The 91,530-nt window shown below is 39.2% G+C and carries 98 protein-coding genes and 1 tRNA gene (1 of these 99 cut by a window edge); 27 read left to right on the top strand and 72 right to left on the bottom strand.

Translation table 11 applies throughout. The features are described 5' to 3' along the window. The 26 genes from VB713_RS15110 to VB713_RS15235 all read right to left on the bottom strand — a co-directional run. Positions 1-194, bottom strand: partial view of a DNA-directed RNA polymerase subunit alpha gene (locus VB713_RS15110; protein WP_323312337.1) — the 5' portion only. The gene continues 751 nt to the left of window position 1, outside the view; the window shows 194 of its 945 coding nt (coding positions 1-194); the start codon lies at positions 192-194; the stop codon falls past the left edge of the window. Positions 195-539: 345 nt separating this feature from the next. Further along, positions 540-935 (bottom strand): 30S ribosomal protein S11, encoded by a 396-nt coding sequence (gene rpsK / locus VB713_RS15115; RefSeq protein WP_015215932.1) that lies wholly within the window; start codon positions 933-935, stop codon positions 540-542. A gap of 54 nt (positions 936-989) precedes the next feature. Further along, a complete protein-coding gene (gene rpsM / locus VB713_RS15120; protein ID WP_015215931.1) occupies positions 990-1,370 on the bottom strand; it encodes a 30S ribosomal protein S13 in 381 nt (126 codons plus the stop codon). Positions 1,371-1,481: 111 nt separating this feature from the next. Then, positions 1,482-1,595 carry a 50S ribosomal protein L36 gene (gene rpmJ / locus VB713_RS15125; RefSeq protein ID WP_015129703.1) on the bottom strand — a complete coding sequence of 38 codons (114 nt, stop codon included), beginning with the start codon at positions 1,593-1,595 and terminating at the stop codon, positions 1,482-1,484. Between the two features lie 115 nt (positions 1,596-1,710). Continuing rightward, positions 1,711-1,935, bottom strand: coding sequence for a translation initiation factor IF-1 (gene infA, locus VB713_RS15130; protein ID WP_006276978.1), 225 nt, complete (start codon positions 1,933-1,935; stop codon positions 1,711-1,713). Positions 1,936-2,127: 192 nt separating this feature from the next. Continuing rightward, positions 2,128-2,682: an adenylate kinase gene (locus VB713_RS15135; RefSeq protein ID WP_323312338.1), complete on the bottom strand. Its 555-nt coding sequence runs from the start codon at positions 2,680-2,682 to the stop codon at positions 2,128-2,130. Next, positions 2,682-3,995 carry a preprotein translocase subunit SecY gene (gene secY / locus VB713_RS15140; protein ID WP_323312339.1) on the bottom strand — a complete coding sequence of 438 codons (1,314 nt, stop codon included), beginning with the start codon at positions 3,993-3,995 and terminating at the stop codon, positions 2,682-2,684. The genes VB713_RS15135 and secY overlap by 1 nt, the downstream gene beginning before the upstream one ends. Positions 3,996-4,066: 71 nt before the next feature. Then, the gene (gene rplO / locus VB713_RS15145) at positions 4,067-4,513 is read right to left on the bottom strand and encodes a 50S ribosomal protein L15 (RefSeq protein WP_323312340.1); all 447 of its coding nucleotides are present in this window, start codon (positions 4,511-4,513) and stop codon (positions 4,067-4,069) included. Positions 4,514-4,562: 49 nt separating this feature from the next. Then, positions 4,563-5,087 (bottom strand): 30S ribosomal protein S5, encoded by a 525-nt coding sequence (gene rpsE / locus VB713_RS15150; protein ID WP_323312341.1) that lies wholly within the window; start codon positions 5,085-5,087, stop codon positions 4,563-4,565. A 93-nt stretch (positions 5,088-5,180) separates the two neighbouring features. After that, complete coding sequence (rplR, locus tag VB713_RS15155) at positions 5,181-5,543, bottom strand: 50S ribosomal protein L18 (protein ID WP_323312342.1); 363 nt, start codon at positions 5,541-5,543, stop codon at positions 5,181-5,183. A gap of 2 nt (positions 5,544-5,545) precedes the next feature. Next, complete coding sequence (gene rplF, locus VB713_RS15160) at positions 5,546-6,094, bottom strand: 50S ribosomal protein L6 (protein ID WP_323312343.1); 549 nt, start codon at positions 6,092-6,094, stop codon at positions 5,546-5,548. Positions 6,095-6,219: 125 nt separating this feature from the next. Further along, positions 6,220-6,621, bottom strand: coding sequence for a 30S ribosomal protein S8 (rpsH, locus tag VB713_RS15165; protein ID WP_323312344.1), 402 nt, complete (start codon positions 6,619-6,621; stop codon positions 6,220-6,222). Positions 6,622-6,642: 21 nt separating this feature from the next. Next, positions 6,643-7,191, bottom strand: a complete 549-nt coding sequence (rplE, locus tag VB713_RS15170) for a 50S ribosomal protein L5 (protein WP_015215923.1) — start codon at positions 7,189-7,191, stop codon at positions 6,643-6,645. A 125-nt stretch (positions 7,192-7,316) separates the two neighbouring features. Then, on the bottom strand, positions 7,317-7,664 hold the full coding sequence (gene rplX / locus VB713_RS15175; protein WP_323312345.1) for a 50S ribosomal protein L24: 348 nt from the start codon (positions 7,662-7,664) through the stop codon (positions 7,317-7,319). Then, positions 7,664-8,032: a 50S ribosomal protein L14 gene (gene rplN, locus VB713_RS15180; RefSeq protein WP_015215921.1), complete on the bottom strand. Its 369-nt coding sequence runs from the start codon at positions 8,030-8,032 to the stop codon at positions 7,664-7,666. Before rplN ends, rplX begins: the two co-directional genes overlap by 1 nt. Positions 8,033-8,074: 42 nt before the next feature. Then, on the bottom strand, positions 8,075-8,326 hold the full coding sequence (rpsQ, locus tag VB713_RS15185) for a 30S ribosomal protein S17 (protein WP_015215920.1): 252 nt from the start codon (positions 8,324-8,326) through the stop codon (positions 8,075-8,077). Positions 8,327-8,332: 6 nt separating this feature from the next. Next, entirely contained in the window at positions 8,333-8,560 is a 228-nt protein-coding gene (gene rpmC / locus VB713_RS15190) for a 50S ribosomal protein L29 (RefSeq protein WP_323312346.1), read from the bottom strand. Positions 8,561-8,563: 3 nt separating this feature from the next. Beyond that, positions 8,564-8,989, bottom strand: coding sequence for a 50S ribosomal protein L16 (rplP, locus tag VB713_RS15195; RefSeq protein ID WP_323312347.1), 426 nt, complete (start codon positions 8,987-8,989; stop codon positions 8,564-8,566). A gap of 92 nt (positions 8,990-9,081) precedes the next feature. Next, entirely contained in the window at positions 9,082-9,831 is a 750-nt protein-coding gene (gene rpsC, locus VB713_RS15200; protein ID WP_323312348.1) for a 30S ribosomal protein S3, read from the bottom strand. Between the two features lie 55 nt (positions 9,832-9,886). Further along, positions 9,887-10,246, bottom strand: coding sequence for a 50S ribosomal protein L22 (gene rplV / locus VB713_RS15205; RefSeq protein WP_323312349.1), 360 nt, complete (start codon positions 10,244-10,246; stop codon positions 9,887-9,889). An 87-nt stretch (positions 10,247-10,333) separates the two neighbouring features. Then, the gene (gene rpsS, locus VB713_RS15210) at positions 10,334-10,612 is read right to left on the bottom strand and encodes a 30S ribosomal protein S19 (protein ID WP_200323506.1); all 279 of its coding nucleotides are present in this window, start codon (positions 10,610-10,612) and stop codon (positions 10,334-10,336) included. A 144-nt stretch (positions 10,613-10,756) separates the two neighbouring features. Continuing rightward, positions 10,757-11,620 (bottom strand): 50S ribosomal protein L2, encoded by an 864-nt coding sequence (gene rplB / locus VB713_RS15215; RefSeq protein ID WP_323312350.1) that lies wholly within the window; start codon positions 11,618-11,620, stop codon positions 10,757-10,759. A gap of 131 nt (positions 11,621-11,751) precedes the next feature. Then, complete coding sequence (locus VB713_RS15220; protein WP_323312351.1) at positions 11,752-12,066, bottom strand: 50S ribosomal protein L23; 315 nt, start codon at positions 12,064-12,066, stop codon at positions 11,752-11,754. Continuing rightward, positions 12,059-12,691 (bottom strand): 50S ribosomal protein L4, encoded by a 633-nt coding sequence (rplD, locus tag VB713_RS15225; RefSeq protein ID WP_323312352.1) that lies wholly within the window; start codon positions 12,689-12,691, stop codon positions 12,059-12,061. Before rplD ends, VB713_RS15220 begins: the two co-directional genes overlap by 8 nt. Positions 12,692-12,736: 45 nt before the next feature. Further along, positions 12,737-13,375: a 50S ribosomal protein L3 gene (rplC, locus tag VB713_RS15230; protein WP_323312353.1), complete on the bottom strand. Its 639-nt coding sequence runs from the start codon at positions 13,373-13,375 to the stop codon at positions 12,737-12,739. 161 nt (positions 13,376-13,536) lie between these two features. Then, complete coding sequence (locus tag VB713_RS15235) at positions 13,537-13,725, bottom strand: hypothetical protein (RefSeq protein WP_323312354.1); 189 nt, start codon at positions 13,723-13,725, stop codon at positions 13,537-13,539. Between the two features lie 516 nt (positions 13,726-14,241). Here VB713_RS15235 and VB713_RS15240 point away from each other — a divergent pair. After that, entirely contained in the window at positions 14,242-14,718 is a 477-nt protein-coding gene (locus VB713_RS15240; RefSeq protein ID WP_015215910.1) for an NAD(P)H-quinone oxidoreductase subunit N, read from the top strand. Between the two features lie 36 nt (positions 14,719-14,754). Here VB713_RS15240 and VB713_RS15245 read toward each other — a convergent pair whose 3' ends face one another. Further along, positions 14,755-15,213, bottom strand: coding sequence for a hypothetical protein (locus VB713_RS15245; protein WP_323312355.1), 459 nt, complete (start codon positions 15,211-15,213; stop codon positions 14,755-14,757). An 836-nt stretch (positions 15,214-16,049) separates the two neighbouring features. Between VB713_RS15245 and VB713_RS15250 the strand changes: the two genes are divergently transcribed. Both VB713_RS15250 and VB713_RS15255 read left to right on the top strand, forming a co-directional pair. Beyond that, complete coding sequence (locus VB713_RS15250) at positions 16,050-16,745, top strand: PEP-CTERM sorting domain-containing protein (RefSeq protein WP_323312356.1); 696 nt, start codon at positions 16,050-16,052, stop codon at positions 16,743-16,745. A gap of 254 nt (positions 16,746-16,999) precedes the next feature. Then, positions 17,000-17,539: a DUF3172 domain-containing protein gene (locus VB713_RS15255; protein WP_323312357.1), complete on the top strand. Its 540-nt coding sequence runs from the start codon at positions 17,000-17,002 to the stop codon at positions 17,537-17,539. A 398-nt stretch (positions 17,540-17,937) separates the two neighbouring features. On the opposite strand, the gene VB713_RS15260 is transcribed toward VB713_RS15255, so the two are convergent. Continuing rightward, positions 17,938-18,678: an AMIN domain-containing protein gene (locus VB713_RS15260; protein WP_323312358.1), complete on the bottom strand. Its 741-nt coding sequence runs from the start codon at positions 18,676-18,678 to the stop codon at positions 17,938-17,940. Positions 18,679-18,979: 301 nt separating this feature from the next. Continuing rightward, positions 18,980-21,175: a cation:proton antiporter gene (locus VB713_RS15265; RefSeq protein ID WP_323312359.1), complete on the bottom strand. Its 2,196-nt coding sequence runs from the start codon at positions 21,173-21,175 to the stop codon at positions 18,980-18,982. 1,099 nt (positions 21,176-22,274) lie between these two features. Between VB713_RS15265 and VB713_RS15270 the strand changes: the two genes are divergently transcribed. Beyond that, positions 22,275-23,969 carry an ABC-F family ATP-binding cassette domain-containing protein gene (locus VB713_RS15270; protein WP_323312360.1) on the top strand — a complete coding sequence of 565 codons (1,695 nt, stop codon included), beginning with the start codon at positions 22,275-22,277 and terminating at the stop codon, positions 23,967-23,969. 378 nt (positions 23,970-24,347) lie between these two features. Here the strand turns inward: VB713_RS15270 and VB713_RS15275 are convergent, their stop codons facing one another. From VB713_RS15275 to deoC, 5 genes are all read right to left on the bottom strand, one after another. Further along, positions 24,348-25,403 carry a polysaccharide pyruvyl transferase family protein gene (locus VB713_RS15275; RefSeq protein ID WP_323312361.1) on the bottom strand — a complete coding sequence of 352 codons (1,056 nt, stop codon included), beginning with the start codon at positions 25,401-25,403 and terminating at the stop codon, positions 24,348-24,350. A gap of 63 nt (positions 25,404-25,466) precedes the next feature. Next, positions 25,467-26,615 carry a glycosyltransferase family 4 protein gene (locus tag VB713_RS15280; protein WP_323312362.1) on the bottom strand — a complete coding sequence of 383 codons (1,149 nt, stop codon included), beginning with the start codon at positions 26,613-26,615 and terminating at the stop codon, positions 25,467-25,469. Positions 26,616-27,047: 432 nt separating this feature from the next. Beyond that, complete coding sequence (locus VB713_RS15285) at positions 27,048-28,667, bottom strand: MFS transporter (protein ID WP_323312426.1); 1,620 nt, start codon at positions 28,665-28,667, stop codon at positions 27,048-27,050. Then, entirely contained in the window at positions 28,654-29,583 is a 930-nt protein-coding gene (recO, locus tag VB713_RS15290; RefSeq protein ID WP_323312363.1) for a DNA repair protein RecO, read from the bottom strand. The genes VB713_RS15285 and recO overlap by 14 nt, the downstream gene beginning before the upstream one ends. 50 nt (positions 29,584-29,633) lie before the next feature. After that, on the bottom strand, positions 29,634-30,320 hold the full coding sequence (gene deoC, locus VB713_RS15295) for a deoxyribose-phosphate aldolase (RefSeq protein WP_323312364.1): 687 nt from the start codon (positions 30,318-30,320) through the stop codon (positions 29,634-29,636). Positions 30,321-30,673: 353 nt separating this feature from the next. Here deoC and VB713_RS15300 point away from each other — a divergent pair, with 353 nt between their 5' ends. Continuing rightward, positions 30,674-33,307 carry a GUN4 domain-containing protein gene (locus tag VB713_RS15300; RefSeq protein WP_323312365.1) on the top strand — a complete coding sequence of 878 codons (2,634 nt, stop codon included), beginning with the start codon at positions 30,674-30,676 and terminating at the stop codon, positions 33,305-33,307. Between the two features lie 216 nt (positions 33,308-33,523). Beyond that, positions 33,524-34,111: a Uma2 family endonuclease gene (locus VB713_RS15305; RefSeq protein WP_323312366.1), complete on the top strand. Its 588-nt coding sequence runs from the start codon at positions 33,524-33,526 to the stop codon at positions 34,109-34,111. 9 nt (positions 34,112-34,120) lie between these two features. Here the strand turns inward: VB713_RS15305 and VB713_RS15310 are convergent, their stop codons facing one another. The 4 genes from VB713_RS15310 to purS form a co-directional block, all read right to left on the bottom strand. Next, a complete protein-coding gene (locus tag VB713_RS15310) occupies positions 34,121-34,501 on the bottom strand; it encodes a PIN domain-containing protein (RefSeq protein WP_323312367.1) in 381 nt (126 codons plus the stop codon). A 12-nt stretch (positions 34,502-34,513) separates the two neighbouring features. Continuing rightward, positions 34,514-34,951 carry a DUF433 domain-containing protein gene (locus VB713_RS15315; RefSeq protein ID WP_323312368.1) on the bottom strand — a complete coding sequence of 146 codons (438 nt, stop codon included), beginning with the start codon at positions 34,949-34,951 and terminating at the stop codon, positions 34,514-34,516. 155 nt (positions 34,952-35,106) lie between these two features. Continuing rightward, positions 35,107-35,781, bottom strand: a complete 675-nt coding sequence (gene purQ, locus VB713_RS15320) for a phosphoribosylformylglycinamidine synthase subunit PurQ (RefSeq protein ID WP_323312369.1) — start codon at positions 35,779-35,781, stop codon at positions 35,107-35,109. 128 nt (positions 35,782-35,909) lie between these two features. Next, positions 35,910-36,188 carry a phosphoribosylformylglycinamidine synthase subunit PurS gene (purS, locus tag VB713_RS15325; RefSeq protein WP_323312370.1) on the bottom strand — a complete coding sequence of 93 codons (279 nt, stop codon included), beginning with the start codon at positions 36,186-36,188 and terminating at the stop codon, positions 35,910-35,912. A gap of 192 nt (positions 36,189-36,380) precedes the next feature. Here purS and VB713_RS15330 point away from each other — a divergent pair, with 192 nt between their 5' ends. After that, complete coding sequence (locus VB713_RS15330) at positions 36,381-36,782, top strand: Fur family transcriptional regulator (RefSeq protein WP_323312371.1); 402 nt, start codon at positions 36,381-36,383, stop codon at positions 36,780-36,782. 89 nt (positions 36,783-36,871) lie between these two features. On the opposite strand, the gene VB713_RS15335 is transcribed toward VB713_RS15330, so the two are convergent. Both VB713_RS15335 and VB713_RS15340 read right to left on the bottom strand, forming a co-directional pair. Next, positions 36,872-37,879 carry an SPFH domain-containing protein gene (locus tag VB713_RS15335; protein WP_323312372.1) on the bottom strand — a complete coding sequence of 336 codons (1,008 nt, stop codon included), beginning with the start codon at positions 37,877-37,879 and terminating at the stop codon, positions 36,872-36,874. A 36-nt stretch (positions 37,880-37,915) separates the two neighbouring features. Next, positions 37,916-38,350 carry an NfeD family protein gene (locus tag VB713_RS15340; RefSeq protein ID WP_323312373.1) on the bottom strand — a complete coding sequence of 145 codons (435 nt, stop codon included), beginning with the start codon at positions 38,348-38,350 and terminating at the stop codon, positions 37,916-37,918. Positions 38,351-38,576: 226 nt separating this feature from the next. Between VB713_RS15340 and VB713_RS15345 the strand changes: the two genes are divergently transcribed. Continuing rightward, positions 38,577-40,535 carry a PP2C family serine/threonine-protein phosphatase gene (locus VB713_RS15345; RefSeq protein ID WP_323312374.1) on the top strand — a complete coding sequence of 653 codons (1,959 nt, stop codon included), beginning with the start codon at positions 38,577-38,579 and terminating at the stop codon, positions 40,533-40,535. Positions 40,536-40,675: 140 nt separating this feature from the next. Beyond that, entirely contained in the window at positions 40,676-40,948 is a 273-nt protein-coding gene (locus tag VB713_RS15350) for a ferredoxin-thioredoxin reductase variable chain (protein ID WP_323312375.1), read from the top strand. Between the two features lie 20 nt (positions 40,949-40,968). Here the strand turns inward: VB713_RS15350 and VB713_RS15355 are convergent, their stop codons facing one another. From VB713_RS15355 to VB713_RS15380, 6 genes are all read right to left on the bottom strand, one after another. Then, the gene (locus VB713_RS15355; protein WP_323312376.1) at positions 40,969-41,190 is read right to left on the bottom strand and encodes a hypothetical protein; all 222 of its coding nucleotides are present in this window, start codon (positions 41,188-41,190) and stop codon (positions 40,969-40,971) included. A 164-nt stretch (positions 41,191-41,354) separates the two neighbouring features. Beyond that, a complete protein-coding gene (locus tag VB713_RS15360; protein WP_323312377.1) occupies positions 41,355-42,146 on the bottom strand; it encodes a YdcF family protein in 792 nt (263 codons plus the stop codon). Positions 42,147-42,209: 63 nt separating this feature from the next. Next, complete coding sequence (locus VB713_RS15365; protein ID WP_323312378.1) at positions 42,210-42,722, bottom strand: hypothetical protein; 513 nt, start codon at positions 42,720-42,722, stop codon at positions 42,210-42,212. 207 nt (positions 42,723-42,929) lie between these two features. After that, complete coding sequence (locus VB713_RS15370) at positions 42,930-44,477, bottom strand: AAA family ATPase (RefSeq protein WP_323312379.1); 1,548 nt, start codon at positions 44,475-44,477, stop codon at positions 42,930-42,932. 163 nt (positions 44,478-44,640) lie between these two features. Further along, a complete protein-coding gene (rplY, locus tag VB713_RS15375) occupies positions 44,641-44,937 on the bottom strand; it encodes a 50S ribosomal protein L25 (RefSeq protein WP_323312380.1) in 297 nt (98 codons plus the stop codon). 97 nt (positions 44,938-45,034) lie between these two features. Further along, positions 45,035-46,384 (bottom strand): adenylosuccinate synthase, encoded by a 1,350-nt coding sequence (locus VB713_RS15380; protein ID WP_323312381.1) that lies wholly within the window; start codon positions 46,382-46,384, stop codon positions 45,035-45,037. Between the two features lie 99 nt (positions 46,385-46,483). Here VB713_RS15380 and VB713_RS15385 point away from each other — a divergent pair, with 99 nt between their 5' ends. Both VB713_RS15385 and VB713_RS15390 read left to right on the top strand, forming a co-directional pair. Continuing rightward, positions 46,484-48,964, top strand: coding sequence for an MASE1 domain-containing protein (locus VB713_RS15385; protein ID WP_323312382.1), 2,481 nt, complete (start codon positions 46,484-46,486; stop codon positions 48,962-48,964). A gap of 738 nt (positions 48,965-49,702) precedes the next feature. Then, positions 49,703-51,085 carry a diguanylate cyclase domain-containing protein gene (locus VB713_RS15390; RefSeq protein ID WP_323312383.1) on the top strand — a complete coding sequence of 461 codons (1,383 nt, stop codon included), beginning with the start codon at positions 49,703-49,705 and terminating at the stop codon, positions 51,083-51,085. A gap of 43 nt (positions 51,086-51,128) precedes the next feature. Here the strand turns inward: VB713_RS15390 and VB713_RS15395 are convergent, their stop codons facing one another. Continuing rightward, on the bottom strand, positions 51,129-52,241 hold the full coding sequence (locus tag VB713_RS15395) for a hypothetical protein (RefSeq protein ID WP_323312384.1): 1,113 nt from the start codon (positions 52,239-52,241) through the stop codon (positions 51,129-51,131). A gap of 211 nt (positions 52,242-52,452) precedes the next feature. On the opposite strand from VB713_RS15395, the gene VB713_RS15400 reads away from it, so the two are divergent. Beyond that, positions 52,453-53,490, top strand: a complete 1,038-nt coding sequence (locus VB713_RS15400; RefSeq protein WP_323312385.1) for an adenosine deaminase — start codon at positions 52,453-52,455, stop codon at positions 53,488-53,490. Positions 53,491-53,860: 370 nt separating this feature from the next. On the opposite strand, the gene VB713_RS15405 is transcribed toward VB713_RS15400, so the two are convergent. Further along, positions 53,861-54,187, bottom strand: coding sequence for a rhodanese-like domain-containing protein (locus VB713_RS15405; RefSeq protein WP_323312386.1), 327 nt, complete (start codon positions 54,185-54,187; stop codon positions 53,861-53,863). Positions 54,188-54,337: 150 nt separating this feature from the next. Here VB713_RS15405 and mutL point away from each other — a divergent pair, with 150 nt between their 5' ends. Further along, positions 54,338-55,996, top strand: coding sequence for a DNA mismatch repair endonuclease MutL (gene mutL / locus VB713_RS15410; RefSeq protein WP_323312387.1), 1,659 nt, complete (start codon positions 54,338-54,340; stop codon positions 55,994-55,996). A 5-nt stretch (positions 55,997-56,001) separates the two neighbouring features. Here the strand turns inward: mutL and VB713_RS15415 are convergent, their stop codons facing one another. The 3 genes from VB713_RS15415 to nagZ all read right to left on the bottom strand — a co-directional run bounded on the left by VB713_RS15415 (position 56,002) and on the right by nagZ (position 59,382). After that, positions 56,002-57,135, bottom strand: coding sequence for a restriction endonuclease (locus tag VB713_RS15415; RefSeq protein WP_323312388.1), 1,134 nt, complete (start codon positions 57,133-57,135; stop codon positions 56,002-56,004). Continuing rightward, positions 57,116-58,009, bottom strand: coding sequence for an adenine-specific DNA-methyltransferase (yhdJ, locus tag VB713_RS15420; protein WP_323312389.1), 894 nt, complete (start codon positions 58,007-58,009; stop codon positions 57,116-57,118). The genes VB713_RS15415 and yhdJ overlap by 20 nt, the downstream gene beginning before the upstream one ends. 287 nt (positions 58,010-58,296) lie before the next feature. Next, positions 58,297-59,382, bottom strand: coding sequence for a beta-N-acetylhexosaminidase (nagZ, locus tag VB713_RS15425; RefSeq protein WP_323312390.1), 1,086 nt, complete (start codon positions 59,380-59,382; stop codon positions 58,297-58,299). Between the two features lie 155 nt (positions 59,383-59,537). Between nagZ and pds the strand changes: the two genes are divergently transcribed. The 4 genes from pds to VB713_RS15445 all read left to right on the top strand — a co-directional run bounded on the left by pds (position 59,538) and on the right by VB713_RS15445 (position 63,712). After that, positions 59,538-60,998 carry a 15-cis-phytoene desaturase gene (gene pds / locus VB713_RS15430; protein WP_323312391.1) on the top strand — a complete coding sequence of 487 codons (1,461 nt, stop codon included), beginning with the start codon at positions 59,538-59,540 and terminating at the stop codon, positions 60,996-60,998. Continuing rightward, positions 60,982-61,914 (top strand): 15-cis-phytoene synthase CrtB, encoded by a 933-nt coding sequence (gene crtB, locus VB713_RS15435; RefSeq protein ID WP_323312392.1) that lies wholly within the window; start codon positions 60,982-60,984, stop codon positions 61,912-61,914. The genes pds and crtB overlap by 17 nt, the downstream gene beginning before the upstream one ends. A gap of 136 nt (positions 61,915-62,050) precedes the next feature. Then, a tRNA-Ser gene (locus tag VB713_RS15440) sits at positions 62,051-62,142 on the top strand. A 268-nt stretch (positions 62,143-62,410) separates the two neighbouring features. Beyond that, the gene (locus VB713_RS15445; RefSeq protein ID WP_323312393.1) at positions 62,411-63,712 is read left to right on the top strand and encodes an ABC transporter substrate-binding protein; all 1,302 of its coding nucleotides are present in this window, start codon (positions 62,411-62,413) and stop codon (positions 63,710-63,712) included. Positions 63,713-64,097: 385 nt separating this feature from the next. Here the strand turns inward: VB713_RS15445 and VB713_RS15450 are convergent, their stop codons facing one another. Continuing rightward, positions 64,098-64,961 carry a hypothetical protein gene (locus VB713_RS15450; RefSeq protein WP_323312394.1) on the bottom strand — a complete coding sequence of 288 codons (864 nt, stop codon included), beginning with the start codon at positions 64,959-64,961 and terminating at the stop codon, positions 64,098-64,100. Between the two features lie 299 nt (positions 64,962-65,260). Here VB713_RS15450 and VB713_RS15455 point away from each other — a divergent pair, with 299 nt between their 5' ends. Further along, a complete protein-coding gene (locus tag VB713_RS15455; protein WP_323312395.1) occupies positions 65,261-66,241 on the top strand; it encodes a folate-binding protein in 981 nt (326 codons plus the stop codon). A 37-nt stretch (positions 66,242-66,278) separates the two neighbouring features. On the opposite strand, the gene VB713_RS15460 is transcribed toward VB713_RS15455, so the two are convergent. The 3 genes from VB713_RS15460 to VB713_RS15470 all read right to left on the bottom strand — a co-directional run bounded on the left by VB713_RS15460 (position 66,279) and on the right by VB713_RS15470 (position 68,543). Further along, the gene (locus VB713_RS15460) at positions 66,279-67,025 is read right to left on the bottom strand and encodes a DUF5331 domain-containing protein (protein ID WP_323312396.1); all 747 of its coding nucleotides are present in this window, start codon (positions 67,023-67,025) and stop codon (positions 66,279-66,281) included. A 55-nt stretch (positions 67,026-67,080) separates the two neighbouring features. Then, positions 67,081-67,395 carry a (2Fe-2S) ferredoxin domain-containing protein gene (locus VB713_RS15465; protein ID WP_323312397.1) on the bottom strand — a complete coding sequence of 105 codons (315 nt, stop codon included), beginning with the start codon at positions 67,393-67,395 and terminating at the stop codon, positions 67,081-67,083. A 170-nt stretch (positions 67,396-67,565) separates the two neighbouring features. Beyond that, entirely contained in the window at positions 67,566-68,543 is a 978-nt protein-coding gene (locus tag VB713_RS15470) for a cysteine synthase A (RefSeq protein WP_323312398.1), read from the bottom strand. A gap of 265 nt (positions 68,544-68,808) precedes the next feature. Here VB713_RS15470 and VB713_RS15475 point away from each other — a divergent pair, with 265 nt between their 5' ends. From VB713_RS15475 to VB713_RS15485, 3 genes are all read left to right on the top strand, one after another. Beyond that, a complete protein-coding gene (locus tag VB713_RS15475; RefSeq protein WP_323312399.1) occupies positions 68,809-69,114 on the top strand; it encodes a hypothetical protein in 306 nt (101 codons plus the stop codon). A gap of 12 nt (positions 69,115-69,126) precedes the next feature. Then, positions 69,127-71,208: a dynamin family protein gene (locus VB713_RS15480; protein ID WP_323312400.1), complete on the top strand. Its 2,082-nt coding sequence runs from the start codon at positions 69,127-69,129 to the stop codon at positions 71,206-71,208. A 262-nt stretch (positions 71,209-71,470) separates the two neighbouring features. Continuing rightward, complete coding sequence (locus VB713_RS15485; RefSeq protein ID WP_323312401.1) at positions 71,471-73,678, top strand: dynamin family protein; 2,208 nt, start codon at positions 71,471-71,473, stop codon at positions 73,676-73,678. A 119-nt stretch (positions 73,679-73,797) separates the two neighbouring features. On the opposite strand, the gene VB713_RS15490 is transcribed toward VB713_RS15485, so the two are convergent. The 9 genes from VB713_RS15490 to glmM all read right to left on the bottom strand — a co-directional run bounded on the left by VB713_RS15490 (position 73,798) and on the right by glmM (position 83,651). After that, positions 73,798-74,382: a Uma2 family endonuclease gene (locus tag VB713_RS15490; protein ID WP_323312402.1), complete on the bottom strand. Its 585-nt coding sequence runs from the start codon at positions 74,380-74,382 to the stop codon at positions 73,798-73,800. A 25-nt stretch (positions 74,383-74,407) separates the two neighbouring features. Next, entirely contained in the window at positions 74,408-74,986 is a 579-nt protein-coding gene (locus VB713_RS15495) for a Uma2 family endonuclease (RefSeq protein ID WP_323312403.1), read from the bottom strand. Between the two features lie 25 nt (positions 74,987-75,011). Next, positions 75,012-75,596 carry a Uma2 family endonuclease gene (locus tag VB713_RS15500; protein ID WP_323312404.1) on the bottom strand — a complete coding sequence of 195 codons (585 nt, stop codon included), beginning with the start codon at positions 75,594-75,596 and terminating at the stop codon, positions 75,012-75,014. A gap of 131 nt (positions 75,597-75,727) precedes the next feature. Further along, the gene (locus VB713_RS15505; RefSeq protein ID WP_323312405.1) at positions 75,728-76,366 is read right to left on the bottom strand and encodes a peroxiredoxin; all 639 of its coding nucleotides are present in this window, start codon (positions 76,364-76,366) and stop codon (positions 75,728-75,730) included. 107 nt (positions 76,367-76,473) lie between these two features. After that, positions 76,474-77,655 carry a hormogonium polysaccharide biosynthesis glycosyltransferase HpsP gene (gene hpsP, locus VB713_RS15510; RefSeq protein ID WP_323312406.1) on the bottom strand — a complete coding sequence of 394 codons (1,182 nt, stop codon included), beginning with the start codon at positions 77,653-77,655 and terminating at the stop codon, positions 76,474-76,476. A gap of 189 nt (positions 77,656-77,844) precedes the next feature. Continuing rightward, positions 77,845-79,017, bottom strand: coding sequence for a hormogonium polysaccharide biosynthesis glycosyltransferase HpsO (gene hpsO / locus VB713_RS15515; RefSeq protein WP_323312407.1), 1,173 nt, complete (start codon positions 79,015-79,017; stop codon positions 77,845-77,847). Positions 79,018-79,215: 198 nt separating this feature from the next. Then, entirely contained in the window at positions 79,216-80,196 is a 981-nt protein-coding gene (gene hpsN, locus VB713_RS15520; protein WP_323312408.1) for a hormogonium polysaccharide biosynthesis glycosyltransferase HpsN, read from the bottom strand. Between the two features lie 202 nt (positions 80,197-80,398). Beyond that, complete coding sequence (hpsL, locus tag VB713_RS15525; protein ID WP_323312409.1) at positions 80,399-82,045, bottom strand: hormogonium polysaccharide biosynthesis protein HpsL; 1,647 nt, start codon at positions 82,043-82,045, stop codon at positions 80,399-80,401. 133 nt (positions 82,046-82,178) lie between these two features. Beyond that, positions 82,179-83,651 (bottom strand): phosphoglucosamine mutase, encoded by a 1,473-nt coding sequence (glmM, locus tag VB713_RS15530; RefSeq protein ID WP_323312410.1) that lies wholly within the window; start codon positions 83,649-83,651, stop codon positions 82,179-82,181. Positions 83,652-84,024: 373 nt separating this feature from the next. On the opposite strand from glmM, the gene VB713_RS15535 reads away from it, so the two are divergent. Further along, positions 84,025-84,741 (top strand): heme oxygenase (biliverdin-producing), encoded by a 717-nt coding sequence (locus tag VB713_RS15535; protein WP_323312411.1) that lies wholly within the window; start codon positions 84,025-84,027, stop codon positions 84,739-84,741. 188 nt (positions 84,742-84,929) lie between these two features. Here the strand turns inward: VB713_RS15535 and VB713_RS15540 are convergent, their stop codons facing one another. From VB713_RS15540 to VB713_RS15550, 3 genes are read right to left on the bottom strand one after another with little or no spacing between them, the layout of a single operon-like run. Then, positions 84,930-85,205: a type II toxin-antitoxin system YhaV family toxin gene (locus tag VB713_RS15540; RefSeq protein WP_323312427.1), complete on the bottom strand. Its 276-nt coding sequence runs from the start codon at positions 85,203-85,205 to the stop codon at positions 84,930-84,932. Next, positions 85,106-85,411, bottom strand: coding sequence for a hypothetical protein (locus VB713_RS15545; protein ID WP_323312412.1), 306 nt, complete (start codon positions 85,409-85,411; stop codon positions 85,106-85,108). Before VB713_RS15545 ends, VB713_RS15540 begins: the two co-directional genes overlap by 100 nt. Next, positions 85,411-85,731, bottom strand: coding sequence for a hypothetical protein (locus VB713_RS15550; protein ID WP_323312413.1), 321 nt, complete (start codon positions 85,729-85,731; stop codon positions 85,411-85,413). Before VB713_RS15550 ends, VB713_RS15545 begins: the two co-directional genes overlap by 1 nt. Before the next feature lie 186 nt (positions 85,732-85,917). Here VB713_RS15550 and VB713_RS15555 point away from each other — a divergent pair, with 186 nt between their 5' ends. Beyond that, positions 85,918-86,172 carry a hypothetical protein gene (locus tag VB713_RS15555; protein ID WP_323312414.1) on the top strand — a complete coding sequence of 85 codons (255 nt, stop codon included), beginning with the start codon at positions 85,918-85,920 and terminating at the stop codon, positions 86,170-86,172. A gap of 4 nt (positions 86,173-86,176) precedes the next feature. Here VB713_RS15555 and VB713_RS15560 read toward each other — a convergent pair whose 3' ends face one another. Then, on the bottom strand, positions 86,177-86,515 hold the full coding sequence (locus tag VB713_RS15560; protein ID WP_323312415.1) for a XisI protein: 339 nt from the start codon (positions 86,513-86,515) through the stop codon (positions 86,177-86,179). A 158-nt stretch (positions 86,516-86,673) separates the two neighbouring features. Here VB713_RS15560 and VB713_RS15565 point away from each other — a divergent pair, with 158 nt between their 5' ends. After that, entirely contained in the window at positions 86,674-86,910 is a 237-nt protein-coding gene (locus tag VB713_RS15565) for a type II toxin-antitoxin system HicA family toxin (protein WP_323312416.1), read from the top strand. 1 nt (position 86,911) lies between these two features. After that, positions 86,912-87,313 (top strand): type II toxin-antitoxin system HicB family antitoxin, encoded by a 402-nt coding sequence (locus tag VB713_RS15570; protein WP_323312417.1) that lies wholly within the window; start codon positions 86,912-86,914, stop codon positions 87,311-87,313. 295 nt (positions 87,314-87,608) lie between these two features. On the opposite strand, the gene VB713_RS15575 is transcribed toward VB713_RS15570, so the two are convergent. Further along, on the bottom strand, positions 87,609-88,307 hold the full coding sequence (locus VB713_RS15575) for a PEP-CTERM sorting domain-containing protein (protein ID WP_323312418.1): 699 nt from the start codon (positions 88,305-88,307) through the stop codon (positions 87,609-87,611). A gap of 341 nt (positions 88,308-88,648) precedes the next feature. Between VB713_RS15575 and cobW the strand changes: the two genes are divergently transcribed. After that, entirely contained in the window at positions 88,649-89,698 is a 1,050-nt protein-coding gene (gene cobW, locus VB713_RS15580) for a cobalamin biosynthesis protein CobW (RefSeq protein ID WP_323312419.1), read from the top strand. Between the two features lies 1 nt (position 89,699). Next, on the top strand, positions 89,700-90,170 hold the full coding sequence (locus VB713_RS15585) for an ABA4-like family protein (RefSeq protein ID WP_323312420.1): 471 nt from the start codon (positions 89,700-89,702) through the stop codon (positions 90,168-90,170). A gap of 207 nt (positions 90,171-90,377) precedes the next feature. On the opposite strand, the gene VB713_RS15590 is transcribed toward VB713_RS15585, so the two are convergent. From VB713_RS15590 to VB713_RS15600, 3 genes are all read right to left on the bottom strand, one after another. After that, entirely contained in the window at positions 90,378-90,596 is a 219-nt protein-coding gene (locus VB713_RS15590; RefSeq protein WP_323312421.1) for an acetyltransferase, read from the bottom strand. Positions 90,597-90,707: 111 nt separating this feature from the next. Continuing rightward, positions 90,708-91,016: a DUF3181 family protein gene (locus tag VB713_RS15595; protein ID WP_323312422.1), complete on the bottom strand. Its 309-nt coding sequence runs from the start codon at positions 91,014-91,016 to the stop codon at positions 90,708-90,710. Between the two features lie 121 nt (positions 91,017-91,137). Continuing rightward, positions 91,138-91,395, bottom strand: a complete 258-nt coding sequence (locus tag VB713_RS15600) for a hypothetical protein (protein ID WP_323312423.1) — start codon at positions 91,393-91,395, stop codon at positions 91,138-91,140. Positions 91,396-91,530 lie beyond the last annotated feature (135 nt).

Raw genomic sequence — 91,530 nt, forward strand, 5'->3', positions numbered from 1 at the left:
AACTCGTGACTAACTCCGGCAATACGTACTGCTGTAACTGCTGTACCTTCTAGATTAGAAAGTAAAACCCGCCGCAGCGCGTTGCCTACCGTTGTTCCTTGACCGCGCTCTAGAGGTTCCAGAATAAATTTACTGTAATGACTTCGACTTTCCTCAGTATTTGACTCTACACATTCAATTTGAAACTGCGCCACGGAGTAGCCTCCCTTTTTAAGGTGCTGCTAGAAGACAAATCAATTGCCTCTCGAATTTACTTTATTGCCTGATCTGTAATTGAGGTGTATCAAACTGCCAAGATTTAAATTTGGTAAAGTTTATATGTCCCAATTCAGACCGCAGGCGCTGATAATGTTGTTGATTTTCAAAAGTTGAGCAGCCTTTCCTGTGGGAAGGGCTGACGTGCTTTATAGTCACACAATGGGTCTGAAGTTTATAAGCATTGGAATACTGCAAAGTTAATACTCTATATGCCTCTGAAGGCATTGCAGGTGTTATTCCTGAGCTTTAACTTATAGCTTTCATCGCTCAACAGGTTTTATCTAAACGCGACGGCGCTTGGGAGGACGACAGCCATTGTGAGGAATGGGAGTAATATCCCGAATCAGGGTAATTTCTAGTCCTGCTCCTTGCAATGCTCGGATAGCAGTTTCTCTTCCCGCACCTGGCCCGCTGACCATGACTTCAATTTGGCGCATCCCTTGATCGATCGCTCGACGGCCTGCGCTTTCAGCGGCGGTTTGCGCTGCAAATGGTGTACCTTTTTTTGCCCCTTTAAATCCACTAGAACCAGCGCTTGCCCAGGAGATGACATCTCCATTTTGATCGGTAATGGTGACAATGCTATTGTTGAAAGTAGACTGAATGTAGGCCATACCGTTAGGTACGTTCCGTTTTTGCTTTTTGCTCCCGGATTTTTTAGTTGGTTGTCTCGCCATATTTGTTTAGTGAATTTAAGGTGAATCTTGCTGTTATTAGCAAGCCAAAAAACTTTATTTGCCAGGGGCTTTCTTCTTACCAGCCACTGTCTGCCTTCTCCCACGTCGGGTTCTAGCATTGGTGCGAGTTCTTTGTCCTCTGACAGGTAAGCCCATGCGATGACGACGACCTCTGTAACTGCCAATATCAACTAAGCGCTTGATATTCATCGCCTCTAAACGCCGCAAGTCACCTTCGACTTGATAGTTGCTTTCTATTTCGCCGCGTAGGGCTGCAACATCAGCATCACTTAAGTCTTTAACGCGGGTGTCTGGGTTCACACCGGTCGCCGCTAGGATTTCTTGCGACCTTGATAACCCAATTCCGTAAATGTAAGTTAGACCAATCTCGACGCGCTTATCGCGTGGAAGGTCTACTCCGGAAATCCGTGCCACAATTAATCTCTCCCTCTTTTGTTCGTAATCGCTGTTGATAAAACGTGATTAATCGCGTCTTTTCGTTTCTATGGTGATATTATGCTGCACTAAGCTTGATTGGTCAGAGATTTATCCTTGACGTTGCTTATGCTTTGGGTTGACACAAATCACCATGACTCGACCACGGCGTTTAATCACGTTGCACTTTTCACAAATTTTCTTGACTGAGGCTCTGACTTTCATGCCTTTTTACTTGACTCCAAATAGTAAATTATAGCATTTCTAGAGAAAATAATTCAGTTAATTAAGTGGGCAATCCCCAAAAAAGCTGATTTATGGTAGGATTTTCTACATAGTTTTACTTTTTCCGTAGTCTATAGGTAATTCTACCTTTTGTCAGGTCATAAGGAGTTAACTCCACTTTGACGCGATCGCCAGGTAAAATTTTGATGTAATTGCGGCGAATTTTGCCGGAAATGTGTGCTAGGACGTTAAACCCGTTGTCCAAGTCAACACGAAACATTGCATTGGGCAATGATTCGGTGACTGTGCCTTCCATTTCAATTAAATCTTGTTTAGACAATTTGTTTTTTCCTCAACTCAACAATCTCATGTGACCCTGCCGCATATTTATCTGCACAAGAACACAGTTGGAGAAATATATCAACAGTTTATTAATATATCTTAGCTAAAATCGATCTACACTCTGGATCAAAACAGGGGAGTAGGAAAGCAAGAAAATTCTTGTTTTTACTCTCCCCTTAATTCTAGTTAGCTAGACAACTATGACATTTTCTAATTCAGTGGTGACTTCTTCTTGGGACTGATTACCGTTAACTGTCAAGAGTTTCTGGCGATCGCTATAATAGTCAATTAAAGGCGCAGTTTCTTCTCGATACACTTCTAAACGACGACGAATTACTTCTTCGTTATCGTCCTTGCGTCCTCGTCCAAGCAAACGAGTAATCACTACTTCATCTGGTGCATCTAAGTTAACTACCTTTTCACCAGCCTGGCCTATTTTTGCCAGTAATTCCTCCAAAAAAGCTGCTTGTGTTACTTTGCGGGGAAAGCCATCTAGAATCCAACCATTTTGAGCATCTGGTTGATGAAGACGTTCTTTGATCAGATCTTCAACGAGTTGATCAGGAACTAACTCTCCCTTATCCATATAGCCTTGTGCTTTTACGCCCAAAGGTGTTTGGTCTGTAATGGCTTGCCGTAAAATGTCACCTGTAGAAATATGGGGAATATGCAAAAATTCAGCCAAAGTTTTAGCCTGAGTTCCCTTACCTGCTCCAGGTGGTCCCAAGAAGATTAATCGCGTCACTATTGTTTCACCATCCCTTCATAACGCTGAGATATAACGTAAGTTTGGATTTGTTTAGCAGTGTCAATTGCCACACCAACTAGAATTAACAACGATGTAGCACCTAATCCCTTAAAGGTTGGCACTTTCAACGCACTTTCAACAGCGGTGGGAATAATCGCCACCAAGCCTAAAAATATCGCCCCCAAAAAGGTGAGTCGGTTAGCTACACGCTCAATGTATTCACTTGTAGCCTTACCGGGACGAATCCCAGGAATACTAGAACCCATTTTCTTCAAGTTCTGCGCCACATCTACTGGGTTAAGAATTAACGAAGAATAGAAGTAACTGAAGAACACAATGGAAGTTAAGTAAACTAGAGCATATACCCAAGGTGCAGAACCGCTGGGACTCAGGTAAGTGTTAACAATGTTAGCTAAGTCGGGATTTTTGGTAAAATTGGCGATTAACAGTGGCAAACTCAAAATAGCTGCCGCAAAAATAATCGGCATTACGCCCCCGGAATTTAGACGCAGTGGTAAATAACTGCGTTGCTCTGCCAATACTCGTCTACCCACTTGGCGACGGGCTGAAATAATTGGGATACGACGAAGACCTTCTTGGACAAAGACAATTCCCACAATTGTCAGTAGGAATACTAATACTAGAACGATGACGCGACCAACGATTTCCCGCCCACCAACTTGCACTAGGTCGATGGTATCTCCCAAAGATTTGGGTAAGGAAGCGACAATGTTGACAAAAATCAACAGTGATGCACCATTACCAATCCCACGTTCAGTAATCAGTTCTGATGCCCACATCACAAACATTGAACCTGCTGTGAGTGCGATCGCTGTTTCCGCTACAAATATGGGGCCTGGGTTTAAGGCAAACTGTTGGAGGAATAATGCCGAAAAAGCCACACTTTGTATAATTGCCCAACAGACAGTTACATAGCGGGTAATTTGGGATATTTTCCGTCTACCTGCCTCACCTTCATTTTTCTGTAAATTTTCTAAAGAAGGAATTGCTGCGGTGAGCAATTGGATGATAATGGACGCATTAATAAAGGGTAAAATCCCTAAGGCAAAGATACCTAAAGTAGACAATCCCCGCCCAGAAAATATATCCAATAAACCAAATACGGAATTATTGCCCGAAATGGCCTCAGCAAACCTAACTCTATTAATTCCTGGTATGGGCAAGAAGATTCCCAGGCGAACCAAAATTAAAATACCGACAGTGACAAGCAGCCTACCTCTCAGTCCAGCTGCTTGCGCCATCTGCATAAAAGTTTCTTGAGCCGTTGGGGCTTTGTCTCGACTGATCATAGAGTGCTACCTTTATAATAAACCAGGCGCTGGAAGCGAGTTGGCTGGCATAGAAGTGGGCTGGTTATGACTCAGTTTAAGACTTCACAACTCCCACCAGCGGCCTCAATTTTGCTACGAGCTTGTCCTGTGAAAGCTGCTGCTTGCACCTTGAGCGGAATGCTCAATTCCCCGTTCCCCAAAATTTTCAATGGGCCTTTAGCAGCAGTGAGAATACCTGCTTCTCTTAAAGAGGCTAAAGTTACTTCTGTATTGGCAGGGAGGGAGGCCAACTTCTCTACATTAATCGTAGTGTAAATTTTACGATTAACAATTGGAAAGCCCTTGAGCTTGGGTAAGCGACGGTACAACGGCTGTTGACCACCTTCAAAACCAGGTCTAGTGCCGCTACCAGAGCGAGACTTTTGACCCCGCATCCCTAGACCAGCACTTGCGCCTTGTCCGGCAGAAATACCTCTACCTACACGCTTACGGCGTTTTTTTGAGCCTTTTTGAGGCTTAACATCGTTGAGTCTCATGTTATGATTAGTAGTTTTTTACACTAATACTTAGTAAAAATCTCCTCTACTAGATGTAGAGGTTCTCAATAGGAATACCCCGATCTTCAGCGACTTCAGCGAATGTTCGCAGTGTTGATAGGGCATTAACTGCGGCTCTAGCATTGTTGAGAGGATTGTTGGAGCCAAGTTGTTTGGCGAGAACATTACGAACTCCTGCCAACTCCAATACAGTTCTGACTGCACCACCTGCAATTACCCCAGTACCTGGTGCGGCTGGACGCATCATCACCTTTGCTCCGCCACCTATACCATCAATGGGATGAGGAATAGAATTGGATTTGGTAATTGGGATGTCAATTAGATGCTTTTTGCCATCGGCGACACCTTTTTTCACTGCCCCAATGACATCAGAGGCTTTACCTACTCCCACGCCGACTTGACCGCGCTCGTTACCAACGACCACAATCGCCCGGAAGCTAAGTTTTTTACCACCTTTCACGACTTTACTAACACGACGGATTTGAATTACCCGCTCTTGCCAGTTAGTTTCTTCTTTTTTTGCTCGGTTTGTTTTACGACGACCCGTTGCCATAATCAATGCCTCTGTTAGTCATTAGTCATTAGTCATTAGTCATTAGTCATTTGCTCTTATATAAGGGACAAAGGACAAATGACAAAAGACCATTTAGAAGTCTAAACCAGCTTCGCGTGCTGCTTCAGCTAGTGCTTTGATGCGACCATGATAGAGGTTACCACCGCGATCAAAGACGACTTTGGTGATGCCTTTTTCTAGCGATCGCACCGCTATTAACTTACCAACTTGTGCGGAGGCATTACAGTTTGCTCCAGAGGCCAGACTTGATTTCAACTCTGGTTCTACAGTTGATGCTGCTACCAAAGTTTGATGTTGTGTATCATCAATTACTTGAACATAAATATGCTCATTAGATCGGAATACAGCTAGTCTTGGACGTTCTGGTGAACCACTGACTTTGCCACGGACGCGTCGATGACGACGCTGTTTTGATTCTCTACGAGTAAGTTTCATGTTTACTTCTTACCACTCTTACCAGTCTTACCAGCTTTCCGTCTCACCACTTCACCGGCATAGCGAATGCCTTTACCTTTGTAGGGTTCTGGTGGACGAACGCCACGGACTTTCGCTGCTGTGTTACCGACAATTTCTTTGTCATAGCCACTGACTATGACATTAGTAGTACCTTCCACTGCAAACTGAATTCCTTCTGGTGGCTCAATTTGTACCTGATGGCTGTAACCCATATTTAAAACTAGGTTACGTCCTTGAACTTGGGCCCGGTAGCCAACACCTTGGATTTCCAAACGGCGTTGAAAACCGAGGGATACTCCCTCAACCATGTTGGCAACCAAAGTACGGCTTAAACCGTGTAGTTGCCTGGATGTGCGGGTTTCATCCCGACGTGTTACTAGTAATGTTTCCCCTTCTTGGGAGACGATGACATTAGCAGGTAGAACGCGAGAAAGTTCCCCTTTTGGACCTTTCACGACTACTTTAGTGCCATCAATCGCCACTTCTACTTTTGCGGGAACAGTAATTGGACGTTTACCAATACGAGACATGACTTAATTTTGTCCTTTGTCAGATGCGAGTTATTAACAATAACTCCTAAAAATTCTGATAGCCCCGCGTGGCGTAAGCCATACTTGTGATAGCGCAGCGTGGCATCAGCCATACTTTTACTTTTTTACCAAACGTAGCAAAGCACTTCACCACCTAAATTCTGACGACGTGCTTCTCGGTCAGTCATAATTCCACTGGATGTGGAAATCACGGCAATACCGATTCCACCTAGTACCCTTGGTAGTTCTTTGCGATTGGAGTAAACACGCAAACCTGGTTTACTTACTCGTTTTAATGCGGTGATCAGGGGTTGACGGTTTTTACCCTTATATTTCAGGGAAATCACCAGATTTTGTTGTACCCCTTCTCCTGATTCTGAAAATTCAGCAATAAAGCCTTCGTCCCGTAGTACTTTGGCAATATTGCGAGTCATTTTCGTAGCTGGCACTTGTGTAGTTTGATGCCTTGCCAGATTAGCATTGCGGATGCGCGTCAGCATATCTGCAATTGTGTCGTTAGCCGCCATCGTTCCCTCTGTCTTATGAACTTATTGATCGCGAAAGGGCATTCCCATTTCTTTAAGTAAGGCACGTCCCTCTTCGTCATTTTTGGCTGTGGTGATGATAGAAATATCAAGACCACGGATCTGATCGATGCTGTCGTACTCGACTTCTGGAAAAATTAGTTGTTCTCTGACACCTAGAGTATAGTTACCCCGTCCGTCAAAGCTTTTGGGACTAATACCACGAAAATCGCGAATTCTAGGCAGTGAAAGACTAACAAGTCGATCTAAAAAGGCATACATCCGTTCGCCTCTCAGAGTCACCATAATGCCAACAGGCATACCTTGACGAATTTTGAAGCCAGCGATCGCCTTTTTTGCCCTTGTTACCACTGGTTTTTGACCAGTGATCAGTGCAATTTCATTTAAAGACGCTTCCAATGATTTAGCATTTTGAGCAGCTTCTCCCAAACCCCGGTTAATAGTTATTTTTACTACCTTCGGTACTTGATGAACGTTGGTGTATTGAAACTGATTAATTAGTTTGGGAACAATTGTCTCTTGGTATAAGTTTTTGAGTCTGGTTTTCGCCATAGTTTTTGTCCTTATTATCCCTGGTCTTGGTCAGGGAATTGGAGATTTTGGATTTTAGATTTTGGATTTTGAATTAAAAAAATTTCTAAATCTATTCAAATCTAAAATCTTGCCCTTATCACAGGTTATTTATCAAGTATTTCACCTGTTTTTTTGAGCATCCTCACTTTCTTACCCTCAGATGTGAAAGTGTAGCAAACGCGACTGGCTACGTTTTGCTTAGTGGAATAGAGCATCACGTTAGAGCTATGAATAGGAAATTCCTGGGTGATAATCTGCCCGGATTCCCCTTCTTGCTGCGGTTTAACGTGCTTAGTTTTAATATTCACACCTTTGACAAGGACTTTGCTCAATTGGGGTAGTGCTTTGATCACTTCACCAACTTTACCTTTGTCTTTACCAGCGATCACCTGTACAGTGTCCCCAGTTTTGACGTGCATTTTATGAAATACTTTGGGTTGTGGCTTTGCCATTACAGCACCTCCGGAGCCAAAGAAACGATTTTAGTAAAGTTTTTGTCGCGTAATTCCCGTGCTACTGGGCCAAAAACCCTTGTACCTCTGGGATTACCATCTTTGTTGATGATTACAGCAGCGTTATCGTCAAAACGAATACACATACCACTGTCACGATTTATAGCTTTACGAGTACGCACAATTACAGCTTCCACAACATCAGACTTTTTGACAGCCATGTTGGGTGTTGACTCTTTAACAACAGCGATAATTTTATCGCCCACGCCACCGTAACGGCGATTACCTGCACCTAATACGCGGATGCACATTAGTTTTTTGGCACCGCTATTATCTGCGACATTCAGATAAGTCTGGGGTTGAATCACAATTGGTCTCCCTTGTGAAGTTGTTAGTTTTATAACAACTATTTAAGTTGTAGCTTTGGTGTTGAGGACTTCTGTGACCTGCCAGCGCTTGGTTTTACTCAGGGGTCTAGTTTCTTGAATGCGGACGCGATCGCCCACTTTACAATGATTATCTTCATCGTGAACCTTATAGCGCTGGGTTCTAACCACAATCTTGCCGTACTTGGGGTGAGGAGCGCGGTTTTCTACAGCCACTACGACAGTTTTTTGCATTTTGTCGCTCACTACCAAGCCAACTCGTTCTTTGACTGCCATAATCTCCTACTTTTGTTCTTGAGACGATTGACTTGTAGCCCGTTGGCGTTCTCCCTCTACTGTTAACAGTTGGGCGAGGCGATGGCGGGCGTGTCTGAACTGGTGAGGTTTTTCTAGTTGTCTAGTAGCTTTTTGTAAGCGCAACTGAAATAGTTGTCTTTTAATAGCGAGAACTTCCTCAGCCAGTTTCTCGTCACTTAATTCTCTAGCTTCTGAAATTTTGGGAAGAGGCATAACCTACTCCTGCTCCTGTGGTTGAGAGCGAACAATAAACTTAGTCTTGATTGGCAGCTTATAGGCAGCTAATCGCATAGCTTCACGGGCTATTTCTTCGGTAACACCAGCGATTTCAAATAAAATCCGTCCTGGCTTGACTACGGCTACCCAAAACTCTGGATTACCTTTACCAGAACCCATCCGGGTTTCAGCAGGACGCATGGTGACAGGTTTATCAGGAAAAATCCGAATCCAGATTTTGCCACCCCGGCGGATATAACGAGTCATTGCTCGACGAGAAGCTTCAATTTGCCGAGAGGTTATCCAAGCAGGTTCTTGAGCCTGGAGGGCGAAATCCCCAAAGTTGAGAGTACTACCACGGGTAGCTAGGCCCTCCATTCGTCCGCGTTGTTGTTTGCGGAATTTAGTTCTTCTAGGACTTAACATGACTTACTAATTGGTAACTGGTAATTGGTAATTGGTAATTGGTAATTGGTAATGAGTTTTTTATTTCCTACTACCTATGACCTTTGACCTATTTACCCTTCATTTGATCTATCTTCAAATTGCTGGCGACGACGTTGTTGTTGACGGCGACGGGGTTCGCGGGTTGTGGGTGCGGCTGGGGTTTCTTCCTGTCCAGGAATAATTTCTCCCTTAAATACCCAAACTTTGATCCCCAAAATGCCGTAAATCGTTTGCGCTGTGCAGTAAGAATAGTCAATGTCAGCCCGTAGTGTATGTAGAGGTACTCTACCTTCACGTGTCCACTCTGTCCGGGCAATTTCTGCACCGTTGAGACGACCACCAACTTGAACTTTGATTCCTTGAACACCTGCTCTTTGGGCGCGTTGGATAGCTTGGCGAACTACCCGACGGAAGGAAACACGGCGTTCTAATTGTTGGGCGATATATTCGGCTATCAAGTAGGCATCGGCATCAACTCGTTGAACTTCAACTACGTTGATGCGAATTTGACGGTTGCTGCCCAATAGGTCTTGGAGTCCGGTACGCAGTGATTCAATACCTTGACCACCCCGACCTACTACTACACCTGGTCTGGCTGTCCGTACCTCTAGGTCGATTTGATCAGCTTTGCGCTCAATGCGTACTTCGGAGATGCCGGCATTGTTTTGAGCGTATCTACCCAGTTTTTGTTCTATGTATTTCCGAAGTTTGTAGTCTTCTTGTAATAGTTCTGGATAACGATCAGGAACGGCAAACCACCGGGATTGATGTTCTTGAGTAATACCCAGACGAAAACCGACTGGATGAATTTTCTGTCCCACAAATGCTTCCTCTAAAATTTCTTACTTTACGCAATTAGTTGTGTCTGTATTTTGCTTATTTGCCAGTGGAGCCAGCACCAACAGCAACAGTTATATGACACGTTGGCTTGCGAATTTGGTAAGCTCGACCCTGCGCTCTAGGTTGGAACCGTTTTAGAACTGGGCCTTGATCGGCATAAGCCTGAGTGATTATTAGTTCTGCCCGGTCTAAACCCTCGTTGTGTTCAGCATTAGCAGCAGCACTTCTGAGTACCTTTAATACTGGTTCACAAGCTCGATAGGGCATGAATTCTAGGATAATCAGGGCTTCTCGATATGACCGCCCCCGAATCTGATCGAGTACACGACGCACTTTAAAGGGAGAAATGCGTATAAACCGGGCGATCGCTTTAACTTCTGTCGTATCAGTTGCCATAATTTTCTCCATCTTTGTCAGTTGTCAGTTGTTAATTGTCAGTTGTCAGTTGTTAATGACTAATGACTACTGACTAATGACTACTGGCTATCTCCCTGATTTTTTGTCACTTTTTCCATGACCCCTGTAGGTACGTGTGGGGGCAAATTCTCCCAACTTGTGACCCACCATTTGCTCATTTACAAATACGGGAACGTGCTGTCTACCGTTATGAACAGCGATGGTATGTCCTACCATCATGGGCAAAATTGTCGAGGCTCTCGACCAAGTTTTAATGACTTGCTTTTCGTTTTTAGCGTTCAGCTTTTCAATTTTGCTGAGTAAGTGATCCGCAACGAAAGGACCTTTTTTTAGAGAACGACCCATAGTTCAATGTTTGAGTTTGAATTTTTGATTTTGGATTTAGAATTTCGGATTTTGGATAATTAAGTTTCTCATCAGGTTTCTCCCATTCAGGTGGATACCTACAAGCAGAACTAATCTAAAATCCAAAATTTAAAATCTAAAATTCTAGGACTGGCGACCACCACGACCGCGTTTAGAAGATTTACGACGGCGACGTATAATTAGCTTGCTACTTGCTTTTTTACGTTTCCGTGTCTTTGCACCTAGAGTAGGTTTACCCCAAGGTGTTACAGGACCGGCTCTACCAATGGGCGCTCTACCTTCACCACCACCATGTGGGTGGTCAACCGGGTTCATGACGCTACCTCTAACCTTTGGACGGCGACCCTTCCAACGATTACGTCCTGCTTTACCAGCACTCAGGTTTCTCGCATCGGTGTTGCCTACTTTACCAATGGTGGCGTAGCAGTCACGACGAATTAGACGAACTTCACCAGAAGGTAATTTAAGAGTGACATAATTACCTTCTTTTGCTACAACTTGCGCTTCTGCACCAGCCGCACGAACGATTTGTCCACCTTTACCTGGTGTCATTTCAACGTTGTGAACACCAGTACCCAAGGGAATTTTGAACAGGGGTAATGCATTACCATCTTCAAAGGGAGAATCAACACCAGCAATAACTGTTGTGCCAACTTTCAATCCATTGGGATGCAGAATATAACGCTTTTCGCCATCTTCATATAGCAACAAGGCTATGCGCGCATTCCGATTAGGATCGTATTCAATTGCGGTAACTGTAGCGGGAATATCACGTTTATCGCGCTTAAAGTCAATAATCCGATAAAGTTGTTTGTGGCCGCCTCCCCGACGACGGCTAGTTATCCGCCCTTGATTATTCCGACCTTTGGGACGGTGTACTGATTCAGTTAATGATTTTTCTGGCTCAGTTTTAGTGATTTCCGCGAAGTCAGAAACTATAACTTGGCGAGTACTAGGGGTATAAGGGCGATAAGAACGAGTACCCATAAGTAATTTTGGATTTCGGATTTTCGATTTTTAATTCAGAATTTGTTTGATTTCGATTTTCGATTTTTAATTGTTTTTTGGCGATTATTGATTAGCCCAATTTAAGATCTAAAATCTAAAACCTAAAATTCTTAGACTTCTGGGAAGAGAACTTGTCTAATCTTCTCTACATCCCCAGATGCGACGGTGACAATAGCTCGTTTGTATTGAGGTTTGTAACCGATAAATTTACCAACGCGGCGCTGTTTGCGTGGTGGCAATGCGGTGTTAACTTTAACAACCTTGACTTGAAATAAGTCTTCAATTGCCGCTTTAATTTCTGGCTTGCTCGATTTTGGAGTTACTTCAAAAGTGTATTTGTTTTGCTCCATCATGATGGTCGCCTTTTCGGTGAGAATTGGACGACGTACTAAATCGGCAAGGTAACGGGGGTCAAGGTTAGGCACTGTAGACCTCCTGAATTTTTGCTAAAGCTGCTGATGTCACAACAATTTTGTCAGCGTGCAGTAAATCGTAAACATTTAATTGATCAGCGGCAATGAGCTTTAAATTTTCTATATTGCGGGCTGACAAAAGTACGTTTTCTGCAATCTCGGACAAAATTAACAGTGACTTTTGTGCTGGCGATACTCCCCAACGAGCCAATGCTGCTAACAGTTCTTTAGTTTTGGGGCGTTGTAATTCGTTGCTGAATTCTTCTACAACTATCAAATCTTCTGCTCGACTTACGAAGGCTGTCCGCAGTGCCAAACGACGTTCTTTCCGGTTCAGCTTCAGGTTGAAATCTCTGGGTTTAGGTCCAAAGATTACACCACCACCACGCCATAGGGGTGAACGAATAGAACCTGCACGAGCGCGACCTGTGCCTTTTTGTCTCCAAGGTTTGCGACCACCACCTCTGACTTCAGAACGAGTTTTGGTGCTGGCAGTTCCTTGACGAGAATTGGTCATTTGTCTGACCAATGCGCGGTGTACTATATGAGCCGCTGTTTCTGCTTTGGCAACTCGCAAGTCAAAGGTTGTTTCCCCAACTTGCTCTCCTTGCCAATTTTTTACTACACTCTCAACCATCTTTGTGTCCTTTGTCAGTTGTCAGTTGTCAACTCACAACTAAAACTATTTATTACCAACTTTATTTGTAGGTACAACATTCACTAAGGCTCCTGGCTTACCAGGAATAGCACCTTTGATGAGAATTAAGTTGCGTTCTGCATCTACTCGCACTACGGTTAGTTTGCGAATTGTGACACGAGTACCACCTAAACGCCCTGCCATCCGTTTACCGGGATAAACACGACCAGGAGTTGTACCAGCACCAATGGAACCAGGCGCTCTGTGGTTTTTGGAACCATGGGACATGGGACCGCGACCGAAGTTATTACGCTTCTGGTTGCCTGCAAAACCGCGACCGATACTTGTACCGATCACATCTACAATTTGACCTTCACTAAAAATATCTGCTTTAAGTTCTTGACCTAAAGCATAATCACCGGAGGATTCAGTGCGATACTCGTTCAAGTGCCGCAATGCTGGGGCGGATGATTTAGCTAGGTGGCCTAGCAGTGGTCTATTTAACGCCTTGGGTTTCACTTCGCCATAACCAACTTGAATGGCAGCGTAACCGTCGGTCTGTTTCGTTTTAACTTGTGTGACAGTGCATGGACCGGCTTGAATGACGGTGACAGGAATAGCTCTCCCTGCATCGTCAAAGATTTGGGTCATGCCCAGCTTGGTGCCGAGAATACCTACAGACACAGTAACTGGTTCTCCTTTCTAGTTGCTGACCTTAAAATCGGACTTACTTGAGACACGATTCGTAAACGTCACTTTTTAGGAGGAAGTTAGCCTCCAAAATTTGGACTGGCGTTTAGACAGTGCAAATTCTTTTTGACGCAATAAATTGTGTCTCTACTGTTTTAGTGAATAGTTTTATATTCACTCACTTGTTCTCCAGAACAGCCATAATTACTTTCCCAATGGGAATGCATTACTTCTGGAATCAATGCAAGACGTGATTGCTTTGCGCTTTGTGCAGCAATGCTTTCGCCCAAGCAATTGCTCTGGCACTCTCCGGTTGTAGTAGGACTTAAGCGGATGTTTTCCACCCAGTATCCGTTTCCTCAGACTTACTATAATGCCATAAAACCAACATTATTGCTCAGGTTCTACTTCTTTAAATACCTTAAACTATTGTTTGAGGATTTGCCTTGTTTTAGGGGCTGCGGGAGTGAAAGTGGTCTGGAGCTTTGGTTTTGTAGCCGATAGCTCCTAATTTGACCTCAAAGCTTTTTTAGTTTAGCAGTCTCTTATGCATTTATACTAGATTATCCTCTGGGGAATTAAAGTCATCAATTTTTGATGCTTATACTAGCTTAAAGGTGCTAAATAGAAAAACTATCTAATTTTACTGTTTGGTCACAATCTAATAATATAAATCATTGATTTATTTTTGTCCAGCAATCTACAGGTAAATTTTCCCTGATGGATGGATAAAGGTGGGAAAGTCAAAACTTGCCTATGCCTAATGCCTAAATATTGCTGAATTATGTGACTTAATCTAACTTAATCTACCATCAAAGGGTCAATAATAGAGATATCTGAGTGGGATAAGACAAAAATCTATGGCACTAATTACCACTGGTAACGGGTTAATGCGCGATTTGGAGAAATTTGGCGCTCTGGGTGTGTATGTTCCTTTGGAAGGAGGCTATGAAGGTCGGTATCGCCGTCGATTGCGGGCTGCTGGCTATATGAACCTTCATATAACTGCGAGGGGACTAGGGGATGTTGCGGCTTATTTAACGAGAGTTCATGGAGTCAGACCTCCCCATTTGGGTAAAAAAAGCACTGGTAGCGGTGCAGCGGTGGGTGAGGTTTATTATTTACCGCCGATCATTAGCTATCAGTTAGAACAGCTTCCACCTAAATCCAAGGGTCTATTGCTGTGGATTATTGAGGGACATATTCTTTCTAATCAGGAAGTGGAGTATTTAGCTAATTTACCTAAGTTGGAACCACGGGTTAAGGTTGTCATTGAACGGGGGGGCGATCGCTATTTCCGTTGGACACCTCTGGAAAAAACTCTGTTAGCTAGTTAGTTTGTTAGGGGCGGGGCAAACCCGCCCGTCCTAGCTTTAAAAGCTGATAGTGTAGATTAAATCAAATTCTCGATAGATAGCTAAACGGCAAGAGTGAGTAGGGTTTTCTAGCAGTTCGTAATCTAAACCACCTGTAATTTGTGTGACTGGTCGCCTCAACGGTTTTTCAAACTGATACCACTCACGGTTACTCCATTCAAATATGGTTGCGTCTAGGGAATTTTGTAATTCTGATGCAAAAAGTAAAAGTTCTAATTTATCTTTATGACTACCAGTTATAAAACATCTAAGGGAAACTGACTGGGTAATTAGAGGTCTGGGTTCGTTTGCTGCTATGGTGTTGCATTCTCCCAGTTCAATATCATAAGGCTCTAAATGCAGATTTTCTAGTTGCTGCCAAGACTGTTCTATCTCATTGAGGCGGTTATCTAGATAAGGTAGTAGTCCTAACTTGGCATCAGTTAAAAGTTGACGAATATTAGAAAGTTGGGTCATTACTGGGTTTTTCTCCACTATGCAGTCAGATTATCGTTTTGTTGACTAGGTGGGAGATAAACTTTGGAAAACTTTGTTCCTGCAACTTTTTCTGTCTTCTGTTAGTTTTGATACTTTCTTTCCGTTAGACATCTATGAAGAAAACTATAATTTGTGAATAAGTCTTTACCAAATTGGACTTTATGAACTTTATATGAACTTTATATGAACTTCTGTTTAAGATCTGGATATATATAAATATAAATTATTGATCTCAGCAAATTTTGATGCAAACGTTGATTTTTATATCACCAATTACTTGGTATTATAATATTTCTTAATATTATCAGTAATATCAACTAAGTAATTTTTCTATTGATTAATCCGAATCTCTGGCAATATCGAGTGTTTTTTTTAATTTAAGTAAAATTTCTTAAGTATAGATATTTTAAGCAACCCATAAATATTTACGTTGCTTAATAAAGTAAAGATTCTATGAACTATGAAAAGATTAGATAAAGTCCGCTAGTATGTATTTGTATGTAGATGATCTCGAAAAGAGAACATCCTCATCTCTGTCTTTAGGTAAGTATAGGTAAGTAACTGTAATCTCTAGTCACAGAGTTTAGTTGTTTCAACTTATTGACATATATCCAAGTTTTAGATGTGGATTACTACTTTTAGAGATTTCAGCTATCAACTAGGACACTTACACAAAATGTGTCGTCAAGGCAAAAATTACTCTCCTTTTTAAATTAGGAAGAGTGAGAGTTTGCAATCAAACTTTTTTTCATGCACGTAACCAATTTTAAGGGCTAATCAGTATGAAGTTACACAGAATAATGAGATCCTTGGCAGTGGGAATAACTGCAACTCTGGCTACTATTGCTACGCTTTCAGCTTCTGCTCAAGCTGCAATTCTCACTGGCAACGTTCTACTGAGCGATTTACTGGCAGGGAATTCTTATCAGCTTGGTGACAAGCTTTTTGATAATTTTCGGGATTTTTCCACTCTTAACCTAGGTGGTGCTACTGGACCTCAGAGTAACCAAATTGGGGTGTTCGGAGAAATAGTTGGTAGCGCTTATAATCTGGTTTTTCAAAGTCCTTTTTGGACTGTTAGTGGAACTCAGGCAATCGACACAACTTTTAAGTATGATGTCACAGTCCTTGATCCTAATAAATGGATTACGAAGGTTGATTTAGAACTTGACGTTTATGGGGTGAGTGCTGTTGGTAATCCGTTCATAACAATTGTTGATACAGTTGATCTCCTTGATCCTGGTACTGGCTCAGTGAATCTACTGGCTACATCAGTTTCGCCGTTTGATTCGGTGATTAAAGATCTAAATCCCCCTCAAAAGAAAATATCGGTTGCTAAAGATATTGCTGTAGTTGCTAATGGGGGCTTTGCAAGCATCTCAGTGCTCAAACAATCAGTCCACCAAAACGTTCCTGAATCAAGTACGCTGTTGGGGCTTTTTGTTCTTGGTGGTGTTGGCTTGACAGTAACAAAGAAAAGGCTAAAAACAACAGTTATTAGTGTCGGCTAAACACCAATAACTGTCTTGAGCTTCAATTACTGGGTATTCTGAGGGTGAATTTTCAGGTATACCCAGAAACATATTAGATAAAGAATAACAGAAAATACCAAAATTTCCTGGGTCAAACTCAGGCTTTTTTTTGCTAACTGCTGATTGATCATCAATAGCGAGTCCATCAAATTTGAAGGAACGAATACTATACTGAAGTGAGGAGAGAGTAAACAACTCCCTGCTAATTTTGCAGTGAAGGTGAACAAGCAAAAATGAAACGTAAATCTACTGGTAGATCAGCTACCACTTCTAAACCCCCTGCTTTCCAATCCCCTTTATTTAACTTCACTACTATTGCAATTTTGGGAGGGGTGTTGATTTTGGGAATTGGGATTGGGATTGCTTTTAGTTCTACAAGCACGTTGAGTCCATCTAACGTGGCTTCTCGTGAGTTTATTGATACTAAAGCACCAAACCCTGAAATTTGTGTTCAGTATGGAGCTAGTGCAATGGTGATGGATGCCAGACTATTTGTAACTCTTAACCCTTTTAATGTCTATGTAGCCCAGCCTAATATACGGCCTGGATGCGTTATCCGCCAAAATAACTGGGCAATTTTAGAGAATAAAAAACTCGTATCATCAGATCAGGTAAGGGAATGTAAAAATCGCCTGAATACTTTTGGCTTTACAGGTAATTTAGACAGTGAGAAGCCAGATATTAGGTGTATATACCAAAATGAATCTGCTCAAAATTTCTTCTTATCTCAACCAGGAGCGGTTGGCCAGCCTCAGGATACAGAAAGATTTTAGTTTTAGCTTTTGAACAATGGGTTGCTATGTGGTGGTGGTAAATATGCGTTTGCTACAACCCCTGTAGAGACATTCTATGGAAAGTCTCTGCACTCTTTTTCACTCCTATGTCTATTCCCAATTACCCAGTATTGCACCGCAAAAGGTTATCAAGTCAGGGGAAACGCATCTAAATTATCTTGACAAAATACAATTTTGATGTATCAACGAAGAAATCTTAATTTATCGTTTGATTGATTTTTTTGGAGTCATGGTGATTGATTAAAGTATTGTCAATAAGGAGGCATTAATGCGAATTTATAGGTCGTTATTGAGATTCAATTGTCCTTATTGATAAGATGCGTTTCCCCTGGTTATCAAGTGGGTATTTGTTTATATTATTAACAACTATGAATCTATTATTTTTGTATAGGAAGCGGTTGACCAAACTCAATGATAGGAAAATTGGGAACTTGATCTAAATAGTTTTCTGGATTAGGAGTGTTGGGTAAAGAATTAGGGACTGTAATGATATTGTTGTTCTCGGAAGAATTAGCTGGGAGAATAATGAAGTTGGATTGTTGAGAATTGGGGGGCGGTACAATTACAAAAGGTTGCTGGTTGAGGGGTAAGTTGGTAGATGGTGGCGGGAGAGTGTTCAAAGGGGCAGGGGATAGCTGATTAGTTGGGGAAAATGAAAAGGGTGATTGTGAAGAAGTGCTATTATGAGAGATTGTGGGGCTTAATACCCAGCGAGTGGGGTTGTTTGAGGAATTAGGCTGAAGTTTTATCTGGTTGACATCGACAAAACTTCCTGGTTCTAAATCTATGACTATACGGGTGATGTTAGAGCTAAATTGGGAAACGCGAATTTTTTGAATTTTTCCACCAGTATAGTTTTTTTGGGTGTCAATGTTGCCTAATTGGGTATTAGGTAAATCGACGACTAAACGCGGGGGTTGAGGAAGATAGAAATACTCAGGTATTGTGGTTGAGGAAAGTGTGATTTCTAGTTGCTGTGTTTTGGGGTTAAATTGCCATTGATTGAGTTTTGCGAGTGGTGCAGCGAGGCTAATGGTGGTATTTAGGATAATTGCAGCAGATAGGCCAAATAAGCTAATTTGGAAAATGTGTGGTGGAGTTCTGAGTTGATTTTTCATGTTTTAATGGCTATTTAACTTGGTATTTGATCTGTTTGGGGTACAGCGGTAAATTCTAAAGTTGTGGGAATTTTGTTGATTTTAGAACTTACGCACTAAGTAGATAGGCACAAATAAACCTAACTATGTAACAAAATGTAAAAAGCTCAAAACCCTTGTGATTGCTTCACTTCACTTCGCTCCGTTCGCAATGACATAGTTATAAATTTTCCCGCCCACCTACTTATACAAATTTAGACATGATACAGAAAATCAACGATAATTGGGGATTGGTAATTACTTTGGGGTAGGCTGGGCAATATTACGAATTACGAATTATTTTTTGGGTGTTAACTTCTGGTAGCAGGGAACTGAGATGAGAGGTAATTTGACTGTACCGACGGGTGATGAGTAGGGAAGAACAACATTTTATTGCTAGTTCATCTGTATATCGTCCTAGAGTTTGTTTTTCTATCCCCCACGCGCGACTAGTACCAGCAATGGTTAAATCAACATTTTCGGAAGCTGCAACTACGGCTGACATTGGTTCTGGGGAGGTAACGGTTTTTAGTTCTATGCGATCGCTTACACTAGCTGGTAATTTCTCAATCATCGAGTGCAGTTCATAACTTAATTCATCTTGGGTTTGATTTCCGGTTAAAACTTGTAAAATCTGCAATATGCAAGTATCACGGTTAATTAGCAGTCTGAGGGCTAGTATGAGGGCTAAATCATCATGAATATTTGCAGAGTAGGGAACTAGCAAACTTTCTAAGCGATCGCTTCCTCGATCTACAAATACAGCTACATCTACTGGTGCAGTAGTCAGAATTTGCCCAACTCTACCACCTAAACGATTATTGCTAAAAGCTGGACGATGCCATCCTACGAGAATTAAATCAGTTTGTTCGATTTGGGCTATTTGTACTGTTTCTCTGGCAACGTTGCTGGATATGCGAATGATGGGATGTATATATGATCTGATAATTGGCGGCTCTAGGGTATCAATTAATTCTTCTAGCTGATGGCGACGCTCGGCAATTAATCGGTTAGCTTCAGTTGGGGTACTTTCAAAACCGTAGTTTTCTTCTAACTCAATGAGACTGAGAGGATTGATCACCGCAGGCTGTCTATAATTGAGAGCCAATGCTACTGCTAACTGTACCAAACCTTTTTGAGTTGTAGGGTTAGCTACAGGTACTAAAATGCGGTAGGAAGTCACGAAAGATTCAATACTTTCTATCACTTCTATATCTATTTTTTGTTCTGGTTTTGGTTCTACTACGTCTAATTTGATTAAGCTTTTTGGATATGTCCATTCTAGTAGTGGGGATGTCATAAATGTTGTTACCAAAGCCATCATTACCAGCATGGTAAATAGCAATGGTGAAATGACACCCAACTCTAAACCAATATTCAAAACAATTAATTCTGTTAAACCGCGAGTATTCATTAACCAACCCAGGGCTGATGCTTCTCGTTTGTTAATGCCACTGAGACGAGCAGCTATATAAGTACCACTATATTTACCTACAATTGCTACTCCTAAAATTAATCCGCATAATAGCCACAATTCAGGACGGTTGATTAAACCAATTTGTGTCCGTAAACCGCTGTATGCAAAAAATATTGGTAGCAGAAAAATTAAGACAAAATCTTCAGTTTTTATGGCTAATTCTCTAATTAATTCAGCATTTTTAGGCATTACTACTCCTAATAAAAATGCTCCAAAAATTAGGTGAATACCAATAACTTCAGTGATGAGAGCAGAAGCAACAACTCCCATATAAATTAAAGCCACAACAAATTGGCTCAAACGTCCAGTTCGACGGTAATGGGTACTAAGGCGTTTGAGAAACCAACGCCCGACGGTGAACATGAAGACTATGTAGATTAAGCTGGCCAGAATAGTGAGGATAGCTTTTTGATCGATGCTACCATTACGAGCGACTGCGATCGCTACTGCCAAAATACACCAGGCTGTTACATCATCTACTGCGGCACAAGTTAAGGCTAATGTTCCCAAACGTGTTTGCTGTAAATTGTTCTCAGTAATAATTCGTGCCAATACAGGAAAAGCTGTAATCGACATAGCTGCACCTAAAAATAAGGCAAAAGCAGTAAATGAGACAGTCTCGTTAGCAACTAGAGGATAAAGCAGCAAAGATAAAATCGCTGCGAGAGAAAAAGGAACAATAATACTGATATTGGAAATCAGAACAGCGGCTTTTAAGTTACCGCTAAGATATTTTGGATTTAGCTCCAAACCAATCAAAAACATGAAAAATATCAATCCTATCTGAGATAAAACATTCAGAAAAGGAATGGTTTCTGGTGGAAACAGTGTAGCAGCTAGATGGGGAGCAATTAAACCGAATAAAGATGGACCGAGCATAATTCCGGCGATAATCTCACCAATTACCAATGGCTGCTTAATTGATCGAAATGCCAATCCTACTAACCGTGACATTCCAATAACAATTAGCACCTCAATCAGGACTAGAATAACTGTGTGCATAGTTTCCTCTTAACAGATTATCCGGGTTCCCTAAGATGATTCTTTAAATGACGGCAAAATGTCAACCTTATTAGAGATAATACAGATACATTTCTATTCATTTGTAATGTTAATTATTGTTGCTGTCCTGATATCAACACTAAAAAACTCTGGTATTTAATCATCAGATAACTTATTCGTTAGCTATTTTAAGATAAACAGTTTCTGAGTCTTTTGATAGGATTTCAAGGTGAATTATGCTTGAATATCACGAATAAAAGTTAAATTTCAATTAAATTTAGGTTGTGAATATGGTGATTGGTAAAATATAGTCAATAATTTAATTGAGGAATAATTTTATATTCTGTTTTACTCGGCAGAAGTGGGTAGTTTTACTCTGTTAAAAAATAGCTAATAATGATGAGGGCAGTAATCATGTATAAATTCACAATAATCAATAATAAAATAGAGTAAATTATGTTTTATTAAAGTTCAATATTGAGGATAATTAATTCGTAATAATTCAGAAATCAGGATATGCTTTGCAGACCTTTGGTTCAGAATACTTATGAAATGAAGAATAGAGGGAAATGATATTTTATCAAAATGATCAAATTTGACTAAAAAAGCCTTTATTTTCATGACTTGGAGTATTCTCTATCCTGAATACTTACATTAATTCTAATAAACCATAACCCTTCATGAGATCGCCTATTGTGATCGACTCATCGAGTTTTCTCCGGTTACTGACTGCTGTGTGCTGAATGCTGACGATAAATAGAATGCAGAATCCGGGTTAAACACCTTAGAAACAGCTTGTTTTACTTCTGAACTGCTGAATTCTGCTGTATGATTAATAACAAGCAAAACTGTCAGGATTCAGGATACAGAATAATTGATATAGCAGGGAACAGTGAACAGTGAACAGAAGAGAAAAATATTCTTCTTCCTGACTCCTAACTCCTGATTCCTGAATTCTTATGCAAAACTTTCCCTCGCTGCTCAGGAATTAAGAAGAATCTAGTATGTAAATTTGTAGTTAAATTTTGTTAAGATTAAATACAATACGGCGTTAGCTTTTCTTCCCCAACTACCTAATCCCCTACCTGAGAGACATTTCATGCTGCGACTTGAACATATTAGTAAAATTTATCCTACAGGCGAAGTTCTTAAAGATATCAACTGGGAAGTCAAACCAGGCGATCGCATTGGCTTAGTAGGCGTTAACGGTGCGGGAAAATCGACTCAACTGAAAATCATCTCTGGGGAAATAGAACCCACGAGCGGCGAAATCATTCGTCCTAACAGCTTACACATAGCTTATCTCAATCAAGAGTTTGAAGTAGATCCTACCCGTACTGTTAGAGAAGAATTTTGGACTGTGTTCCAAGAAGCCAACGATGTGCAGATGGCTTTAGCTCATGTACCGCAAGAGATGGAAACAGCGAATCCAGAGGAATTGGATGAACTAATCCACAAGTTAGATCGCTTGCAGAGACAGTTTGAAGCGTTAGATGGCTATAATTTAGACGCACGCATTGGTAAAATCTTACCAGAAATGGGGTTTCAGGTTGAAGATAGCGATCGCTTAGTGAGCGCTTTCTCAGGTGGTTGGCAAATGCGAATGAGTTTAGGTAAAATCCTTTTACAAAAGCCAGACTTATTACTGCTGGATGAACCGACAAACCACTTAGACTTAGAAACCATCGAGTGGTTAGAAAATTACCTCAGAGGGCTAATTACGCCAATGGTCATAGTTTCCCATGACCGGGAGTTTCTTGATCGTCTCTGCACCCAAATTGTAGAAACTGAGCGCGGTGTTTCTTCTACTTACCTCGGTAATTACTCATCCTACTTGCAACAAAAAGCTGAAAATCAATCAGCACAACTGAGCGCCTTTGAACGCCAGCAAAAAGAAATAGAAAAACAGCAAACCTTCGTAGACAGATTCCGCGCTAGTGCTACCCGCAGTACCCAAGCTAAAAGCCGGGAAAAACAACTAGATAAAATTGAACGCATCGAAGCACCTATTGCGGGTGTGAGAACTTTACACTTCCGATTTCCTCCCGCACCCCGCAGCGGACGGGAAGTAGTAGAGATTAAAGATTTAACCCATGTCTATGGGGATAAAATTTTATTTTTGGCAGCAAATCTTCTCATTGAACGGGGAGATAGAATTGCCTTTCTCGGTCCCAACGGTGCCGGAAAATCCACCCTGTTGAAAATTATGATGGGTGCAGAACCACCCACAGAAGGAATCGTCAAATTAGGTGATCACAACGTTATTCCTGGTTACTTTGAACAAAACCAAGCCGAAGCATTAGATTTAAATAAAACCGTCATGGAAACTATCCATGATGAAGTTCCTGACTGGACAAACGAAGAAGTCCGTACACTGCTAGGAAGATTTTTATTTGCTGGTGACACAGTATTTAAGAAAGTTACAGCTTTAAGTGGGGGAGAAAAAGCCCGTTTAGCATTAGCAAAAATGCTTTTACGTCCAGCGAATTTACTTATTCTAGATGAGCCAACAAACCACTTAGATATTCCAGCTAAAGAAATGTTGGAAGAATCTCTGCAAAACTATGATGGTACAGCGATTGTAGTATCCCACGACCGTTATTTTATTTCTCAGGTAGCTAACAAAATTGTCGAAATTCGTGATGGTGAATTTCGCGTTTATTTGGGTGATTACCATTACTATCTCAACAAAATTGCTGAAGAGAAAGAACAAGCTAAGTTAGCAGCAATGGAAGCAGAAAAAGCAGCAAAAAAAGCTGCTAAAGCCGCTAAAGCGTCTGGAAAGCTGAAATAGGTTTATAGATGATCTAGCGGTTCTCGGTTGAGTGAGATACAAGAACCCCTCCCCGCAAGCGAGGCTACGGTGTACACACAAGTACTCTCCACATACGTTTCAGGGATTTCAAGCCCCTTGAATTGCAATACTGCTCGGTTAAGGAAATGTAGGCTGGGTTTCGCTGTCGCTCAACCCAACCAAATCCTTGATACAGCGGTTTCCGCTCTTATGAGGTACATCTTAGCCCCCTCATCGCTTGCGGGGAGGGGGTTGGGGGTGGGGTTCTTGTACTTCATAACACCGGGAAGTGCTGTAATGTTGGGTTTCGTGCCTCAACCCAACCTACCATATAATGACTTTTGAGCCTTAACCGACAAGTATTGGGATGAATGTAGTTTATATATGAAAAATTCTTTCTAAACCTGCTTGAGATGTTTTTGATTCGTTGATAATAAACTCTTCAGGTCTTTTGTATTCTTGGAATATTTTTTCGATACGTTCTATAGTTAATAGCTCCATAAAATCTGCTATTCTTTCTCTAGATAACATTTCTGTTTTATTGATATAGTTACTAATTTTGGAAGGATAATTAGAGATTCCTATATTAGGAACTCCTAATATATCTGCTAGTATGATGGAATGAAGACGATTGCCGAAGTGAAAATCCATTTGACTCAGAATTTGCAAAAAGTCTTCTGGTTTATCCCATGAATGTAGTTGGCAATTTTGGGCAGGTAAATATTTTTTCAGTAATTCATGGAATTTATTATCATTCTGTTCACTACCCATATGTCCTGGTAGTAAATGGATTATAGAATTGTATTTTTCAATTAGTGGTATTAACTGCTGGGCATAAAATTCGGCTCTACTATCACCCCACCAATGTTTACCAGAGAAAGATATATTACTTAAAGAATTTGCCGTTTTATTTCGATGAATAAATTCTTCATAATAACTTAAATCTAAGAATGCTAAGTCACCACCTAGACACAAAGAATTAGTAAATTTTAGCTTTTCTTTTACCAATTCATAGGAATTATTATCTCTAAGGTATAACAAATCTGCTTGCTTAAAAAAATTAGTTACATCCTGCTTTTCTCCTGCATTCATACTTTCTAAGCCTATGCCTAGAAAACAAAAACGCTTACCTAATAATTTAGCTAAAGTTTGCAGTGTCGATAAATTCTTTGGTACACTCTTTAAATCTAAAGTACCTCCTCCCCAAGCTACATAGTCACTTTGCCATAAAAGAAATAATCTTTTTATTTTTGATAATTGGAAATGACGAAATAGAGAAATCTTTTTGCTACTGATTTCATAATAGTTGTCATTGCAAATTAAAAATATTTTTTCAACTGCTTCTTTTTTGCTAAAAAAATTAGTTAAATGTTTGACGAATAGATCATCACCTATATTTCTATAGCCATAATATCCCATTAGCATTATTTTCATGATACACTATGACCTGCTTCGTTAATAGTTGTTGGCAAGGCAGAGATGGAAAAGGTTTTCTTTTTAAGCACCCCAACTGATTGTTAAAGGCCGCTGTGCTAATATTTTAGTATAAAGTTCTTCTAAACGGGTGATATTATCACTGAGGGTATAACGCTCCAATACTCGATTTCTCGCTTTTTGACCTAATAAAGTTGTTAACTCTGGATGATCTTGGAACAGTGGTAAAAGGGTTCTGAGTTGCGATCGCACTGTTTTAGTGCTAATAATCACACCTGCGCCCTTTTCCAATACTTCTCCATCTGCACCTACATCCGTAGCTAAACAAGCTAAACCACAGGACATGGCCTCCAACAGAGATAAAGACAAACCCTCTACCAAAGAGGGCAAAATAAATACATCAGCACCCCTTAAAATTTCAATGCGCCGATTTTCATCTGCGATAAATCCTAACCAGATAATGCCATCTTCCTGCCCATAAAATGGCTCTAAGGAAGGTTTCAATGGGCCATCACCCACAATCAATAATTTACTATTAACTCCCATATCCGATTGCTTCCAAGCACGTAACAGGGGTTCAATATTTTTCTCCTGTGCGATACGTCCTTGATAAACAAACAAGCGTTCGGCATCAAATTCTGCTTTGATTTTAGAAATACCTGGGGAATATTTAACAGTATCAACACCGTTAGGAATCACAGCCAGTTTTTTTTCCCTGACTCCCATACGTGCTAATAATTCCCGTTGAATTTGGGAAAAAATAATTACCCGATCATAGTGATCTAAAAAAGGCGCATATAGCTGATAAGCTAAAATTTGTGTGCCGGATATTAATTTTGCCCCTTTGCCAGCGAATGGAGTGTGGAAAGTAGCAACTAGAGGCAAGTTTAATTCTTGGCAAATTTCTGGTAAAACAAAGTCTAGAGTCGATAGAGTCAAAGAAGCATGAACTATATCTGGCTTGATTTCCCGCAACGACTCAGTTAAAACCTTAGTCGCTTTAAAAGTGGGAATGGTATAAACTTGAGACTTGTAAATAAATGGTAAGGAAACTTCTTGACAATTAGGCCAGTTTTGGGGTTGAGATTCTTCTTGGGCAAAGTGAAGAAAACTAACTTGATGTCCCCTATCTAGCAAAGCATTGGTAATTTCTCGACTGTAAGTGACATTGCCGCAAAAGGGCGTTTTTTTTCCAATCCAGGCTATACGCATTCTTTGATTAGCTGTGAATAAAAGCGGGTTTAAATTATTTGTTTTTTATACTTAGCTGTTTTGATTCTGTAATTCTTGCTGAAGATTTTATAGCGCTTGTCAGTTGAATAAGAACATATCATGATCATAAAATATGACTTAAGCCAAGCTACACACACCAAGGGTCTTTCACACCTGTTTATTTCTACTGCTATATCATGATGAATAGCATTCATACCATCGTTTAAAAGCTTATATTTAAGCCAACAAACAAATGATTTTATGGTTTTATTCAATGTTGCTGACAAATTGTGAATTAGCTAAATTGATTAACAACTTAAACAGGATAATCTTGGGTGATTCCCAGCAAATATTACATGAATTTTCGCTGGATTAAGTTTAGCACGAAAACCAAATGTTTCACTAAGTTATAGATGATTTTTAGCCTGATAACTAATCACGGGAGTTATACCAAGTTAATATACCTCCTGAAAAGACAATGACAGCTAATCCTAAAAAGACTGCCTGTAAGCCAAAAAAGGTTTCAGCTACACCTGCTAATGCTAAGGGTAGAGAAAGGGCAATGTTAATGACATTATTTTGTAGACCAAACACTTTGCCACGCATTTCTGGGGGGGTTTCTGTTTGAATAGCAGTTTGCATAGGGATACCTACCAAAGCCCCAAACAGACCAACAAGAGACAATAACAACAACACTATCCATAGCTGGGTTGTGAATACTCCCAGACCGATTAAAGATGCTGCCATACCTAGACAACCGCAAAAGCTAAGTTGCCGATAGGAAAAGCGTTGACCAAATTGACCGATAATTGTCGCCCCAGCAGCGATACCAACGCCCCCTGATGCGAGTAAAAAGCCGAATTGGGAGGCTTTCATGTTGGGGATAATTTCTGCCATGCGAACAGCGATAACTGTTAAAGCAGCAAAGACTGAAAAGAGAATAACGAGTTGTACAAGAGCATTACGGATGCGATGATTTTCTTTGAGGTAAAGGAAACCGTCTCGCAAGTCAGAGAAAACGTGAGGAAATTCAGTTTCTGGGGGGTGGGGTATTTCTTTAGTGTTGAGTAGGAGTAAGATTAATCCTGCGATCGCATAACTGCCACCCACTAAAATTTCTTTACCCATTCCACCACTACCTACCAGTTTTAGCCACAGTCCATCAGCTAAGGCCAACAGCGGTTCCCCCACAGCAAACCCGACAATTAGCGATGCCATCATCGTCGTTGTATAAAGCGAATTAGCCGAAAGTAAATACTGTTCTTCCACCACCAAAGGAATTGCCGCTTGTTCTGCTGGTGCAAAAAACTGTGTCAACGTAGAAACTAAAAAAGTCACACCCAATATAATCAAAAACCCCACAGGCAGAACTCCCACAGGTTGCCAATCATGGGTTAACCACAACAGCAAGGGAATTGCCAACACCAGAATACCTCGCCAAACATTAGTTGCTACCAAGACAACTTTTTTTGACCAGCGGTCTACAAACACACCAGCCACAGAACCAAACAGAACTGCGGGAATGGTAAAAACCATCATTAAAGCCGATACCCAACCACTGATACTCTGATCACCCTTTTGAAACTGGGTATTAATCAAAGCAATCATCAGCACCAGATATACTTTATCAGCCAGCTGACAAAAAACTTGTCCACCCCAAAGCGCGAGGAAATTCGGGTTTTTTAATACAGGTAAAAACCCTTGTTTTTGAATATTACTTGATGTATTCCCCCCACCTAAACCAGATCCATTTAATTGTGTCGTTTCTGGTTGAGTGACTACTTTTAGAATTTCTTGGGTAGAATTACCTTTGCCATTAGTTTGAAATTGTGGTTCTAATGGTGTAGGTACATTAGTAGATGAAACTTCTACTTTTCCATTTTTGTCCTGAGAAACATCTGTTCGGGATATTTCTTGGTTATTGATTGAATTAAGGTCAGGTTGGGAAACAGCACTGGGCTGATGGGGTGTTGTCTTCTCTGATACCCTATTATTTTTAGCTTGACTGGGTGACAGAGGCAGGATTTTTTTATCCAAATCAGACGATTGCATCATGGTTGGCGGCAAAATAAGAATCAATCAAGGTAGCAGAGCGAATAGGACGACCCAAATGATACTGAGTGTACTGTCGCAAAATCTGCTCAATAGATAACCAGCCATAATCTGAGGCTGCCTCTATTTGCATTATCTCTGTTTGCGACAAATATTGAAGCATAAACAATTCTTTCGCATTCAGACGATTAGAAATTGTGGGGATGTCTTGTTGATGGACAACCGTTTCATAGCCTGAGGTTTGGGGATTGGGAGAATTTTTTTGCTTTATTTCTCCATCTTCCCTTTTTCTTCTTTCCCTTTCTGAGCGTAAGCTTTTCCAAGCCTCTAAGCTAATTATCCCTCCTGTCGGCACACTAAATCCTACCTGCCAGTTGGGATTTGTCCAGTCTGGGGTGACAGGAAGCTGGGTTAAGCCACAGATTTGGACTTGGGGTGTGAGTCCTGCTAATGCTAAAAATTGAAAGACACCATGCGCTAAATGTGCGACAACAGCGAATCCTTGACTTTTGGGTAAGGCTTCTAAGCGTTGGAGATGTACATCTAGTAACTCATACAGTTCTGTTTGGGGTAGTTCGCTTAAAGCTTGACAGAGGACAATTTCAGCTAAATATTGACTAGCAGCTAATTTTCCCAAGTCTTTAGTTAGACCTGGATAAGTTTTTATAGTTTGCGCTTGAGTAATTTTATCGAGTGTTGGCGTAGCATTTCCTAGACTTTTTCCTTGGGAAATCAGTAATTCATTAACTACAAAAATCTCAATTCTCCCACCCAAGCTGGAGTTATGTTTACGCGCACCAGGAGCAACCGCTCGAATTAACCCGAATTCCTTGGTTAAAATTGTCACTATCTTATCTGATTCTCCTAGTGCTTGGGTTTTGAGATTAATGCCAGTTGCTTTATAGGTTCTACTCATTATTAATTAATTAGTCATTAGCAAAATAAATTTTCAGATAAGTCTAATGACTACTCAATTTTTTCCTTTTCTACGTGATTGCGCTGATGAAGTAAATCCATACCGCGAGATGTGCCTAATCTCGTAGCACCTGCCATGATTAAGTCTAGGGCATCGTTGTGGGTGCGAATACCTCCTGATGCTTTTATTCCCACGCGGTCTTTTGCTATTTCTTTCAACAGTTGCACATCAGCTACAGTTGCACCACCATTCCAACCTGTACTGGTTTTTAAGAAAGCTGCACCGGCATCCATAGCTAGTTCTGCTGCTATTCTTTTCTCCGGGTCTGTGAGTAGGCTAGTTTCTAAAATTACCTTGACACATTGCCCTGCGACTTCACAGATTGTCGCAATTTCCCGGTGAACTTCTTCTGTTTTTCCAGCTTTCAACCAGCCTAAATTAATCATGACATCTAACTCAGATGCACCATTTTCCAGTGCTTCTTGGGCTTCATAGAACTTGACAGATGAAGTTGTGGAACCTGTGGGAAAGCCTATGACTGTACAGACTTTGGGGTTTTTGTTGTGGAGGAGTTCAACTGCTTGCCTAACATAACAGGGTTGTATGCAAACTGTCGCAAAGTTAAACCTGTATGCTTCTTCACACCATTGCTCAACCTGTTCTGGGGTGGTAGTTGGTAACAGGAGGGAATGGTCGATAAATGGCGCAATATCAATGTTTGGATAGTCTGCTGCCATCGTTTATTTTACCAATATATAGATTATTAAACTTTATGAAAAATTAAGACGTTTCTTATATCTTAACCTAGAGAGCGATCGTAACTCAGTTTCTCTGCCTCTGCCTTTGGATTGATATATCTCTGGCTTGTAATACCAAAAACTGTTGGTTACACCCGTATCGTTAAAAGAATACGGATTAAATGAACCGCGAAGACGCAAAGAGCGCGTTCGCGTAGCGTCCCGTAGGGATAGGAAGAAGGAAGAAAATAAATCCGAAAAATTACTACTTTCATGAGTAGATTATTGTATCTTCTTTTATTAAAGACGTATTTAATCGTATCTATATAAATACTTTTCTTGGAGTCTGGCAGATGCAAAATATTACACAGGCATTAGTCAAATGGCTACCTACTGGCGCTGGAGTCGGTGTAACAGGTCATTTTCTCCTTAGTCACCAATGGACACAAGCTATAATTTCCACCTTTCTTACTGCTGGTTCATCTATATGGGTGAAGTTTAGCAGCAAATTTATGGAAACCCTAGAAAAAAAGGCAGAGGAGAAAGGTGAACAAACCGGAGAGTGGGTTGGTAAACAAGTAGACGATTTACCGAGTAAAGTTATTAAAAGTATTTCAGGATTTCAGAGTAAATATGAAAGGTTATTAGTTGATATTTATTGTGATTATAAAACAGAGGGATTCAGAATTGGTTTACCTGTGTTGGATTTAGAAGATGTCTTTGTACCGCTAAAAGTTGAAACAGGTAATTTAGAAAATATTTCTGGTGCAATGGTTTCTAATCAACACACCATTCATCATTTTGAAAATCAAGAAATTTGGAATTTTTTAGCCGCTATTTCTAAAGAAGATAGTTATCGCTGCATGGCTGTGATTGCTCCCCCTGGATATGGTAAAACAACTCTGTTAAAGCATTTAACTTTGACTTATGCCAAAAATGGTCATGGCAAATATAAAGCACCAAAATTAGTACCAGTATTATTGTACCTGCGTGATATCCGCGAAGAAATTACCAGTTCACAACCTCCGAATTTACCAGAATTAATTACTAAACACCTGAAAACTCAACCTGCTTTTGCTGAACTCAATCCACAAATAGACTGGTTTAATCAACATTTAAAAAATGGCAAATGTTTAGTAATGTTGGATGGACTGGATGAAGTTGCTGATAGTAATGAACGTTTGCGGGTAAGTGAATGGGTAAATCAGCAAATGGTAACTTATCGCCAAACAGCTTTTATTATTACTTCTCGTCCTTATGGTTATAGTAGTGCGCCTGTGGATGAGGTAGGAGTTATTTTGAAAGTGCTACCCTTCACTTTAGAACAGATGAAACTATTTATTAATAGTTGGTATCTGCAAACTGAAATCAGAAGTCGCGCTGGTAAACAGAATCAAGCTGTAAAAGCAGAAGCCAAGAAAAATGCAGAAGATTTAATTGAGCGGATTATTAATAATCGTGCTATTGCTGATATGGCCACAAACCCGCTTTTGGTGACAATGATTGCTACTGTTCATTATAGCGGTAGTGCATTACCAGGACGCAGGGTTGAACTATATCAGAAAATTTGTGATTTGCTTTTGGGAACGCGACAAGCAGCTAAGAAAATTAAAGCACCTCTGACATCTGAACAAAATAAATCAGTATTACAAGTTTTAGCACTGGATTTGATGCAAAGAGAAACTCGCACTTTTGAACCAGCAGAAGTTGAGAATTTAATTGCTAGTGAACTACAAACAATAGTGAATATTACACTAACGCCAACAGAATTTTTGGAACAAGTTAAAGATGTTAGTGGTTTGATAGTGGAAAGAGAACAAGGTATTTTTGAATTTGCTCATTTGAGTTTTCAGGAATATTTAGCTGCATCTGAGGTGAAAGAATTACAGCAGGAACAAATATTAATTGATAACTTTGGTAATTCTTGGTGGGCGGAAACTATTCGCCTTTATGCTGCTCAAAGTGATGCCACAAATTTGATTCAAGCAGCTTTACAAAATCAAACTGTTGCTTCCTTAACTCTAGCTTATGATTGTCTGAAAGAAAGTAAAAAAGTAGAACCACAAACACAGCACCAACTTGAAAATATTCTCGAAGCTGGTTTGTCATCTAAAGATCCGAAAATTGCCCAACTAGCAGCACAGGTGAAATTATTTAGAAGGTTAAATGGCTTATTAAGAATTAATGAAACCCAAGAAATTGATCAGAGTTATATTACTTGGGCAGAGTATCAGCAGTTTATCAAAGATATCTTTGATCCAAATGTTATTGTTGAAAAAGGCTTTTTACCAGATGATAGAAAAAATATTTCTCCAACTCAACCTGTTACTAGAATTAGTTTTCAAGCTGCTAATAGATTTTGTGCTTGGTTGAGTTTAAATTCTAATTTGGACAACAACCTAATTCGTTATAGATTACCAACAGAAGCAGAAGCAAAACAGTATTCAGCAAAACATGATAAACATCTTACTTGTTGGACTCAAGAAAATAGAAATGATGGGGAAGGAATTAGAGTCTTCAAAGACCAATGGCCACAACAATACAAACAACTTTTAGATTATTTAGCTGCTGGAAATTGGCAAGAAGCTGATGAAGAAACAGCAAAAATCATGCTCAAGGTGGCAAAACGAGAAAGTCAAGGTTACTTAGATGTTAAAGATATTGAACAATTTCCCTGTTCTGACCTCCGCATTATTGACCAACTTTGGGTACAATATAGTGATGGTCGCTTTGGTTTTACTGTTCAAAAGCGTATCTATGAAGCACAAGGGAAAGACTGGGAGAAAATGTATAGCGCATTAGAGTGGACAAGCGTAAATTATAGTATCAAAGCCCTAAAGTGGACACCTACCATTAAACAAGCCCCAATAGGACACCTACCATATACAGCAGTGAACCCAAAACTTATCACAACCCTTATCACCAAAACCCGCAAGTCTCTTCTCTTCTCTTCTCTCGCGCAGAGACTTGTAGACTGTAACATATAAAGCTTTCAGCCTAATCATAAATATTTCTTATATCCTACTTTTCCACGAATTTTTAAGGTTTCTACAGTTTTCGATACCTGGTACTCCCCCTTCCTTCTGGGTAGCAATTCGCAAAAACAAATTTGTCTGCCACTTTCTGAATTTCTGGGTCTGTTGCTTCCCACTCATTCCAACGTAGATTCATTTAAACTAGAAATAGTATTTTGAGGTAAACCTATGTCTACTATCACAACTATTTTACCTCCCACCCTCACACTAAACATCAACTTAACAGACGACCAGTATTTTGAACTCTGTCAGAATAACCGCGACTTGAGATTTGAACGCACAGCAACAGGAGAATTAATAATTATGTCACCAACCGGCAGCGATACAGGTAATCGTAATTTTGATATCGCTGTTGAAGTAGGAATTTGGAATAAACAAACTAAATTAGGTAAAGGTTTCGATTCCTCAACAGGTTTTAAACTTCCTAATGGGACAGAATGTTCTCCTAATGTTGCTTGGATTAAAAAAGAACGCTGGGATAGTTTAACCACTGAACAACAAAAGAAATTTGCACCTATTGCACCTGATTTTGTGATTGAATTGCGTTCTCCCAGTGATAATTTAAAACCACTGCAAAAGAGAATGCAAGAATATATTGATAATGGTGTGAGATTAGGTTGGTTAATAGACAGGAAAAACAAGCGAGTAGAAATTTATCGTCCTAACCAAGATGTAGAAATTTTAGAAAATCCTATTAGTCTATCTGGTGAAGATGTTTTACCAGGATTTATATTAGATTTAACAGAAATATTATAAAATTCAGAATTAACGAATATAAGGTTGTGTAATTATCAGATTGGGAATAACTCTATAATGTTTAATATTAAAAGTGCAAAGTGTGGCATCTTGACCCACTGCACAAGCAGCAATTAAAGCATCTAATAACCCTAAACCGTCAGATAAATGATAATTAGTAAAATCTGATAAAGCTCGCATACAATCACTCTCGGTTGGCCAGATAATTGGTAAGGGGTCAACTAATTTAAAAACATAATTAACTTGTTGTTTATTTTGAGCATTTTGAATTAATTCCATCATCACAAAACCTGGAATACTAGGAATTTCTTTTAAAGTAGTAAACCACGCGATAGCTGGTTGATGTCCTCTCAAAATATCAATTAAGATATCTGTATCTAATACATACATAAGACTCATTTGTCACTGTTGACGATGTTCAGCTTCATTGCGAATTTGACGAGCATAATCTTGACTATCCTGAATATCAGGACGAGAATTAATTACACCTTCTCTTTGCCAAAAATCAACTAATTCTTCTCCGGTTTTCGGAACATTATTTCTAATCTCTTTGACAATTTTACTAGGAATTTGTGCTTGTATTTCTTGGACAAAAGCCTCTGATTCTAATATTTGTTGCCTAATTTCTTCACGATGATCATGATAGTACGCTAAAGCAGCATAAACATCAGATAAAGTAATACTAGGATGATGGTAGAGAATTTCATCTGGAGACATTCCCATTTGTTCATGCCAAATCACAATATCCTGAACTCGGATACGATGTCCAGCGATACGAGGTTTTCCTCCACAAACACCAGGGGTTATGTCGATATGTTCTTTGATGATGTTGATGGACATAATATTATCAAATAAATTATCTACGCTAATTATATCAATATTTTTTAAGGCAGTATTATAGAATAAATATAGTAAAATCGTTATTCATTTATTTAATATTACTTATGGCGGTAATTTTTGATAATCCCGACTCCATCAAAGAAGCCGGGAATCTATTACACCAAAGCTGCAACTTTCTCCAACAAACCCTGAAACAACAGCAAACCATCGCTATTACCTAACGCAGAATCTGCTGCTCGTTCTGGATGTGGCATCATTCCTAAAACATTGCCTTGGAGATTACAAATCCCAGCAATGCTGTTTAATGAACCATTAGGGTTTTCCCCTTGGTAACGAAATAGAACTTGCCCGTTATCTTCGATTTCTGCTAAAGTCTTTTTATCAGCATAAAATCGCCCTTCTCCGTGAGCAATGGGTAAAGTGATAATTTCACCCTCTGCATAACCTTGAGTCCACGGTAAATTATTACGCTCAACTTTGAGGGGAGAGCGATCGCATATAAAATGCAAATCTTGATTTCTAGCTAATGCTCCAGGTAATAAACCAGCTTCAGTTAATACCTGAAAACCATTGCAGATACCCAAGACAAACTTACCCTTTTGCGCGTGTGCAATCACTTGTTGCATCACAGGAGAAAAACGTGCGATCGCACCACAACGCAAATAATCCCCATAGCTAAAGCCACCAGGGATAATCACCACATCTATATCACTAATATCAGTATCTTGATGCCAAATCATGCGCGTTGGCTGTCCTAGCAAGTCTCTAGTGACATAAGCAACGTCGCGATCGCAATTAGACCCTGGAAAAACTAAAACACCGAATTTCATAATTTAGTCATTAGTCATTAGTCATTAGTCATTAGTCATTAGTCATTGGTCATTGGTCATTAGTTAGGGAATAGGGAACAGGTGACAGTAAAGAAGTTTTTACATACCCATTACCCATTACCCATTACCTAAAAAACACCAGTTTGTGATTCAACTTCAATCAAATCAAAGCGATAATTTTCTATCACTGGATTTGCTAACATTTGGTCACATATTTGATTCATGTCTTGACGCGCTTTCGTATCATCAGGTGAGATAATAGTGACTTCCATGTACTTGCCAATACGCACCTGTTCAACGTTGTCGAATCCCATTTGCTTCAGGCCAGATTGTACAGCCACACCAGCGGGGTCTAAGACCGAAGGACGAAGCGTTACGAAAACTTTAGCTAGATACTTCCTTTGCATTAGGCTTTTTGCTGAATGCTGCGATCGCTATACTATAACTTTTTGCCCCCACTGGGTGAAAATATAATCACACAGCCGCTAGAGTTAATCTATACAGTTAGTCAATAAAAAGCTATCATCACAGATGCTAGTTTTTAATAGCTATCTATGATACCAATATATTCCCAATCTAAAATCTAAAGTAAAATTGGTATGAGAGCCATACGCACCCGCAGTCAAGACCGGATTTTAACCCTGTTAAAAAACATTAAACAAGGTATTTCCGCACAAGATATGTACATAGAACTACGTAACCGTAGTCAAAACATGGGTTTAGCAACGGTATACCGTTCTCTGGAAGCCCTCAAACTTGAAGGTAAAGTACAAGTACGGACTTTAGCTAACGGTGAAGCCCTCTACAGCCTAACCCAGCAAGATAAACATCACCTAACTTGCCTACAATGCGGCATCTCCATACCAATTCATCAATGTCCCGTTCATGAACTAGAAATCGAATTACAGTCCAGCCATAAATTTAAAGTTTTTTACCACACCCTAGAATTTTTTGGCTTGTGTGACCAATGTCAGATAAATCAAGAAATTGATAATTCGTAATTCGTAATTCGTAATTCGTAATTCGTAATTCGTAATTCGTAATTGGGTTATTAACCTCCTGATCTCCCTCATCTCCCCCGTTCCCTCTTTTAACTAGCGCGGTTATTATCTCTGGGAATTTCTCTACCAAATAGGGGATTAGAATCAGTGGGTACATCGGAGACAATAGAGCGCATACCCTCAAAAGCAGCGGGAATAGTGCGCGGATCAATAAACATCACCTTACTACTATCGCTTTTACCAATTGTTGCGCCCATATCCAGATAACCTAAAGCAAACATCACTTCCACCGCTTTGTATGCATCTGGATTGTTTTTGATTTTCTGGGAAATGATTTCTGCTGATTCTGCGATCGCTTGCGCCCTAAGAACCTGTTGCTGGCGTTCGGCTTGGGCTTTTAACACAATTGCCTTCTGTTCTGCTTCCGCTTGCAAAACCACCGATTTTTGACGGGCTTCTGCATCTAAAAGCTGGGCATCAGCCTTACCTCTCGCACTATTCACAGCAGATTCTCTATCTCCTTCAGAAGTGAGAATTAAGGCTCTTTTACGCCTTTCCGCCGTCATTTGCATCTCCATTGATTCTTGCACTGCCTTAGACGGAACAATATCTCTCAATTCCACCCGCGTAACTTTCACGCCCCAAGGATCAGTAGAAATATCTAATTCCCTTAACAGCAGTTCATTAATTTGGGTGCGGGCAGTAAAAGTTTGATCTAACTCCAATTGTCCCATTTCCGAGCGAATTTGCGTCAGCACCAAGTTCACCATTGCCGCCTGGAGATTCTCTACCTTATAGTAAGCTTTCTCCAAATCAACAATTCTCCAGTAAACTACCGCATCAACACTGATAGAAACATTGTCACGAGTAATACATTGCTGTGGCGGAATATCTAAAACCTTCTCTCTAATAGTTTGTTTGTAAACAATGCTATCTAAAAAAGGATTAATAAATTTTAAGCCGGGTCCCAGTTTCTCCTTATAACGACCCAAACTTTGCACCAAGACTTCATCACCCTGATTAATCACTCTCACCGACTTGAATATCACAGTCCCGCCACCAAAGGTTAAAGCCAGTAACAATAAAAATTGATACATTTTGATAACTCTCCTAAATAGTGAGTAAATTCAGAACTACGAGTGCAAAATATTTTCTGGCATCACAATCAACGTTGTTCCTTCTCGTCTAACAACATAAACTCTTTGATATGGTGGTACGCTGAGTTTGTCATCATCACATCTTGCTCGCCAAGAATTTCCCTCGTATAGTACCCGACCTGTTTGTCCCACCGGAATTTCTGTTAGAGTTTCTCCTATCACTGCATCAGTAATTTTTGACTTGAGTCGCTGTGGTTGCAGAAACCTACGGGAAAAAACAACCAGCAGACTAGAAAGCAAAAGCCAAATAACAACTTGCAGCCATACATTCCCCAAACCCAAGTAAGACAGTAGCGCCACGACAAAGGCACTAATTCCCATCATGAATTCCACAAAAGCTGTTGGTAGAAAAAGTTCCATTAAACACAGAACCGATCCTGCCAGTAGCCAAATTAAAGTAAAAGTTGACATAGCGTCATCCTAGACACCTCATTCACTTAACAAATCCATATCTAAAGGTAGATACAATCAGACACTGACAATTTACCGAAATTAAAACTTGCTATCTCGAACAACCAATTTTTGATTAAATTTAAGTAACAAGCCATAACCGAGGTTATAAAATATAGTCTATTCTAGCGTTCCGTGCATTGATACATTAATTTAACGTAAATTTATTCTTTATAATTTATACATTATGCTTTCTACTCAACAGATCATTCATTGTCCAAATCCAAACTGTAATCAACCGATTAACTCAGTAGGAGATAAAGTTTGTGCCAGTTGTCAAACTCCTTTAACTTATCGCTATCTTTGGGCAACTAGCCCAATGGCAGCAAAAATCTCTTCTCACACCAAGATTGCAGATAGATATGAAGTAATTACACAGCAGATTTGGCTAGATACTCAACCAGCACTACCACCAGAAATACCCTCAGAATTGCCATCAGAAGTTATTCCCTACCTAAAATTATATTCAGAAAGCTTACACATCCCCCAACCCTACGGCTTTACTAGTTCCTCAACAGAAGACACCCATGATATTCTGTTGTTAGAAAATGCACCTATAGATGAAATAGGAAATCTTTACCCCATAATTACCGAAGTTTGGGAAGAAGCAAAAGCAGTTAGACAACTGTACTGGCTATGGCAAATTCTCCAACTGTGGACACCTTTATCAGAATTGGGAGTAGCCGCAAGCTTGCTATCACCAGATAACTTACGTGTTCAAGGTTGGTGTGTGCGCCTTTTAGAACTGCACCCAACATCAGATAAACTAACTTTACAGGATTTGGGTGAATCTTGGCTGTCGTGGGTATTAGTGGCAAAAGCAGAAATTGCTACAGGGTTAAGTAACATCATCCAAAAAATGTGCCAAAGTCAGGTAGATTTCGCAACAATTAGCAATCAACTCAATCAACTATTATTAGCATCAGCAGCAGAATTGCCATTAATGCAAACGATCGCAGGAGTGACAAGTACAGGCCCTATTATGAAACATAATGAGGATGCCTGCTATCCCAGTAATTCTAGTGATGTAGATAAATATTTACAGGCAAAATTATCAATTGTTTGTGATGGCATTGACGGACATGAAGGCGGCGAAGTTGCTAGTCAATTGGCAGTGCAATCGCTGAAGTTGCAAATCCGTGCTTGGTTAAAAGATATAGCTGAACAAACAGAAGTAATTTCACCTGATTTGTTGCAGCAACAACTAGAAGCCAGCTTGCGAGTAGTGAATAATATGATTTGGTCACGCAATGACGAACAAAACCGCCAAGGTAGAGAACGCATGGCGACGACTTTAGTCATGGCGATACAATTACCGCAAAGAATTGTAACAAATGCTGGGTGGGAATCAGACAATACCCATGAACTTTATTTAGCTAATGTTGGTGATAGTCGTGCTTATTGGATAACTCCCCATTATTGCCAATTACTAACAATAGATGATGATTTGGCAACGCGGGAAGTCCAGATGGGACAGAGTTTATATCGTCAAGCAATGCAAACACCCAATGCTAATGCCCTTACTCAAGCATTAGGAACCAAAGAAGCCGAATCTCTGCACTTTTCTATCCAGCGATTTATTTTAGAAGAAGATGGAATTTTGTTACTTTGTTCCGATGGTTTAAGTGATCATAATTGGGTGGAAAAATCTTGGCGTGATTACGCTATTCCCATATTAACAGGTAAGCTATCTGTAGAAGATGCTGCTCAGAAATGGGTGAAGCTGGCAAATGAGAAAAATACTCAAGATAATACATCAGTTGTTTTGACTCTTTGTCGGATCTCCCAAGCATATTTAGTGCCTATAAAACCTGCACCAATGGTTTTAGAACCTATTGAAGTAGAAGAATTAGAAATAACAGCACCAAAAGTAGAAACTTCAGAAATAGAAGTTCCAGAAGTAGAATTGGCAGACAGTTCACAAGCTTTGTTGAATTTGGATCTGAGTGAAGAATCAACACCCACTCCAGTCAAACAAACAAATCTGGGTAAGCGTTTGGTGATGTTGGGAGGATTGTTGGCTTTGCTGGTAGGGGGTACAAGTCTGGGTTTATTTGCGTGGTTACAACTGTATCCCCAATCTTTTGGGCAGATTTGTCGGCAACTTCCCCAAAATATCCAAACAATCTGCCCAGAACGCAAATAAGCTAAATATTTTGCCATTGCCGAGATATGGTAAAATCAACCAGGCGAGGCAATTTTAGTCATTGAGTCTGCTTGGCGCTGAAGATGGCCATCTGACTCTTGGTAACGGTAATCGTCTACCTTCAATAGATACAATGAGTCATGGCTGTGGAGATAGTTGTGGAAGAGCAAAAGCTAGGTATAAATAATGTTATGAAAGTTGGCGATCGCGTCCGCGTTAAAGAGTCGGTTATAGTTTATCATCACCCTGAGCATCGCAGTCAGGCTTTTGATCTCAAAGGTACAGAAGGCGAAATTACTGCTATTGTCACCCAATGGCAAGGTAGGCCTGTTAGTGCTAACTTTCCGCTTTTAGTTCAGGTTAGTAAAAAGTTTAAAGTTCATTTACGCGAGGATGAATTAGAAATCATTTAAATATATCCTCATTTATTATTTTAGCGGCGACAAAACCACTGCATAATATTCAGTTCGCCGCGCATTTTTTCTAAGTCTCTGCGATTTTGAGATGCAATTTTGTAATACCATTGGCAATGAAGCTCAAATTCAGAACGTGTTTGAACTTCATGATAAAACTGGTGGGTTGTTTGGTAGCTGCTAAAGGTTTCATCAACTTCTGATTGAGGTGATGGGACAATATATGGTAATTCTTTACTCATTGGTAATTGGTAATTGGTAATTGGTAATGTAAGGATTCAGGATACAGAATATTTGATATAGCAGGGAACAGGAAACAGAAGAGAAAAATATTCCTCCTGACTCCTGACTCCTGACTCCTGACTCCTGACTCCTGAATTCTTACTTGGTAATTGGTAATAAGCATTTATATCCAGCCGCGTAAACGATATACAAAAGTACCAATATATTCTTTTAAGGCGTTGGTAAATTGGTGCAAATTATTGGTATCAGGTAATAAATTCAGTATGGTAGCTTTGGGAGTGTTGGTGAGTTCTTGAAATTCGCCTTTGCTAACTAGAAAGTCGGTTGGTGCGGGAATGACATCAATGCCTTGATGCTGAAAAATTTTGAGCGATCGCGGCATATGCATTGCAGAAGTTATTAATAGTACTTGTTTAATACCACGAGTTTCCAGAATTTTACGGACATTTACAGCATTTTCATAAGTATTTAAAGAATCGGGTTCTTCAATTATTACTTCGGCTGGTATGCCAATAGATGTGAGGATACTTGCCATATCTGTTGACTCTGGGGAACCACTACCGCGCCAATCAATGCGACCGCCACTTAAGATGATTGTAGGCGCTTTTTTTTGCCGATAGAGTTGAGCGGCATAAATTACGCGATCGCCTGATTCACTTAAATCAACAGTCGGACGAGGCCACACACCTGATTTAGTCGCACCACCTAAGACTACAATAGCCTCAGCTTGAGGTATTTGAGCAAGGGGGATATTTTGCCATTCTAGCGATCGCACCAAAGACTTAGCCACCCAGGCATTACTGGACACGAGTAATAAAATTAAAGATAGACTAATAGCGATCGCTGCAATACGTGGACGTTTCCACAAAGTCACTAAAGCCACTATCAAGCTTATACTAGCTAATCCTAAAGGATAAAAAAACAGTGGCAGTAGTTTAGAAAGATATAAAAACATAATTCATAATTGGTAATTGGTAATTGGTAATTGGTTATTAACCTCCCCATCTCCTACCTCCAATTACCTTCTTTGCCAAAACCGAAAATTGAAACTTCCTCTAGCGCGACGATAACGACGGGTAATTACTCTTTTGTTGCGTTTAATACTTCTCTCGCTGGGTTGTTCAGGATTTTCTTCTAAAATGTCATCTAATAGCTGAGTTCTCGTTGTTTCCTTACTTCTCCACCAAGCAATAATCCAACCTCCACCTAAAGCAGCAATTCCTCCAAATAAAATACTTATTGGTGCTGGATAACCCAGAAACAAACAGCCAAACATGAAAACTAACCAGTATTTCAGTGCAGCGTCTATACCATCATTAGAGGCTACATCTGGTATCTGGGGGTTATTTTCGTTTACTGTTGTGAACCATCCTAAAGTCACACCACCCATAATCCCTATGAACAAACTCAGGATGAGAGAGGCTCCCGCAAAATTGGCAATAATAGTTAAAATGAAACCGAATACTATTTGAGAAAAGAAGTTTGGCGAAGATGATAATATTTCACTGAGGATGTTTTTGTTAGGTGCCATAGCGCAAAAATTTAAAATTCAAAACTTAAATTGTCAAAGTAGTTGATACAAAAAAAATCAGTAAAGCGCAATGCTCATTGGTGTCAACTTAGAGGATGCTTGAAAATTCCTTAATGGAGTCAGCCCTCAATGAGAGTAGAGGCAGAGCCTCTGTGATAGCATTCCTAGTCTCTGACTAGGAACGAGATAACGAGCAATCTGCTGTAATTAAGAGTTACGAATTAGTTCTTGTAATTGTGCCTCTTGAGATTGAGTTGTATCCAATATTTTAATATAGGGTTGTTCTTTGTCTGTAAAGGGTTCAGCTTGGTTAAGTTGGGATACCAATAAATCAGCAGTTGCATCAGCTATATCACCAGTGCGGTTAACAAGACGCTCTTGCAATACTTCTAGAGGTGCTGTGCAGTGAATAATTTGTAGAGGTAATTGATGTTTTTGGGTTTGAGCTATCGCATTTTCGCGTAAATGCTGGCGGTCATACTTGGCATCTAAAATCACACTCCAACCTTGATTAGCCAATATAATCCCCAGTGTCAACAACCTACCATAAGTCTGCTCAGTCATCTCAGGTGTATATATTTCATCACCACCACGTTCTAATAAAGGAATTCCTGCTAAATGTTTGCGGACTGCATCAGAACGCAGGTGAATAGCTCCCATTTTACGAGCTAAATATCTAGCTGTTGTACTTTTACCAGAACCTGATAAACCAGACATCAAAATTACTTTTCCTTGCTTAGGTTTAGTATATTCCCAAGCTTGCCGATAATATGCAGATGCCGTGTTTGCAGCTTCTTCTTTCACAGTTGCAGGTACACTTGCATCATCTAATAAAAATGATGTCACCTTAGCCCGGACATAAGCTTGACGGCTTAAATACAAAGGTAATACTTGCAAACCTTCCCAATCTCCAGTTTGTTCAGCATAAGCATTCAAGAAAGCATTACCTAAATCTTTGCGTCCTCGTGCTTCTATATCCATGACTGTAAACGCCACATCATACATGACATCGACGAAGCGAAATGGCTCATTAAACTCAATGCAGTCAAATAGCATGATTTTGTCATGCCACAGAGCAATATTTCTTAGATGTAAATCTCCGTGACATTCACGTAGGTAATTATTGGCAATTCTGCTAGTAAATAGTTCTGGACGTTGGACAAAAAAGTTATCTGTATATGCTTTTGTTTGTGTAAACTGTTCCTGGGTTTGGGGACCACCAATATACTTTTGAGTTTGTGCATAATTCTCATTAATAGACAATTGCACTTGTGAAACTTCTCCAAAACTGCGAATGTAATCATTCGTTTGAGCTTGAGAATGGTATTGGGCTACTACCCGTCCCAATTCTTCCAAATGCATCTCATTTAACTTACCTTGGGCAAAAAGCTCACTAAACAGAGATTCTTGGGGAAATTGACGCATTTTTAGCGCATATTCAACAGTTTCGCCTGTATCTCCTAGATGGTATTGCTCATTGAGCAAGGCTACAGGTACAACTTCTAAATATAATTCACCTGCTCCGCGTTGATTTAACCGTAACTCTTCCTGACAAAAGTGCGATCGCTTTTCTAGAGTAGAATAATCCAAAAAGCCAAAGTTCACAGGTTTTTTGAGCTTGTAGGCATAATCTCCAGTCAGCAACACATAAGAAACATGAGTTTGAATCAGTTGAATTGGTTCTGTCACCGCATGGGGATAAAATCCTGGCTGTAACATTTGCTGAATTAAAGCGGGAAGAGTGGCTTCTGTCATTGTTAATTAGTGATTGGTGATTGGTAATGGGGAAAACTCTTGCCCCTTGCCTGTTGTCTGCTATGGGTTGATTTCTCAACAAAAAAACCAGGGTTAAACCTGGTTTTATCAGTAATTATTACAAACTTCAAGTTATTTGAAAGAAAAAATTTACACTTGAGCTTTATTTTTTAGCAGCGAAAAAACTCAAATGGTAAGGTGTACCCTTGGCTGGGTGAATTTGAACTTCACGAAGCACGGTTTTACCATTCCACTCTAATTCTGGGATGCTGAGTTCAATTTCAGTCTTATTAGGAGCAGCTTGTTTAAGCAGGCGTTCAACAACTTTAGCATCAAGTACTAGAGAAATTGATTCAATACCGTTGTGACCGTACAAATTAGCTGGTATTAACCCAGAACGACGTAAAGCTTTGGGTTTGCTACCTTCGGGACGTTTTTTAGATTCGACTGTAATAGCCATAGTAGTTTTTAGTTGGTTGTTAGTTGTTTAATTGTTATCACTCAAAACTCGGTACTCAACACTCAGCCCTCAGAACTCAGCACTTGGTACTCAATACTCAGCACTCGGTACTCAGTAAAGAAACTGGTGTTCCATCTGCTTGCAACAGAGCGCGTTTTGGCCCGTGAATTGGGTCTTCTACAATTATGGTTTGATCACGACTTGCTCCCAAGGAAACAATCGCAATGGGGACTTCCATTAATTCTGCTAAGAATTTAAGATAGTCTAGTGCTTGCTTTGGCAATTCTTCCAAGGTACGGCATTCAGTTGTTGACACTTGCCATCCTGGTAAGGTTTTGTAGATGGGACGACAACGGGCAAACTGACGAGCGCTAGTGGGGAAGTGTTCACATCGTTCACCATCTATATCATAGGCAATACAAACGTTGATTTCCTCTAATTCATCGAGAACATCAAGTTTGGTAATAGCGATACAATCCATACCATTAATCCGGACTGCATAGCGACCAATGACCGCATCAAACCAACCACAGCGGCGCTTTCTTCCTGTTGTTGTCCCAAATTCTGCACCGCGATCGCCTAACAATTCTCCCACTTTTCCGGTTAATTCGGTGGGAAAAGGCCCTTCACCCACTCTTGTTGTATAGGCTTTTGACACGCCAATCACCCGATCTATCATCGTTGGCCCCACCCCAGTACCAACGCAAGCTCCTCCAGCTACGGGGTTAGAGGAAGTCACATAAGGATAAGTCCCATGATCTAAATCGAGCAGTGTACCTTGTGCGCCTTCAAACAAAATATTGCGTTTTCGGAGAATCGCATCGTATATTTTTAGTGAAGTATCGACAACATAAGGACGCAAGCGTTCTGCATATTCCAAATACTCCTCAATCACCTCTTGAGGATCTAAAGGTGGCAGATTATACAGCTTTTCTAAAATGACATTTTTATAATTGATCGTCCATTCCAACTGCTCACGGAGTTCATCAGGGTTCATTAAATCCAAAACCCTAATCCCTGTACGCTCAGATTTATCAGCGTAGGTAGGGCCAATTCCTCTGCCAGTAGTGCCGATTTTATGAGTTCCCCGTCGCTCCTCTGATGCCTGGTCAATCAACCGATGATAAGGCATGGTCACGTGAGCAGTCTGAGATATCAGCAGATTAGCGGTGGAAATATTGAGTTTTTCTAGTTGTTCGAGTTCTTCTATCAGTACTTTGGGATCTATCACAGTCCCACAGCCGATAATACACTCAGTATCTGGATACAAAATACCAGAGGGAATTAAATGCAGTTTAAATGTCTGACCTTGGACTACGATTGTGTGTCCAGCGTTAACTCCCCCTTGGTAACGTACCACCACATCTGCGGAGCGGCTGAGTAAGTCAGTGATTTTACCTTTTCCTTCATCGCCCCATTGAGAGCCTATGACAATAACGTTAGCCAAGAGATTATATTAAATGGTAAAGTTTCCACAAACTATAATTGTTAACAAATTTGATGCCTTTTGTCAAGAAATTGGTAATTGGTAATTGGTGATGGGAAGATGGGAAAAATTAATTACTGTCTGCCTACTATTTCCAATTTACGAATTATCGAAATGTCTGTAAGGTTATCCCGAACTTTTCATTATCTTGGATTTGATATTACAAATACCCGTTGGTTGGCTCAGGTTTTGGTCATTGCAATTGCCTATGACCTCAGTTCTTGGGTAGTAATTAACAAGATACCTATGTCTCTGTACGGTTCACCCGTGTGGCCTGCGGCAGGATTAGCAGTTGGGTTTTTGTTAATTTGGGGGCGATCGCGCTGGTTAGGTATATTTATAGGTGCATTATGTAGTAACTATATCAATGTTGATTTCAACTTACTGTCTCCCTGGTCGGCGATTGGTACAACTATCGGCTCATTGATCTCAGTGACACTGATCCTACGCTTAACTGGTACGACAGATCCCCTTAAACAAGTCAATCATGTAGTGATTTTCATCGTTTGTACCCTGTTTACCGGGTCAATTTTTCAATCATTAATCGGTGTATTCGTAGTTTGTCTGGGTGGGTTCAAAGCTTGGAGCGATTGGTTGCAAGTTTTCTCTAATTGGTGGATTGGCGATGTAGTAGGAATTTTGGTCTTTGCTCCCCTAGTATTGACTTGGGGGCGCTCATTACAAGATTCGGGAGTCAAATTTGGCCAATATCGGGAAATATTAATTGCCATAACCAGCTTGACAATTGTTGCCTATCTAGCCCTGGTTAAAAGCCAACCTGTAGAATATCTGCTCTTGCCTCCATTACTTTGGTCTGCTTTTCGTTTTGGCGCGAAGATGACCACTTCCCTGGTGACAATCATCGCCATGATTGCTGCCATTACTACTGGCTATAAAATGGGCGTTTTTTACAAAGTAGCTGTACAGAGTAATTCTCTGTTGTTACTACAAATATTCATTGGCGTAATTGCTATGACTATCATGGCTGTGCTGGCAATTGTTGCAGAAAACCGCTGTGCAGAAATTCGCTTGCAAAATGCCAACTCCGATCTAGAAAAACGAGTTTTTGAACGCACTAGTGATCTACAAGAAAGTGAAGCTAAGGCACAGGAACTAGCTACCAAAGCCGAAGCTGCTAATCAAGCAAAAAGTGCATTTATTGCCAATATGAGTCATGAATTGCGAACGCCTCTTAATGCAGTGATTGGGTTTTCGCAATTGATGTTACGGGCTAATAATCTCCCCTCAGACCAATATGAAAATGCAGGGATTATTTATCGGAGCGGTGACTACTTACTAACTCTCATTAATCATATTCTCGATTTATCAAAAATCGAAGCTGGTAAAGCAACTCTGAATTTACATGACTTTAACTTTTATCGCTTGCTCGATGATTTAGAAGATATGTTGCATTTGCGGGCAAGCGAGGCTGGATTAGAACTAATATTCGAGCGGACTCAAAATGTACCCCCGTATATCTGCACCGATGAAGTCAAACTACGTCAGGTTTTAATTAATTTACTTACTAATGCAATCAAATTTACTCTTCATGGATCAATTGTCTTGAGTGTGGATAAAGAGGATGACGACACAGAGGATGTTATTACCCTCAATTTCCGCCTGCGTGATACTGGTGTGGGTATTGCACGGACAGAACTACCAAAACTCTTTGATGCCTTTGTGCAAGCACAGGCAGGGCGAGAGATGCAAGAAGGAACTGGTTTAGGTTTAGCAATCAGTCGGAAATTTGTACAACTGATGGGAGGGGATATTTCCGTTGATAGTAAATTAGGAAAAGGTACAACTTTCCAATTTTATATTCATGCGAAATTGGGTCAAGAAACAATCAGCAATAATAATAGTATAGAAGGGCGGCAGCGTGTGGTAGAACTTGCACCTGGACAGCCTACTTACAAAATTCTCACAGTTGATGATAAGGCTATTAATCGACAACTGTTGTTTAAACTTCTGAGTCCTTTGGGATTTGAGATCAAAGAAGCTAGTAACGGACAAGAAGCGATCGCAATTTGGGATGAATGGGAACCGCATTTAATTTGGATGGATATGAGGATGCCAATTATGGATGGTTACGAAGCCACAAAACACATCAAATCCACAACTAAAGGTAATGCTACAGCCGTAATTGCCCTCACAGCCAGCGTTTTAGAAGAAGAAAAAGCCATAGTCCTGTCTGCTGGTTGTGATGATTTCCTGCGTAAACCTTTTACAGAACATACAATTTTTGAATCACTTGCTAAACATCTGGGTGTCAAATATATATATGCTGAAACTAATTCTGAAAATTCAGAACATATAGAGGAAAATTATTTAACATCTGATCATTTCAGGTGTATGGATCAAGAATGGATTAATAAATTCTATGAAGCTGTTTTAGAAGCAAATACAAACTATGTCATAGAATTAACTCAAGAACTTCCGAAAACAGAAACTTTTGTCATTCAATCTTTAACAAAACTTGCCCGGATGTTTGAATTTGAAAAATTAGTTGATTTAGTTGAACCTTTAATCAATAATGAATAGCAACGTAGGCAAATCTCACAATTTCTCAACATCTGATGCACCCTACTAATTTTATATTTCAGATGAAATTGGGTTAAAGCGTGATTACTGGCGCTGAAGGACGGCAATGGGTGATGGAAGTTGTTCTCAGCCTATCTACAAAATTCTAGCAGTGAACCTCAGTTAATTGAGATGGTTACAAAGCCACAAAGTACATCAAATCCACTAGAAAAGGCAATGCTACCCCTGTGATATACTGCAAACGGGTGAAATTTGGACTTATGTCATACTGAGCGTAACGTAGTGCAGCGAAGTATCTCGGAGATTCTTCACTTCGTTCAGAATGACACTTTTAACCCGTTTTTAGTATAGCTTTAACAGTAGGTGTTTGAGAAGAAGAGAAAGCGATCGCTCTCAGCTGGTTTTAATGACTTCCACTGCGAACCTTGCGCTGAAAATACAAGTTTTGACGCTTTTGCTAAACATCTTGGTGTAAGATACATTTTTGCAGAAACTTCATTTGCTAATCCAGAAGATTAGATAGAAAGCCCTTTAACATCGGAAAATTTAACCTATATGCCTGGAAAATGGATTAATCCCAACTATATAGAGCTACACTTGAGGCCAATACTCACCTCGTTTTGCAACTTTTAGGAAAAATTTCAAAAACAGAAATTCAGTTAGCACAATTACTAACACGACTCACCCGTCAATTTAAGTTTGAACAGTTGGTTGATTTAGCCGAACCCTTGATAACCAATGAATTTTGATTCTCAACCTGAAAACAAAGGCAACATTCTCCTAGTAGATGACATTCCAGAAAACTTACAATTACTAAGCGATTTACTGGTTAAACTCGGCTACACTGTTCGCAGCGTCACTAGTGGACGAATGGCACTAAAGACAGTGAAAATAAAGCAACCAGATGTCATCTTACTAGATATTAAAATGCCAGAGATGGATGGCTATCAAGTATGTGCATCTCTCAAGGCTGATGAAGATTTACGGCATATTCCCGTCATTTTTATTAGTGCTTTAGATGATGTTTTTGATAAAGTCATTGCTTTTAATTCAGGTGGCATAGATTACATTACAAAACCTTTTCAAATTGAAGAAGTAATCGCACGCTTGGAAAACCAATTAATTATTCAACGTCAGCAATTCTTGCTACAAAAAGAAGTTAATCACCGCAGAGAAGCAGAAGAGGTACTTCATCATTCTAGGGCTTTATTAGCTAGTATTTTAAACAGTTCTCTAGATGGTATTGCGGCTATGCAAGCTGTTCGGAATCCCGCTACAGGAAATATTGAAGATTTTCGTTGTTTGGTTGTAAATCCTGTGATTGCTAGAGTCTTTGAACGTAGTCGGGAAGATTTAATTGGTAAATTGGTATTAAAGAAATTTCTCAATAATATTGAGCCAGAACTCTTTGATCAATTTGTTGAAATCGTAGAAACAGCAGAGCCTCTAGAAAGAGATTTTTACTATCCATCAGGTGAGTCTTCTTGGTTTCACTTTGTGGCTGTAAAATTAGGTGATGGTTTTGCTATTACTATTCGTGATATCACTACGCGAAAAGAAATTGAACTGGCTCTTCAACAGGCAAATCAAAGACTGGAAATACTGGCAAATTTGGATGGTTTAACTCAGGTGGCTAACCGTCGTTGTTTCAATGAGCGGTTGTTGCAGGAATGGGAAGAATTAGCACAAGTACAGCAGCCACTTTCCCTGATTATTTTCGATATTGATTACTTCAAATACTATAATGACTACTATGGGCATCTTGCAGGTGATGATTGCTTGTTACAAATTGCCCAATCAGTGTATCAATTAGTTCGTCATTTTGATGTAAATCGTCCTTCAGATTTGGTAGCTCGTTATGGTGGAGAGGAATTTACAGTACTTTTACCCAAGACGGATTTAGAGGGAGGGATAAAGGTAGCAGCTAGAATTCAGCAAATAATTCATGATCTGGCGATTCCTCATGTCAAGTCTGATATCAAGGATATCGTCACAGTTAGTTTGGGAATTGCGTCACTTATCCCTAGTATGGAAGTTCAGACGGATACATTAATTGCTTTAGCAGACAAAGCTTTATACAATTCTAAACAACAAGGGCGCGATCGCTATTCCTCTAATTAATTGTTAATTGTTCAAAGGACTTAGAGGATAATGCACCAAAATTTTAAGGTGCTGGAAACCACTCACCAGACTCTAAAAACCGGATATCATTGCCAGCTAGATTCACATTATAAATCCACTTAGCACTTGAATTGGAATGACTGGTATTAGAATTATTAGTGCCGACAACTGTGACTTGCCAACCTGCTTGAACTGACTGATGGCAATTTAATTTTTGGTTATCAACATCCAAACATCGGTCGAAAAATTTAGGACTTATCCAAAGTAAACCAATCATATCAACTGAGACTCTTCCTCTTTTAGCAGCATCTTTTTTAATTGCAGTTATTACTGAACTTGCTAAACTCTGCATTCCATCAGGTAGGGGAGAAAAATTGGGATCTGAAATAGCATCTTTGGGAATATAATAAACATAGCGATTAGCACCGCTAATAACTATCATTCTCCAAGCAGATTGTTCGATATTTGGACAAATACCCATTTCTGGTCTTGAAGGGCCTATATTTCCACCTTCACACCAATTCCATGTAACAAATTTAATACTTTCAATTCGCAGGTTAGAATTCAAAACTTCATCCCGACTCACAACATCTTCTAGCACCTTTTCATTGATATTTTGGAACTTTTTTTCTGTTTGTTGAGGCAACAAGAAAATTAAATTTTCATATTTTAAATCTTTGCCATCAAGTCCCATCAAGAATGGTTTTTCTTTCCCTTCTACAAGAATACGCCATGCGAAAATCGGTTTAACTTTACAAGTAGCATTGATGGAACAGGTAGGAAGACCTTTGGTTGATTGTGTTGCAGCAATACGAAACTGGTTTGGTTTTAGTGCCAATTTTGTAGATATAGCGGAGAGAATGGCTTTATTTAAACTTGCAGAAGTATCAAGGGTAATAAATTTATCATTAGTCACATAATAAACCCAATTTTCACCTTGACCACTCATAGTTACACGCCAACCAGAACGTGATATATTTGTGCATGGTTCAGGGCGAATAAATCCTGATTGATCAGGTAAGCAATCTTTCCAAATAGCTACTTGAGATTCAGTTAGTTGGAGCAGTTTACTATTAATTTCCAATTTTTGCGCCATATCTTCCCTCACTGCTATTTCTAGATTTTGAGGCAGATTTTTTGGTGTAGTAATAACCATTATTTTTTTTATATAATCCTGGGTAAATTTTGTTGGTAATAAAATCAGGATACTGATACTAAATAACCCTAGCAACCCGTATAAAAGTATTTTGGTTTTCATGGTGTTTGCTGTAAATTTAGGTGTCAATCGGTTCTAAATTTGACTGATAGATTGTTTTATTTATAATTTTTGTTACAATTAATGAAATTTTTATCTAAAAATTACCACTATGGCCTTATACGCTGAGTTACATAGACACTTGGGGGGTTCAGTTGTTCCCCGTGTGTTGTGGCGGTACTTTGAGCGCCATGCTAAAGATTTAATTTCTCGTTTTGCTGAATATCCAGAATTTGAAGAATTTTACACCCGTCCCCGCAACACTTTAGATGAATATCTCGAATTACACACCTTAGTAGAAAGTGTGCAAACAGTAGAGACTTTACCTTACTTTATCTATCGCTTGCTGCGCGGTGCTTATATCTTTGAAAACTTGGCTTATTTAGAACTGCGTTATACTCCCTACTTACGGACACCTGAGCATCTAAATCAAGCGGCAAGAATTGATAAAATGACGGAAATTGTCGATATTGTGGGCAAATCTAGCCGTTTACCAGAATATCCCATTGTTACTAGCCAAATTCTCTGTATGCACTCCCGTTTACCTTATGAAGTGAATAAGGCAATTGTGGATTTAGCAGCGCAAAATAGGGAATATGTCTGTGCGATAGATGTGGCGGGGGGCGATCGCTATTATGCTGAACGCATGGAAGAATGGATTAGTTTATATAATTATGCCCATTCTCTGAATATCAAAACCACAGGACATCTTTATGAAACTACTGATGGTTGCTATCCAGTACTTTTACCCTATTTAATGCGAATTGGTCACGGTATCCAAATTCCCTTACTATATCCAGAATTACTTAAAGATGTAGCTCAACGGGGACAGTGTTTAGAAGTTTGTCCCACCACTTACCTAAAAACAGGAACTTTACAGGATATCCGACAACTGAAGTTAGTGTTTGACCGTTGTTTTGAAGCAGGTGTAGATATTGCAATATGTACCGATAATGCTGGTTTGCATAATATGCGATTACCGTTTGAGTATGAAAATCTTTTGACTTACGACATTATCAATTTTGATCAATTACAAGCTTGTCAAGATGCGGCTTTCCGTCATGCTTTTGCTTGGCCTTATACTCAAGGTCCGGCATCTTTATTAAATAGGTTGTTGAAACCTGAAGCAGATCAGGTGTTGGCACTGTAAGACTATATTTGAATACAGCTTTTGATTATCCTCTTCTTGAATGTGGGGGATTTTTATTTGGGCATATCCGAGGTTTTTCTCTGTTTTATGCATTACAAGTAACAAGGTGCAAGGAATAAGCGTTGACACCAGCAAAAACCTATCACTTGCCCAGATTCAAGACTATTCTTACCTCCTCCTAATTCTGACTCCTGACTCCTAACCCTAACGAAAAGACTACGCTACGCTATCAGCAAGCCATAATTAGACATCTGGTGGAAAAGAATGTATATCTGAGAATCCCTACCGATGGAATTTTTTGACAAGGGTTCTGGAAGACGCATATTTATTTTTCACCAGATGTCTATTGTTCTGGGTGTTAAGTTTGGTTTTACACTCCTTCTGTAGCGCCACCAACTGTTATCCAAGCTGTCAGACCACCTTGGAGTTCAGATACATCAGTAAAGCCAGCAGTTCGTAATGTTTGGGCTGCATGGGCTGCATGAGCGTCATGTTCGCCATAGACATAGATTTGGCGTTGTGAATGTAGCGCAGATTTAGCACGAGATGCCAAGTCATCAAGGGGTATTGATATTGCCCCAGTGATATGGCCGTGATTGTAGGTATTGCGATCGCGCACATCTACAATTGTCAATCCAGGTTGACCCCATTCTAGACGTGACTTTAAATCATGAACATCAGCAACTAAAATACTCATAAGCTGGTTCCGCTTATCAACTCATCAGCAATCTATCAAATATCTTGCTCATAATTGGTTTTCTTTACAATTAATCAAAATTTCTTTTGAGATGTTAACAAAATTCTTTTAATCTATTGAATGATTGACTGCGGGGCTAAACTAAAGTTTATGGCATCTACTATTCAAGCATTACCAACAGAAGTTGTATATTTAATCACGGCTGGAGAGGTAATTGACTCTTTAACCTCTGTGGTGCGGGAATTAGTGGAAAATTCCTTAGATGCTGGTGCCACAAGGATTGTAGTTTCTCTATGGCCGCAGCAATGGCGAGTGCGCGTAGCAGATAATGGCTGGGGCATGAACCTAGATGATTTGCAACAAGCAGCAACAGCCCACAGCACTAGTAAGATATATTCTCCGGCAGATTTGTGGCAAATTACTAGTTTAGGGTTTCGTGGTGAAGCGTTACATAGCTTAACAACTCTGGCGGATTTAGAAATTCTCAGTCGTCCTATGGGGGGAACAGAAGGCTGGCGGGTGATTTATGGAAATGGAGGAGAAGTTGTCAAAGTAGAAGTAACTGCGATCGCACCTGGTACAGTGGTGACAGTTGATAATTTATTTGCTAACTGTCTTCCCCGTCGTCAAGGTTTACCCAACCCAGCACAGCAAATAAAAGCCGTACAGAGTGTAATTCAACAAATCGCCCTCTGTCATCCTCAAATTACTTACCAAGTCTGGCAAAATGACCGGGAATGGTTTACTCTGTGTCCTGCTGCAACCGTAGGAAAATTAATACCGCAAATTCTCCCCCAAGTGCGACAAGGTGATTTAGAAGAAATCCATTTTCCTCTTCCCAGTCAAAATTCACCTGCCTCTACATTAGTAATTGGTTTACCAGATAGGTGTCATCGTCATCGTCCTGATTGGGTAAAAGTAGCGATTAATGGCAGACTGATTAAGTCACCAGAACTAGAAGCAACAATTCTTTCAGCGTTTCATAAAACATTACCACGCGATCGCTATCCCATTTGTTTTTTACATTTAGCAATCTCTCCTGATCAAATCAACTGGAACCGCAACCCCGCCAAATCAGAAATTTACCTCAACGAACTCAGTTATTGGCAAGAACAAATTACCCAAGCCATCAATCAAGCCTTGCATATTTCTGAAGCTAATATCAAAGAATCTATTCACACCACACGAGTTAGTAAATTACTTAAAGTTGCAGAAACAAAAGGCGATTACAATTTTCAATCCAAAAATCAAAATCAAGAAAATAATCAGCACTATTTAAAAGCAGTTGCTCAAGTTAGCAATACTTATATCGTCGCCGAACATTCAGGAGGAATGTGGTTAGTAGAACAACACATTGCCCATGAGAGAGTTTTATATGAACAACTATGTGATAACTGGCAAATTATATCAATTGACAGCCCAATAATTCTTTATCAATTATCCCCCGCCCAAGTTTCCCAACTGCAACGCATCAATTTAGATATTGAACCATTTGGAGAACAAATTTGGGCAATTCGCAACATTCCCGCAATGTTACAACAACGTGAAGACAGCGCCGAAGCACTTTTAGAACTAAGTTGGGGAGGTGATTTACAAACAGCCCAAGTCGCAGTTGCTTGTCGTAGTGCGATTCGCAACGGCACACCCATGAGTTTACCAGAAATGCAAACATTACTAAATGATTGGCAACGCACACGTAATCCTCGCACCTGTCCACATGGTAGACCGATTTATTTATCATTGGAAGAATCTGCATTATCAAGATTTTTTCGGCGCAATTGGGTAATTGGCAAAAGTCATGGAATTTGAAATCTTTAGACTTCATCCTCAACTGCTTCCTCTTCCATATTAAACTCAACTCGACTTTGCAAAACTATTTCTTCAATTACCTGAATACCTCTTTGAAATTCCAATACTTTATTAAAACGAATTATTAGTTCTGGAATATTTATCACCTCTTCAATACATTCCATGTATTTCTTAATAATAGCCTTGATTTTATATCTTGCTCTTGCTTGTTCCTCAATTTTATTGAGCAAATATTCAACTTTTTGCTCAGTTTTAATAACAAAAGTAACTGGATATTTCTGTACTTTATCAATATCTAAAAAATATTTTCCTGCATCTATAGTTTCTGTTACTTGAAAAAATCGACCCAGAGGCTTCATGACAAAATCTATACCACCATCATTTGCATTTGTACGTCCAGTTTTATACAAAATCAAATGATCAATATTTAATTTATCTTGCGACCAACCCCAGTATATTTTTTGTTCAGCATAATACTGTTTTAAAATTGCATAACTAACAATCTCAAATACTCTTGCATCTATATTTGGTTTTAATAAACTTTTTATAAATTCAATAGCTATTTCAGATGATTGATCTTGAATTTCAATCATTTTTTGACAATAAACCATAAATTCATTGAATGAGTTCATTCTAACTTGAATATAAGCATCAATGATATCTCTAACAGGTTTAGCTATATTGATTACTTGTTCACCAATTTCAATTTTTAAAAGGTTTTCATTAATCCAATATCTATTGGTTACAGAATTTCTGATTATTGGCAAATAAGGTGATGTGCGAAAATATTTTTTAAACTCTTCATTCAAACGATGATTCAAAGCATGATTTTGAAGTTTATTTCCAAAAGGCAGTTCTCTTTGTCTCATTAAAAGCGACTTATATTGTGCGCCTTCATAATCTTCATAGTCCTTCTTAATATGAAATTCTTTCTCCAAATAATCTTCAATTAGAACATATATAGCATAATGATTGGCAAAGCTGGATCTTGATTTGGAGCCACGATTTGCCGCTTTGGTTTTAATATTGATGTACTGTAATAATTGACTATTACTTAAAATTATATCTCCACGTCTAGGAAAATAGGTATTAATAATAGTGATTATTGTTTGAGTAAAATCATGCTGTAGTATCTGCATCAAAAATAGTTCCCTGTATAAAATCTAAATCCAATTTTTTATCGTTTTTGTTGTTGATATTATGTTTTTTTTGTGGTTGTAAAAGTCTTTCTCCTTTATATTCTTGCATTCCTAAAACCCGCCTTAAACCAATTTTTAGATATTCTTCTTGTAGTTCAATACTTATAGATTTTCTACCTAAGCGTTTAGCAACAGAAGCAGTTGTAAAAGTTCCAGCAAAAGGATCAAGTATGATACTTCCTTCATGACTACTTGCTAAAATTATTCTTTCTAACAATAATTCTGGTTTTTGTGAAGGATGATTTTCGTATTCCTCCATACGATATCTCACACGAGGAAAATACCAAGCATTCCCAGGGACTTTTTCTGTGTTATACGGAGTAGGGACTGATTTTCTGTAATCAATTAATTTACGTTGTGCGCCTGTTTTGGCTTCAATTTTGATATCATCTGCATTAAAAATATAATTATTTTTATCTTTAACACAATAAAGGATCGGTTCATACATTGAACCAAAGTATTTTGTCGCTTGAACTCCAGAACTATCATAATGCCATATTATCCGACTGAGAATAGTTAATTTTTTTCTCAAGTAAAGATCAAAATAAGGCATTGCTTGTGTACTTGTCATTACATAAATTGCGCCATTTGGTTTGAGAATGCGAATACAATCATTCAACCATTTGTACGACCAATTTACATATTCTTCTTCAGATTCCCATTTATCATGAAAATTACTAAATTTCTTGCCTATGTTATAGGGAGGATCAACAAAAATTAAATCTACTGATTCTGAAAGAATATGATTTGATAAAATGCTGCCAGCATCACCATGAAAAATAGTATGTTGTTGATTTTCATAACGTTCAATCATTAGAGTTATCCTTATAGAGAGGAGTTATCTCACCAGATGCTATTTCCCGACGTGCCGTTTCAGTGATTCTATCCCTGTTGCAACTGCAATCTGTCGCAAGATTACAGAATGGCTAATTAAAAATCAGCCACAGTTCTTATCTAAACTAGCAGAAAAATTAAAAGAATGTTTGAGTAAACATAATTAACTAAAAATCTTGAACATTTCTCTTTTTCTCTTCCTCTGCGCTCTCTGTGTCTCTGTGGTATGGCTAAAACCACGCTTCGCGAACGTTAAAAACTTAATTCCTACAAACAACAACTAATAGCCAATTCCGCATTTTTCACCAACGTCTCCTTATCAAGAGACAAAACCGGATATTGAGGAGTTGCTTGCAATAACTTTTCCACCCTTTCCCGCGCAGCTTCCACCACTCCCGCATTTAAACTACCATTATTCAAACTAGCAGAAAAATCTTCAGCAATTTTATATGTCCGTTCTAAAGAAGAAGAATTGATATTTCGAGAAACTATAAATAAATCACAACCGGCATGAAAAGCCTGTGCAACTGTTCCTGATTGCATAAACATTTCCGATACAGCCTTCATATCTAAATCATCAGAAACTACCACACCTTCAAAACCTAACTCTTTCCGTAAAATATCATTTAAAATGATTTTAGATAAAGTTGCTGGGACTTCTGAATCAATTTGCGGAAACAAAATATGCGCTGTCATAATTAACGGAATCTGTTCCTGAATCAATGTTTGAAAAGGTATCAGTTCCCGATTTCGTAAATCTTCTAAACTTAGATTTAGTATTGGTAACTCTAGATGAGAATCTGTACTAGTGTCTCCATGTCCAGGAAAGTGTTTAGCAGCACCTAAAATGCCCTCTTCCCGCAGCCCTCGGTAATATTCCCGCGCACCTTGACTAGCAGTTTCGGGGGTAGTCCCAAAAGCACGAGATCCAATAATCGGGTTGTGAGGATTGGAGAAAATATCTGCAACAGGAGACCAAGAAAGATTAATTCCCAGTGATTTAAGTTCTATAGCCGTGGCTTTGGCTACTTCGTAAGCTTGTTTCTGTAGCAAATAAGCATGAGGAAAACGGGTAATAGGTGCAGGTGTCCGCACAACTCGTCCGCCTTCATGGTCTAACGTCGTAAACATCAAGTCACGTTCAGTGTATTGGCGAACTTGGTCAATTAACTGCTGAAAGCTTTCTAACCAAACCAGATAAGGTACACCATCAAGAAAATTTTTGGCGAAAAAAATCACTCCCACTGGTTTTAGCTCATTGAGCGCCCGCTTATCATCATCGCTGAGGGTTGTACCAGAAATACCGAGAATCAGGTGATTACCAAAGCTGTGCAACTGCTGAGATGTGTGCATAATCGGTTGACCAAAAGAAAATTAAATCCTCTCTACTCTATCTTTTGGTCTTTAATTCCTCAGCCTTTTCAGGAAGTGATGCCAAATGTAACGGATTGCAACATATAATGAGAACGAGAAAACAGTTAAGAAATATTGAAAAGCAGTAGGTTTAAATGCGAGTAGCGAACACGAAGTGCAGCGTAGCTATCGCGGGTGCTGGTTTAGCAGGACTTTCCTGCGCCAAATATCTCACAGATTTAGGACATACTCCCATTGTCTTGGAAAGCCGAGACGTATTGGGTGGCCTTGTGGCAGCGTGGAAAGACTCTGACGGCGACTGGTACGAAACCGGATTACACGCCTTCTTTGGGGCATACCCCAATATGCTGCAATTGTTCAAGGAGTTGGGTATTGAAGACCGACTTCAGTGGAAAGAGCATACACTGATTTTTAATCAACCCGATCAACCTGGAACACTTTCACGTTTTGATGTTCCCGATATTCCATCTCCTTTTAATGTCATTGCGGCAATTCTTCGTAATAACGATATGTTGACATGGGAGCAGAAGATTCGTTTCGCCATTGGACTGCTTCCAGCCGTAGTGAGGGGACAAAAGTATGTTGAGGAAATGGATAAGTACAGCTTCTTAGAGTGGTTGAAAAGACAAGGTGTTGATGAGCGGGTCACAAGTGACGTTTTCATCGCTGCTTGTAAGGCACTGACCTTTATCAATCCCGATGAAGTCTCGGCAACAATTTTATTAACTGCCCTAAATCGCTTTTTGCAAGAGCGATATGGCTCTAAAATAGCGTTTTTGGATGGTTCTCCCACAGAACGCCTGTGCCAACCCATCGTTGATTACATCACCGAAGGTGGTGGAGAAGTCCGGCTCAACGCGCCCTTAAAAGAGATTTTGCTCAACCCGGATGGTACAGTAAAAGGGTTCTTGCTACGCGGGTTAAATGGAGAACCGGATGAAGTTATTACAGCAGACTTTTACGTATCAGCCATGTCGGTTGACCCATTGAAAGTCATGTTGCCAGAACCTTGGCAGCAAATGGAGTTTTTCCAGAAGCTAGAAGGTTTGGAAGGCGTGCCAGTAATTAACATTCATTTATGGTTTGATCGGAAATTAACAGATATTGATCACCTGTTATTTTCACGATCGCCCCTCCTCAGCGTTTATGCTGATATGAGCAACACTTGTCGTGAATATGCTGATCCTGACCGCTCAATGCTGGAATTAGTTCTCGCACCGGCCAAAGACTGGATTAGCAAAACCGAAGAGGAAATTGTCTCTGCTACCATAGTCGAATTGGAAAAACTCTTTCCCGACGACTTGAAAGGAGACAATCCGGCAAAATTGCTGAAATATCATGTGGTAAAAACGCCGCGTTCAGTTTACAAAGCGACCCCTGGTCGTCAACAGTACCGTCCGCCCCAAATAACCCCCATTACTAATTTCTTTCTGAGTGGGAGTTATACCATGCAACGCTATTTAGGCAGTATGGAAGGTGCCGTACTTTCTGGTAAGCTAACAGCGCAGGCGATTTGCGAATCGCTGCCAGAGGCAAATACTTCAAACCTGCAAACGCTAACTCGACCGCCTGCAACGAATGCTGCAACTGCCTGATTCCCCCCCGCGCATGAAAACGCTGGTCTCTGTAGACAATTCCTACAAACTTTGTCAGGAACTCACTGCCAAGTATGCCAAGACATTTTATCTGGGTACATTGTTGATGAGTCCGGCAAAGCGTCAATCTGTTTGGGCAATATACGCTTGGTGTCGCCGTACAGATGAATTAGTAGATGGGCCCGCATCTGCTCTTACCACCCCAGAAACCCTAGAACTATGGGAAAAGCAGCTGGATTCGATTTTTGCGGGCTGCCCCTTGGATAACTACGATGTAGCTTTAGTGGATACTCTCCAACGCTTTGCCATAGACATTCAACCTTTCCGGGATATGATTGCTGGTCAACGCATGGATTTATATCGTAGTCGTTATGAAACTTTTGAGGATTTATACCTCTATTGCTACCGGGTTGCTGGTACTGTCGGCTTAATGTCAACGGCAATTATGGGTATAGATCAAAGTGTCTATACAGCACCGTGGCATCAAAACCAACAGCCTTATGTTCCCACAGCAGAAGCGATCGCTCTAGGAATTGCTAATCAACTCACCAATATTCTTCGGGATGTCGGTGAGGACGCAAAACGGGGGCGAATCTACATCCCCTTGGAAGACTTGGCCAAATTCAACTACACCGAAGAAGACTTTTTTAAAGGTGTGGTGGATGACCGTTGGCGTTCCCTCATGCGCTTTGAAATTGCTCGCGCCCGTGAATTCTATATTCAGGCAGATAGGGGAGTTTCTTACCTAGCACCCGATGCCCGTTGGCCAGTTTGGGCAGCATCTATGCTGTATGGGCAAATTCTAGATGTGATTGAGCGCAATGATTATGAAGTTTTCAGTCAGCGTGCCTACGTCCCCCAATGGCAAAAATTCCGCACTTTGCCAACGGCTTGGATGCGATCGCAAGTACTTTAACCATTGTACGGGCGGTGACTCCGTCCGTACAATGGTTAACTACTAAATTGAGACAAGAAAAAATAGGTTTTTGCCTAAGTTCAAAAAAGATATTGACTTAACTCAAAACATCTGCTACTATTAGTATCCATGACCAGGAGAGGTGGCTGAGTGGTCGAAAGCGGCAGATTGCTAATCTGTTGATGGAATCGTAAGGTCCATCCGAGGGTTCGAATCCCTCCCTCTCCGTTTTTAAGTAACACATATCAAGTGATTTGTGAGTTTACAAAGATTAATATTTTCTAGGCAATTATACTCCTTCAGAGGGGTGTTATTATTTAGCTTGATCCAAAACAAGCTGCTAACTCACCTAAAAGCGAGGGACGAGATGAATTTTGGGGCGGAGAAGAGTGCTACCTCTGAACAATATTTGATTTTAATCAGATGAGTGATGGGGTGGGTGACGAATCGCCGCACATCTCCACCAAACAAATTGACTAAACATTAAAAGTGATATATGTCTAAAATTAGTGTTGCCCTGACCTTAAGTGTAGTTACTATAGCCAGCGGCTTTTTCATGGCTGCTTGTGAAAATACCACCACAACTAACCCAACCCCAGCAGTTAACTCAAATAGCACATCTGGTAGTACTAAAGGGTTGAAAATTGGCAGCTTGTTACCAACAACAGGTGACTTGGCTTCCATAGGCCAGCAAATGGTTGGTTCCGTTCCCTTGCTTGTTGATACAGTTAACGCTTGCGGTGGAGTCAATGGCGAAAAAGTCACCTTAGTAGAAGTAGACGACCAAACCGACCCCAAAGCAGGTGCTGCTGGGATGACTAAATTAGCAACTGTCGATAAAGTAGCTGGTGTAGTTGGTTCCTTTGCTAGTAGCGTTTCTACCGCAGCTATTTCCGTTGCCACGCCTAATCAAGTTATGCTGGTTTCTCCTGGTAGTACCAGCCCCGTATTTACAGACAAAGCCCAAAAAGGTGACTTTAAAGGATTTTGGGCGCGGACTGCTCCCCCAGATACCTATCAAGCACTGGCTTTAGCCCAACTTGCGAAGAAAAAAGGTTTTAAAAGAGTTTCTACAGTCGTCATTAACAACGACTATGGCGTAGGTTTTGAAAAAGCATTTGTTGAAACCTTTGAAAAATTAGGCGGAACCATAGTTAATAAAGATAAACCTGTCCGCTACGACCCCAAAGCTCAAACATTTGATACTGAAGCCGGTGCTACTTTTGCGGGTAAACCAGATGCAGTATTGGCTGTCATGTATGCCGAAACAGGAAGTTTATTCCTCAAAGCTGCCTACCAACAAGGTGTAGCCAAAGGAGTACAAATTATGCTGACAGATGGAGTGAAGTCAGATAGTTTTCCTGAGCAAGTAGGTAAAAGTCCTGATGGCAAATATCTGCTATCAGGTGCTATTGGTACAGTTCCTGGTTCTGACGGTAAAGCATTAGCAGCTTTCAAAAAACTTTGGCAAGAGAAAAAAGGCGGTTCCCCAGGAGAGTATGCACCTCAAGCTTGGGATGCTGCTGCTTTGTTAACATTGGCAGCACAAGCGGCTAAAGAAAATACAGGTGTTGGTATTGCTGGCAAAATCCGGGAAGTAGCTGGTGGAGAAGGTACAGAAGTAACAGATGTCTGTGAAGGTCTGAAGTTACTAAAAGAGGGTAAAAAAATTAACTATCAAGGAGCTAGTGGCAACGTAGATGTTGATGCTAATGGCGATGTCGTTGGAGTCTACGATGTTTGGACAGTGGGAGATGATGGCAAAATCAAAGTGATTGATAAAGTTAGTCCCCAGTAGATACAGGCTACGGTGTACATAACAAGTCGGGAAATTCTCTTTTGTGTCATAACACCCAACCCCACCCCTAGCCCCTCCCCGCAAGCGAGGAGGGGAACTGGATTTACAGTTAAATTCGGTTTTTAGGGCTGAAAACTCTCTCTGGGTTAGGATGTGTGTACACCGTAGGTAGAAGCAGGGGGCTGGGCGCAGGTACAAGCTCCTTTTCCGTTTCCCCCTTGCTCTCTGCTCCCTGCTCCCCTGCCTCTTATGACCTATTCCCTTTTATACTGCCAACGGGTGAAATTTGGACTTATGTCATACTGAGCGTAACGTAGTGCAGCGAAGTATCTCAGAGATTCTTCACTTCGTTCAGAATGACACTTTTAACCCGTTTTTAGTATAATTAAAATCCGCCAAAGTTGTAACCAACTCCTACCAAGAGGCCGACATCGGTTTGATCGAAAAATCCTGCATTGATAGCTGCTGTGGCGGTAAATTTACTATTTAGAGGTACGTCAATACCACCAGTTAATAAGACAGCGGTTTCAGAGTTATCTCCAGTTTGAATAGCTGCACCAACTCCTACATAGGGAGCAATGGGTAGGCGTTCGGTAAAGGGATCTCCTACTTGCTGGAATGAGAAATCGTAAGTGATGGGAATCAGAAATGTAGTGTTATCCCCTAATATCACTGAGGGTCTAACAGATAAAGACCGTGTGAAACCTATTTTACTGATAATGGTGAAGTTACCATCGGCTAAGGATGAAGTACCACCACTTAAGCCAATATTACCAGCAAGTCCAATATAACTGCTACCACCACGGGTAGATCTTCCTACATCAATATCCGATTGTGCTATTTGATTGGGCTGTGCCACTTGAGCCGTAGATGTTTCGGAGGTAGGTTCTATCCCTTCAGCCGTCAACATGATTGATGAGGTGGCTACTGTTCCGGGAACAGGGATGATTGTCCGATTAGAAGTTTTATCTGTGGTGGCGTTGGGAAATTGTTGTACTTCGCTCAACTGGCTGTCAGAAATTACGTTTTCTCCAGTTTCGGTAGTGGGTATTACCTCTGTAGGAACGTTGGTTTGTGGCTGGAATTCTGCGCTCACCTGATTTTCAGGCATTACAGTTGCAGATGGTTGAGTTGTTTGAGCAGTTGCGGATAAACTACTACCTAAAATGGCGATCGCAGTTAGACTTGGTAAGCAAAAAAGATTTTTACGGATAAACATAGTATTCACATTCACTCCTACACGAATCATGACGACAACAGAGTTCTGGTTTCTGTTGATTTAATTCCAGAAATTTGACCAATACTCAACATTTAACACCAAAAAAGCGATTTTTACATCTTTAATTTGACCTATTTCTTGGGGATTTCACAACAAACCTTTAAATGGTATATCTTAAATTTGACAGATGACAAAAATTATGAAGGGTATGTAGTTTTGTGTTTTTTTCGGTGCATAAATGACTATCTGAAAATAAGTTGAAGCAACAAACCCTTATTTGCTAAGATTTTGCAGGCAAAAACATTAAAATAGGGCAAGTTTTCATTACTATGCCAATATCTGCAATTGACGGTAAAGACGCAACCGCTATCCACGCAGCCAGGGAAGGGGTTTCTCTATGCGATCGCTCTCATTTGGGAACTATCCGTGTTTCTGATGCTGATCGTCTCCGCTTTTTACACAACCAAAGTACTAATGATTTCCAACGCCTCAAACCAGGAGAAGGCTGTGATACGGTAATTTTGACATCCACAGCCCGGACAATCGACTTGGTGACTGGTTATGTTCTCAATGATGCTGTGTTGTTGTTGGTTTCGGCTAACCGACGTGAATTTTTGATGCAATGGTTAGATCGCTATATCTTTTTTGCCGACAAGGTAGTATTAACAGATGCCAGTGATGAAACTGCAATCCTGAGCTTAATTGGCAATCAAAGTCACAGCATTATTGAAAAACTTGGTGCTGGGGTGCTTATTGATCAACCTGATGGAAACCACATCTTAGTTGATGATGTAATTTTTGCTGTAGGTAGTGGCTTGGCTGAACCTGGATATACACTGATTTTCCCGATCGCTGAAAAACAAAAGTGGTGGGAGCGAATTTTAGAATTAGGTGCGGTAGAATTGAGCGATCGCGCTTGGGAAATTTTGCGAATCTTACAAGGTCGTCCTGCACCCGATTTTGAACTAACCGAAGATTATAATCCCCTAGAAGTAGGGTTATGGCAAACAGTTTCCTTTAACAAAGGTTGCTACATTGGTCAAGAAACCATTGCCAGATTAAATACTTATAAAGGCGTAAAACAATACCTGTGGGGAATTCGTCTGAATGCTGCTGCTGAACCAGGGACAGTAATTACAATTGCAGATGAAAAAGTCGGTAAACTTACTAGTTACACGGAAACTCCTGATGGTCACTTTGGACTAGGTTACATCCGTAGTAAAGCTGGTGGTGTGGGCTTAAAGGTGCAAGTTGGCGCAACCGAGGGGGAAGTAGTTGCAGTCCCATTTGTTTCTCACGAGTATCCGTAAGAGCCAGGGTGCAGGGAATTGAGTCAAAAATCTCGATTTACAACTTGCGCGTAATTGTTTCATCCTGTTGCCATTTTACACCTTGACAAGATTCATCTATCCAAGAAGGTAAACTACGAGCATTAGTCTGAGTAGGTGAAATACTGGAAACTTGTTTCACCGGGATGTTCATAAATTTAGCTTTGTGATTGGGTTCAGTCACTTTGGGGAGAGAAGGTAAACCTTTGGTTTGAGTAGGAACTGCTGTAGTTATGGTAAGCGATCGCGCAGCCGACTTGTCAGTTCGCTTAACTGTTTGTTCCCGTCTCATTTCAGAAGGCAGATTTGGTGGAGAATGGTGATTAAGTGGTGTAGCTACTGCACCCACTGAAACCGGTTGACACTTTTCTTCAACACCTGTAGTTATTCTCAATAACACCTGTTTGTGTTCCTTTGATCTTGGCGTATCTGCAACCTGCGTCTTCACAGGAGGCTTACTGACAATCTCATTTTTAGCCACAGAACCCTCTGATTTGAATAAACCTAACTCCTCATCAGGATTAAAGTGAAGACCTAAAGCCATGACTATTTGATCAGGATCATTATTTAAATCCAGAATAAAAGGGAGTATTTTGTTTAACTCAGGTTCCAAAACAGATACAGTAGCCAAGATATAACCAGAAGAAGGTCGTCTGACACCATCATAAGAATGCCAAACTCGCATCTTAACCAGCCAATCACGATTTTCATCGCAGTAACTAAGCCACTTCATTTTTAAAGATTGACGTAGCTGCTGAATGTCCATAAGTTTCCTCACTTCAGTGAACAAGAGTGCAGAATTAGTATAGTTTTAATAAGTTTTATCCCTGGGGATGAAAACGATAATAAAGCATATGTTTAACTTTTTGACCACCTAACAAATGTTGTTCCACTATTCGAGTAACTTCTTGAGGTTGAACTCTGCCATACCAGACCATATCTGGTAACACTAGCACCATCGGTCCGTTACCACATTGTCCTAAACAGCCACTAGCCGTAACTGCTACATCAGGAATTGATAAAACGCGAAAAGCAGCTAAAACTTCTCCTGCACCTTGTTTTTTACAAGTGCGGTGTTGGCACACCTGTACGCATTTAGAGGTGTCAGGTTGATTCTGAGTTGGGAAGGTTGACATTAATTCATTGCCATTTTGACTATAAACGCCAGTTATCTAGTATTAGTGAATAACCTAAATCTTGAATTCTTTGGTAATAAGTTTATCATCTCAATAATTAATAACTGCTGACAAATATTTATCATCGCCAAGCCGGTAAGGGCGGGGTTTCCCCGCCCTAGATTGTATTACTAAGAACTAATAACCAACCCTTTACTTGCTAACCATTCACGATTAAATATCCTTGACTGATAGCGAGAACCACTGTCACACAAAATAGTCACAATAGTATGCCCTGGCCCCAATTGTTTCGCTAAAGCAACAGCCGCACCAACATTAATCCCAGTGGAACCACCCATTAACAACCCATCTTGACGCAGCAATTGATAAACAACACGTAAAGCTTCTGTATCATCAATTTGGATAGCATCATCAATAGGTGCGCCTTCCATATTCGCTGTAATCCGACTATTACCAATACCCTCAGTGATAGAATTGCCTTCCATCTTGATTTCACCGGTTTTGATATAGCTGTATAACCCGCTACCCAAAGGATCAGCCACAACACATTTTACCGCTGGATTTTTTTCTTTCAGATACATCGCCACACCAGCATAAGTACCACCAGTACCAGTTGCTGCTACCCAACCATCTATTTTACCGTCGGTTTGTTCCCAAATTTCCCGGCCTGTGGTTTCATAGTGGGCGTGACGATTAGCTAAATTATCAAACTGATTTGCCCAAATTGCGTTTTCCATTTCCTCCGCAATTCTGCCCGATAGCTTGACGTAATTATTAGGGTCTTTGTAAGGTACAGCCGGAACAGGACGGACTTCTGCACCCAAAGTGGTTATTGCATCTATCTTTTCTTGAGATTGGGTATTGGGAATAATAATCAGACATTTGTAACCTTTGGCGTTGCAAATATGCGCTAATCCAATACCAGTATTACCCGCAGTTCCTTCCACTACCGTCCCACCGGGTTTGAGTAAACCTTTTTTTTCCGCGTCTTCAATAATGTAAAGTGCAGCGCGGTCTTTGACGGAACCACCAGGATTGAGAAATTCAGCTTTGGCGAGGATTTCGCAGCCTGTTTCTGCACTGAAACTGCTTAAACGAATCAGTGGGGTGTTACCAATAGTGCCGACAAATCCTTGTTTGATATCCATGTTGAATTTACTTGAGTTCTTACATATCAAAATTTTGGCTTATAAGTGAATCTATTCTCAATGTCTTACACTCTCACAGGTGAGAAATTTACGTACAATTTCCGAAAAGTAACTAAAAAATATTGAATATCAGTAAGTGAGGCAATATAGCTCTTTGCTGGTCGTTTGTTCAAGTTATTGAGGCTGAAGTAGTGATTTTACAGTTGGTTGCAATTATGAGCGTAAGCTAAAATACAGGGTAATTGACTAGAGGGGGTGAATACTGATGGCATCTCAAGATGAATACAATCGAGAACTTCAACGCAAAGTTGAAATGCGACTGCGAGAAATAGACAATCACATTAATCCTAATGAAGCGCCTGTTTATCAAACTGTTAAACATCAACCCGAAGCTTCTCAAAAGCCTTGGATGAGAAAAGTAATTCTCGGTGCAAAGCTTTTTGGCTTTGCGATTGCAACCTTGGTTGCAGTGCGAGTAGCCGCTGTGTTAGCTGGAGTTGTTATTTTTGGCGCTTTGGCTTTTCTCACTTACAAGCTTTTCTTGGAATCTAAAATTAAAAACTCTAAATAAAGTGTCATCACCATGAATTATCAAGTTGGAACTGACAGATTTATCAATGATTTAGAACGTGTTGCTCAAACACGCTCAGAAATTTCTATTTGTTTAAACAAAATCGCGGATACAATTAATCAAGCAGAGTTGGCTGGGGATAGCTCATCAGGTAAACTCAGTTTAGCGCGAGATATTGAAGACATTACTGTAGCCAGTAAAAATCTCAACAAAGGTGTATTTCGCCTTTTAGTTTTGGGTGATATGAAACGAGGCAAAAGTACGTTTCTTAATGCCTTAATTGGTGAGAATTTATTACCAAGTGACGTAAATCCTTGTACAGCAGTATTAACAATTTTACGCTATGGGGCAGAAAAAAAAGTCACCATTCATTTTAATAACGGCAAAAGTCCCGAACAGCTAGATTTTCAAAGTTTTAAATATAAATATACGATTGATCCGGCTGAAGCGAAGAAGTTAGAACAAGAGCAAAAACAAGCTTTTCCCGATGTTGATTATGCAGTTGTTGAATATCCTTTAACTTTGTTGGAAAAAGGAATTGAAATTGTTGATAGTCCAGGTTTAAATGATACAGAAGCACGAAATGAATTATCTTTAGGTTATGTAAACAACTGTCATGCAGTTTTGTTTGTGATGCGTGCTTCTCAGCCTTGTACTTTAGGTGAAAGACGTTACTTAGAGAATTATATCAAAGGTAGAGGTTTATCGGTTTTCTTCTTAGTTAATGCTTGGGATCAGGTGAAAGAATCATTAATTGATCCTGATGATGTAGAAGAGTTAACATCAGCGGAAGATAGACTCAGACAAGTATTTAAAGCCAATTTAGCAGAATATTGTTCTGTAGATGGACAGGATATCTATGATGAAAGGGTATTTGAGATTTCATCCATTCAAGCACTGAGACGCAGGTTAAAGAATCCCCAAGCTGATTTAAGTCAGACTGGTTTTCCTGAGTTTATGGGGGCGCTGAACACCTTTTTGACTAGAGAAAGAGCGATCGCAGAATTACGTCAAGTCAGAACCTTAGCTAGACAAGCTGTAAACCATACCCGTGAAGCGATTGATCGACGTATTCCTTTACTTGATAAAGACGTTGATGAATTAAAAAACCGCATTAATTCAGTTGAACCTGAATTTAACAAACTCACCACTATCCGCGATCAATTCCAAAAAGAAATTATCAACACCAGAGATAATCAAGCAAGAACAGTATCTGAGTCATTTCGTAGCTATGTTTTAAACTTAGGTAACACCTTTGAAAATGATTTTCTGCGCTATCAACCAGAATTAAACTTGTTTGATTTCTTGAGTAGTGGTAAACGAGATGCTTTCAACACCGCATTACAAAAAGCATTTGAACAATATATTACAGATAAGTTTTCTGCTTGGACTTTAACTGCTGAAAAAGACATGAATTCAGCCTTTAAAGAATTATCTCATTCTGCTGCTCAATATGGTGCTTCTTATAGTCAAGTCACCAATCAAATCAACGAAAAATTAACAGGACAACCAGTTAAAGTAAACCCCAATAGTACCACAGAAGATGATAACTCTCCTGGATGGGCAAAATGGGCAATGGGTTTATTATCTTTATCTAGAGGCAACTTAGCCGGTGTGGCTTTAGCTGGTGCTGGTTTTGATTGGAAAAATATCCTTTTAAACTACTTCACCGTTATTGGTGTTGGTGGAATAATTACCGCAGTTACAGGTATTTTTCTAGGACCAATTGGCTTCGCTTTGTTAGGTTTAGGAGTAGGAATTTTACAAGCAGATCAAGCACGGAAAGAGTTAGTTAAAACTGCCAAAAAAGAGTTAGTTAAATATTTACCACAAGTAGCACAAGAACAAGCACCACTTGTTTATGATGCAGTTAAAGAGTGTTTTGATGCTTACGAAAAAGAAGTAAATCAACGCATTAATGATGACATCACTTCTCGCAAATCGGAATTAGATAATTTACTCAAACAGAAAGAAACGCGAGAAATTAACCGTGAAAGTGAGTTCCAACGTCTGAAAAATTTACAAGAAAGTGTCATAGAACAACTGCAAAAAATCGAAGCTGCATACAGCAATTTGTTAGCTTATTATAGCTAATTAATAGGTAAGCATTCAGCAATCAGCTAAAGAAAGAATTGATAAGCATTCTGATTGCTGATTACTAATTTAAGTCTCCTCAATTCAAAACCCCTAAAACCTGGTTTTAGCTGAATGCTTACATAAATAGACAATTGTAGGTTGGGTTGACGCAAGGAAACCCAACATGATCAAAAATTTGTTGGGTTGCGCTGTCGCTTAACCCAACCTACGCAATTAAATTTTTCCACTCTTACACCAAGCAGATTGTATTTAGACAAATATGCAAAAACAATATGAACGTTACCAAGATATAACAAATTCTCTCAAATCTATTTGTAAATTAATAAATTTAGATCCTAAATCCAAGCTTTATCAAGATGTCATTGCGATTTCCAATCATCTAGCTAATCCTAATTTTCAGATTGCGGTATTTGGCCCCTTTAATCATGGTAAATCAACTTTGTTAAATGCAATGTTGGGAAATAGAACTTTACCAATTGATTTAATTCCGACTACAGGTGCAGCAATTACTGTTAAATATGGTAGTGATGTTAGAACTCGAATTATGTTGGTAGATGGTACAGAAATCTACCGCAATGGCACAGATATTTTACAAAAATTTGCGATTCTTGATGGGAATAGACAGATGCGAAAAGATGTTGCATCTGTAGAAGTTTTTTGTCCTCATCCCTTCTTAGAAACAGGAATAGAATTTGTTGATTTACCAGGGACAAATGACAGAGAAGCACAAGATAACTTAGTCAGAGATAGGTTATTAGGAACAGACTTAGTTATCCAATTATTAGACGCACGTAAGTTAATGACTTTAGGAGAACGAGAAAACTTACGTGATTGGTTATTAGATAGAGGAATTAAAACAGTTATTTTTGTAGCTAATTTCCTCAATTTACTAGAACCTGAAGAACAAAAACAAGTACAAAATCGCTTATTATTCGTAGCTGAAAGTTTTCGTTCCGAATTACCTGCCGGTTTTAGTAATTTATATCGAGTTGATGCTTTACCTGCTTTACGTGCAAGATTAAAAGGTGATGTTGCGCTTGCAAATAGTAGCGGGTTAGCAGCCTTTGAAACAGCTTTACAGAATATAGTCGGAATTTTACAACAAAATACTGGTGGTGTACGTTTACCAAGAATTCAATCAATCACTTCACAAATACAACCTTTATTAGCAGATAAAATTGATAAAATTGCTAATGAAATTAAAACATTTGATGATAAAGAAGATGCTAAAAATGATATTAAACAAAAAGCTAAAGACCTAATTCAACAAGGTTTTAATACTAGTGTTTATGAATTACGTAATTGGTTGTATTTACCAAATTTATTAGCTAAATACCAAAGTGATATTGCTGTTGCATTAGCAGAAAACAATTTACAATCTTGGCAAAAAGAAACTTTAAAAAAAGACTTAACAGAATTGCAATTAGCTATAATAAAATGGCTGTATCAAGCTTATGAATTTTTCAAGTCAGAAAGACCAGAAGATTTAAAAATACCATTTCCCAATATACCTCAAATAACCCTACCTGCAAAACAAAATAATACCAATGATATAACAGATCCTGGTTCTATTGCTGTAGGTGGTGGTATTGGTTGGCTATTAGGTGGCCCTGTAGGTGCTGCTGTAGTAGGGAGTATTTCTTATTTATTAAATCAAAATATTCAAAATGCTGAAGAAAAATCAGCTAAAGAATCTTATCATCAACAGGTAGCAACAATTTGTATAGCTGCGGCTGAAAATTATTTATCTAGTTTTAGTAGTCAGGGTTTATCTATTTTAGCTGAATATGAACAAAAAGCTGTGAAAGTCATTAACTTTCAAGTTAGTCAAGAACCGCGTGAAATTAGTCAAAAACGTGAAGATATCAAACAATTAAAAAATGGATTTAATCAATTATTGACAGAATTAGAAAAAGTAAATATTCAAACTAAATATCAACCTTATCAAGAAACTCCTAAACCTGCACATACTCAAACACCACCTCAAGGAAATAGTAGCAAGTATACATACACAGAAAAGAAGGTAGAACCACCCCCTCAACAGGTTTATACTCCACCTGAAGCAAATACTCCTCAAGTCAAAGTGGAAACACCAAGTCAGCAGGTTTATACACCTCCACCAAATCCCGCAGAAACAGAAGCTAAATTTCGTGCGTGGGAACTTGATCAAGAAATAGCACAAATGAAAGCTAATATGAAATTTCCAGGGAAACAGCAACAAACAAATGCAAATCAAAAAGCACAAAATCCACCAAAGACACAAGTAGAGAAAGATAAAATTGCTCGTGCTTATAAAATTTTAGGGTTACAAGATACGGCTTCTTTTACTGAAGTGAAACAAGCTTATAAGACATTGGTGAAAAAATGGCATCCTGATTTATTTGTGAATCAGCCACAAATGCAGAAACAGGTACAAGAAAAGATTCGGTTGGTGAACGAGGCTTATAATATTTTAGCAGAATTATGATATGTATTCATGAAGAATATTGCTGGATTTTTCAGTTTCAAAGTATTCTTGAACGCTAAGGAAATTTAGATGAGATTGTATAGTTTTTTATCCTTGATAAATTGTTATGAATTTTATGTTTACCAAATTTTACTCATATTCAAAACAAACCCTGGTAAAATAGGTTCACAATTGACAGTATCAGGGTTTTCTAAACATTCTTCTATTTGTCCAGGACGATAAATATAAACTTGGCGATTTTTACGGTCAATTAATAAGCCTAATTGTATTCCTGGTTCCTGCATATATTCTGTCATTTTGTCTTTTAATGGTTGCAGGTTATCAGAAGCTGATCTTAATTCGATGACAAAATTAGGACATATAGGTGCAAACTTTTTTTGTTGTTCTGGTGTGAGTTTATTCCATCTTTCTAATTTTATCCAAGCAGCATCAGGAGAACGGTCTGCACCTGTGGAAAGTTTAAATCCTGTGCTGGAATCAAAACAAATACCTGTATTGTCTTTCTCTGACCACATATATAACTGTCCAGCTAAGTTGAAATTACGGTTTCCCGTTTCTGAACCTGTAGGTGGCATAATTGATATTTCTCCAAATCTATTTCTTTCAATGCGTAAATCACGGTTTACTTGACAGAATTCAAAAAATTGTTCATCTGTCATAGGCATTGAAGATGGCATTTGTAACATTAAGGGAGATGAAAGCATGGTGATTTCCTTCTAGTTATTTTATTTACCAAATTTTACTCATATTCAAAACAAACCCTGGTAAAATAGGTTCACAATTGACAGTATCAGGGTTTTCTAAACATTCTTCTATTTGTCCAGGACGATAAATATAAACTTGACGATTTTTGCGATCAATTAATAAGCCTAATTGTATTCCTGGTTCTTGCATATATTCCTGCATTTTGTCTTTTAATGGTTGCAGGTTATCAGAAGCTGATCTTAATTCAATGACAAAATCGGGACAAATAGGTGCAAACTTTTTTTGTTGTTCTGGCGTGAGTGTATTCCATCTTTCTAACTTTATCCACGAAGCATCAGGAGAACGGTCTGCACTTGTGGAGAGTTTAAATCCTGTGCTGGAAGAAAATGCTATTCCTGTATTGTTTTGTTCTGTCCACATCCATAATTGTCCAAGGATGTTAATTTCTCGATTACCTGTTTCTGAACCGGCGGGTGACATGATTGATATTTCCCCAAATCTATTTCTTTCAATGCGTAAATCATGGTTTAGTTGACAAAATTCAAAAAATTGCTCGTCTGTCATTGATGAAGGCATTTGCAACATTAAGGGAGATGAAAGCATGGTGATTTCCTTCTAGTTATTTTGTTTACCAAATTTTACTCATATTTAAAATAAAGCCAGGTAAAATAGGTTCACAATTTACAGTATCAGGGTTTTCTAAACATTCTTCTATTTGTCCAGGACGATAAATATAAACTTGACGATTTTTGCGATCAATTAATAAGCCTAATTGTATTCCTGGTTCTTGCATATATTCCTGCATTTTGTCTTTTAATGGTTGCAGGTTATCAGAAGCTGATCTTAATTCAATGACAAAATCGGGACAAATAGGTGCAAACTTTTTTTGTTGTTCTGGCGTGAGTGTATTCCATCTTTCTAACTTTATCCACGAAGCATCAGGAGAACGGTCTGCACTTGTGGAGAGTTTAAATCCTGTGCTGGAAGTAAAAGTGATACCTGTACCATCTTTTTCTGACCATACCCATAATTGTCCAAATATATTACCTTCTCGGTTTCCTGTTTCTGAACCTGTCGGTGACATGATTGATATTTCTCCAAATTGATTTCTTTCAATGCGTAAATCACGGTTTACTTGACAGAATTCAAAAAATTGTTCGTCTGTCATTGGCATTGAAGATGGCATTTGCAACATTAATGGGGATGATAGCATGGTGATTTCCTCCATATTTGCTTACCTAAATGACTCTATTATATCGCTACTAAATGGCTTGAATTATAATAAAAAAGGTGGGTTATGCTGTTGCTAACCCACCCTACGAAGAATATTTATGTTACTGGAAATTACTTGTTAGGTTGGGGTGTCATGCGTAAATAAGGTTTGATTTCTCTGTAACCTTTGGGGAATTTCTCTTTGAGAACTTCGGGATCTTTTAATGATGGAACAATTACGCAGTCTTCTCCATCTTTCCAGTCAGCGGGGGTAGCGACGCTGTAATGATCAGTTAATTGCAGAGAGTCAATGACTCGCAATAGTTCATCAAAGTTGCGTCCTGTACTGGGGGGGTAGGTGAAGCTAAGACGCAGTTTTTTGTTGGGGTCGATAACGAAGACGGAACGCACTGTGATGTTTGCAGCTGCGTTGGGGTGAATCATGTCATAAAGGTCGGAAACCTTTTTGTCTGCGTCTGCGAGAATGGGATAGTTGAGGGCGGTTCCTTGAGTTTCTTCGATATCTCCCACCCAGCCATTATGGGAGTCTACATCATCGACGCTGAGTGCGATCGCTTTTACGTTGCGTTTGTCAAATTCTGGTTTCAGTTTAGCTACTGTACCTAATTCGGTTGTGCAAACTGGTGTAAAGTCAGCAGGGTGGGAGAATAGCACTACCCAGCTATCACCGGCCCATGCGTAAAAATCAATATCACCGTGTGTTGAGGCTTGAGTAAAGTTGGGTACTGTATCACCAAGACGGAGAGTCATGCGAGATTCCCTGTAATTAAGAAGGCATATTTTTACTGTGTTATCATGACACAGAACAGTGAATTATCCCATCAACATTCCACAGGTTGCAACAAAATTTTAAATTTCTAAACTTTTTGGTCTGCCACAATTTCCTGATAAGCTTGAATTACTTGTTGTGCGATCGCATCCCAGCTAAAATTCTCTAAGGCATATTTTTGGGCATTTAAGCCCCGTCGCTGGCATTCTTGGGGATTTGACAAAGCTGCTTTGAATAAATCCACCAGCGATTCTACATCAGTTTTCCCCACCCAACCAGACTCACTATCTACCACCTGCTGATATATATGCACTTGGTCAGAAATAATCACTGGTTTTCCTGCGACCATTGCTTCAGCTACCGCAATGCCAAAATTTTCGTAGTAAGAAGGTAATACAAATAAATCTGCGGCTTTTAATAAACTTCTTTTCGCTTCACCCGTAACAAAGCCAGTAATTGTTGTGTGTGTATTTAATGATGAATTTTCAATTTCAGATTTAATTTTTTGTTCATAAATTGGATCTTGGGGATTTGTTCCAGCTAAAATAAAGTGAAAATTAAAACCATCATTTAATAATTTTTCTAACGCAGGAAGTAATAAATCTAAACCCTTTTTTGGGTCAATGCGGGACATAAATAAAACCACAGGTTTATCATTAGGAATTCTCCATTGATTACTAACTGAATTTTTTCCATCTTCCATAGGAGGAATTACACCCAAAGGAATCACTAAATCTTTTGTTTTTACGCCAAATCTTGCTGATATTTTCGCTTCTTGTTCGCTAGTAAAATGAATAGCTGCTGCACCTGCTAAATTACCACGTTCCAAAACTTTAACATAAAGCTGTTTTAATTGTTGCTTTTTACGTAAATCAGCAGGATCTAGAGTTCCTAAAGGACGTAAAATATAAGGTAAATTTTGTTGACGACAAATAAAAGCTGACGCACTACTCACAGGAGAAAATAAAGCATGAATATGGGCAATATCAAACTCCTTTGCGTGAGTTTTCAACCATTTTAATAAATCAAGAGAAAACTTATATCTACGAAACGGCGAACAACGAAAGTAAATAATATCATAACCATCTTGCTTGATAGGGCGATTTAAAGGCACATCAAGGGGTTTTTGACCAAAATCGCCATTACTATCTGTTGTCAGGATTGTAACTTCTTCACCTGCTTTTGCCAACGCTGGGGCTAACCCTAACACCATTTGACTAGGACCGCCATAAATTAAAGAAATCGAGGGAACAATATGTAATATTTTCATGTTTGACCGCACTATACTAGTTATTTGTGCAAATCTTTTTTTCTTCTCTCTGCGTCCTCTATTTCTCTGTGGTTAGTTGAAATCAAATAATATCAATTAAATGAACCGCGAAGACGCAAAGGGCGCGAAGGAAAGAAAAGAAGGAAGAAGAAGATATGTAATCTTACATTTGAAAAAAAGTATCTTTTACTAAGAACTAACTAATCCTTGATAAAATTCAAATTGTTGCTGCGCTAAAGCCTTATTTGTATATTGAACCATTGCTTTTTCATAACCCAAAGCACCTAAATTTTCAGCCAAATCAGGTTTTTCCATTAATTGCAACAAACAACTAGCTAAAGCTGGAATATCACCTTCTGGAAAGATTAAACCAGCATCACCAATTACATAAGGAATTTCCCCAGAATCGGAACCAATAACAGGAACTTTGCAAGCCATAGCTTCAATTAATACGTGTCCAAATTGTTCCTTCCAACCTACAGCAGTTATGGTTTTAAACTTGTAAGTTGTTTCTGAAGGCAAAACTAAAGTACTCATTAAATTGATATATTTAGCAACTTCATCATGGGGAACACTTTCTACCATAATCAGTTTATCTTGAATATTATTTTCTGTTGATATTTTAATTAATTCATCTTTTAACTCTCCTCTTCCTAATAGTAATAATTTCCAAGGTTTATCTTTTAAAGATACTAATGATTGCAATAGAGTTAACAAACCTTTTTCTGGGACAAATCGACCGACAAAACCAACAACAAAATCTCCTTGATTGATACCTAATTTAGCTGCTAATTCTGGTTGTGGTTGAGGAGTAAATAAGGTTTCATCTACACCTAATTGTGGCATAACTTTAATTGCTCCATTATATCCTCTTTGACGTAAAATCTCCGCACCATCTTGATTACCAGAAATAATTCCGTCACTATTATTAAGGTTATATTTTTCTAGTAAAGCAATTGGTAATTTCAATTCATAAGGTAAATTCCACCAAGTAAAAAATATATTCTTAGCTTTAAGTCCTAATAGCTGATTTAAGACAATCATTTGTGTATAAGCCAAACCTCTAGAACCTTGTTCAACATGAATAATATGGGGACGAAATTTTCGCAACAAAGTGATTAAATCAGCCCCAAAAGTCAGAAGTCCTTGATGATTTTGACTAAAATTAGATATAGGTACTATTTTAAATGCACCTTCATCACGATATTCAGATTCAATTATTTTATTTTGTACCCCTCCTGGTTTCCAGCGTTTAGGAACTACAACAGTAACTTCAATTCCTGATTGTAGTTTTGATAAAGCGCGTAATTTTTCGCAATTCAAATCTACGATATAGGTATGACTAGCAACTAAAATTCTCATGATAAATCTTGAATACAAACTTAATAATGTTTGACTAATTTGACTAAATAGATATCTTCTTTTCTCTTCCTTCTTCCTTCTTCCTTCTTCCCTCTTCCTTCGCGTCCTTCGCGCCTTCGCGGTTCATTTAATCCATATTCCTCTGGTGAGCAAAATGCCCACCAAAAGAAATGATATTCTAATTACAGAATAAAAAATCTAAACTTGTTGATCTAACCGACTGTAAACTTGCCCATCATTCCAGATTGATTGGATCACACTACCTACAGCTTTAAGAAAACCCAAAACATAGAAAAACCCACGAGTTGCAACTTTAATCGGAGAACCGCTTTTATAACAAGGTGGATTTCCGAGAACGTGACAATCAAACAAACGTCCGTAAAGACGTAAAGCCTGGGTAAAAGTGAGGTTTTTCAGTCCCAATAAAAAATGGTTGTGATAGAAAGTGATTTGATAATTTAGCGATCGCATACTAATATCATGACAGCCTCCCGTTTCTTCCCCTAAATGTACCAAATGTGCCTCCGGATCATACCAAATTTTATATCCCGTCTTTCTTACCCGCAAACAGAAATCTGACTCCTCCCGCACCGCACTACCGCGAAACCTCTCATCAAACTTCAGCCCATACTTAGTAAAGATTTCGCGCCGAAAAGACATATTACAACCCCGTGCTGTGAGTACCTGTTGGGGTTTAGTAGTATGGACTAAATCAATGTGATACCAAGCAATTCCAGGGTCCATTGCTTCTGGGGGTAGATATTCAATCTCCAGTTTTCCCCCAGAATCGCCTAATTTCATTCTGTCAAATACTCGCCCCGCAACAGCGCCTATTTCTGGATTTTGCAAATAGTTTTTGACATGGGCGCTTAAAAATCCAGGTTCTAACTCTACATCATCATCAATAAATAAGACGATTTCTCCCTGCGATCTTCTGACTGCATAATTCCGCGCCCCTGGTAAACTAGCCCAATCCAAACGCAACAATTTAATTTTATCTGCTGCTGACATTTCATCTAAAAAAGCTTGAGTTTCAGGTTCGTGAGTTTGGGTTTGGTCTACTACTAAAACTTCAAAATGGGGATAGTCTTGCCTTAAGACATCGACAATGCTATCTTGCAAAAGTTTTTCCCTTCTATAGGTAGGGATAACAACTGAAATTAAAGGGTAATTATCCATAAGTTTTGATGATTTAAATTGTATTAATTCAGAGCTTCACAACTTCATTTCTGATTATCAAATACTTGCCATTTTTTCTGAAAGCTACTATTCCAAAAATTAAATATATTTACATCAACATATTTCACCTCTAAAAAATTTATGTCTATAAAATATTAACACTGAATAAAAAATAGTTGTTGTGTGATTGGGAGTATTTATTTTAGATAGATGGTTGACTCCTGAGATGATTTTTTAATGGACGTTTTTTCTGACCTTTTTGGTTAATTAGCCTCTCTTCTGGACTCAGTTGTTGATCCAGCAATTGCAATTTGAGTAATATTCCTATACTCAACCAATAATAGACACATACGGGATCGACATCTAGAGGATAGTAATAAGTATTATAACTAATAGCTAGTATAAACACCCACATACTAGCAGCATATGTCCGTAAGTTACGGTCTTTTATGGAGCGATATACTTTAAAAGTAGCAATTGTGATACTGGTAACAAGACCGAGAAAAGCTAGTACTCCTACAATTCCCACTTCATACAACAGTTTAGGGTAGTAAGTTTCCACCAACTTGGTTGAACCCAAGGCGCGAGCCGAGTTGGTAGCTCTTCCTAAACCAGAACCAATAGGAGTTTTGACACTTTTCCAGTTATCCTCAAATTGATCCACAATAAATGCTTGAGGTGGGGATGCATTCCAACGACTTGTAAAGCTATCTAATCTATCTTGGACAACAACAGGGTTAGCTGCCATGGCAATTCCCAAAATTAAAATCATCGCTCCTCCTATCGGGATAAACCGTTTGAGATTGCCAATTTGACCAGTCAAGAATAACAAAAGCACGAAGCAGGTTGGGACTAAAGCTAAGGCAATTCTCTGCCCTGAAACAACCGCATTCATAAAGACTAATGCTAGAGTTACTAAACCAATTATCCGCCAAATAATAGAGCGATCGCTAAAACTAGTAGCAAAGGTGAAAAATGTACTAGAAATTAAGAACCATGACCACTGCCAAGGGGCTACAAATGTTCCTGGTAATCGAATTACCCCTTGTTCAGGTGTATATAATAGCGCTCCACCCACATAACAACGAGCTTCGAGTGTGGCTTTAAACAAGGCATCTCCTTCAACACCAACAGTCCCTTTGCATACTCCTATTGTGAGTAGAAAATATTGCATGATTCCTAAGAGACAGCAAACTAGGATGAGGACAATCTGAGTACGCGATAACAGCAAAAAATCTTGCTGATTGCGAATTAAATAGTAGGCACAACTAATTAAGGGTAAATAACCCAAAAATACTTTTAAGCCGAGAATTCCTAGTCCTAAGGGTATGTCGCCACCTGATGGGTCTAACTGCTGCCCACCATTGATAAACACCAGCGTGAGCATAGAGCAGCCAAAGACGATCCATAATGGGGTTTTAATGGCTTGGGGAACAATAAAGGGTTGCTTTTTCTTGCGGCAAGTTTGCCAAAGTGCGATCGCAGCAGGGACATAAAAAGCATCTTTAGCTAATTGTATGACGGGATTATTCCCAATGTAGTAAATAATTGTCCCGGCAAAAGGTAAGTAGATGATAAAGGCGTATATAGCGTGGCGTGGGTATTTGTAGGAAAATGACAGTATGACAATACCTAGCACAGCGGGAATTGCTAGTTTAATTCCCCCGACAAAAAAAATCATTAATCCTAAAAATAAGCCAGTACCGCCAGCAGTAGTTAGTAAGCTGATAAATTCTTTGCGAGCTAGGGTAGCTTGTCGTTTCTGGGCTAATTGTTCCTTAAGACTGAGAGTAGGTGTATCAGCCGACGACTGCTTTTTTGCTTTGCGGGATTTTTTGGTTTTTGCCATAAGGTTAAGTACCGAGTACTGAGTACTGAGTGAAACTTTTGCGAGGAATATTGAGTGTTTATTGAGTGGAAAATTACTCATTACTTTTCTTCTTACTCTACACTCAGTACTCGGTATTCAATACTCAGTATCTTTATCCTAAATGTTGTTGGACTTGTGAGACTAATTCACTTGTCCAATAGTTGGCAAGTTCAGCGTTGGCTGCTTCAACCATGACGCGGATGACTGGTTCTGTACCGGATGCGCGGACTAAAATTCTGCCATCATCACCCATTGCGGCTTCGGCTTGAGCGATCGCATTTTGTACTGGTTGACAGTCTTGCCATCCTAAACGGCGCTCACGATCTAATACTCGCACATTCCGTAATAATTGGGGGTAGGTCTGAAAACTTTGATCTACCATTTCACTCAGAGAAATACCTGCTTCTTGGACGACAGCAGCTATATGCAAAGCTGTTAATAAGCCATCACCAGTAATGCCATAATGACGACAGAGAATGTGACCGGATTGTTCACCTCCCAGCATTCCCCCAGTTTTCAACATTTCGGCTTGCACATATTGATCACCTACTGCTGTCCGAATTAAGTTACCACCTAATTGCTGCCAAGCTTTTTCAAAGCCTAAGTTAGCCATAACAGTGGAAATAATCAGATTATCTGGTAATTGTTGCTTTTGTTGTAAATGGCGACCCCAAAGATAGAGAATGTAATCGCCATTAATTTCTCGACCAGTATTATCTACAGCTAAAACCCTGTCTGCATCACCATCAAAGGCAAAACCGATGTCGGCGTTATGTTGTTTAACTGTTGCTTGGAGAATATCTAAATGAGTCGAACCACAATTAACATTAATGCGATCGCCATCAGCTTCATTATGCAGACAAATCACCTCTGCACCCATTTCTGCAAATACCGACGGTGCTAACCCAACTGCTGCCCCCCACGCTAAATCTAAAACAATCTTCATTCCCTGAAGATTTACCGCAGCTTGTAAAGGTTGTTGCAACGCCTGACGATATTGTCCTATTAACTCTTGCCGTGAATAATGCCGACCGCATTTATCCACAACTGCCCCAGATGATATTTTACCCCGTAATCCCGCTTCAATTTCTGCCTGTAATCTGGGAGACAACTTCGCCCCATTTGCACCAAAAATTTTAATGCCGTTATCTTCTGGTGGGTTGTGGCTGGCAGAAATCATGATCCCACCAATAGCATCACTCATGCTGGCAAGATAGGCCACACAAGGAGTAGGACATAACCCTAAATACCAAACTTCTAGCCCTGCTGCTGTTAAACCTGCACTCAAGGCCATGGCTAACATATCGCTGGAATTTCTAGAATCCTGTCCCACAATCACAGGGCCAACTTCAGATGCATGATTGTGCAAGACAATACCCGCCCAAAAACCTACTTGCAACGCTAAAGGCGCATTTAGTAATTCTCCAATTTTGCCACGAATACCATCTGTACCAAATAGGGGACTTGCGGGGAGAGGAATTAAATTAAGCGCACAACTACTTTCAACTTCTGTTCTCAATCCTTCTGATTTGGAATTAGAACCCTCAGAAATCCTACCTTGAGTTCGAGTTATAGCGGAAACCATATTTTTAAACACTCCACACAATCACACCGGAGAATAACACGTTAGACTTTGTTCAACAATTCTGACGAAATAGCTTTTAAACAGTACGCCTGTAATTGTTTTTCTTAATGACAATTAATTATAACACTCTCATTTTACGTAAAATTACATAAAGTTATGGATATTTAATGATGAATCTTCCGTAAATCATCATTGTTTAAATTTATGAATGCAAAGAATATCTGTATAATTTAGCACAAAATATTCCCGGCTTAAAGAATTTTAATGTAAATTCTCATCAAATAGTTTTAATGTAACGTTTTAATGGCGTTTTTTAGTCATTGATAAATCAGAACTTCGCCAGTTGACTTTATTAAGGTTAATAAATTTTAGTATGAGCAGCAATTTAGCCAGCAAATTACGTATAGGTACAAAAAAAGCCCACACGATGGCAGAAAACGTGGGTTTTGTCAAGTGTTTTTTGAAAGGAGTGGTAGAGAAAAATTCCTACCGCAAATTAGTTGCTAACTTTTATTTCATCTACTCAGCAATGGAAGAGGAGATGGAGAAACACCGCAATCACCCCATTGTCGGCAAAATTTATTTTCCCCAACTCAACCGCAAACATACTTTAGAGCAAGATTTAACTTACTACTACGGTTACAACTGGCGAGAGCAAATCAAATTATCCTCCGCTGGTGAGGCGTATGTAAACCGGATTCGGGAAATTTCTGCGACAGAACCAGAGTTGTTAATTGCTCATTCCTATACCCGTTATTTAGGTGATTTATCGGGTGGACAAATTCTTAAAGGTATTGCCCAAACAGCGATGAAGTTGGGTGAAGGTGAAGGTACTGCCTTTTATGAATTTGCAGATATTACCGATGAAAAAGCATTTAAAGCTGAGTATCGTCAAAATTTGGATGCTATGCCTATTGATGATGCCACAGGCGATCGCATTGTAGAAGAAGCAAATGCCGCTTTTGGTATCAACATGAAGATGTTCCAGGAATTAGAAGGTAACTTAATTAAAGCGATCGGGATTATGGTTTTCAACGCCTTAACCCGGAAACGCACCAAGGGTAGCACTGAATTGGTAACTGCTGAATAATGAAGCAGTGCTGAGTACCGAGCAAAAAGCTCAAAATATCTAGGGGTAACAGCCTTGTGATTGTTTTTATGTCAATGAAAGCAACCGGAGGGATGTCACCCCAAATTAGAATCATCTAAATCACATTCAGCCATAAATTGCTCAATACTTTCAGGAAAATCACCATTTTCAACTTTTTTCGTAAATACTTAATATACTAAAAACGGGTTAAAAGTGTCATTCTGAACGAAGTGAAGAATCTCCGAGATACTTCCCTGCACTACGTTACGGTCAGTATGACATAAGTCCAAGTTTGACCCGTTTGCAGTATAACAATCTTTTTTATCACCTTCCTTGCGGGAAAAACCTAACCAGAGAATAATAATTATTTTTTGTTCTTTAAATACTCTAAAAAACAATCTATATCTTTCTGGAAGTCCCATTTTCTTGAGACGACCATATTTTTGTAAAGGTTTCTGTAAAATAAAGTGAGACGCAAAAGGATCTTGGGTAATTTTTTTTTAATACCTATATTCAACGCTTTTAATAATTTTGCATCTTGATGTTGGATAAATTCTTCTTTGGGTAATTCATCTTTTAATTTCTTGATCTTTTCGCGCAAGTCTACCCATTGGGTGTTAAACAACGGGTAGAAAAATATTTGCCAATCATTACAAGTAAATACAGCCATTAATCTAAAACTACATCAGCTAATAAATCATCTATTTCTGCACTCATTTCTTGAGTATATGCAACTAATTGGGAAGGATTTTGGATAGCATCTTTCATGAGAAAATCTAAAAAGAGGCTTAACATTACGCTTTCATCTTCGTTATTTTCTATAACATCTTTCGCGTCTAATTTCACTAAAAATGTGTTATCTGATAACACTTCCATATAGCCTGAAGTATTAGCTAAATGGGGATAGTCTTTAAAAAAAGAACGAGGGAGACGAAAACCATCTTGATTACCGATTTTTGCAGGGTTGATGGCATAAATTTTATCAGCCATAAGATAATTCTTGAGCTAGGTTATAATTTATGTTATGACATATCTTTGATAAATTCTTGTTGTAAATCATCAAAGTCCACAGAAAACACATCTATTTCTTGACGATTTGGTTATTGATTAAAAGCTGTAGATATACTATAATATATAGTATTATTTTGTTTTGAAAAGTAAGTAAATAAGGTAATTATGGAACAAACAATTACTATTACTTTCACACCAGAAGGAAACCTAGAACTTCCTCCAGAAATTCGAGAACAATTTGTTAATGGTGAAAAATATTCAGTTACTATGACTGAAGATGGTATTTTTTTTAAAAAAGCTGCTAAATTTGATTGGTCAGAATTAAGGAAAAGAAGAGAAGCAGTAAATGATCCTAATCCTTTAACAACAGAAGAGATTTGTGAACTTGTGCGAGAAGTTCGCCAAGTAAATACTCAATAATATACTAACTAACAGCAAAGTTTGTATATTGTCTGATTTTAGGATGACGAAAACCAAGTACAATATCCTGTGCAGGAATACCTGCTGCTATAAAATCATTAGCAATACTTTCTTCTGTATCATCATATTGAATCCAAATTTTATGATCAATTAAATCTACATGAATAGGTGTGGTATGTAGATATTGATCACCACTCCAACCAATATCTAATACTAGATAACGTCCATGTTCATCATCAAATAGAACTTGGGAGTTATAGCCATCAGGGATAGAAGCGCGATATTCAGCAGTTTCTGTTAATATGCTTTTGATAATTTCTTGATATTTTAATTTGGTATCCATTGTACTATCTCCTCATGTAGTTGCATTTATAGAGACTAATAGAAATATTCCATATTGACATTGATACTATATGTGATATCATCAGAATAGCAAAATAAGCCTGCCAGCGAAGGACACAAACATGAAAAAATTTAAAATTCAACGGACATTAATCAATTATGAGTCAACTAGAAAAATTAATTCAGTTATTTCTCTCTTACCCTGTTGAAGTAAGATTTGAAGAAGTAAGACGTATTTTAATAGCATTCGGTTTTGAAGAAGTTCGATCTAAAGGAAGTCATCACACTTTCCGTCATGAGGATGGAAGGATACAAATTGTACCCAAAAAAGAGGGGCAAAAAGTAAAAGGAATTTATATTAAGCAGATTGTAAAACTGCTCAGATTAGAGGAGTAGTATGTCTAAGAAAAATAAAACTGAACGTGAGTCACTGGAATTTTACTTGAATTTGAAATATCCAGTTACACTTTACCCTGATCCTGATGGGGGATATGTAGCAGAAATTAAAGACCTTCCTGGGTGTATGACTCAGGGAGAAACAACAGATGAAACTTTATTTAATATTGAAGAAGCACGTAATTTATGGATAGAAACAGCCTATGAATATGGGGATGAAATTCCCTTACCCTCAACTCAAGTTCAATACAGTGGTAAGGTTTTACTACGTATACCTCGATCATTGCATGAGAGATTAACAGAAAATGCAGAGAAAGAAGGAGTTAGTCTCAATCAATATCTTGTGTTTTTGTTAAGTGAAAGAAATGCTATTAAGTCTTTAAGCATGGTAAATGCTAAGTAGAAATGTTTTGATCTAAGTTAAAATTTTGGTGAAACTTTCACTTTCAAAAACTTGATGAATACTAATAGCGATCGCTAGTTAATTCCAAATGCGATCGCTATTTTGATTTAACTTTATTTACTGCATTCTAATATTAATGAAATTAGGTTAAAATCCAAATATTGGCAATTTTGGGTATAAAAACTAGATTATAAGTAAAGTAATAATGTAAGTTAATTCTTAAATGAAATACGTATGTGCGTCAAAACCTTAAAATTATCTTGTCTGACGCACTCTACACGCATTAACTGAAATTTTATGCTCCCACTTTTTTACGCTTCAGGGAAGTTGCACCAAAAGCACCAAAAGCTAATAAGCCCAACATGGTAGCAGGTTCAGGAACACTCGTTGCGCTTGCTCCTACTCCTACGCCAAAACTAACTGCATCAAGAAAATTACCAGCTGAGGGACTACCAGAACCAGTGGAAACTGCTGAGTAAGCAAAACGTATCTTGTTACCAAGGGTGGTAATAGTTGGTTCACCTGCATTGGTATTGAATACCCATGCTGCTGTGGTAGCAGAGTAGTTTTTGGTGAATAAGCTAGTATCATCTCCACCGCCAAATATACCGTCTGCTCCCAAGTCGGTAATAGCCAAGTTCATAACGTCAGTTCCGACTCTGGCACGGTGAGCAAATTCAAATCCAATCGTACTTCCAGCAGCAATGGGATCTACATCTTGAAATAGTGTACCATCGATAAAAGCATTGATCTCAGCAAATTGAGTTCCTTCATAAGCAGTGACTCCGAAGCTACTATCCCAAATCTCAATTCCTCCTGGGTCAGTTGTCTTCCAACCAGGAACTGCTGATTCGGGGAATATTCCACGACCAGTGATACCAGGCTGCTCAAATCCACCGTTAACCAAGCTAGATGCTGCTTGTGCTGATTGAGCATCAGCAATAGAAGCTACGGAGAGAATGCTTAAAGCAGCTATAGATAATTTACGTAACATAGTAGTTATTTGTTCGGTTTTGAATGCCTTTATACCGTAAACTTACCTCCGCACTTTACGCAATAGGTTCAAGCTGAACTGTACGGAATCTTTAAAAAACTACGGGCTTTTATAAAGTCATGACTTGACTCTTGACAAAAAAGACTAAATATGAAGTATTAATTTCAGGTATAAAACCCTTATTTTTCAACACTTCTGGCTAAAAAAAAGATTGATGAAAGCCTGAATCAAAGATAATAAGTGGATTCACAAAAGCGTAAATCTGTATGGTACGTAAGTCCTATACTCTAATGATTAAGGGGCAAATAGTGTAAAATTAATTTCAAAACCACACACAAAACATGGCTACAAAAATCCCCGTTACCGTCATCACAGGCTTCTTAGGAAGCGGTAAAACCAGCATTATCCGTCACTTACTCCAAAACAACCAAGGACGACGCATAGCAGTACTAGTCAACGAATTTGGCGAACTGGGGATAGATGGAGAATTATTAAAATCTTGTCAAATTTGCCCCGAAAATGAAACAGAATCAAATCAAGAAACTAACATCTTTGAACTTACAAACGGCTGTTTATGCTGCACCGTTCAAGAGGAATTTTACCCGACAATGCGGGAATTAATTAAACGCCGAGATAGTATAGATTGTATTATTATTGAAACCTCTGGTTTAGCCTTACCAAAACCCTTAGTTAAAGCCTTTCGTTGGCAAGAAATCCGCAATGCAGCTACAGTAGATGCAGTAATTACAGTAGTAGATTGCGCCGCAGTTGCAGCCGGAACATTTGCCAGTGATTTAGAAGCAATAGCCGCACAACGCCAAGAAGATGATAGTCTAGAACATGAAACGCCATTACAAGAATTGTTTGAAGATCAACTTGCTTGTGCTGATTTAGTAATTTTGAATAAAACTGATTTAGTTGATAATGAAACTAAAGCACAAGTTCTAGAATTAGTTAAAAAAGAATTACCTAGAGTTGTGAAAATTGTCTCTAGTGATTATGGTAAATTAGACGCATCTATATTATTAGGATTTGAATCCGCAGTTGAAGATAATTTAGATTCCCGTCCTAGTCATCATGACACAGAAGAAGACCATGATCATGATGATGAAATTAACTCAACTCATGTCATTTTAGACCGAACTTTTGACCCAGAAAAGCTACAAGCAAGATTAGAAAAATTGGTGCAAGAACAAGAAATTTACCGCATTAAAGGTTTTGTGGCTGTTGCTAATAAACCCATGCGATTAGTTATGCAAGGTGTAGGCAATAGATTTGATAAATTTTATGATCGTCCTTGGAAAGTAGAAGAAGCAAAACAAACCAGTTTAGTTTTTATCGGTCGTAATTTACAATCTTCAGCAATAGAATCTCAATTAGTAGCTTTGTAATATGAATATCACAGATTTATTTAATGTTGCCAATTTGTTTGTTTTGCCTTTTTGGGCTTTGATGATTCTTCTACCTAACTGGAAAGTCACCCGCAAGGTAATGGAATCATATCTTCCTTTTGTGGTTTTAGCTGCTGCTTATGTGTATTTATTTATAACCAGCATTACCCCAGAAAATGCCGCTGCTTTATCAAATCCTCAATTAGCAGATATAGCTAAGTTTTTCGGTGATGAAACAGCTGCTGCTACAGGGTGGATTCACTTTTTGGTCATGGATTTATTTGTCGGAAGATGGATTTATTGGGAAGGTCAAAAAACCGGAATTTGGACAATTCACTCTTTGGCTTTATGTTTGTTTGCGGGTCCAATAGGTGTACTTTCTCATATTTTCACTTCTTGGATTTCTAAAGCTTTTTCTAAAGCTGAAAGTGTGATAGTAGAAGAAAAAGCTGCTGTTAACACCATTAAGTAACCCTTCAGGGTAAAGCGCAATGCTCATGAGTGTTAAATTAAACCAAATCTTTACCATATCTCGTTTCTAGTCTCGGACTGAGAATTCTACCACAGAGTATGGTAACGAGAGGAATGAAATCCAGTTTTTACAAGGCTTTTGCGTTAAGTTGACACCAAAAAGCATTGCGCTTTACCCCTGGAATATTTAGGATTATAGTTAATTCAATTATGCAGCGTGAGCTAATCTATAGTTAGCATCTAACCAACAACGTGGTAAGTCTTCACCTGATGGAAAAACTAGGTTTTCCTTTTTATAGATGTCGGTTTGTTGTTCTTCTTCACCTTCTTGATCTTTGGCGTGAATAATGTCAATGTTGGGATCTATCAATTCTTGAAGATCCATTATTTTCACTAAATCGCTGCTATTTTTGAGTTGTAAAAACATATACAAAGCTCTCCATTATTTATTTCGTCTAGTGTTGATGTGTGGATTTTAAACGCAGAGGTACGCGGAGGTTAGCGCAGAGGTACACAGAGGAAAAGGTGAAGAGAGAGTTTAGATTTCTCTTTGGTATTTTTCGAGAATATCTATTAGGGTTACTTGGCATTGCAGTGGTAATAAGTCAATTAAAGGTATTTCTTTTCTACCACCGCCAATTTTTATGGGTATGGATGCCAATAATTGCACAACTTTGTCTTCGCTGACGGTTTTGGAGGTGATTAGGGGATACAATTGTTCGGCAATACTGGTATGCATTTTGGCATTAGATAGATAAAGATGCCATTTGGCAATATCTAGGTAGACATTTTCGCCAATTTCTGATGCTAGGGCTTCTAGTAGTTCTGTGGTGTTGGTTGGAGCCATAAATATAACCTCGTGATGGAAAAAGAGCGCGAACTCTCGGCTTATTTCCCATTATCGAGCAATTAGATAGGCTATATCTACTACCACAGGTTACAATTGCCCCAGCATGAGCCGTCACTCTTTAGGTTGATTTAGGTGGCGTTTGATCGTAATTAGCGATCGTACTAATATAAATTAGATGCACCACCACTACCCCTACCCAGCCTAGTGTTAAAGGTGTTAACCACTCCCAAGATGTGGCTTTCAACATGTGGAAAAACCACAAGCCAGAATTGACAGTAGCGGCAACAGCTACATGAAAAGCAAAGTTCATCCGGTCATCTAATTTGCGAAAATCTGGATCTTGGCGATCAGGTTTGCGAGGCCAACGAGGAGGCATAAATAATAAATATTTGTGAATTTGTTACAGACGTTAATACACGCTATTTATTCTAAGGGTTTTAGGTGTCATTGGCTCACATATACTAAAAACGGGTTAAAAGTGTCATTCTGAACGAAGTGAAGAATCTCCGAG

The organism is Anabaena cylindrica UHCC 0172 (genome assembly GCF_034931625.1).
GTDB lineage: Bacteria > Cyanobacteriota > Cyanobacteriia > Cyanobacteriales > Nostocaceae > Anabaena > Anabaena cylindrica_A.

Coding starts and splice junctions, on each gene's coding strand:
- rpsK (WP_015215932.1), bottom strand. CDS start 935: ATGGCGAGACAACCAACTAAAAAATCCGGGAGCAAAAAGCAAAAACGG.
- rpmJ (WP_015129703.1), bottom strand. CDS start 1,595: ATGAAAGTCAGAGCCTCAGTCAAGAAAATTTGTGAAAAGTGCAACGTG.
- secY (WP_323312339.1), bottom strand. CDS start 3,995: ATGATCAGTCGAGACAAAGCCCCAACGGCTCAAGAAACTTTTATGCAG.
- rplO (WP_323312340.1), bottom strand. CDS start 4,513: ATGAGACTCAACGATGTTAAGCCTCAAAAAGGCTCAAAAAAACGCCGT.
- rpsE (WP_323312341.1), bottom strand. CDS start 5,087: ATGGCAACGGGTCGTCGTAAAACAAACCGAGCAAAAAAAGAAGAAACT.
- rplR (WP_323312342.1), bottom strand. CDS start 5,543: ATGAAACTTACTCGTAGAGAATCAAAACAGCGTCGTCATCGACGCGTC.
- rplF (WP_323312343.1), bottom strand. CDS start 6,094: ATGTCTCGTATTGGTAAACGTCCAATTACTGTTCCCGCAAAAGTAGAA.
- rpsH (WP_323312344.1), bottom strand. CDS start 6,621: ATGGCGGCTAACGACACAATTGCAGATATGCTGACGCGCATCCGCAAT.
- rplE (WP_015215923.1), bottom strand. CDS start 7,191: ATGGCGAAAACCAGACTCAAAAACTTATACCAAGAGACAATTGTTCCC.
- rplX (WP_323312345.1), bottom strand. CDS start 7,664: ATGGCAAAGCCACAACCCAAAGTATTTCATAAAATGCACGTCAAAACT.
- rpsQ (WP_015215920.1), bottom strand. CDS start 8,326: ATGGCAGTCAAAGAACGAGTTGGCTTGGTAGTGAGCGACAAAATGCAA.
- rpmC (WP_323312346.1), bottom strand. CDS start 8,560: ATGCCTCTTCCCAAAATTTCAGAAGCTAGAGAATTAAGTGACGAGAAA.
- rplP (WP_323312347.1), bottom strand. CDS start 8,989: ATGTTAAGTCCTAGAAGAACTAAATTCCGCAAACAACAACGCGGACGA.
- rplV (WP_323312349.1), bottom strand. CDS start 10,246: ATGGCAACTGATACGACAGAAGTTAAAGCGATCGCCCGGTTTATACGC.
- rpsS (WP_200323506.1), bottom strand. CDS start 10,612: ATGGGTCGTTCTCTAAAAAAAGGTCCTTTCGTTGCGGATCACTTACTC.
- rplB (WP_323312350.1), bottom strand. CDS start 11,620: ATGGGTACTCGTTCTTATCGCCCTTATACCCCTAGTACTCGCCAAGTT.
- rplD (WP_323312352.1), bottom strand. CDS start 12,691: ATGGTTGAGAGTGTAGTAAAAAATTGGCAAGGAGAGCAAGTTGGGGAA.
- VB713_RS15240 (WP_015215910.1), top strand. CDS start 14,242: ATGGCACTAATTACCACTGGTAACGGGTTAATGCGCGATTTGGAGAAA.
- VB713_RS15245 (WP_323312355.1), bottom strand. CDS start 15,213: ATGACCCAACTTTCTAATATTCGTCAACTTTTAACTGATGCCAAGTTA.
- VB713_RS15255 (WP_323312357.1), top strand. CDS start 17,000: ATGAAACGTAAATCTACTGGTAGATCAGCTACCACTTCTAAACCCCCT.
- VB713_RS15260 (WP_323312358.1), bottom strand. CDS start 18,678: ATGAAAAATCAACTCAGAACTCCACCACACATTTTCCAAATTAGCTTA.
- VB713_RS15265 (WP_323312359.1), bottom strand. CDS start 21,175: ATGCACACAGTTATTCTAGTCCTGATTGAGGTGCTAATTGTTATTGGA.
- VB713_RS15270 (WP_323312360.1), top strand. CDS start 22,275: ATGCTGCGACTTGAACATATTAGTAAAATTTATCCTACAGGCGAAGTT.
- VB713_RS15275 (WP_323312361.1), bottom strand. CDS start 25,403: ATGAAAATAATGCTAATGGGATATTATGGCTATAGAAATATAGGTGAT.
- VB713_RS15280 (WP_323312362.1), bottom strand. CDS start 26,615: ATGCGTATAGCCTGGATTGGAAAAAAAACGCCCTTTTGCGGCAATGTC.
- VB713_RS15285 (WP_323312426.1), bottom strand. CDS start 28,667: ATGCAATCGTCTGATTTGGATAAAAAAATCCTGCCTCTGTCACCCAGT.
- recO (WP_323312363.1), bottom strand. CDS start 29,583: ATGAGTAGAACCTATAAAGCAACTGGCATTAATCTCAAAACCCAAGCA.
- deoC (WP_323312364.1), bottom strand. CDS start 30,320: ATGGCAGCAGACTATCCAAACATTGATATTGCGCCATTTATCGACCAT.
- VB713_RS15300 (WP_323312365.1), top strand. CDS start 30,674: ATGCAAAATATTACACAGGCATTAGTCAAATGGCTACCTACTGGCGCT.
- VB713_RS15305 (WP_323312366.1), top strand. CDS start 33,524: ATGTCTACTATCACAACTATTTTACCTCCCACCCTCACACTAAACATC.
- VB713_RS15310 (WP_323312367.1), bottom strand. CDS start 34,501: ATGTATGTATTAGATACAGATATCTTAATTGATATTTTGAGAGGACAT.
- VB713_RS15315 (WP_323312368.1), bottom strand. CDS start 34,951: ATGTCCATCAACATCATCAAAGAACATATCGACATAACCCCTGGTGTT.
- purQ (WP_323312369.1), bottom strand. CDS start 35,781: ATGAAATTCGGTGTTTTAGTTTTTCCAGGGTCTAATTGCGATCGCGAC.
- purS (WP_323312370.1), bottom strand. CDS start 36,188: ATGCAAAGGAAGTATCTAGCTAAAGTTTTCGTAACGCTTCGTCCTTCG.
- VB713_RS15330 (WP_323312371.1), top strand. CDS start 36,381: ATGAGAGCCATACGCACCCGCAGTCAAGACCGGATTTTAACCCTGTTA.
- VB713_RS15335 (WP_323312372.1), bottom strand. CDS start 37,879: ATGTATCAATTTTTATTGTTACTGGCTTTAACCTTTGGTGGCGGGACT.
- VB713_RS15340 (WP_323312373.1), bottom strand. CDS start 38,350: ATGTCAACTTTTACTTTAATTTGGCTACTGGCAGGATCGGTTCTGTGT.
- VB713_RS15345 (WP_323312374.1), top strand. CDS start 38,577: ATGCTTTCTACTCAACAGATCATTCATTGTCCAAATCCAAACTGTAAT.
- VB713_RS15350 (WP_323312375.1), top strand. CDS start 40,676: ATGGCTGTGGAGATAGTTGTGGAAGAGCAAAAGCTAGGTATAAATAAT.
- VB713_RS15355 (WP_323312376.1), bottom strand. CDS start 41,190: ATGAGTAAAGAATTACCATATATTGTCCCATCACCTCAATCAGAAGTT.
- VB713_RS15360 (WP_323312377.1), bottom strand. CDS start 42,146: ATGTTTTTATATCTTTCTAAACTACTGCCACTGTTTTTTTATCCTTTA.
- VB713_RS15365 (WP_323312378.1), bottom strand. CDS start 42,722: ATGGCACCTAACAAAAACATCCTCAGTGAAATATTATCATCTTCGCCA.
- VB713_RS15370 (WP_323312379.1), bottom strand. CDS start 44,477: ATGACAGAAGCCACTCTTCCCGCTTTAATTCAGCAAATGTTACAGCCA.
- rplY (WP_323312380.1), bottom strand. CDS start 44,937: ATGGCTATTACAGTCGAATCTAAAAAACGTCCCGAAGGTAGCAAACCC.
- VB713_RS15385 (WP_323312382.1), top strand. CDS start 46,484: ATGGGAAAAATTAATTACTGTCTGCCTACTATTTCCAATTTACGAATT.
- VB713_RS15390 (WP_323312383.1), top strand. CDS start 49,703: ATGAATTTTGATTCTCAACCTGAAAACAAAGGCAACATTCTCCTAGTA.
- VB713_RS15395 (WP_323312384.1), bottom strand. CDS start 52,241: ATGGTTATTACTACACCAAAAAATCTGCCTCAAAATCTAGAAATAGCA.
- VB713_RS15400 (WP_323312385.1), top strand. CDS start 52,453: ATGGCCTTATACGCTGAGTTACATAGACACTTGGGGGGTTCAGTTGTT.
- VB713_RS15405 (WP_323312386.1), bottom strand. CDS start 54,187: ATGAGTATTTTAGTTGCTGATGTTCATGATTTAAAGTCACGTCTAGAA.
- mutL (WP_323312387.1), top strand. CDS start 54,338: ATGGCATCTACTATTCAAGCATTACCAACAGAAGTTGTATATTTAATC.
- VB713_RS15415 (WP_323312388.1), bottom strand. CDS start 57,135: ATGCAGATACTACAGCATGATTTTACTCAAACAATAATCACTATTATT.
- yhdJ (WP_323312389.1), bottom strand. CDS start 58,009: ATGATTGAACGTTATGAAAATCAACAACATACTATTTTTCATGGTGAT.
- nagZ (WP_323312390.1), bottom strand. CDS start 59,382: ATGCACACATCTCAGCAGTTGCACAGCTTTGGTAATCACCTGATTCTC.
- pds (WP_323312391.1), top strand. CDS start 59,538: ATGCGAGTAGCGAACACGAAGTGCAGCGTAGCTATCGCGGGTGCTGGT.
- crtB (WP_323312392.1), top strand. CDS start 60,982: ATGCTGCAACTGCCTGATTCCCCCCCGCGCATGAAAACGCTGGTCTCT.
- VB713_RS15445 (WP_323312393.1), top strand. CDS start 62,411: ATGTCTAAAATTAGTGTTGCCCTGACCTTAAGTGTAGTTACTATAGCC.
- VB713_RS15450 (WP_323312394.1), bottom strand. CDS start 64,961: ATGATTCGTGTAGGAGTGAATGTGAATACTATGTTTATCCGTAAAAAT.
- VB713_RS15455 (WP_323312395.1), top strand. CDS start 65,261: ATGCCAATATCTGCAATTGACGGTAAAGACGCAACCGCTATCCACGCA.
- VB713_RS15460 (WP_323312396.1), bottom strand. CDS start 67,025: ATGGACATTCAGCAGCTACGTCAATCTTTAAAAATGAAGTGGCTTAGT.
- VB713_RS15465 (WP_323312397.1), bottom strand. CDS start 67,395: ATGTCAACCTTCCCAACTCAGAATCAACCTGACACCTCTAAATGCGTA.
- VB713_RS15470 (WP_323312398.1), bottom strand. CDS start 68,543: ATGGATATCAAACAAGGATTTGTCGGCACTATTGGTAACACCCCACTG.
- VB713_RS15475 (WP_323312399.1), top strand. CDS start 68,809: ATGGCATCTCAAGATGAATACAATCGAGAACTTCAACGCAAAGTTGAA.
- VB713_RS15480 (WP_323312400.1), top strand. CDS start 69,127: ATGAATTATCAAGTTGGAACTGACAGATTTATCAATGATTTAGAACGT.
- VB713_RS15485 (WP_323312401.1), top strand. CDS start 71,471: ATGCAAAAACAATATGAACGTTACCAAGATATAACAAATTCTCTCAAA.
- VB713_RS15490 (WP_323312402.1), bottom strand. CDS start 74,382: ATGCTTTCATCTCCCTTAATGTTACAAATGCCATCTTCAATGCCTATG.
- VB713_RS15495 (WP_323312403.1), bottom strand. CDS start 74,986: ATGCTTTCATCTCCCTTAATGTTGCAAATGCCTTCATCAATGACAGAC.
- VB713_RS15500 (WP_323312404.1), bottom strand. CDS start 75,596: ATGCTATCATCCCCATTAATGTTGCAAATGCCATCTTCAATGCCAATG.
- VB713_RS15505 (WP_323312405.1), bottom strand. CDS start 76,366: ATGACTCTCCGTCTTGGTGATACAGTACCCAACTTTACTCAAGCCTCA.
- hpsP (WP_323312406.1), bottom strand. CDS start 77,655: ATGAAAATATTACATATTGTTCCCTCGATTTCTTTAATTTATGGCGGT.
- hpsO (WP_323312407.1), bottom strand. CDS start 79,017: ATGAGAATTTTAGTTGCTAGTCATACCTATATCGTAGATTTGAATTGC.
- hpsN (WP_323312408.1), bottom strand. CDS start 80,196: ATGGATAATTACCCTTTAATTTCAGTTGTTATCCCTACCTATAGAAGG.
- hpsL (WP_323312409.1), bottom strand. CDS start 82,045: ATGGCAAAAACCAAAAAATCCCGCAAAGCAAAAAAGCAGTCGTCGGCT.
- glmM (WP_323312410.1), bottom strand. CDS start 83,651: ATGGTTTCCGCTATAACTCGAACTCAAGGTAGGATTTCTGAGGGTTCT.
- VB713_RS15535 (WP_323312411.1), top strand. CDS start 84,025: ATGAGCAGCAATTTAGCCAGCAAATTACGTATAGGTACAAAAAAAGCC.
- VB713_RS15545 (WP_323312412.1), bottom strand. CDS start 85,411: ATGGCTGTATTTACTTGTAATGATTGGCAAATATTTTTCTACCCGTTG.
- VB713_RS15550 (WP_323312413.1), bottom strand. CDS start 85,731: ATGGCTGATAAAATTTATGCCATCAACCCTGCAAAAATCGGTAATCAA.
- VB713_RS15555 (WP_323312414.1), top strand. CDS start 85,918: ATGGAACAAACAATTACTATTACTTTCACACCAGAAGGAAACCTAGAA.
- VB713_RS15560 (WP_323312415.1), bottom strand. CDS start 86,515: ATGGATACCAAATTAAAATATCAAGAAATTATCAAAAGCATATTAACA.
- VB713_RS15565 (WP_323312416.1), top strand. CDS start 86,674: ATGAGTCAACTAGAAAAATTAATTCAGTTATTTCTCTCTTACCCTGTT.
- VB713_RS15570 (WP_323312417.1), top strand. CDS start 86,912: ATGTCTAAGAAAAATAAAACTGAACGTGAGTCACTGGAATTTTACTTG.
- VB713_RS15575 (WP_323312418.1), bottom strand. CDS start 88,307: ATGTTACGTAAATTATCTATAGCTGCTTTAAGCATTCTCTCCGTAGCT.
- cobW (WP_323312419.1), top strand. CDS start 88,649: ATGGCTACAAAAATCCCCGTTACCGTCATCACAGGCTTCTTAGGAAGC.
- VB713_RS15585 (WP_323312420.1), top strand. CDS start 89,700: ATGAATATCACAGATTTATTTAATGTTGCCAATTTGTTTGTTTTGCCT.
- VB713_RS15590 (WP_323312421.1), bottom strand. CDS start 90,596: ATGTTTTTACAACTCAAAAATAGCAGCGATTTAGTGAAAATAATGGAT.
- VB713_RS15595 (WP_323312422.1), bottom strand. CDS start 91,016: ATGGCTCCAACCAACACCACAGAACTACTAGAAGCCCTAGCATCAGAA.
- VB713_RS15600 (WP_323312423.1), bottom strand. CDS start 91,395: ATGCCTCCTCGTTGGCCTCGCAAACCTGATCGCCAAGATCCAGATTTT.